Source organism: Nocardia sp. X0981, from assembly GCF_977089955.1.
Window position 1 is genome coordinate 4,929,458 of sequence record NZ_OZ372435.1, and the last position, 114,551, is coordinate 5,044,008.

At 67.6% G+C, this 114,551-nt stretch carries 103 protein-coding genes and 3 pseudogenes (1 of these 106 cut by a window edge); 46 read left to right on the forward strand and 60 right to left on the reverse strand.

Annotated features, from left to right (window positions below):
• Window positions 1-116 precede the first annotated feature (116 nt).
• Entirely contained in the window at window positions 117-1,031 is a 915-nt protein-coding gene (locus ACYR7D_RS21595) for an alpha/beta hydrolase (RefSeq protein ID WP_459550238.1), read from the reverse strand.
• Window positions 1,032-1,376: 345 nt separating this feature from the next.
• Between ACYR7D_RS21595 and gndA the strand changes: the two genes are divergently transcribed.
• Both gndA and ACYR7D_RS21605 read left to right on the forward strand, forming a co-directional pair.
• Entirely contained in the window at window positions 1,377-2,822 is a 1,446-nt protein-coding gene (gene gndA / locus ACYR7D_RS21600) for an NADP-dependent phosphogluconate dehydrogenase (protein WP_459546349.1), read from the forward strand.
• Between the two features lie 82 nt (window positions 2,823-2,904).
• Entirely contained in the window at window positions 2,905-4,650 is a 1,746-nt protein-coding gene (locus tag ACYR7D_RS21605) for an N-acyl-D-amino-acid deacylase family protein (protein WP_459546350.1), read from the forward strand.
• Between the two features lie 13 nt (window positions 4,651-4,663).
• Here ACYR7D_RS21605 and ACYR7D_RS21610 read toward each other — a convergent pair whose 3' ends face one another.
• Both ACYR7D_RS21610 and ACYR7D_RS21615 read right to left on the reverse strand, forming a co-directional pair.
• The gene (locus ACYR7D_RS21610) at window positions 4,664-5,617 is read right to left on the reverse strand and encodes an oxygenase MpaB family protein (protein WP_459546351.1); all 954 of its coding nucleotides are present in this window, start codon (window positions 5,615-5,617) and stop codon (window positions 4,664-4,666) included.
• Window positions 5,618-6,138: 521 nt separating this feature from the next.
• On the reverse strand, window positions 6,139-7,092 hold the full coding sequence (locus ACYR7D_RS21615; protein ID WP_459546352.1) for an oxygenase MpaB family protein: 954 nt from the start codon (window positions 7,090-7,092) through the stop codon (window positions 6,139-6,141).
• A 133-nt stretch (window positions 7,093-7,225) separates the two neighbouring features.
• Between ACYR7D_RS21615 and ACYR7D_RS21620 the strand changes: the two genes are divergently transcribed.
• A complete protein-coding gene (locus ACYR7D_RS21620) occupies window positions 7,226-7,849 on the forward strand; it encodes a TetR/AcrR family transcriptional regulator (protein ID WP_459546353.1) in 624 nt (207 codons plus the stop codon).
• Window positions 7,850-7,867: 18 nt separating this feature from the next.
• Here ACYR7D_RS21620 and ACYR7D_RS21625 read toward each other — a convergent pair whose 3' ends face one another.
• The 6 genes from ACYR7D_RS21625 to ACYR7D_RS21650 form a co-directional block, all read right to left on the reverse strand.
• Window positions 7,868-8,851: an oxygenase MpaB family protein gene (locus ACYR7D_RS21625; protein WP_459546354.1), complete on the reverse strand. Its 984-nt coding sequence runs from the start codon at window positions 8,849-8,851 to the stop codon at window positions 7,868-7,870.
• Between the two features lie 477 nt (window positions 8,852-9,328).
• The gene (locus ACYR7D_RS21630; RefSeq protein WP_459546355.1) at window positions 9,329-11,518 is read right to left on the reverse strand and encodes a molybdopterin-dependent oxidoreductase; all 2,190 of its coding nucleotides are present in this window, start codon (window positions 11,516-11,518) and stop codon (window positions 9,329-9,331) included.
• Window positions 11,519-11,620: 102 nt separating this feature from the next.
• Complete coding sequence (locus ACYR7D_RS21635) at window positions 11,621-12,673, reverse strand: Gfo/Idh/MocA family oxidoreductase (RefSeq protein ID WP_459546356.1); 1,053 nt, start codon at window positions 12,671-12,673, stop codon at window positions 11,621-11,623.
• A 28-nt stretch (window positions 12,674-12,701) separates the two neighbouring features.
• Window positions 12,702-13,115 carry a secondary thiamine-phosphate synthase enzyme YjbQ gene (locus tag ACYR7D_RS21640; protein WP_459546357.1) on the reverse strand — a complete coding sequence of 138 codons (414 nt, stop codon included), beginning with the start codon at window positions 13,113-13,115 and terminating at the stop codon, window positions 12,702-12,704.
• A gap of 83 nt (window positions 13,116-13,198) precedes the next feature.
• Window positions 13,199-13,990 (reverse strand): Sir2 family NAD-dependent protein deacetylase, encoded by a 792-nt coding sequence (locus ACYR7D_RS21645; protein WP_459550239.1) that lies wholly within the window; start codon window positions 13,988-13,990, stop codon window positions 13,199-13,201.
• 196 nt (window positions 13,991-14,186) lie between these two features.
• Window positions 14,187-14,417: a hypothetical protein gene (locus ACYR7D_RS21650; protein WP_459546358.1), complete on the reverse strand. Its 231-nt coding sequence runs from the start codon at window positions 14,415-14,417 to the stop codon at window positions 14,187-14,189.
• Window positions 14,418-14,824: 407 nt separating this feature from the next.
• Here ACYR7D_RS21650 and ACYR7D_RS21655 point away from each other — a divergent pair, with 407 nt between their 5' ends.
• The 3 genes from ACYR7D_RS21655 (at window position 14,825) to ACYR7D_RS21665 (ending at window position 17,710) form a co-directional block, all read left to right on the forward strand.
• Window positions 14,825-15,595 carry an MHYT domain-containing protein gene (locus ACYR7D_RS21655; protein WP_459546359.1) on the forward strand — a complete coding sequence of 257 codons (771 nt, stop codon included), beginning with the start codon at window positions 14,825-14,827 and terminating at the stop codon, window positions 15,593-15,595.
• Between the two features lie 106 nt (window positions 15,596-15,701).
• A complete protein-coding gene (locus ACYR7D_RS21660) occupies window positions 15,702-16,760 on the forward strand; it encodes a nucleoside hydrolase (RefSeq protein ID WP_459550240.1) in 1,059 nt (352 codons plus the stop codon).
• A 128-nt stretch (window positions 16,761-16,888) separates the two neighbouring features.
• Entirely contained in the window at window positions 16,889-17,710 is an 822-nt protein-coding gene (locus ACYR7D_RS21665) for an amidohydrolase family protein (protein ID WP_459550241.1), read from the forward strand.
• A gap of 55 nt (window positions 17,711-17,765) precedes the next feature.
• On the opposite strand, the gene meaB is transcribed toward ACYR7D_RS21665, so the two are convergent.
• The 3 genes from meaB to ACYR7D_RS21680 are packed head-to-tail and all read right to left on the reverse strand — an operon-like array spanning window position 17,766 to window position 22,914.
• Entirely contained in the window at window positions 17,766-18,758 is a 993-nt protein-coding gene (gene meaB / locus ACYR7D_RS21670) for a methylmalonyl Co-A mutase-associated GTPase MeaB (protein WP_459546360.1), read from the reverse strand.
• 8 nt (window positions 18,759-18,766) lie between these two features.
• Window positions 18,767-21,040 carry a methylmalonyl-CoA mutase gene (gene scpA, locus ACYR7D_RS21675; RefSeq protein WP_459546361.1) on the reverse strand — a complete coding sequence of 758 codons (2,274 nt, stop codon included), beginning with the start codon at window positions 21,038-21,040 and terminating at the stop codon, window positions 18,767-18,769.
• A complete protein-coding gene (locus ACYR7D_RS21680) occupies window positions 21,040-22,914 on the reverse strand; it encodes a methylmalonyl-CoA mutase family protein (RefSeq protein ID WP_459546362.1) in 1,875 nt (624 codons plus the stop codon). The genes scpA and ACYR7D_RS21680 overlap by 1 nt, the downstream gene beginning before the upstream one ends.
• A 359-nt stretch (window positions 22,915-23,273) precedes the next feature.
• Here ACYR7D_RS21680 and ACYR7D_RS21685 point away from each other — a divergent pair, with 359 nt between their 5' ends.
• Window positions 23,274-23,918, forward strand: a complete 645-nt coding sequence (locus ACYR7D_RS21685) for a TVP38/TMEM64 family protein (RefSeq protein ID WP_459550242.1) — start codon at window positions 23,274-23,276, stop codon at window positions 23,916-23,918.
• A 106-nt stretch (window positions 23,919-24,024) separates the two neighbouring features.
• Here the strand turns inward: ACYR7D_RS21685 and ACYR7D_RS21690 are convergent, their stop codons facing one another.
• The 5 genes from ACYR7D_RS21690 to ACYR7D_RS21710 form a co-directional block, all read right to left on the reverse strand.
• Window positions 24,025-25,692: a tetratricopeptide repeat protein gene (locus tag ACYR7D_RS21690; protein ID WP_459546363.1), complete on the reverse strand. Its 1,668-nt coding sequence runs from the start codon at window positions 25,690-25,692 to the stop codon at window positions 24,025-24,027.
• Between the two features lie 10 nt (window positions 25,693-25,702).
• On the reverse strand, window positions 25,703-27,508 hold the full coding sequence (locus tag ACYR7D_RS21695) for an ABC transporter permease family protein (protein ID WP_459546364.1): 1,806 nt from the start codon (window positions 27,506-27,508) through the stop codon (window positions 25,703-25,705).
• Window positions 27,505-28,788: an ABC transporter substrate-binding protein gene (locus ACYR7D_RS21700; protein ID WP_459546365.1), complete on the reverse strand. Its 1,284-nt coding sequence runs from the start codon at window positions 28,786-28,788 to the stop codon at window positions 27,505-27,507. Before ACYR7D_RS21700 ends, ACYR7D_RS21695 begins: the two co-directional genes overlap by 4 nt.
• A 122-nt stretch (window positions 28,789-28,910) precedes the next feature.
• Window positions 28,911-30,146, reverse strand: coding sequence for an SPFH domain-containing protein (locus ACYR7D_RS21705; protein WP_459546366.1), 1,236 nt, complete (start codon window positions 30,144-30,146; stop codon window positions 28,911-28,913).
• The gene (locus ACYR7D_RS21710) at window positions 30,146-30,577 is read right to left on the reverse strand and encodes an NfeD family protein (RefSeq protein ID WP_459546367.1); all 432 of its coding nucleotides are present in this window, start codon (window positions 30,575-30,577) and stop codon (window positions 30,146-30,148) included. Before ACYR7D_RS21710 ends, ACYR7D_RS21705 begins: the two co-directional genes overlap by 1 nt.
• Window positions 30,578-30,677: 100 nt before the next feature.
• Between ACYR7D_RS21710 and ACYR7D_RS21715 the strand changes: the two genes are divergently transcribed.
• Together ACYR7D_RS21715 and ACYR7D_RS21720 are read left to right on the forward strand one after the other, a co-directional pair.
• The gene (locus ACYR7D_RS21715) at window positions 30,678-31,505 is read left to right on the forward strand and encodes a DUF3097 domain-containing protein (RefSeq protein ID WP_459546368.1); all 828 of its coding nucleotides are present in this window, start codon (window positions 30,678-30,680) and stop codon (window positions 31,503-31,505) included.
• A 64-nt stretch (window positions 31,506-31,569) separates the two neighbouring features.
• A complete protein-coding gene (locus tag ACYR7D_RS21720; RefSeq protein ID WP_459546369.1) occupies window positions 31,570-32,385 on the forward strand; it encodes a hypothetical protein in 816 nt (271 codons plus the stop codon).
• Window positions 32,386-32,417: 32 nt separating this feature from the next.
• Here ACYR7D_RS21720 and ACYR7D_RS21725 read toward each other — a convergent pair whose 3' ends face one another.
• The 9 genes from ACYR7D_RS21725 to ACYR7D_RS21765 form a co-directional block, all read right to left on the reverse strand.
• On the reverse strand, window positions 32,418-33,449 hold the full coding sequence (locus ACYR7D_RS21725; RefSeq protein ID WP_459546370.1) for an IS630 family transposase: 1,032 nt from the start codon (window positions 33,447-33,449) through the stop codon (window positions 32,418-32,420).
• A 147-nt stretch (window positions 33,450-33,596) separates the two neighbouring features.
• Window positions 33,597-34,655, reverse strand: a complete 1,059-nt coding sequence (locus ACYR7D_RS21730; RefSeq protein ID WP_459546371.1) for a ferrochelatase — start codon at window positions 34,653-34,655, stop codon at window positions 33,597-33,599.
• A 24-nt stretch (window positions 34,656-34,679) separates the two neighbouring features.
• Window positions 34,680-35,513 (reverse strand): NADH-dependent enoyl-ACP reductase InhA, encoded by an 834-nt coding sequence (inhA, locus tag ACYR7D_RS21735; protein WP_459546372.1) that lies wholly within the window; start codon window positions 35,511-35,513, stop codon window positions 34,680-34,682.
• Between the two features lie 85 nt (window positions 35,514-35,598).
• Complete coding sequence (gene fabG1 / locus ACYR7D_RS21740; RefSeq protein WP_459546373.1) at window positions 35,599-36,315, reverse strand: 3-oxoacyl-ACP reductase FabG1; 717 nt, start codon at window positions 36,313-36,315, stop codon at window positions 35,599-35,601.
• A 142-nt stretch (window positions 36,316-36,457) separates the two neighbouring features.
• Window positions 36,458-36,697: a hypothetical protein gene (locus ACYR7D_RS21745; RefSeq protein WP_459546374.1), complete on the reverse strand. Its 240-nt coding sequence runs from the start codon at window positions 36,695-36,697 to the stop codon at window positions 36,458-36,460.
• A 173-nt stretch (window positions 36,698-36,870) separates the two neighbouring features.
• Window positions 36,871-37,872: a VWA domain-containing protein gene (locus ACYR7D_RS21750; RefSeq protein ID WP_459546375.1), complete on the reverse strand. Its 1,002-nt coding sequence runs from the start codon at window positions 37,870-37,872 to the stop codon at window positions 36,871-36,873.
• Entirely contained in the window at window positions 37,869-38,855 is a 987-nt protein-coding gene (locus tag ACYR7D_RS21755; RefSeq protein WP_459546376.1) for a DUF58 domain-containing protein, read from the reverse strand. Before ACYR7D_RS21755 ends, ACYR7D_RS21750 begins: the two co-directional genes overlap by 4 nt.
• On the reverse strand, window positions 38,852-40,009 hold the full coding sequence (locus tag ACYR7D_RS21760) for an AAA family ATPase (RefSeq protein WP_459546377.1): 1,158 nt from the start codon (window positions 40,007-40,009) through the stop codon (window positions 38,852-38,854). Before ACYR7D_RS21760 ends, ACYR7D_RS21755 begins: the two co-directional genes overlap by 4 nt.
• A gap of 275 nt (window positions 40,010-40,284) precedes the next feature.
• Window positions 40,285-40,860, reverse strand: coding sequence for an Rv1476 family membrane protein (locus ACYR7D_RS21765; RefSeq protein WP_459546378.1), 576 nt, complete (start codon window positions 40,858-40,860; stop codon window positions 40,285-40,287).
• 340 nt (window positions 40,861-41,200) lie between these two features.
• Here ACYR7D_RS21765 and ACYR7D_RS21770 point away from each other — a divergent pair, with 340 nt between their 5' ends.
• The 5 genes from ACYR7D_RS21770 to ACYR7D_RS21790 all read left to right on the forward strand — a co-directional run bounded on the left by ACYR7D_RS21770 (window position 41,201) and on the right by ACYR7D_RS21790 (window position 46,935).
• On the forward strand, window positions 41,201-44,008 hold the full coding sequence (locus ACYR7D_RS21770) for an aconitate hydratase (RefSeq protein ID WP_459546379.1): 2,808 nt from the start codon (window positions 41,201-41,203) through the stop codon (window positions 44,006-44,008).
• 258 nt (window positions 44,009-44,266) lie between these two features.
• Complete coding sequence (locus ACYR7D_RS21775; RefSeq protein ID WP_459546380.1) at window positions 44,267-44,833, forward strand: TetR/AcrR family transcriptional regulator; 567 nt, start codon at window positions 44,267-44,269, stop codon at window positions 44,831-44,833.
• 58 nt (window positions 44,834-44,891) lie between these two features.
• Window positions 44,892-45,308 (forward strand): acyl-CoA thioesterase, encoded by a 417-nt coding sequence (locus tag ACYR7D_RS21780; protein WP_459546381.1) that lies wholly within the window; start codon window positions 44,892-44,894, stop codon window positions 45,306-45,308.
• A 209-nt stretch (window positions 45,309-45,517) separates the two neighbouring features.
• A complete protein-coding gene (locus ACYR7D_RS21785; protein ID WP_459546382.1) occupies window positions 45,518-45,964 on the forward strand; it encodes a hypothetical protein in 447 nt (148 codons plus the stop codon).
• A complete protein-coding gene (locus ACYR7D_RS21790; protein ID WP_459546383.1) occupies window positions 45,961-46,935 on the forward strand; it encodes a hypothetical protein in 975 nt (324 codons plus the stop codon). The genes ACYR7D_RS21785 and ACYR7D_RS21790 overlap by 4 nt, the downstream gene beginning before the upstream one ends.
• Window positions 46,936-47,017: 82 nt before the next feature.
• Here the strand turns inward: ACYR7D_RS21790 and ACYR7D_RS21795 are convergent, their stop codons facing one another.
• Together ACYR7D_RS21795 and ACYR7D_RS21800 are read right to left on the reverse strand one after the other, a co-directional pair.
• Window positions 47,018-47,251: a helix-turn-helix domain-containing protein gene (locus ACYR7D_RS21795; protein ID WP_459546384.1), complete on the reverse strand. Its 234-nt coding sequence runs from the start codon at window positions 47,249-47,251 to the stop codon at window positions 47,018-47,020.
• Between the two features lie 82 nt (window positions 47,252-47,333).
• Window positions 47,334-48,965: an ABC-F family ATP-binding cassette domain-containing protein gene (locus ACYR7D_RS21800; RefSeq protein ID WP_459546385.1), complete on the reverse strand. Its 1,632-nt coding sequence runs from the start codon at window positions 48,963-48,965 to the stop codon at window positions 47,334-47,336.
• 184 nt (window positions 48,966-49,149) lie between these two features.
• Between ACYR7D_RS21800 and ACYR7D_RS21805 the strand changes: the two genes are divergently transcribed.
• Window positions 49,150-49,914, forward strand: a complete 765-nt coding sequence (locus ACYR7D_RS21805; RefSeq protein ID WP_459546386.1) for an SDR family oxidoreductase — start codon at window positions 49,150-49,152, stop codon at window positions 49,912-49,914.
• Between the two features lie 78 nt (window positions 49,915-49,992).
• Here the strand turns inward: ACYR7D_RS21805 and ACYR7D_RS21810 are convergent, their stop codons facing one another.
• Together ACYR7D_RS21810 and ACYR7D_RS21815 are read right to left on the reverse strand one after the other, a co-directional pair.
• The gene (locus ACYR7D_RS21810) at window positions 49,993-50,439 is read right to left on the reverse strand and encodes a PaaI family thioesterase (protein WP_459546387.1); all 447 of its coding nucleotides are present in this window, start codon (window positions 50,437-50,439) and stop codon (window positions 49,993-49,995) included.
• A 182-nt stretch (window positions 50,440-50,621) separates the two neighbouring features.
• Window positions 50,622-51,329 (reverse strand): hypothetical protein, encoded by a 708-nt coding sequence (locus ACYR7D_RS21815; RefSeq protein WP_459546388.1) that lies wholly within the window; start codon window positions 51,327-51,329, stop codon window positions 50,622-50,624.
• Window positions 51,330-51,482: 153 nt separating this feature from the next.
• On the opposite strand from ACYR7D_RS21815, the pseudogene ACYR7D_RS21820 reads away from it, so the two are divergent.
• The 10 genes and pseudogenes from ACYR7D_RS21820 (at window position 51,483) to ACYR7D_RS21865 (ending at window position 62,343) form a co-directional block, all read left to right on the forward strand.
• Window positions 51,483-52,480: pseudogene (locus tag ACYR7D_RS21820) on the forward strand (FecCD family ABC transporter permease).
• Window positions 52,477-53,565: a FecCD family ABC transporter permease gene (locus ACYR7D_RS21825; RefSeq protein WP_459546389.1), complete on the forward strand. Its 1,089-nt coding sequence runs from the start codon at window positions 52,477-52,479 to the stop codon at window positions 53,563-53,565. The pseudogene ACYR7D_RS21820 and the gene ACYR7D_RS21825 overlap by 4 nt, the downstream one beginning before the upstream one ends.
• A complete protein-coding gene (locus ACYR7D_RS21830) occupies window positions 53,562-54,485 on the forward strand; it encodes an ABC transporter ATP-binding protein (protein ID WP_459546390.1) in 924 nt (307 codons plus the stop codon). The genes ACYR7D_RS21825 and ACYR7D_RS21830 overlap by 4 nt, the downstream gene beginning before the upstream one ends.
• A 36-nt stretch (window positions 54,486-54,521) precedes the next feature.
• Entirely contained in the window at window positions 54,522-54,911 is a 390-nt protein-coding gene (locus ACYR7D_RS21835) for a BlaI/MecI/CopY family transcriptional regulator (protein WP_459546391.1), read from the forward strand.
• A gap of 38 nt (window positions 54,912-54,949) precedes the next feature.
• Entirely contained in the window at window positions 54,950-55,888 is a 939-nt protein-coding gene (locus ACYR7D_RS21840) for a M56 family metallopeptidase (protein ID WP_459546392.1), read from the forward strand.
• A gap of 43 nt (window positions 55,889-55,931) precedes the next feature.
• Window positions 55,932-57,224 carry a DEAD/DEAH box helicase gene (locus ACYR7D_RS21845; protein ID WP_459546393.1) on the forward strand — a complete coding sequence of 431 codons (1,293 nt, stop codon included), beginning with the start codon at window positions 55,932-55,934 and terminating at the stop codon, window positions 57,222-57,224.
• Window positions 57,225-57,282: 58 nt separating this feature from the next.
• A complete protein-coding gene (locus ACYR7D_RS21850; RefSeq protein WP_459546394.1) occupies window positions 57,283-58,719 on the forward strand; it encodes a GuaB1 family IMP dehydrogenase-related protein in 1,437 nt (478 codons plus the stop codon).
• Window positions 58,720-58,998: 279 nt separating this feature from the next.
• Window positions 58,999-60,396, forward strand: a complete 1,398-nt coding sequence (locus ACYR7D_RS21855; RefSeq protein WP_459546395.1) for a hemolysin family protein — start codon at window positions 58,999-59,001, stop codon at window positions 60,394-60,396.
• Entirely contained in the window at window positions 60,389-61,453 is a 1,065-nt protein-coding gene (locus ACYR7D_RS21860; RefSeq protein ID WP_459546396.1) for a hemolysin family protein, read from the forward strand. The genes ACYR7D_RS21855 and ACYR7D_RS21860 overlap by 8 nt, the downstream gene beginning before the upstream one ends.
• Window positions 61,450-62,343, forward strand: a complete 894-nt coding sequence (locus ACYR7D_RS21865; RefSeq protein WP_459546397.1) for a 3-methyladenine DNA glycosylase — start codon at window positions 61,450-61,452, stop codon at window positions 62,341-62,343. Before ACYR7D_RS21860 ends, ACYR7D_RS21865 begins: the two co-directional genes overlap by 4 nt.
• Before the next feature lie 463 nt (window positions 62,344-62,806).
• Here the strand turns inward: ACYR7D_RS21865 and ACYR7D_RS21870 are convergent, their stop codons facing one another.
• From ACYR7D_RS21870 to ACYR7D_RS21885, 4 genes are all read right to left on the reverse strand, one after another.
• On the reverse strand, window positions 62,807-63,640 hold the full coding sequence (locus tag ACYR7D_RS21870) for an MHYT domain-containing protein (protein ID WP_459546398.1): 834 nt from the start codon (window positions 63,638-63,640) through the stop codon (window positions 62,807-62,809).
• Window positions 63,641-63,792: 152 nt separating this feature from the next.
• Entirely contained in the window at window positions 63,793-65,487 is a 1,695-nt protein-coding gene (locus tag ACYR7D_RS21875) for a hydrogenase maturation protein (protein WP_459546399.1), read from the reverse strand.
• Window positions 65,488-65,603: 116 nt separating this feature from the next.
• Window positions 65,604-66,362, reverse strand: coding sequence for an NAD(P)H-dependent oxidoreductase (locus ACYR7D_RS21880; RefSeq protein ID WP_459546400.1), 759 nt, complete (start codon window positions 66,360-66,362; stop codon window positions 65,604-65,606).
• 223 nt (window positions 66,363-66,585) lie between these two features.
• Window positions 66,586-67,071, reverse strand: coding sequence for a MaoC family dehydratase (locus ACYR7D_RS21885; protein ID WP_459550243.1), 486 nt, complete (start codon window positions 67,069-67,071; stop codon window positions 66,586-66,588).
• Window positions 67,072-67,428: 357 nt separating this feature from the next.
• Here ACYR7D_RS21885 and ACYR7D_RS21890 point away from each other — a divergent pair, with 357 nt between their 5' ends.
• From ACYR7D_RS21890 to ACYR7D_RS21900, 3 genes are all read left to right on the forward strand, one after another.
• Window positions 67,429-67,773 carry a hypothetical protein gene (locus ACYR7D_RS21890; RefSeq protein ID WP_459546401.1) on the forward strand — a complete coding sequence of 115 codons (345 nt, stop codon included), beginning with the start codon at window positions 67,429-67,431 and terminating at the stop codon, window positions 67,771-67,773.
• Window positions 67,774-67,845: 72 nt separating this feature from the next.
• Window positions 67,846-67,995, forward strand: coding sequence for a hypothetical protein (locus ACYR7D_RS21895; RefSeq protein ID WP_459546402.1), 150 nt, complete (start codon window positions 67,846-67,848; stop codon window positions 67,993-67,995).
• A 721-nt stretch (window positions 67,996-68,716) separates the two neighbouring features.
• Complete coding sequence (locus ACYR7D_RS21900) at window positions 68,717-70,189, forward strand: MFS transporter (RefSeq protein WP_459546403.1); 1,473 nt, start codon at window positions 68,717-68,719, stop codon at window positions 70,187-70,189.
• Here the strand turns inward: ACYR7D_RS21900 and ACYR7D_RS21905 are convergent.
• Window positions 70,167-70,943: a hypothetical protein gene (locus ACYR7D_RS21905; RefSeq protein ID WP_459546404.1), complete on the reverse strand. Its 777-nt coding sequence runs from the start codon at window positions 70,941-70,943 to the stop codon at window positions 70,167-70,169. The genes ACYR7D_RS21900 and ACYR7D_RS21905 overlap by 23 nt on opposite strands.
• 422 nt (window positions 70,944-71,365) lie before the next feature.
• On the opposite strand from ACYR7D_RS21905, the gene ACYR7D_RS21910 reads away from it, so the two are divergent.
• On the forward strand, window positions 71,366-72,898 hold the full coding sequence (locus tag ACYR7D_RS21910; protein ID WP_459546405.1) for an ABC transporter substrate-binding protein: 1,533 nt from the start codon (window positions 71,366-71,368) through the stop codon (window positions 72,896-72,898).
• Between the two features lie 55 nt (window positions 72,899-72,953).
• On the forward strand, window positions 72,954-73,871 hold the full coding sequence (locus ACYR7D_RS21915; protein WP_459546406.1) for an ABC transporter permease: 918 nt from the start codon (window positions 72,954-72,956) through the stop codon (window positions 73,869-73,871).
• Window positions 73,872-73,947: 76 nt separating this feature from the next.
• On the opposite strand, the gene ACYR7D_RS21920 is transcribed toward ACYR7D_RS21915, so the two are convergent.
• The 5 genes from ACYR7D_RS21920 to hsaA all read right to left on the reverse strand — a co-directional run bounded on the left by ACYR7D_RS21920 (window position 73,948) and on the right by hsaA (window position 78,100).
• Window positions 73,948-74,277, reverse strand: coding sequence for a hypothetical protein (locus tag ACYR7D_RS21920; protein WP_459546407.1), 330 nt, complete (start codon window positions 74,275-74,277; stop codon window positions 73,948-73,950).
• A 271-nt stretch (window positions 74,278-74,548) separates the two neighbouring features.
• Window positions 74,549-75,406, reverse strand: coding sequence for an IclR family transcriptional regulator (locus tag ACYR7D_RS21925; protein ID WP_459546408.1), 858 nt, complete (start codon window positions 75,404-75,406; stop codon window positions 74,549-74,551).
• A gap of 121 nt (window positions 75,407-75,527) precedes the next feature.
• Window positions 75,528-76,274 carry an SDR family NAD(P)-dependent oxidoreductase gene (locus ACYR7D_RS21930; protein WP_459546409.1) on the reverse strand — a complete coding sequence of 249 codons (747 nt, stop codon included), beginning with the start codon at window positions 76,272-76,274 and terminating at the stop codon, window positions 75,528-75,530.
• A 177-nt stretch (window positions 76,275-76,451) separates the two neighbouring features.
• On the reverse strand, window positions 76,452-76,931 hold the full coding sequence (locus ACYR7D_RS21935; RefSeq protein WP_459546410.1) for a VOC family protein: 480 nt from the start codon (window positions 76,929-76,931) through the stop codon (window positions 76,452-76,454).
• Window positions 76,932-76,933: 2 nt separating this feature from the next.
• Window positions 76,934-78,100 (reverse strand): 3-hydroxy-9,10-secoandrosta-1,3,5(10)-triene-9,17-dione monooxygenase oxygenase subunit, encoded by a 1,167-nt coding sequence (gene hsaA / locus ACYR7D_RS21940; protein ID WP_459546411.1) that lies wholly within the window; start codon window positions 78,098-78,100, stop codon window positions 76,934-76,936.
• A gap of 274 nt (window positions 78,101-78,374) precedes the next feature.
• On the opposite strand from hsaA, the gene ACYR7D_RS21945 reads away from it, so the two are divergent.
• The 5 genes from ACYR7D_RS21945 (at window position 78,375) to ACYR7D_RS21965 (ending at window position 84,401) form a co-directional block, all read left to right on the forward strand.
• Entirely contained in the window at window positions 78,375-79,694 is a 1,320-nt protein-coding gene (locus ACYR7D_RS21945; protein ID WP_459546412.1) for an MFS transporter, read from the forward strand.
• 403 nt (window positions 79,695-80,097) lie between these two features.
• Window positions 80,098-80,820, forward strand: coding sequence for an SDR family NAD(P)-dependent oxidoreductase (locus tag ACYR7D_RS21950; protein WP_459546413.1), 723 nt, complete (start codon window positions 80,098-80,100; stop codon window positions 80,818-80,820).
• A complete protein-coding gene (locus tag ACYR7D_RS21955; RefSeq protein ID WP_459546414.1) occupies window positions 80,817-81,710 on the forward strand; it encodes an aldo/keto reductase in 894 nt (297 codons plus the stop codon). The genes ACYR7D_RS21950 and ACYR7D_RS21955 overlap by 4 nt, the downstream gene beginning before the upstream one ends.
• A 91-nt stretch (window positions 81,711-81,801) precedes the next feature.
• Window positions 81,802-83,097 carry an LLM class flavin-dependent oxidoreductase gene (locus ACYR7D_RS21960; protein ID WP_459546415.1) on the forward strand — a complete coding sequence of 432 codons (1,296 nt, stop codon included), beginning with the start codon at window positions 81,802-81,804 and terminating at the stop codon, window positions 83,095-83,097.
• An 80-nt stretch (window positions 83,098-83,177) separates the two neighbouring features.
• A complete protein-coding gene (locus ACYR7D_RS21965) occupies window positions 83,178-84,401 on the forward strand; it encodes a DegT/DnrJ/EryC1/StrS family aminotransferase (protein ID WP_459546416.1) in 1,224 nt (407 codons plus the stop codon).
• 100 nt (window positions 84,402-84,501) lie between these two features.
• Here ACYR7D_RS21965 and ACYR7D_RS21970 read toward each other — a convergent pair whose 3' ends face one another.
• Both ACYR7D_RS21970 and ACYR7D_RS21975 read right to left on the reverse strand, forming a co-directional pair.
• Window positions 84,502-85,071: a flavin reductase family protein gene (locus tag ACYR7D_RS21970; RefSeq protein ID WP_459550244.1), complete on the reverse strand. Its 570-nt coding sequence runs from the start codon at window positions 85,069-85,071 to the stop codon at window positions 84,502-84,504.
• Window positions 85,060-86,607: pseudogene (locus ACYR7D_RS21975) on the reverse strand (FAD-binding protein); the annotation flags it as partial. The gene ACYR7D_RS21970 and the pseudogene ACYR7D_RS21975, both read right to left, overlap by 12 nt.
• A gap of 295 nt (window positions 86,608-86,902) precedes the next feature.
• Here ACYR7D_RS21975 and ACYR7D_RS21980 point away from each other — a divergent pair.
• Complete coding sequence (locus ACYR7D_RS21980; RefSeq protein ID WP_459546417.1) at window positions 86,903-88,051, forward strand: Rieske 2Fe-2S domain-containing protein; 1,149 nt, start codon at window positions 86,903-86,905, stop codon at window positions 88,049-88,051.
• The gene (locus ACYR7D_RS21985; protein ID WP_459546418.1) at window positions 88,048-88,317 is read left to right on the forward strand and encodes a ferredoxin; all 270 of its coding nucleotides are present in this window, start codon (window positions 88,048-88,050) and stop codon (window positions 88,315-88,317) included. Before ACYR7D_RS21980 ends, ACYR7D_RS21985 begins: the two co-directional genes overlap by 4 nt.
• 70 nt (window positions 88,318-88,387) lie before the next feature.
• Here ACYR7D_RS21985 and ACYR7D_RS21990 read toward each other — a convergent pair whose 3' ends face one another.
• The gene (locus tag ACYR7D_RS21990) at window positions 88,388-88,891 is read right to left on the reverse strand and encodes a thioesterase family protein (RefSeq protein ID WP_459546419.1); all 504 of its coding nucleotides are present in this window, start codon (window positions 88,889-88,891) and stop codon (window positions 88,388-88,390) included.
• A 197-nt stretch (window positions 88,892-89,088) separates the two neighbouring features.
• Between ACYR7D_RS21990 and ACYR7D_RS21995 the strand changes: the two genes are divergently transcribed.
• Entirely contained in the window at window positions 89,089-89,889 is an 801-nt protein-coding gene (locus ACYR7D_RS21995; RefSeq protein WP_459546420.1) for an SDR family NAD(P)-dependent oxidoreductase, read from the forward strand.
• A 78-nt stretch (window positions 89,890-89,967) separates the two neighbouring features.
• On the opposite strand, the gene ACYR7D_RS22000 is transcribed toward ACYR7D_RS21995, so the two are convergent.
• A complete protein-coding gene (locus tag ACYR7D_RS22000; protein WP_459546421.1) occupies window positions 89,968-91,680 on the reverse strand; it encodes a 3-ketosteroid-delta-1-dehydrogenase in 1,713 nt (570 codons plus the stop codon).
• Window positions 91,681-91,903: 223 nt separating this feature from the next.
• On the opposite strand from ACYR7D_RS22000, the gene ACYR7D_RS22005 reads away from it, so the two are divergent.
• Window positions 91,904-92,683: an IclR family transcriptional regulator gene (locus ACYR7D_RS22005; protein WP_459546422.1), complete on the forward strand. Its 780-nt coding sequence runs from the start codon at window positions 91,904-91,906 to the stop codon at window positions 92,681-92,683.
• 15 nt (window positions 92,684-92,698) lie between these two features.
• Here the strand turns inward: ACYR7D_RS22005 and ACYR7D_RS22010 are convergent, their stop codons facing one another.
• Window positions 92,699-93,367: a PadR family transcriptional regulator gene (locus tag ACYR7D_RS22010; protein ID WP_459546423.1), complete on the reverse strand. Its 669-nt coding sequence runs from the start codon at window positions 93,365-93,367 to the stop codon at window positions 92,699-92,701.
• Between the two features lie 93 nt (window positions 93,368-93,460).
• Between ACYR7D_RS22010 and ACYR7D_RS22015 the strand changes: the two genes are divergently transcribed.
• A complete protein-coding gene (locus ACYR7D_RS22015) occupies window positions 93,461-93,808 on the forward strand; it encodes a hypothetical protein (RefSeq protein WP_459546424.1) in 348 nt (115 codons plus the stop codon).
• On the forward strand, window positions 93,801-94,520 hold the full coding sequence (locus tag ACYR7D_RS22020) for a Dabb family protein (protein WP_459546425.1): 720 nt from the start codon (window positions 93,801-93,803) through the stop codon (window positions 94,518-94,520). The genes ACYR7D_RS22015 and ACYR7D_RS22020 overlap by 8 nt, the downstream gene beginning before the upstream one ends.
• On the opposite strand, the gene ACYR7D_RS22025 is transcribed toward ACYR7D_RS22020, so the two are convergent.
• From ACYR7D_RS22025 to ACYR7D_RS22075, 11 genes are all read right to left on the reverse strand, one after another.
• Entirely contained in the window at window positions 94,500-95,366 is an 867-nt protein-coding gene (locus ACYR7D_RS22025; RefSeq protein ID WP_459546426.1) for an alpha/beta fold hydrolase, read from the reverse strand. The genes ACYR7D_RS22020 and ACYR7D_RS22025 overlap by 21 nt on opposite strands.
• A 152-nt stretch (window positions 95,367-95,518) precedes the next feature.
• Window positions 95,519-95,779, reverse strand: a complete 261-nt coding sequence (locus tag ACYR7D_RS22030; protein ID WP_459546427.1) for a hypothetical protein — start codon at window positions 95,777-95,779, stop codon at window positions 95,519-95,521.
• A 126-nt stretch (window positions 95,780-95,905) separates the two neighbouring features.
• Window positions 95,906-97,879, reverse strand: a complete 1,974-nt coding sequence (locus ACYR7D_RS22035; RefSeq protein ID WP_459546428.1) for a flavin-containing monooxygenase — start codon at window positions 97,877-97,879, stop codon at window positions 95,906-95,908.
• Window positions 97,876-98,760, reverse strand: coding sequence for an SDR family NAD(P)-dependent oxidoreductase (locus tag ACYR7D_RS22040; protein WP_459546429.1), 885 nt, complete (start codon window positions 98,758-98,760; stop codon window positions 97,876-97,878). Before ACYR7D_RS22040 ends, ACYR7D_RS22035 begins: the two co-directional genes overlap by 4 nt.
• Window positions 98,760-99,650, reverse strand: coding sequence for an SDR family NAD(P)-dependent oxidoreductase (locus ACYR7D_RS22045; protein ID WP_459546430.1), 891 nt, complete (start codon window positions 99,648-99,650; stop codon window positions 98,760-98,762). Before ACYR7D_RS22045 ends, ACYR7D_RS22040 begins: the two co-directional genes overlap by 1 nt.
• 58 nt (window positions 99,651-99,708) lie before the next feature.
• Window positions 99,709-100,689: an alpha/beta hydrolase gene (locus tag ACYR7D_RS22050; protein ID WP_459550245.1), complete on the reverse strand. Its 981-nt coding sequence runs from the start codon at window positions 100,687-100,689 to the stop codon at window positions 99,709-99,711.
• Window positions 100,690-100,758: 69 nt separating this feature from the next.
• Window positions 100,759-102,378 (reverse strand): flavin-containing monooxygenase, encoded by a 1,620-nt coding sequence (locus tag ACYR7D_RS22055; RefSeq protein ID WP_459546431.1) that lies wholly within the window; start codon window positions 102,376-102,378, stop codon window positions 100,759-100,761.
• Between the two features lie 408 nt (window positions 102,379-102,786).
• Entirely contained in the window at window positions 102,787-103,734 is a 948-nt protein-coding gene (locus tag ACYR7D_RS22060) for a VOC family protein (RefSeq protein ID WP_459546432.1), read from the reverse strand.
• A gap of 25 nt (window positions 103,735-103,759) precedes the next feature.
• Window positions 103,760-104,944, reverse strand: coding sequence for an acyl-CoA dehydrogenase family protein (locus tag ACYR7D_RS22065; RefSeq protein WP_459546433.1), 1,185 nt, complete (start codon window positions 104,942-104,944; stop codon window positions 103,760-103,762).
• Between the two features lie 41 nt (window positions 104,945-104,985).
• Window positions 104,986-106,170, reverse strand: a complete 1,185-nt coding sequence (locus ACYR7D_RS22070; RefSeq protein ID WP_459546434.1) for a Rieske 2Fe-2S domain-containing protein — start codon at window positions 106,168-106,170, stop codon at window positions 104,986-104,988.
• Window positions 106,171-106,377: 207 nt separating this feature from the next.
• Window positions 106,378-107,466, reverse strand: a complete 1,089-nt coding sequence (locus ACYR7D_RS22075; protein ID WP_459546435.1) for a 2Fe-2S iron-sulfur cluster-binding protein — start codon at window positions 107,464-107,466, stop codon at window positions 106,378-106,380.
• 242 nt (window positions 107,467-107,708) lie between these two features.
• On the opposite strand from ACYR7D_RS22075, the gene ACYR7D_RS22080 reads away from it, so the two are divergent.
• A complete protein-coding gene (locus tag ACYR7D_RS22080) occupies window positions 107,709-108,509 on the forward strand; it encodes an IclR family transcriptional regulator (RefSeq protein ID WP_459546436.1) in 801 nt (266 codons plus the stop codon).
• A gap of 74 nt (window positions 108,510-108,583) precedes the next feature.
• Here ACYR7D_RS22080 and ACYR7D_RS22085 read toward each other — a convergent pair whose 3' ends face one another.
• From ACYR7D_RS22085 to ACYR7D_RS22095, 3 genes are all read right to left on the reverse strand, one after another.
• Window positions 108,584-110,149, reverse strand: coding sequence for an FAD-dependent oxidoreductase (locus tag ACYR7D_RS22085; protein ID WP_459546437.1), 1,566 nt, complete (start codon window positions 110,147-110,149; stop codon window positions 108,584-108,586).
• A gap of 92 nt (window positions 110,150-110,241) precedes the next feature.
• Window positions 110,242-110,652, reverse strand: a complete 411-nt coding sequence (locus ACYR7D_RS22090; protein WP_459546438.1) for a VOC family protein — start codon at window positions 110,650-110,652, stop codon at window positions 110,242-110,244.
• Window positions 110,649-110,996: an SDR family oxidoreductase gene (locus tag ACYR7D_RS22095; protein ID WP_459546439.1), complete on the reverse strand. Its 348-nt coding sequence runs from the start codon at window positions 110,994-110,996 to the stop codon at window positions 110,649-110,651. The genes ACYR7D_RS22090 and ACYR7D_RS22095 overlap by 4 nt, the downstream gene beginning before the upstream one ends.
• Window positions 110,997-111,129: 133 nt before the next feature.
• On the opposite strand from ACYR7D_RS22095, the gene ACYR7D_RS22100 reads away from it, so the two are divergent.
• Together ACYR7D_RS22100 and ACYR7D_RS22105 are read left to right on the forward strand one after the other, a co-directional pair.
• Window positions 111,130-111,930, forward strand: coding sequence for an enoyl-CoA hydratase/isomerase family protein (locus tag ACYR7D_RS22100; protein ID WP_459546440.1), 801 nt, complete (start codon window positions 111,130-111,132; stop codon window positions 111,928-111,930).
• Complete coding sequence (locus tag ACYR7D_RS22105) at window positions 111,927-113,087, forward strand: acyl-CoA dehydrogenase family protein (RefSeq protein WP_459546441.1); 1,161 nt, start codon at window positions 111,927-111,929, stop codon at window positions 113,085-113,087. The genes ACYR7D_RS22100 and ACYR7D_RS22105 overlap by 4 nt, the downstream gene beginning before the upstream one ends.
• Here ACYR7D_RS22105 and ACYR7D_RS22110 read toward each other — a convergent pair.
• Entirely contained in the window at window positions 113,084-114,118 is a 1,035-nt protein-coding gene (locus tag ACYR7D_RS22110; protein WP_459546442.1) for an RNA-guided endonuclease InsQ/TnpB family protein, read from the reverse strand. The two genes, ACYR7D_RS22105 and ACYR7D_RS22110, sit on opposite strands and share 4 nt — an antisense overlap.
• A gap of 20 nt (window positions 114,119-114,138) precedes the next feature.
• Here ACYR7D_RS22110 and tnpA point away from each other — a divergent pair.
• Window positions 114,139-114,477, forward strand: a pseudogene (gene tnpA, locus ACYR7D_RS22115) (IS200/IS605 family transposase); the annotation flags it as partial.
• A gap of 57 nt (window positions 114,478-114,534) precedes the next feature.
• On the forward strand, window positions 114,535-114,551 hold the beginning of the coding sequence (locus ACYR7D_RS22120; RefSeq protein WP_459546443.1) for an acyl-CoA dehydrogenase family protein. The gene runs 1,093 nt beyond the window's last position; the window shows 17 of its 1,110 coding nt (coding positions 1-17); the start codon lies at window positions 114,535-114,537; its stop codon lies beyond the right edge, outside the window.

The window sequence follows — 114,551 nt, forward strand, 5'->3', positions numbered from 1 at the left end:
CGCCCGCCGTGGACCGCGTTCACCACGCCCGCCGTGGTGACGGTGGTTCGCACCGGGCGCCCACCGATGCGGCCACTCGTTCCCGTGCGGGTGGACCGCGCGGAGGGCCGCCGTGGTCAGGCCCCGATCGCCCGCGCGAGGTGCGGCCAGGAATCGTGCAGGTCGTATTCGAACTGCCCCCAGGTATGCGCACCAGCGGGGCGGTCGATGTGCACGGCACCGATCCCGAGTTGCGTCAGCCGCCCGGCGAAAGCCGAGGTACAGGCGCTGGCGATGGCCTCCACGGGAGGAAAACCCCAGCCGCGGTCGATCGCGCCGGGCATACCCGACGCCGCCGACAGATAGACCGTCTTACCGGCCAGCCGGGGAGCGTGCAGGAACGCGTCGTGTGCCTGCCAGCCCACGGACCCGGGCGGGCCCCACATATTGCCGGGGTTCCCGCCACCGCGCACCACCTGCGCGCTGACCATCGCGATCCCCGCCGCGTCCGCCGACCACGGGCAGCCGCTGTAGGAGGCCACGGCCTGGTAGCGTTCGGGCGCCTGGATGGCGAGGTCCACCGCGGAACCGCCGCTCATGGACACCCCGGCTACCGCGTTGCGGCCGGTGGTGCCGAACCGGGCATCGATCACCGAGGGCAGCTCCCGGGTGAGATAGGTCTGCCAGCGGGCACGGCCCAGCGCCGCGTCGTCGGCGTGCCAATCGGTGTACATGGTGTAGGCGCCGCCCACCGGCATCACCACGTTCACGTTCTTGTCCGCGAAGAACTGCCGGACGTCGGTATCGTCCCACCACGAGATACCGTCGGCCCCGCCACCGATACCGGTGAGCAGGTACACGGTCGGCGCCGGGCCGCCGGCCGCCGGGATCACCCGGTTGGTCACCACCGTGTCCATAGCGGGCGAGAACACATCCAGCTGGATCGCCCGCCCACCGAGTGGCCTCTCCGCGTCCACGCGCGGGCCCGGCGCGGCAGTCGCCGCGGGGGCGGCGAGAAGGGACACCGCGGCGACGATCGCCGCACTCATCATCGCGAGCACACTTGTATACCGCACATACCTCCTGTACCCATTCCTGCGGAAGTATCCCCTTTGCCAGTGATACCGTTCGAGTCATTTCCGTTGCGCGAGAACGGTCCTCGTCCATAACAAGATCATCACGGAATGTGCGCGGAGGCGTGTCCGGACCGCCACCCACGGTTCCGTCCGTATCCGATCGGGCCGCTACATCGTTATCGGCGGGTCTGCGCGAACGCACCGGAGGCCACCCGGTAGAAAGAGCAGAGGTGGCCATCGCTTCCCGGCCGGTCGTCCCGACCGGGACTCGGTACCCGAGCCGCCGATACTGTTGACATTGTCGAACGAAAGAGCTGGTTCATGGCGTCCTCCTCAGCGCGTGCACAGATCGGGGTCACCGGCCTGGCGGTGATGGGTAGCAATATCGCCCGCAACTTCGCCAGGCACGGCTACACCGTGGCCCTGCACAACCGCAGCGTCGCCAAAACCGATGCGCTGCTCGCCGCGCACGGCGACGACGGTGATTTCATCCGCACCGAAACGATCGCGGAGTTCGTCGCGGTACTGGAGAAGCCCCGCCGGGTGCTCATCATGGTCAAAGCCGGCGAGCCCACCGACGCGGTGATCGAAGAGCTGGCCGATGCCATGGAACCGGGCGATATCATCATCGACGGCGGCAACGCCCTCTACACCGACACCATCCGCCGCGAAGCGGCGCTACGTGCCCGCGGCCTGAACTTCGTCGGAGCCGGAATCTCCGGGGGCGAGGAAGGCGCGCTCAACGGCCCCTCCATCATGCCCGGTGGTCCCGCCGAGTCCTACGAATCGCTCGGGCCGCTGCTGGAGTCCATCGCCGCGCAGGTGGACGGTACCCCGTGCTGCACCCATATCGGCCCGGACGGGTCCGGGCATTTCGTCAAGATGGTGCACAACGGTATCGAATACGCCGATATGCAGTTGATCGGTGAGGCCTACCACCTCTTCCGGGCGGCGCTGGATCTGGATCCGAAGCAGATCGCCGATATCTTCACCCAGTGGAACTCCGGTGATCTGGAAAGTTATCTCGTGGAGATCACCGCCGAGGTACTGAACCAGGTGGACGCCAAGACCGGGAAGCCGCTGGTCGATGTGATCGTCGATGCCGCCGAACAGAAGGGCACCGGCCGCTGGACGGTGAAATCGGCGCTGGACCTGGGTATTCCGGTGACCGGTATCGCCGAGGCGGTGTTCGCCCGTGCTCTGTCGGGTTCCCGGGGGCAGCGGGCTGCCGCTACGGGGCTCGCCTCCGGTGAGCTGGCCGCCAAGCCCACCGATATCGCCGGGTTCACCGAGGATATCCGCCAGGCCCTCTACGCATCCAAAGTGGTCGCCTATGCCCAGGGCTTCGATCAGATCGCCGCGGGCAGCGCCGAATACGGCTGGGACCTCACCCCGGGTGATCTGGCCACCATCTGGCGCGGCGGCTGCATCATCCGCGCCCGCTTCCTGAACCGGATCAAAGAGGCCTACGAAACCGATCCGGCGCTGCCGAGCCTGATCCTGGCACCCTACTTCCGCGAGGCGATCGAAACCGCGATCGACAGCTGGCGGCGGGTAGTGGCCACCGCGACACTGCTGGGTATCCCGGTACCCGCCTTCGCCTCTTCGCTCTCCTACTACGACGCGCTGCGTGCGGACCGTCTCCCGGCGGCCCTCACCCAGGCCCAGCGCGATTTCTTCGGCGCGCACACCTACGAGCGGGTGGATGCCGAGGGGAAGTACCACACCCTGTGGAGCGAGGACAGGTCCGAGGTCCGGGCGGATTGACCGTGTCGCGCCGGGCGGGCTCCGCCCGGCGCGATCCGCCGCCCCTCTTGACTCTGGGCATGCGACCAGTTGCAATGGGGCTGTGAGCTACGACACGATCATCAAAGGCGGCCGCTGGTTCGACGGAACCGGCGCCGCCTCGGCGGTTCGCCATCTCGGGTTACGCGGCGACCGGGTCGTGACCGTCTCCGCGACCCCCCTCGACGAAACCGGCTGCCCCGATGTGGTGGACGCCCGGGGTCAATGGGTGTTACCGGGGATGATCGATATCCACACCCACTACGACATCGAGGTGCTGAAGACCCCGTCGCTGTCCGAATCGGTCCGGCACGGGATCACCACGGTGCTGCTCGGCTCGTGTTCGCTGTCCACCGTGCATATCGACCCCACGGGGGCGGGCGATATCTTCGGGCGCGTCGAAGCCATCCCGCGCCGTCACGTCATCGAGACCCTCGAGGAGATCAAGAGCTGGAACTCGGCGAGCGAGTACGTCACCGCGCTCGAACAACTCCCGCTGGGGCCCAATATCGCGGCGATGCTGGGTCATTCCGATATCCGGACCGCGCATCTGGGCCTGGACCGGGCAACCCGCAAAGAGGTGCGGCCCACCCGGGCGGAACTGGCGGCCATGGAGGCCGATCTCCATGAGGCACTCGACGCCGGATTCGTCGGAATGTCGGCCCAGCAGCTGCTGTTCGACAAGGTCGACGGGCAGACCTGCCGCTCCCGCACCCTGCCCTCGACCTACGCCCGGGCCCGGGAACGCCGCCGGCTCAACGCGATCCTGCGCCGCCGCAACCGGATCCTGCAGGGCGGCCCGGATATCACCTCCCCGCGCAGCCTGGGGGCGATGATCTTCAGCAGCCTGGGCATCGTGCGCAAACGACTCAAGACCACCCTGCTGTCCGCCGCCGATATCAAGGCCAACCCGCTCGCGGTCGTGCTGATCGACGTCCTGGCGCGGCTGGTGAACGGTTTGGGCGCGGATTTCCGCTGGCAGCATCTGCCCGTCCCGTTCGAGGTGTACGCCGACGGGATCGACCTGGTGATCTTCGAGGAATTCGGTTCCGGGGCGGCGGCACTACATCTGGCCGATCGGGTGGAACGCGACGCGCTGCTCGCCGACGAGTCCTATCGCCGCCGGTTCCGCAAGGACTACGAGGCCAAATTCGGCCTGCGGGTCTGGCACCGCGACTTCTTCGATGCGGAGATCGTCGATTGCCCGGACGAGGGCGTCATCGGCAAAACCTTCGGCCAGGTAGGCCTCGACCGCGGCGGGGTGCACCCGGTGGATGCATTCTTGGACCTGGTGCTCGAGCACGGGACCAAACTGCGCTGGCGCACCACCATCTCCAATCACCGCCCGGAAATCCTGGATCGTTTCGCCGCGCATCCCGGTATCCAACTCGGGTTCTCCGACGCGGGCGCCCATCTGCGGAACATGGCCTTCTACAACTTCGGGCTGCGGTTCCTGCGCCGGATGTATCGCGCCGAGCAGGCGGGCACACCGGTGATTCCGCTGGAGCACGCGGTGCACCGGCTCACCGGTGAACTCGCCGACTGGTACGACATCGATGCCGGGCATTTGCGTGAGGGTGACCGTGCCGACCTCGTCGTCATCGACCCGGAGGCCCTCGACGATTCGCTGGACGCCTACGCGGAGAGCCCCGTCGCCCAGTACGGCAATCTCTCCCGGATGGTGAACCGCAACGACGCCGCGGTGACCGCCGTCTATATCGGCGGTCGTTACGTTTTCGGCAGTGGAACCGCCGACCCGGTTCTCGGCACCGAGCGAACGGGCCGATTCCTCCGGGCGGGACAGCGCTGACCCGGAGGGCCGGTCAGCGCCTGTCTTCCGGGATCGCGAACGAATCGAGCCCGAAACCACGCAGGGTGTGCACGAGTTCCTCGTACTGTAAACGGTTGTAGGCCAGCGGTTGCAACAACAATCGGTCGGGCAGATGATGCCAGGCCCACCGCAACAAGCGGACATAGACCGCGAATTCCCGATCGTGGCGCGGTTTCCACTCGAAACCGGTCAGCTCCTGCACCGCCGGATGCATCGCCTTGGACGAACACACCTGGATCACATGCCCGACCACCGGGCGCAGCACCAGCCACAACGGGGTCAAGAGCCGGCGGGCCAGCGGCGGCAACCGCAGCGTCGGCAACGGTAGTCGGGTCAGGCCGGCGAACTTCTCCACGAGAAACGGGTTCGCGGCCAGTTCCTCGGTGGCCATGGTGTCGTAGTATTCCCGCGCCTCGGCGAGAGTGACCGGGAACTTCCCGACAGCGCTGGGCAGTTCGAGATCCACGAAAGTCTTGCGTAGTGTCTGATAGGCGGCTTCCTCTTCTTCCGGAAGCAACTCGGTACCGGTGCAATAGGTGAAGGTATTGAGCACCACGAATACCCCACTGAGCGCGACCCATTTCCAGGTATACGGGCTCAGTGCACTGTATTCCACCTCGCCGAATTCCGCCGAGCCGGTACCGCGCACATCACGGTGCCGTAGTTTGAGCCATTCGGATTCGGCCCGGCGGTCATCGGAATCACCCCACAACGCGATCATCGCGGAGGCGCCACCACGGATGGTGCGGTCGGTGAAATTCTCCTCGAACCGGCCGGTCCGGTCCACCGCCGCGGCGACCGGAACCAACGCCACCTCGTCGAAAGCCGTGCCGGCGAAGGCGCCGGCCAAGATACTGCCGGAATGTTTGCGAAATTCCCGCAGCACTTCGGGCCGAATACGAGAGTCGGCGGATTCGGCGGCGCGCGCCGTTGCGTGAGTTGTCATTTCGCTACCTCGTCACTTCGGACAGGAAGAAGAAATGATTTTCAGCGTGATTTTATCACCGCAATTGCCGTGGCACTATACCCGGCTCTGCGCTCTTCGGTCCGTCAGCGCCGGAGGCGGGCCTCACCGAGGCCCGGCAGCGGGCACCCGGCCCTGCCCCGCCCGAGTAGGTGGCCGCACCGCCGCCACCCCGGCCGAACCGCCGGGCACGCTCGCCCGGGCGGTCGATACCCAGGAGAGTCCGCGGCACCGGCGGCGGACAGCCTCGCCGGCACTCAGGATCAGCAAGGCAGCCGACGGGACCGTGGGAATGTTCCCCGCGCGGGTGGGAGGCGTAGTTCCGGCGATGGAGCCCTGGGGTGGTGGCCGAGTTCGATCACCGGGCCCGTGGTGCGGTGCCGTTCCAGGACCGAGGCGACGGTGGCGGGCCGGTGAGCGCGCCCGCCGATCGATAGCTACCGCCGGCTCGGGAAGCCGGAGTACACAGACACAAGGCCGTGCACCTTTTGCCCGTCGCTCGCTCAGCGCCGGTCTTCGGGGACCGCGAACGAGTCGAGCCCGTACCCGCGTAGCGCGTGGACGAGTTTCTCGTACTGGAAACGGTTGTAGGCCAGCGGTTGCAACAACAATCGGTCGGGCAGGTTGTGCCAGGCCCACCGCAGCAAGCGGACATAGACCGCGAATTCCCGATCGTGGCGCGGTTTCCACTCGAAACCGGTCAGCTCCTGCACCGCCGGATGCATAGCCTTGGACGAACACACCTGGATCACATGCCCGGCGACCGGCCGGATCACCAGCCACAGTGGGGTCAGGGCCCGGCGGGCCAGTGGCGGCAGCCCCAAGGTCGGTAAGGGCAGTCGGGTCAGGCCGGCGAACTTCTCCACGAGAAACGGATTCGTGGCCAGTTCCTCGGTGGCCATGGTGTCGTAGTATTCCCGCGCCTCGGCGAGATCGGCCGGGAGTTTGCCGGCCGCGCTGGGTAATTCGAGGTTCGCGAAGGACGCGCGCAACATCTGGTAGGCGGCTTCCTCTTCTTCGGGACGCAGCTCAAGACCTGTGCAATAGGTGAAGGTGTCGAGCACCACGAATATCCCGCTGACCGCGATCCACTTCCAGGTATACGGGCTCAGCGCACTGTATTTCACCTCGCCGAATTCCGCCGAGCCGGTACCGCGCACATCACGGTGCCGCAGTTTGAGCCATTCGGATTCGGCCCGGCGGTCGTCGGAATCACCCCACAACGCGATCATCGCGGAGGCGCCGCTGCGGACGCCGCGATCGGCGAAGTTCTCCTCGAACCGGCCGGTCCGGTCCACCGCCGCGGCGACCGGAACCAACGCCACCTGATCGAAAGCCGCGCCGGCGAAGGCGCCGGCCAAGATACTGCCGGAATGCTTACGGAACTCCCGCAGCGCTTCGGGCCGGATACAGGGGTCGGCGGATTCGGCGTTGCGCACCGTTGCGTTGGTCGCCATCTCGTCACCTCGGACAGAAAGAGGAAATGATAGTTTTCCATTATCATCCTATCACCACAGCGCGTTCGGCACTACAGACGTGCCCGCTCCGAGCCTGCTTCGGCCCCGGCGGCAAGCCGGTAGGCTGGGCCGAATGGAGACGACCGCTGCGCCGTGGAACGAATTGCAGCAGCTCGACGCCAAATCACGGGCGATCGTCGACGCGGCCCGGGAGTGCTTCGCCGCCAATGGCTTCGAGAACACCACCATGGTGCGCATCGCCGAGGTCGCCGGGGTGGGTGTGGCCACGGTATACCGCCGCTTCGGCACCAAATCGGCCATCGTGCGTTACGCGCTGATGGTCGAATCGCAGCGGGTATCGACGATCGTGGCCGACGCCGTGCACCGTTCGGCCGGGCCGGTCGGCGCCCTGGCGGATATGTTCGCCGCGTTCGTCGGTGAGGCCACCGCACCCCGCCTGCTCACCCGCAGCCTGCGGGTCTCGGGGGCGGCGAATCAGCTCACCGATTTCCTCACCGGCGACGAGGCGGTCGCACAGGGACGCGCGCTGGTGGCGCGTTTCCTGTCCTACTGGCAGGAGCGCGGAGAACTCGGCAGCTTCGATCCGGAAGTGGTGGCCGAACTCTTCGTCCGGCTCACCATGTCGTTCATCGCCAACCCGCGCGGCGTACTTCCGCTCGACGATGCCGACGCCGCCCGCGAATTCGCCCGGCGCTACCTCGCGCCGCTGTTGTTCCCGCATCCCGGCGGCGCCTGAGTATTCGGCGCACCGGCACTACCCGGGGATGACGGTGATCGGCGTGCGCGGGGTCTCCTGTCGTGGCCGCACGGTGTACGCGGCCGAGGCGAGTTCCCGCTTCTTCATCTTCTGGATCTGCTGATGGTGTTTGCGGGCGTGATAGGCGATCGGGAAATAGGTGAGCCGGTCCGGAAGCACCCGGTAGGCAAGGCGGATGAGTCCGTACACACGTTCCAGCGTCCGCTGTTCGCCCTCACTCCACGCCACGCCGATCAACTCACGCAACCGGGGGTCGAGCAACCCGACGATGGACAGATAGTTGAACCGGATCAGCGGCCGGGCCAGCCGCCGCGCGATCGGGCCGGCCGGGAAACCCATCTCCCGGAACTGTTCCAGATCCCCGGTGCGCAACTGCCGGTATTGTTCGCGCACGTCGTCGTCCGCGGTCAGGACCTCGGTGATCATATGTTCGTAGTATTCGTCGAATTCGGCGCGGGTGCGGGGATACCCCTTCATCGGCACCTGCAGGATCCGGGCCAGGCGAATATTGTCGCGCAGTAGCTCTTCGAGTTCGTCGTCGGTGAATTCCCGGCCCCTCAGCAGTGGGCCGGCCTTGGCGGTGGTCACGTACGCGGTGGCGATCACCCACTGGTACGCACCGGGATTGAGGGCGCTGATCTGTTTACCTTCGGAGCTCTTCATGGTCAGCGGGGCGTGCAAGGACCGCAACCGGCGCCCGTCCTGAATGGCTTCGAGGCCGCCGTAGGTCCAGCGCAGCACCGAATCGACCGAGCGGACCGCCCGGCCCACCGGATCGGTTCCGGCGATGGAGTACCTGTCGGTGACCTCCCGGATCACCGGATGCAGCCCCTGCATCGCGAAGGCCGCGCCCTCCATCATCAGATACGTCCAGTGCCCCACCATTTCGGCGGTGAGGGAATCCGGGGGGACCAGCTCGAGCGGCTCCTCCCCCTGCGGATGCGTCTCGGTACGAGCCCGGATATCGCGTGCGGTGGTCATATTCTTCTCCTCTGGTGGGTTCGGTGCTGTCACAACGACAAACGCGGGGTCAGCGGGTGGCGCCGGTGCGCCCGGGAGCGCTTTCCGGTCCGGGAGCGCCGCCCACCGAAGCGGACCACCGGCCGAGGGTCCGCGCATTGCGGCCGGATCCGCCCGCCACGGTTCGTCCGGCCGAGGGGACACGAGCCTGGAACATGACGACTCCTAGCGCAGGGAATGCGCACTCCAGCGCGGCAGGCATATCGCGGCAACCGGGATCGGTGATAGCGATTTCTTCATCAGACTATCAATACCTACCGTCGATTCCGAGCCGATCGATTCCGGGCCGCGGCGGAGCAAACTGGTTCTCCACAGCGCATTCGACATTCGGGAAGTGCTATGAGCTCTTGACACAGGGCCGAGCGGCGCGCCCAATGCATCGCAGGCACGACACCGATGCGCTGATACGTAGGTGGCCGACTCGCTATCAGCGCTGGATCACACCGGACTCAATACCACCGGCACACCGTTGAACACGGCATTTCCCGACGGCACATCGAGGACCGAATCATCGGTCAGCGCATTGGCATTGACACCCGCGTGGGCCGCCGCTACCTCCTGCGTACTGCCACCGTGACCCCACCCGTGTGGCAGGCTGACCACGCCGGGCATGATGGTTTCGGTCGGCTCCAGGGGGACGGTGAGCGAGCCCGCCGCGGATTCGACGACCGCATGGTCGCCGAGACCCAGCCGGGCGATATCCACGGGGTGTATCTGCAGCGTACAGCGATTGGTCCCGGTGACCAGCCGCGGCATATTGTGCATCCAGCTGTTGTTGGAGCGCAGATGGCGGCGCCCGATCAACACCAGATCCGGCGTCGCGGCCGATAAACCGGCACGCAGGCGCGGCACATCGGCCAACAGCGTCTCCGGTGCCAGTTCGACCGCGCCGGACGCGGTGCGCAGGACCTCCCGCAATCGCGGGCGCAGCGGGCCCAGATCGATACCGTGCGGATTGTCCAGCAGCGTACGCAGTGTCAACTCCCCGCCGTTCCACGCGCCATAGGGCCCCAGACGCAACATCAGGTCCAGACGCTGTTCGGTGCTCGTCTCGCCCAGCAATTCGAGACGGCGGTCGGCGAGCCCGGCACGGTGCAGCGTATCGCCGATGACGAATTCGTCGAATGCCGTGAGGGGATCGAAATCCGCGGTCGGATTATGGGGCTGTCCGCTCACCGCCGCGCCCAGCCGCACGTACACGGCCGGCTCGGACGGCCGCTGCCCCAGCGGGACCAGCGGTGGTGAATATCGTGCGTAGTTGCGCACCGCGAACTGCAGCAGGGCCACATCGTAGTGCGGGGACTGCACCGGGCGGGGCGGCGGGAGAATCACATCGGCGTGCCGGGTGGTCTCGTTCAGGTAGCGGTCGACGCTCACCATGAACTCCAGCCCGGCGAAGGCATCGTCCAGCCGGGTACCGCTGGGCGCGGACAGTACCGGATTACCCGCGACAGTGATCAGTGCGCGTACCTGCCCCTCGCCCGGGGTGGTGATCTCGTCGGCCAGTGTGGCGACCGGTAGTTCACCCATCACCTCCGGGAGCTCCCGCACCCGGCTACGCCACCGGCCGGGCCGGAACGGTTTCGTGCGCACGATACCGCGCGCGGCGGCGGTGGCGAACATGACGCCGCCGGCCCGGTCGAGGTTGCCGGTGAGCACATTGATCACATCCACCAGCCACTGCGTCAATGTGCCGAATTCCGCCGTACAGGTACCGATCCGGGCGTACACCGCAGCGGTCGGCGCGCCGGCCAGTTCCCGCGCCAGGCGCCGGACGGTTTCCGCGGATACGCCGGTACGGCCGGCCACGCGCTCCGGCGTGAACTCCGCCGCGACGGCCCGCACCTCCGCCAGCCCGCGCACCGCGACGGAGATATCGGTGAGCTCTTCGGCGAAGAGGGTGTGCACGATGGCGAACAGCAGGTAGGCGTCGGTACCCGGCCGTACGAAGAGATGTTCGTCGGCCATATCCGCGGTCCGGGTCCGGCGCGGGTCCACCACGACCAACCGGCCGCCACGCGCCCGCAGGGCCCGCAGGCGGCCGGGGAAATCCGGGGCGGTACAGACCGAACCGTTGGATTCCAGCGGATTGGCACCCAGCATCAGCAGATAGTCGGTGCGGTCCAGATCGGGCACCGGCACCGCCAGCGGGTCACCGAAGAGCAGACCGCAGGCCAGCTGTTTGGGCATCTGGTCCGCGGTGCTGGCGGAGAACAGGTTCTTGGTGCCGAGCGCACGGATCAGCGCCGGAGCGTAGAGCGTACCGGCGATCGTGTGGGCGTTCGGATTGCCCAGATAGAGGGCGACCGCCTGATTGCCGTGCGTAGACCTGATCGCCGGAATACGCGCGGCGATCAGATCGAAGGCCTCGTCCCATCCCGCGGGACGCAGGCGGCCGGTGGCGCGATCGCGGATCATGGGTTCGGTGAGCCGGTCCGGATCGCTGTCGAGCCGGCCGAAGCTGGCGCCCTTCGGGCAGAGGAAACCGGCACTGAACGGATCGTCCGGGTCACCGCGCACGGCGGTGACCCGATCCTCGGCATCCAGGGTCAGCTCCAGACCACAGACCGCCTCGCACAGCGGACAGGTGCGCAGCAGGTTCCGGGATGGGGGCATAGAGGTGGCCATGTCTCCATCATGACGGCGTGTGGTACCGCCCACCCCCGGTTCCACAGGATCCGGCGGGAAACTGCGGCGCCCCGCCCTCAGTCGACTCGCCCGGCCGGCGCTTCAGCAGCGCACCACCGCGCCGGAGGCGGCGGATTCCCGAGCGGCCTCCAGGACCCGCAGGCCCGCGAGAGCGTCGTGCGGGTCGACCGGCACCGGGGCGCCGTCGAGGAGCGCGGCGGCGAGTGCGGTGTAGAAGGCGAGATAGTCGCCGGGCAGAGTCGGCACCGCGGACATCTCCGGTTCGGCACCGAGCACGCCGTACCGGTCGGGTGCCACCGTGCCCCAGGTTTCACCGTCGCCGGGGCGGCGACCCGCGCGCAACGCAGCCTCCTGCGGATCCAGCCCGTACACCTCGTATCCGGCGCGATCCCCGAGCACCCGGAACCGGGGACCGAGGCGCGGTGCCACCGCGCTGGCCCACAGATGGGAGCGGATACCACCGGGATGGGTCGTCGCGAGGAACATATCGTCGGCGGTGCGGACACCGGCACGCCGGACGTCCAGCTCGCAGTAGACGGTTTCCGGGGGGCCGAAGAGTGTGAGCGCCTGATCCACGAGATGGCTGCCCAGATCGTAGAGGATACCGGCGGCATCGGCAGCGGTACCGAGTTCGCGCCAGCTGCTCCCGGGTACGGGCCGCCAGCGCTCGAACCGGGATTCGAAGCGCCGCACCCTTCCCAGCTCGCCCGCCTCGATCAGCTGTCTCACGGTGCGGAAATCACCGTCCCAGCGACGGTTCTGGAACACCGTCAGCAGCCGGCCGCTGTCCTCGGCGAGGCGCACGACCGCCGCACCCTCGGCGGCGGTCACCGCGAACGGTTTGTCCACCACCACCGCGACTCCGGCCGACAGCGCCCGCCGCGCCAACTCGGCGTGGGTCCGGTTCGGTGCGGCGACGACCACCAGGTCGATCCCGGAGAGATCGGCGAACAGACTCTCGGTATCCGGCAATACCCGGGCTTCGGGATGCTCGGTCCGCGCCTGCCGGGCCCGATCCGGGGAACCGGTCACCACGGCAGCCAGCCGTAGCCGGGGTTCGGCGGCGATGAGCGGGGCGTGGAAAACCGCACCGGCCGTCCCGTACCCGATGATCGCGACTCCGAGACTGCTCATGGCGACGGCCTCACCCACCGAGCGGCACTCATCCGGCGGAGGTCAGGAACGACAGCCGCACCTGCCGATCGGGATTGTCGATGTTCACATCCACCAGGGCGATGGACTGCCAGGTCCCCAGGGCGATTTTCCCGCCCACAACGGGAACGCTCGCATACGGCGCGATCAGGGCCGGCAGCACATGGGAACGCCCGTGCCCCCGTGAGCCGTGCGCGTGCCGCCATCGATCGTCGGCCGGCAGCAGATCCCGCAGGGCCGCCAGCAGATCCTCGTCACTGTGGGCACCGAGTTCGAGGATCGCGACCCCGGCGGTGGCGTGCGGGACGAAAATGTGCAGGAGCCCGTCCCCACCGGATTCGTTCACGAAGTCCGCGCATTCGGGTGTGATATCACGAACCACTTCGGTCCGGCCGGTTCGCACGGCAATGACTGCGCTGCGCATATCCGGAGTGTACGCGGCTTCCCGGGCAGCACCGACCAGGCGCCGGAAGGCACACCGGCTCTCGACGGGTCTCCGAGGTCCGGTCACACCCCGGCCGGAGCCACCCCCGCACAGCGTTCGGCGAGACCGGACAGGACCACCGAACAACTCGCGTCCAATTTCCGGGTCGCGATACCGTCACTGCGAGTGGGACCGCGATTGACGATGAGGACGGTACCGCCGTTACGGGCGACCCGGTGTACGAACCGGCGGCCCGACAGCACCGTCAGACTGGATCCCACCACCAGGATCACCTCCGCCGAATCCACCAGCGCGTAGGCGGCGGCGACCCGCTCGGGCGGGACACTCTCCCCGAAATAGACGATATCGGGTTTGAGCATCCCGCCACAGCGGGCGCAGTCCACCATGCGGAAAGTGCTCGTATCCGCCACCACGGCATCCGCGTCGGGGGCCACTTCGAGACCGGTTCCCGACCGCGCCGCGAAACCCGGATTGACATGTTCGAGCCGTTCGGCCAGCGCCATGCGGGACAGCAGCACGTCACAGACGAGGCAGCGCACCTGGGCGTAGCTGCCGTGCAGGTCGATCACCCGGCGGCTACCCGCCTTGGTGTGCAACAGGTCGACATTCTGGGTGATCACCCCGGCGACCAGGCCCCGGCGTTCCAATTCGGCCAGCGCGCGGTGTCCGGCATTCGGCCGGGCCGCGTCCATATGCCGCCAGCCCACATGATTGCGGGCCCAGTAATGCCGGCGGAACACCGGATCGCCGACGAACTGCTGGTAGGTCATCGGATTACGCGGCGGCGAACCGGGACCACGGTAGTCCGGGATCCCGCTGTCGGTGGAGATCCCGGCGCCGGTGAGTACGACCATGCGCCGGCCACCGATCACCTCGACCAGATCGTCGAGCGAGCCGGTGGCGGGCGCCGGGCGGGAGTCTGTCGGCACGGCCGTATCGGGCATACCCCGAGCGTACGTGCCCCGGAGCCCGTAACCCCGGAGCGTGGGTACCCGCCACTGCCTCGTTGGTCCTGTTACCGCCGGGGCGGAACAGGAGACGAGTGTGAGGTCAGGTCCGGACGCCGGCGAGTTTGCCCGCTTCGGCGTCGAGGCCGAGCATCGCCAGCAGATTCCGGCAGTCGGCGGCATCGGTGGCGTGGCCGGCGACGATCCGGGCGGCAACGGCGCTGCGGCGTGCCGCCTCGGCCCGTTCGGCGCTGCGGATCTCGGCGAATTCGACCAGTTCGGCCTCGGAGATATCGTGATCGACGGATGTGGGGTGGCTGGATGTGCCGGGCATGGGTCTCCTTCGAGTTGCTCGAAGCCTACGCCGCGAATCGGGCACGCACAGCGCAACCGCGAACATCGCGCGGCTCGGGCGCCGTTCGGGGCTCCCCTTGACGATCCACCACCTGACCGGGAGGAATCGCACGCCCCGCTGTCACCGAATCATGCATAATGAGCATCGGTCGCGGCGATGCCGATGGATAGCCGGGACCGGCCGCACCTTCCCGATTCCGCAGGCGCACAACGGCGGCGGCTACCCACCGACTCCGGCTGTCACAGGTGCGCTGCCACCGTTTCCACCCTCGCTTGTTTTTTAGGACACATCTCCTCTAAATTCACTTCCTGCAGGTTCACCATTCCGGAATATCAGCGTTCCGCTGTCCGCGGAGTCGCGGTTCCACCCAGCGAGGAGGTCCACCGGTGGAGATCGACCACTTCAGCCACGGCTGGCTCACCCCCGTGGTCGCCTATGTCATGTCGTTCACCGGTTCGTTGCTCGGGCTACGCTGTATGAGTCGTGTGCGCAGCGGCTCGCCGTTCGATGGATGGCTCATCGCCGCCTCGGTCGCCATCGGTGGTACCGGTATCTGGGTCATGCATTTCATCGCCATGCTGGGCTTCCGGATCGAGGGCGCGGCCATCAGATACGACGTGCCCGTCACATTGATCAGCGCGGCCATCGCCATGGTGGTGGTGTGGCTCGGACTGTGTCTGGCCCAGCAGCGGAAACTGGGCAACCGCGGCCTGCTCGTCGGCGGTGTGGTCACCGGCCTCGGGGTGGGCGCCATGCACTACGCCGGAATGTATGCCATGAAAACGGATGCCGAAATCGGCTACGACCCGCCGACCGTCGCGCTGTCCATGGTGATCGCGGTGATCGCCGCCACCGCCGCCCTCTGGTTCACTCTCAATGTCCGCGGCACGCTGTCCACCATCGGCGCCGCACTGGTGATGGGAGTGGCCGTCGCGGGTATGCACTACACCGGCATGTACGCCATGCACGTCGGGGAGCACCAGAGCCATATGCCGCCGTCCGGAGCGGGCGCCGCCCAGCTGCTCACCCCCTTGATCGTCAGCGTCAGCCTGCTGACCGTGGGCATGCTGTTCCACCTCGGACTCACCGAAGTGGGGGGCACGGCCCCCTTGACCCGGCGCCCGGCCAGCGACAACTACTGGCCGACCCGCGAGTAGGAAGCCGGTCTCATCCGGACGCCTACCACCGGGGCACGACGATCGGGCCGGTGGCACATGCCGCGCCGCTCATCCACCTCGATAGGCTCGTGCCGTGCGGCAGCCGATGATCGTGGACGTGGACACCGGAGTGGACGATTCCCTCGCCCTGCTCTACCTGCTCGCCAGTCCGGAGGCGGACATCGCCGGTATCGCCGCCACGGCCGGTAACGTGCCCGCGGCACAGGTCGCGGTCAACAACCTGGCCTGGCTCGAACTGACCGGAGCGCCGGAGATCGAGGTGGCACTCGGCGCGGCGGAGCCGCTGGAGATCCCGTTGCGCACCACCGAGGATACGCACGGCCCCTGCGGAGTGGGCTATGCCGAGCTTCCCACGCCCAGTCGGCGGATCTCCGCGCGCAGCGCGGCCCGGATGTGGGCCGAGCTGGCACGGCAACATCCCGGTGAGCTCATCGGGTTGTGCACCGGGCCGCTCACCAATCTGGCACTGGCACTGCGTGCGGAACCGGAACTCCCCCGGTTGCTGCGCCGGCTGGTGATCATGGGTGGAGCGTTCGCTCACCCGGGTAACACCACCCCCACCACCGAGTGGAACATCCACGTCGATCCCGAGGCCGCCAAAATCGTCTTCGACGCGTTCTCCGCGGCGCCCCCGGACCGGCGACCGGTGGTCTGCGGCCTCGATATCACCGAAACCATCGAAATGCGGCCTGTTCATCTGGCCCGGCTGGCCGAACGAGCCGGGACCGGGCCGATCGAGACGATGTCACCGGCCGATCCGCCCGGCCCCCGCTCCACGGCGGCCAATCCGATCATCCGGCACCTCATCGACGCCGTCCGTTTCTATTTCGATTTCCACCACAGTTACGACCTCGGCTACCTGGCCCATATGCACGACCCGTTCGCGGCGGCCGTGGCGCTGGACCCGGCGCTGGCCCGGACCCGGCCCGCGACGGTGGATGTCGAACTCGTCGGCACCCTCACCCGCGGCGCCACCGTGGCCGACTGGACGGGAATGTGGGGTCGGGAACCCAACGCCGATATCGTCGTGGCCACCGATCCGGCACGGTTCTTCGATCGCATGATCGCCCGAATCGGCGATTTCGCCCGCACCCGGTATCCGGCGCAGGCCGATCCGGCGGCGGTCGTGACCGAAGCGGGGTGAGCGCCGCGGCACCCACCACCCGACCCTTCGAGGAGATAACGCGCGTGACCGACCTGTCCGAGGCGGCCGGGATCCCGGCCGACGCGAGCTATCTGGCGGATCTGCGGCAGCGGCTGGACCTGCCCGGCATGATCGATGTGCACACACATTTCATGCCGCACCGGGTATTACGCAAGGTCTGGGCGTACTTCGATACCGTCGGGCCGCTCACCGGACGTCCGTGGCCGATCACCTACCGCGATACGGAACCGGTGCGGGTGGACACTCTGCGGCGCTTCGGTATTCGCGCGTTCACGGCCCTGGTCTACCCCCACCGCCCGGATATGGCGGCCTGGCTCAACGAGTGGACCGCGAAATTCGCCGCAGACGTACCGGAATGCCTGCATACCGCGACCTTCTACCCCGAGCCGGCCGCCGCCGGGTACGTGACGACCGCCCTCGAACACGGTGCGCGCGTGTTCAAGGCACATATCCAGGTCGGTGCCTACGATCCCCGCGATCCTCTCCTGGACCCGGTCTGGGGCGTACTGACCGACGCGGAGATACCCACCGTGATCCACTGCGGTTCCGGACCGGCGCCGGGTGCGTTCACCGGGCCGGGCCCGATCACCGAGGTACTCCGGCGTTTTCCCCGATTACCGTTGATCGTCGCGCATATGGGTATGCCGGAGTACCGGGAATTCCTCGATCTCGCCGAACGGTACCGGCGGGTCCACCTCGACACCACGATGGCGTTCACCGATTTCGCCGAGGACGATGCCCCGTTCCCCCGTGCCGACCGCGCCCGGCTCACGGATCTGGGCGAACGGATTCTGTTCGGCAGCGATTTCCCCAATATCCCGTACCCGTACCGGCACGCTGTCCACGCGCTGGAGCGGCTCGAGCTCGGCGACGATTGGCTGCGCCGGGTGTGTTACCACAACGCGGCCGCACTGTTCGGCATCGGCTGACGCCTACCGGTGCGGACAGCGGGACCGGCTCGTCCGCACCGGCTCCGGCCGGTATTCAGCTGTCGAAGGCGTCCAGCAGTTTCGCGGCGGCCAGCGCCGCGGTGAGGCTGCCGTCGCGGACCTCGCGTTCGACCTCGCCGCGGATGGCCTTCACCCGGGGATGATCGGCGAGCCGGCGCAACAGTTGATCGTGCACCATCGTCCACGTCCAGTCGACCTGCTGGCGGCGGCGTTTCTCGGCGAACTCACCGGCCTCGGTGAGCACCCGGCGATGTTCCAGCACGGTCTGCCAGAACTTCTCCAGCCCGATCCCCTCCAGACCGCTCATGGTCAGTACCGGGGGACGCCACAGCGCGTCGTGCGGGTGGATCAGCCGGAGCGCACCCGCCAGCTCCCGGGCCGCGGACCTGGCCTCCATCTCGTGCTTACCGTCGGCTTTGTTCACCGCCACCAGATCCGCCAGTTCGAGCACACCCTTTTTGATGCCCTGCAACTGGTCGCCGGTCCGGGCCAGGGTGAGGAAGCAGAACACGTCGACCATACCGGCCACGGTCACTTCGGACTGGCCGACGCCGACGGTCTCCACCAGGATGACGTCGTATCCCGCGGCCTCGAGCAGCACGATGGTCTCCCGGGTCGCCTTGGCCACCCCGCCCAGCGTGCCCGCCGTCGGGGACGGGCGGATGAAGGCGTTCGCCTCCACCGCCAGCCGCGCCATCCGCGTCTTGTCCCCGAGGATCGAACCACCGGTCCGGGTGGACGAGGGGTCCACCGCCAGTACCGCCACCCGGTGTCCCTGTCCGATCAGGTGCATACCGAGCGAATCGATGAAGGTCGATTTCCCCACTCCGGGTACTCCGGTGATCCCGACCCGATTCGACAGGGCGGCACCGTTTTCCGGGGTCAGCCGCAACAGGAGTTGCTGTGCCTGATCGCGATGATCGGACCGAGTCGATTCGACCAGGGTGATGGCCCGCGCCAAGGCGGCCCGCTCGCCGGAGCGGACCGCCCGGGCGAGCGCGTCCACATCGATGACACGCCTGCTCATCCTCGCGCTTACGCCCCGGATCCGGTGTCCGCGGCACCGAGCTCGTGCCCCAGTGCGGCACCGAGCTTGCGCAGCAGGTCGATCGCGGCATCCGCGATCACCGTGCCCGGCGGGAAGATCGCCGCCGCACCCGCCTCGTACAGTTCGGCGAAGTCACCGGGCGGGATGACCCCGCCGACGATGACCATGATGTCGGGCCGGCCGACATCGGCCAGTGCCTGCCGCAGGGCGGGCACCAGCGTGAGGTGACCGGCGGCCAGCGAGGACACCCCGACGACGTGTACGTCGTTGTCCGCCGCCTGCCGCGCCACCTCCTCGGGGGTCTGGAACAGCGGGCCCACATCGACGTCGAACCCCAGATCGGCGAAGGCCGTGGCGATCACCTTCTGTCCGCGGTCGTGGCCGTCCTGGCCCATCTTCGCGACCAGGATGCGCGGGCGCCGGCCTTCGGCCTCGGCGAACTCGTCCACCAGCTCCCCGGCGGTCGTGATGTTGGTGACCTTACCGGCTTCGTCGCGATACACACCGGACAGCGTACGGATCTCCGCCTGATGACGACCGTAGACCTTCTCCAGCGCGTCGGAGATCTCCCCCACGGTGGCTTTGGCGCGGGCGGCATCGATCGCCAGCGCCAGCAGGTTGTTCTCCATACCGCCTTCGGACGAGGCGGCGGCCCGGGTCAATTCGGCCAGCGCGCGGTCCACGGCGTCCTGGTCGCGGTCGGCCCGCAGCCGGCGCAGCTTCTCGAGCTGTTCGGCGCGCACCCGCGAGTTCTCGACCTTGAGCACCTCGACTTCGTGGTCCTCGGCGACCTGGTACTTGTTGACACCGATCACCGGCTGCTGACCGGTATCGATCCGCGCCTGGGTCCGAGCGGCGGCCTCCTCGATACGCAGCTTCGGGATACCCTCGCCGATCGCCTGGGCCATCCCACCGTGCGCCTCCACCTCGGCGATATGCGCGCGAGCGCGTTCGGCGAGCTGGTGGGTGAGCCATTCGACGTAGTAGGAGCCGCCCCACGGGTCGATCGGCCGGGTGGTGTTGGACTCCTGCTGGATGAGCAGCTGGGTGTTGCGGGCGATACGGGCCGAGAAATCCGTGGGCAACGCGAGCGCTTCGTCGAGGGCGTTGGTGTGCAGGGACTGGGTGTGTCCCTGGGTCGCGGCCATGGCCTCGATGCAAGTGCGGGCCACGTTGTTGTAGGCGTCCTGCGCGGTCAGCGACCAGCCCGAAGTCTGCGAATGAGTCCGCAGCGACAGTGATTTCGGGTTCTTGGGATCGAACTTCGCCACCAGTTCGCTCCACAGCAGCCGGCCCGCGCGGAGTTTGGCGACCTCCATGAAGAAGTTCATCCCGATGGCCCAGAAGAACGACAGGCGGGGGGCGAACTTGTCGATCTCCATACCCGCGTCGATCCCGGCACGCAGGTATTCCACGCCGTCGGCGAGGGTGTAGGCGAGCTCGAGATCGGCCGTCGCGCCGGCTTCCTGGATGTGGTAGCCGGAGATGGAGATCGAGTTGAACTTCGGCATCTTCGCGCTGGTGTAGGCGAAGATGTCGGAGATGATCCGCATCGACGGTTTGGGCGGATAGATGTAGGTGTTACGGACCATGAACTCCTTCAGAATATCGTTCTGAATCGTTCCGGCCAGCTGTTCCGGCGCCACTCCCTGCTCTTCGGCGGCCACCACGTACAACGCCAGGATCGGCAGCACCGCGCCGTTCATGGTCATCGAGACGCTGACCTGGTCCAGCGGGATCTGATCGAAGAGCTGGCGCATATCCAGGATGGAGTCGATCGCGACCCCGGCCATTCCGACATCGCCCTGGACGCGCGGGTGGTCGGAGTCGTAGCCCCGATGGGTGGCCAGGTCGAACGCCACCGACAGGCCCTTCTGCCCGGCCTGCAGATTGCGGCGGTAGAAGGCGTTGGAATCCGCGGCGGTGGAGAAACCCGCGTACTGGCGGATGGTCCACGGCTGGTTCACATACATCGTCGGGTACGGGCCGCGCACGAACGGCGCGACTCCGGGGACGCTGTCGAGCGGGAATCCGGCCGCGGCGACGGCGTCCCGGTCCGCTTCGGTGAAGACCGGCGGTACGTCGATCCCCTCCGGCGTCGACCACACCAGCTGCTCGGGAGTGTAGTGGTTGGCCGCGGCCGCCTCCCGGACGAAGGCCTCGCGCGCGGCGGCGCCGGCTTCGTCGGGAGTGAAACCCGGTTCGGTGAGCGGGACCTCGGCGAAGTTGCCGACCACCTGCTCGATTCGCTGTGTCGTCATCAGGCTCCCACCTTCTCCAGCAGGGCGGTCAGGGCGGCGATCGCGTCGATCCGGGCCGCCAGGACCCCGTCCGGACGCCGCGCCTCGTCGATACCGGCCAGCACCTTCTCCGGCCCGGCCAGCAGTACGGTCTCCACACCCGCACCGCGCAGTTGCGCCACCGCCTCGGCGGCTTCGGTGCCGTAGCGAGCGTCGGTACCGCACAGCACCGCGATCTTCGCGCCGGATTCCCGCGCCGCCGCGGCGATACCATCACCGGCCAGCGGCCCCGGGTCGATCGATTCGATACCGCCGGAAGCCAGCAGGTTGGCGATGAAGGTGACCCGGACGTTGTGCTCGGCCACGGTACCCAGCGGAACCAGCAACGCCTGCGGCCGGGCACCGTGAGCGGCCAGATGAGCGTCCGACCGATCCCGCAGCGCCTCGAACGCGGCGCCGTAGCGCCGGCCCGGGCCCGCCGCGCGCGCGGCTTCCGACAGTGGGGGCTCGGCGAGGTTCGGGAACTCGTTCACCCCGGTCACCGCGGTACGACGGTGGGCGATATCGGCGGCGCGACGGTCCGCGGTCTCGCCGATCTTCGTGGCCAGCAGCCCGGAATCCAGGGCGGCGCAGTAACCACCGGCGGCCTCGAGCTCCTGCATGAACGCCCATGCGGCCTCGGCGAGGTCGGCGGTGTACCGCTCGACGTACCAGGATCCCGCACCCGGATCGCGGACATGGCCGAGGTGGGACTCCTCGAGCAACAGCAACTGGATATTGCGGGCCATCCGCTCGGAGAACGCCGTCGAGACCTCGAGTTCCCCGGCCGGCAGCGCCGAGTCGAACGGGAGCACGGTGACGGTATCCGCACCGCCCACACCGGCGCCGAAGGCGGCCAGCGTGGTGCGCAGCAGATTCACCCAGGGATCGCGGCGGCTCATCATCGCCGCCGAGGTCACCGCGTGCTGGGGAGCGGCGCCGGCGGCCGGTGCCCCGCAGACGTGCGCGACCCGGGCCCACAGGCGCCGGGCGGCCCGGAATTTGGCGATGGTGGCGAACTGGTCGTCGGTCGCGGCGAACCGGAAATCCAGTTGCCGCAGCGCCGTGGGAACCGGCATCTGCCCGCCCAGCAATCGCAGGTACTCGAGTCCGGCGGCCACGGCGGCGCCCAGCTCTTGGGCGTCGGAGGCACCGGCGTCGTGGAAGACGGTGCCGTCCACGGTGATCGCCCGGACGGTTTCCGGCCGCTGGGCGGCGGCACCGGCCAGGCGCGCGGTCTCGGCGCGGCCGAGATCCTCGGTGCCGGCGAAGGCACTGGTGAGCGGTGCGGCGCCCAGGGAGATCCGGATATCGGCCCGTTCGGGTACCGAATACCGGTCCAGCTCGGCGAAGACGGCGGCGGCCGCGTCGGCGGTCGCCGCCCCGGCACGCAGCGTGAGCGGGGCCAGCTCGAACAGCAGGCCGTTCAGTGCCGTGGCGAGGCCGTCCACCGGTACCCCGTGCGCGCCGACACCCAGTTCGAGAGCCCCGAGGCCGTTCTCCAGCCCGCTCAGGATCTCCTGGTTGGCGGCCGCGGGATCGGTGGCTCCGATCCGGGCGCTCACGTACCACCCGCGGTGGACGTCCCGGGTGGCGTCGGTACCACGGACGAACGGGTAGGCACCGGGCAGCGGCTGCTCGGGCAGTTCGTCGCGCCGGGTGTACAGCGGTGCGATGCTCAGTCCGTCGTAGGTGGACTGAGCCAGGAGCTTTTCGGGTTCCGCACCGAGTTCGGCCGCATCGACCTTGCGGGCCTTGGCCAGCACACCCGCCACACCCTTGCGCCAGGCGGGATATTCGGGCACCGCGGACGAGGACGGATCAGCTCCGGCCGCGGGCTCTGCAGCAATCGGCATACCCTGTTCCCTCTTGTCGTTCCAGTACCAGCGCACCACCTGTGTACGCGGGTACCCTGGCATCCGCCCAGCTCAGCGAATACTTTGGTTAACGGGCATTCAGCCCGCCCCTCCGATGCTAGCGGGACGCCCGTACGGCAGTGATCGTGGCCACCACTACCAACGAGTAACCTGACCGGCCCTCCGGGTGAAGCCCCTGTTCAGGGGGCGAGCCCCGCGCGATCACCACGACACCGGCCGCCCACCCGGAACCGGACGGCCGGACTACCCGGACCGAGTCGCGGCCCACCCCGCGACGACCTGCGATACCGGATCCGGGTGCTGCGGCCGCGAGCCGGTAGCCTCGCCCGGTGCCCCGTATGTTCCGCGACCGGCGGTTGGTTCTCGCGCTGTGCTGCGCCGCCCTGGTGTGCGCGGCCGCACTGCTGACCCCGTTACCGAGTCCCCGGCAGATCCAGGACTGGGCCCGCGACGCGGGACCGTACTTTCCGCTGCTCTTCTTCACCGCGCACACCCTCATCACCATCGCCCCCGTTCCCCGGACGGTGTTCACAGTGGCATCGGGCCTGCTGTTCGGGCCCGTCGTCGGGCTGCTGGTGGCGGTCACCGCCACCGTGACCAGCGCCGCGGCGGCCTTCCTCCTGGTACGGGCCCTGGGCCGCGACCGGGTCGCGGGCTACCTGGACCATCCCACGGTGCGCGGAGTGGACGAACGCCTGCGCCGCCGGGGCTGGCTGGCGGTGGGGGCCCTGCGGCTCATCGCCTTCGCCCCGTTCTCGGTGGTCAACTACTCCTGCGCGCTGTCATCCCTGCGTTTCCGGCCCTACCTGGGGGCGACGGCGCTGGGAATCCTGCCCGGTACCGTGGCGACGGTCGTACTGGCCGATGCGCTCACCGGCGGTACCCATCCGGCCATGGTGGTGGTCTCGATCATCTGCGTCGCCGCGGGCCTGCTCGGGCTGCTCGTCGATCAGCGCTGGAAACCGGCCGCCGAACTCGGCTGACGGGGCGCGGTACAGAACCTCGCGGACCGGACCACGTCGGGGCCGTTACCACTCCGGCCTCGGCCGTGCCGGCGATGCGCCGGCCGGGCGATCGCTCCGGGCTCCCTCACGACGAGCCGTTCTCCGATGTTTCCCGCACCTCGAGCGGTAGGCGATCCATATCGGGCACTTCCGCCACACCGCGAAGGGTCGCGGCCCGATCCAGATAGAAACCGGCACAGGCCGCGTCCGGATAGCGGCGGCGCGCCTCGGCCAGCCAGGCATGCGCATGCCGCAGCACCCCGGAAACGGTGTGCGCGTTCTCCGCACCGAGCACGAGATCCCCGTGTTCGGGCACGATCAACACCGCCGCGCCGAGATGCTGCAGGCAGCGGCCGATGCCGCGATCGTCGGCCAGATCCCCGTAGGTGGTCAGGGCATGCTGCCAGTAGTGCAGGGCGGCGCGCGGTTCACCGCGAGCCCAGCAGACGACTCCGGCCAGCTCGTGCACCCGCGCCCACCCGTCGGAATCATCGGCATCGACCGCTCGGAGCGCGGCCAGCTCGAGCCGATCCTGCGCCGCGTCCAACCGCCCCTGATAGATATGAGCCACCGCGAGATCGGCCAGGATGTGCACCTGGTTCACCGCGTCCTCCCGGGGCAGCCGCCACCAGGCCGCACGCAACCGATCCACCGCCGCCGCCAGCGCTTCCGGCGTCGTCGCGGTACAGAGCAGGCGCCGTCCCGCCTCGTGCTCCGCTCGGGCACCCACCCCGGTCGCCCACCACCAGGGGCGCCACCGGCGCCGCTGTTCGACCGGTTGCAAGCCGGCACGCAGCATGATCGCGCGGTGGGCGCCACCGAGCCGGGTGGCGCCGAGTTCGGCGAGATCCCGGGCGACTTCACGGGTAGCGGCCGTCCCGGCCCGGCAGCAGGCGTACCAGGTGTCGAGCGCATCCCCGAGCCGCACCAGCTGGGCAGCCGTAGCGGGTGGAACAGCTGCGCTGATACCGCTGCGGCAGCAGACCCGCACCAATTGCCGCAGCCCGGGTTCCTCCGCGGTGAACCAGCGCCGGGCGCGAGGACCGAACGGAACGGTCGTGGAAGCGACCGCCCAACTGGTGGCGAGATCGGCCCGGTGGCACAGCAGCGCGAACAAGGCCGCCTGCCAGATCGTCCCGTTGATCACCTCGTTCCGGCCCGGCGACTCCGGAACCCGCGCGAGCCGATAGCGCTGTGGCTCGTAACAGTCCAGGATGCCGTCGGCCACCAACCGGTCCCGCAGGCCGGACGCGGTCCACGGTTCGCCCGCCACGGCGGCACCCACACCGGCCGGTGCCCGCGGCGCCAGCGCCAGCTCCGTCCCCACCGCGGTCGTGATCGCGTACAGCGTGGCGGCGTCGTACTCGGTTACCGGGAGCTCCCGCAGGGCCGCGACCACCGCATCGCCGTCGAGAAGGGGGTCCCGCTCGGGCGCCGGCGGGTCCGGCCGCGCGACAACCGGACCGGTGAGGGGCGGCCCGTCCAGATCGGTGAGCAGACGCCGGCGCCGCACCAGCCTCCTACGATTCCTCCGCTCCGCCAGCAGCCGATAGGCGGTGTACAGCACGGCCAGCACCATGATGAGCACCGCCAGCCAGCGCAGCCCCGAGGCGACCAGCTGCACACCGGCGCTCTCGCCGAAGGAGTTCATCACCAGGCTCCGGCCCAGTTCCAGCAGCAGCGCGGAGGCCAGCACGGACAGACCGCTGAGCACACCGGATACGACCGGGGCGCGCGGCAGTGTTTCTCTCATCGCCGCCCCTTCATCGCAGCACCCCACCGGTCAGGCCGGGGACGATCCAGCGCCGCCAGGTCGCCAGAACGAGCCCCACCGGCAGCAGCGCGGCGATCAGCGCACCGGCCGCCAACTGGGCCGCGTTCTCACCGAACTGTCGTGCCTCTCCCCAGAGCAGCAGCGACCAGGGCGAGGCTCCCGCGCCGCTGATCAGCAGTCCGACGATGAAGTCGTTCCAGACCTGCACGAATTCGAGCACCGCGACCGCGACCAGCGAGGGGCCTCCCGAAGCGAGCAACCGGCGGCTGATGGTGCCCGGAGCCGCCAGCCCGCGCAGCGCGTCGGCGGCCGGACTGCCCGGCGGCGCCACCACCGCACCGCGCAGGATCAGTACCGCGATCGGTAACCCGGCGGCCGCGTGAACCAGAACCAGGGGGACTCGGGTGCCGGACAGACCGTGATCGTCGATGAACGTGTCCAACGGCCCCAGATACGCCTGCACGGGTAGTACCGCGAGCACCACCAGAGCGGTGACGAGTCCGCGGACCACCCGGCCCGCGGGCGCCACGGCGAGCCGGTAGGCCAGCGGCGCGGCCGCGGCCACCACGATGATCGTCGTCAGGACCGCCACCCAGAAGGTCGTCTGCACGGAACGCAGCAGCGACCGATCGCGCCAGACATCGGTGAAGGCGTCCACCGACCAGCCGTCGGGACCGCGGAACGCCACGATCACCAGAACGATCAGCGGTATCGCCGCCGCCACCGACACCGTGGCGAGACCCGCGGTCCGCGCATACGCGGCGAGGGTGCCGCCGGGGCGCGCCGGGGCCGGGCGCCGGACCGGGATGGCGGCCGGAACGAAGCCGGGACGCCGGTCGCGTAGATCGGTTTGCAGCGTCCAGGCGACCACCCCCAGCAGTACCGCCAGCGGTACGGCGTAGACGGCGGCCTCGGCGGCGGTAGCCGGATCGGCGGCCAGCCGCCACCAGTACACCGTGGCGCTGTCCACCTGGTACTGAACCGAACCGGGCACCCCGATGAGCACCACGTCGAAGACCCGCGCGGCGGCCACCCCGACCACGAGTCCCGCCACCAGCACCACCGGGCGCTGCAGGGTGAACAACCGCCACAGCAGCGGCGCACCGGGCCGCTCCTGCAGTAGGGTCCAGCGCACCGGATCCTGTTCCAGGACACGGATACCCGCTCGGAAAACACCGATCAGGAAACCGAGCCAGGTCCACAGGAAAGCCGAGCCGAGCATCACCACGAACCAGGCGCGGTAGCCCGGGAAACCGTCGAAACCGACCCGGGCGCCGGTGTATTGGAAGATCAGGCGGAAGGCGACACCGGAGACGAAGGCCGAGATACCGAACGGCACGATCAACGGCAGCCACAGCCAGCGGGTGTTACGACTCCACCAGGCCAGCAGCATGGCCACCACCAGCAACGCGGCCGCGAAGGCCATCCAGTACAGGCTGCGCGCGTACGGTTCGTCCGAGACATGGAGCGCCCCGAGCGCCACCACCGCTACCAGGATCGGCGCCCCCCACCGGGCCCGGTGTGCGCCGCGGCGGGCCGGCCGCAGCGCTACGACGAAGGCCGCTGCCGCCACCGCACAGGACACCAGGACCCACAATTGGGTGCGCACCGCCAGTATCGCGGTCCCGGCGGTGGGCACGAGCAACACACCCAACAGGAGTACGGCGGGCAGGCACGCGATCCAGGTGGTACCGCGCTGGGGTGGGCGGCCGGGCACCAACGGCCCGCGCAGTCGTCCGATGGGCAATTCCAGGCGCAAGCCGTGCGCCTCGAATTCCGGTGGCGCCGATGTCATCTCCACCCCCGTTCGAACCGGCTCAGTGCGGCCACTGCCGAATCGGCCGCGGCCCGGACGGCACTACCGCTGTCTCCGACGGCGATCAGGAATTCGGTGAGCATCCGCCACAATCCGTCCCGGCCGCCGATCGCGCCGATCCGATCGGTCAGGTCGAAATCCGGCCAATCCGGCAATGTCGCGGCGGTGACCGCCGACCAGTTCGAATACCGAGCGCGGGTACGCCGATGCGGTCCGAGGAAGCCGCCCACCCCCTCGATCCACGGGACCGGCGCTTGCGCCTCGGCCAGCGCGGCGACCACCGCATCGGCCCGCGGCCCCGCGACACGGGTCAGCACCATCACATCCCCGCCCACGATGCGTGGACCGTCGCGACCGGGATTCGTCGCGGGGAAGGGAACGACCGCGGCCGCCTCGTCGGGCCGCCCGGCCCGACGCAGCGCGTCCCGCACGATCGGTTCGGCGAAATCCGGGGCGGCCACGGCCAGCGCCCGCCGATACTGGAAAACGTCCCGGACCGAATCGGCGAACTGCCTGGTCAATGCCGTACCCACCCCACCCGGCAGTCCGGCACGCACACCCCATAGCTCGCCGAGCCGGAAGAAGGTCTCGTAGACGGCCGCGACGTCCCAATCCCGCGCACCGATACCCAGGGCACGGTAGACCTCCGGGGATTCGGCCAGCAGCAGGTTCTCGAAGAGATCGGTCAATACCCAGCCGTCGGCGGCGCCGAGCGCCAGCAGACGGCGCGGCCGGCCCGCGAATTCGCGTACTCCGCCGAGCCATTCACCGATCGTCCAGGACGCCGGATCGGTGAGCCGGTATTCGCCGATCGCTTCCCGGTCGTACCAGACCAGCGATTTCCCACTGGCCTTGAACGGCACCCCGTACGGCCGGCCGCGGTGGTGACACAACTGCCACCATTGCTCGGCATATCGTGATCCGCCCTCGTCGGACCACAGTTCCGGCCGCACCTCGCGGATCCGCCCGGATTCGGCGAGATCACGGACCTGCCCGGCCTGCGGGAGCATGACGATATCGGGGGCGGAACGGCCGCGCGCGGTGAGCGCGGTACCGATCTCGTCACCCAGCGGCACCACCTCGACCGGTTCCGGCAGCCGTGCGGCCCCGAGGACCGTGTGGAAAGCCGAGAGTTCCAGACCGCTCCAGGCCACCGCGATGCGTACGACATCGCGGTCACCGAGCAGGACGTCCGGTGAACAGGCGGCCAGCAACGGTACGGCCGCCGCCGTCCGAAGTACCGCACGACGTGTCCTCACGATCCCCCGATGCGCTTGTCCGGCAGAGGGTTCCGATTATGGCTCAGGTAGCCGACACGCGCTGGAGGTTCGGCGAACCGATTCCGACCCGCACCGGATGGGTGCGGGACGGGGACGGCCGGTCACTGCTGATGTGGAGGCCGCACCGGCGGTACGCCCGGCTGCTGCTGCGGCGCCTGGACCGGGAAGGCCTGCGGAGCCTGCTCCGGCAGCGCCGCATGGGGTGGCGCAGCGGCCGGTTTGGTGGTGCCGACCGGGGCCGAGGTGTCCACCGGGGTGCGCGCCACCGACTCCGCCGCCCGCACCGCCCGCTCCACTGCCGGATCCGTACTCGTATCGAACCAATCCGCCACCTCGTCGGAGTCGTCGGCGGGTTTGTCCGGGACGTCTTCGGCCGGCGGCTCGTACCGGAACACCCCGTCCTCGCCCCGGGTGGCGAAATTCTTCGCGAAGCCCTCCAGCGCCTTACCGAAATCGCTGGGGACCAACCACACCTTGTTCGCATCCCCCCGGGCGACCATGGGCAGCGTCTGCATGTACTGGTAAGCGAGCAGCTCCGGAGTGGGTTTACCGGATTTGATCGCGGCGAACACCTTCTCGATGGCCTTGGCCTGGCCCTGCGCCTGCAGATAGGAGGCGGCGCGTTCGCCCTGGGCCCGCAGGATGCGGCTCTGCCGCTCGCCCTCGGCGGACAGGATCGCCGACTGTTTGGCACCCTCGGCGGCCAGGATCTGCGCCTGCTTGGCACCCTCGGCGGTCTTGATCTGCGATTCCCGGGTGCCCTCGGCGGTGAGGATCATGGCGCGCTTCTCCCGGTCCGCCTTCATCTGCTTCTCCATCGACTCCTGAATGGAGGGCGGCGGATCGATGGCCTTCAGCTCGACCCGGGCCACCCGCAGACCCCAGCGTCCGGTGGCCTCGTCGAGTACACCCCGCAGCTGGCTGTTGATCTGGTCCCGGGAGGTCAGCGTCTCCTCCAGGGTCATCCCGCCGACCACATTGCGCAGTGTGGTGACGGTGAGCTGTTCCACGGCGGCGATGTAGTTGGAGATCTCGTAGACCGCCGCCTGCGGCTGCATGACCTGGAAGTACACCACCGAGTCGATCTGCAGGGTCAGATTGTCCTGGGTGATCACCGGTTGCGGTGGAAAGGAGACCACCCGCTCCCGCAGATCGACCTTGGCGCGAATGCGGTCGACGAAAGGGACCAGAAAGGTCAGCTGTCCCGAAACCGTCCGGGAATACCGGCCCAATCGTTCGATCACCGCGGCCTCGGCCTGCGGTACCAACGCGATCGATTTGAACACCACCACCGCCGCCAGCAACACCAGCGCGGCGACGACTATCAATGCAGCCATTACGGCCCTTTCCAGACGACGGCGGTGGCGCCGTCGATCTTCATCACATACACGGTCGCGCCCTCCGGGTACTCCTCGGCCGGATCCAGGGAGCGCGCGGTCCACACCTCACCGCCGAGCTTCACCTGCCCGCCGTGCTCCCCCACCGGTTCGAGGACCAGGGCGGTCTTACCGGTCAGGGCATCCACATTGGTGAGCGTGGGCGGTGGGGTTCCGAAGCGCCGCAACAGGACCGGCCGCACCCCGAGCATCAGCACCACGGCCAGCACGGCGAACACCACCGCGTCGACCACAGGCGAAGTATCGGTGAGGAAGCTCACCCCCGCGGTCAGCAGCGCGGCGGAACCCAGCATCAGCAGCGTGAGCTCACCGACGAACATCTCGGCCGCCGCCAGCAGAATCCCGGCGACCAACCAGACAATAGCGGCCACGAGCCCAGCTTAGTGGGAGGACCGCTTCCACGGGGCCGGACCGGCGACACCCCGGCCGGTCACCCGGTTCCGGAGCGACCGGTGCGCTACGTTCGGCCCGGTGAGCGATCGATACGGCGATATATTCTCCGGCCATCCACATGCCGCCCGGCGAACCGTTGCGCGGGTGGTCGCCGAACCCGATCTGGTGGTCGAGGACGCCGCCAGCGGCTTCTGCGGCGCGGTGGTCGGGTTCGACCGGAGCTATGACGGTGATTTCGTGAAACTGGCCGATGCCCGCGGCACGGTCCGGCTCTTCGCGCTGCGAGAGGCGGCGTTCCTGATCGACGGGGAACCGGTCACGCTGGTCCGGCCCCTACCGTCCGCCCAGGTGACACCGGCCCGCTCGGCCTCCGGTTCCACCCGGGTCGAGGGCCTGCGCGCGAAAGTCGCCGCACCGAGCCGGATCTGGGTCGAGGGCGTACACGACGCCGCACTCGTGGAACGCGTCTGGGGGCACGATCTGCGGGTGGAAGGGGTGGTGGTCGAGCATCTGGAGGGCCTGGACAATCTCGCGGCCCGCCTCGCCGGCTTCGGCCCGGGCCCGGGCAAACGGGTCGGCGTGCTCGTCGACCATCTGGTGACCGGATCGAAGGAGTCGCACCTCACGACCGGCCTCGGCGAGTACGTCCTGGTCACCGGGCATCCGTATGTGGATGTGTGGCAGGCGGTGAAACCGGCGGCGCTGGGGATCCGGGAGTGGCCGGAGGTGCCGCGGGGAGAGGACTGGAAAACCGGGGTGTGCCACCGCCTCGGCTGGGGCACACCCCAGGACGGCTGGCGGCGGGTGTATGCCGCGGTGAACTCGTTCCGGGATCTCGAGGCGCCGTTGCTCGGCGCGGTGGAACGCCTGATCGATTTCGTCACCGACCCGGGGGGACCATTCTAACCTCAGGAAACGGCCTCGGCAGAGGCCGCCCGCCGGGCGCCGGCACCCTTTATGCTCGATGATTATGTGCTCTCCCAGTGCCACCCTCACCCTGTGGGCCGGTTCGTGGCTCGCGGGTCGCAGCGCGCCCGACGACGTTCTCGAGGCCCTGCACGCATGGGCACCCCGGCACACTCTGGCCGCGGGTGATCCGGTCACCGGCGGGCGCACCGATCTGCCGTGGTCCGCGCTGGAGGGCGTCCCCGCAACCGCGGTCATGCCGCTGCTCAAGATGATCCGTCAGGGCCTGATGGAGCCGGGTGCGGAACTGCGCCTGGTACTACCGGTACCCGGGGATCTGCGCGGGCTGCCGGCGGGCACCGCGTTCACCGGTGACGCGGTGGAAGCGGGCGAGGGAATTCTCATCGGCGTCCCGGAAACCGAGGGCACCGGGCTCATCCCCTACCGCACCGACGAGGACACCCTGCAGTGGAGTGTCTACAGCGTGCCGATGCCGCGCGTTCCGGGTTCCGATATGTCGCTGGGAGAAGCGGAGTACGCGATGCGCGAAGCCGTTCGTGATGCCGCCGACGCGCTCATGCGCCTGCACACCACCGGATTGGGCACCGGCGACGCGGATCCGCGCGAACTCATCGAGGCCGAACTCGCCGATTACTCCCGCCACACCTATCCGGACTGCGTGCCGCTGCGCGCCAAACGCATCCTCGACACCGCCGACCACGTACAGGCCATCCTGACGGTCGCGCAGCGCGAGCCGGCCTCCGCGCCTACGTCGGCCACCGCCGCCACGGCGCACGAGTCCCTGCTGCGACCGCTGTGGGACGCCATTCGCGCCGCCCGCCTGGTGGCCGTGCACACCGCGGCGCCGCAGGCGCGCTGAACACCGGGGTCTTTCGCGAAGCTAGTGCCTTGTCAGGCAACGTTGGGTAGGTAATCCGGGCGGCGGATTGGCGAGTTGACTGCGAAGTCTCGTTTGGGTCGGGCGTGTTGGTTGTGCCAGCGGATGTAGGCGCCGATCGCAGCGTCTTGCTCGGTGTGGCTGCGGTGGTCGGTGCCGTTGAGAGCGAAGTACCGCAACGCGGCGAACTCCGATTCGATCCAGTTCAGCCACGACGAATAGGTCGGTAGGAACACCAGCTCCACATTGTTGGCCGCAGCCCAGGCCCTGACCTCGACGCGTTTGTGCGGGGAGAAGTTGTCGACGATGACGTAGAGCTTCTCGCCGGGCCAACGAGCCCGCAGGGTCTTCAAAAACGCCAGGAACTCGATCCATCGTTTCCGGTCCCGGATCCGGTAGTGAATACGGCCGGTGACCAGGTCCAACGCACCGAGTAGGTGCCGCACCCCGTGGTCGCGATGGTAGGTCGCCCGCAACCGTCTGGGTTTGCGGGCCGGGAACCAGCCACGTCCCGGGCGGGGTTGCAGGTTCAACGGACCGAACTCGTCGACACAGACCACTCGCCCATCGGCGGGCGGGTGATCGTAGAGGTCGAGGATGCGGTTCATCTTGGCGGTGAAGTCGGGGTCGGTGCCGCCCTTCCAGGTCTTGGTGGCCTGCCAAGACACCCCCTGGGTCCGCAGGATCGTGCGCAGTGTTTCGCGGCTGATATCAGCGATCTTGCTGGTGGCAAGCATGTCTCGGAGTTTCGACAGGCTCCACGTCGAGAACGGCCGGCCGAGGTCGCGGGGGCAGCACCGGGCGATGCGGGCGATGCGTTCACGCGTCGCCCGATTTACCTTGCTCGGCCTGCCCCCGCTCCATTTTGGGTCCAATGCCTCGAACCCCCGTTCGTTGAAATCGTGGATTACCTGGCGCACATAGGCTTCCGACACCTGCATCAACCGCGCTATCGCCGGCACCGGTTGATGCTGCGCCGAGGCCATCACCACGATCGCGCGGCGAGTCCTGATCGGTTGTCGGCTTGTCTTGGTGATCTTCTGCAATTTGCGTCCCTCTTCCGGGGACACCTCCCGCACGAACACTTCCGGTTTCCGGGCCATCGATGCCACCTCCAACAGCAGCATCACCGACGACAAGCAGCAGCTCAAACCGACACCCGGATTACCAGCGCAACCTATCTGGACGGGGCACTAGCGTCCGGCCGGGCGCCGCACCGGCGCACAGCAGCCAGGAGCGCAGAGTTCACCGTCGGCTGTACACCCGTAGCCGGGCACTTCGCCGAGGCGGCGCGGAGGCAGTTCGCGCAGATGTTCTCCGATCAGTTCCACCACCAGTTCCGCGAATCGGGGATCGGTACCCGGTGTCGCGGCGCGCGCGAAAGCGATATCGAGCTCGGCGGCCTTCTCGGCGGCTTCGTTGTCCAGATCCCAGATCACCTCGAGATGATCGGAGACGAAACCCACCGGGCAGACGATCACCGCATCGAATCCGTTGCCCGGCAACGTTTCCAGATGATCGACGATATCCGGCTCGAGCCAGGGGACCTGCGGAGGCCCGGAACGGGACTGCCAGACCACATCGTAATCGGCGAAACCCGCTGCCGCGGCACACAACCGGGCCGCCTCGGCGACCTGGCGGCTATAGAGCCGCCCCCCGTCGGCCGGGGGGCCCGCCGCGGTATCGGCGGCCACCGGCACCGAATGCGCGGTGAACACCAGCCGAGTGGTTTCCCGGCGTCCGGATGGCAGGGTGGTGGCGGCGGTCCGGATGGCATCGGCGAACGCGGCGACGAGCAGCGGATGGTCGAAGTAGTGGCGTAGCTTCACCAGCTGCGGGGCCCCGTCGCCCACCGCTGCCCGGGCGCGGACGATGTCCTCGTGGTACTGCCGGCAACCGGAGTAACCACCCCAGGCCGAGGTCGGGAAGACCAGTGCCGAGCGCACCCCGTCGGCCGTCATCCGGCCGAGGGTGTCCTCGACCATCGGATGCCAGTTGCGGTTACCGAAGTACACCGGCAGGTCCAACCCGGCGCGGGTCAGTTCCCGCTCCACCGCGGCGATGATGTCGCGGTTGAGGGCATTGATCGGGGACACCCCACCGAAGTGCAGATAATGCTCGGCGACCTCGGCGAGACGTTCCGGGGGGACACCGCGCCCACGGGTCACGTTCTCCAGGAACGGCAGCACGTCCTCGGGCCCCTCGGGGCCGCCGAAGGACAGCAGCAGCAGTGCGTCGGCCGCGCGGGCCACGGTGTCTCCTTCTCGGTCGGTTCGTCAGTCCTGCGGCATGTTCTCGGGGAACCAGGTGTTGTGGCTGGCCCCGCCGTCGACATAGATGATCGAACCGGTGGTCGCGGGCAGCCAGTCCGACAGCAGTGCGACGATCGACCTGCCGACCACTTCGGGCCCTCCGTCCCAGCCGATGGGCGATGCGCCGTCCCAGTAGGTGTCCAGTTGCTTCAGCTGTTTGGCATCGTCGGTGGCGGTACCGGCGATGGCCTTCGCGGCGAGCGTCTTGACCGGTCCGGCGGCGATCAGATTGGACCGGATCTTCTTCGCGTAACCGACCTCACGCGCCACATACCGGTTCACCGATTCCAGCGCGGCCTTGGCCACACCCATCCAGTTGTAGAACGGCATGGCGGTCCGGGGGTCGAAATCCATACCCACGATCGAACCGCGTTCGTTCATCACCGGGAGCACCGCGCGGGCCAGGGCCGCATAGCTCCATGCCGAGATCTCGAAGGCTTTCGCCGCGTCCGCGCTGGGGCCGTCGAGGAACGGCAGGGCATCGGGGCCCATCAGTGTCTTCGGGGCGAACGCGATCGAATGCAGGACCCCGTCGATCCCCTCGGGGGCGAGGCGGCGCAGTTCATCCGGCAGTTTCTTCAGATCCTCGTCGCTGGTGACATCGAGCCCGATGGCCGGCGGCACCTCCTCGGGCAGTCGCTTGGCGATCCGGTCGATCAACCGCAAACGCTCGGTGAGGCCGGTGATGATCACCCGGGCCCCCTCCTTCTGCGCGATCGCCGCCGCGTGGAACGCGATGGAGGCATCGGTGATGATGCCGGTGACGAGGATCGTCTTGCCTTCGAGCAATCCGCCCATGAGTTGTCGGTTCTCCTGAAGATTCGAAGTGTGTGGTGAATGCGGCCCGGTGGCCGGAGCCGCCGATCGATGGCTGGTACGCCGCTCAGTGCCCCATGCCCATACCGCCATCGACCGGGATCACCGCGCCGGAGACGTAGGCCGAGTCGTCCGAGGCGAGGAAGCTGATCACCGCCGCGACGTCCTCGGGCGCACCCAGTCGCTGCAACGGGATGAACTTCTTCGCCATATCCCGCATATCCTCGGGCAGATCCTTGGTCATATCGGTCTCGATGAAACCGGGGGCGACGACATTGGCGGTGATCGAACGCGAGCCGAGCTCCCGGGTGATCGAACGCGCGAGGCCCACGACACCGGCCTTCGAGGCGGCGTAATTGATCTGCCCGGCCTGGCCGGCGAATCCTACGACCGAACCGAGGAAGATCATCCGGCCCCACCGGGCACGCAGCATGGCCCGATTGGCCCGCTTGGCGCACCGGAAAGCGCCGGCCAGATTGGCGTCCACGACCTTGGTGAACTGCTCTTCGCTCATGCGCATCAGCAGGGTGTCATCGGTGATACCCGCATTGGCGACCAGTACTTCCACCGGCCCCTGCTGGGCCTCCACCTCGGCGAACGCCCGATCCACCGATTCACTGTCGGTGACATCGCATTTCACCCCGAGCAGCCCCTCGGGCGCGCCGGAGCCACGATGGGTGACGGCCACCCGGTGGCCGTCGGCGTGCAGACGCTGCGCCACCGCGAGTCCGATCCCGCGATTTCCGCCGGTCACCAGGACCGAGCGTGCTGTGAAGTTCGACATGGGGACAAACCTACCTGGCTACCTCGGCGGGTCTCTCATGGGACGCCCACCGATATTTCCCCGGCGAACTTGTGCACCGCGCACAACCCGGAGACAGAGCTGCGGGCCGGGTGACACCCGGCCCGCAGCTCTGTCTCGACTCCTACACCCGTTTGGTGATGTAGAGGCCCCACATCATGAAACCGCTCTTATCGGCCTTCCCGATCGGAGCGCAATAGGCAGGCTGACCGGAATACTTCGCGTCCAGCGTGTTCTTGCAGTGCACCTCGGCATTCGGCCCCGTGAACGGAAGCAACGCCAAATGATCCTGGGCGGTCGCGGCCCCCGCTCCGCCGAACAGTATTCCGCCGATGACGGCGGCAGTGAGCATCACATGCTTCATGGAATTACCCCTCCCGAATGTCTCGCTCCTCCGACCGAGACATCCCGAGCGTAGGCAACCCCGAATCATCGGGTCAACGGAATTTCGGCGCATACGGCCGTACCGCGGGGCCGGCCACCGCCCGCCGGGATCCGGGCGGATCCCGGCGGGGTCAACGCGTCTCGCGCTACCGGTCAGGGCAATCGCTGACGCAGCGCCAGCGCGACCACCACACCTACGAGGGTGGCGAGCAGACCGAGGATCCACCAGGGACGACTCGCGTCCCCCCTGGTCACCTCGAACCCGATCTGCTCCTCCAGGGTGTCGTAGACACTCGACAGTTCCTGCAGGCTCGATGCCGTATAGAACTCACCACCCGACAGGCTCGCGATCTCCTGCATCGCCTCGTCGTCCACCGGAACAGGCTGCCGGTCGGCGCCGCCTTCTTCCCGGGGGATCTCCACCACACCCCATTCCGTACCGAACGAGATGGTCGTGACCGGTATCTTCTTGGTCTTCGCGAGTCGTGCGGCGACGAACTCGTGGCGGGGGTTGTCGAAGTCCTCGAAATCCGGAACGGTTTGCTTCCCGTCCGACATCAGCACGATCCGCGCGGGCGGCGGCGTTTCGGAGCCGCCGAGCACCGAGGCCAGGGTCTCGACCGACTGCAGAGCGGTGAAAATACCCTCACCGGTAGCGGTTCGCTCGGCGAGCTTGATGTTGTCGATAGCGGCCTTCACCGAGCCCCGGTCGGTGGTCGGCGAGACCAGCACCGAGGCGGTTCCGGCGTAGGTGACCAGCCCCAGGTTGATCCCCGGGGTGAGGCCCTCGGCGAAGTTCTTGGCCGCCTCCTGGGCGACCTGTAGCCGGTTCGGCGATACATCGGTGGCTTCCATGGACAACGAGACGTCCATGACCAGCACCACGGTCGCCCGGTTGCGGGGGACCTTCTTCTCCGCGGTCGGCCCGGCCGCGCCGATCGTCGCGAACACCATCCCGACGAGCACGAGCGCGATCGGTACATGCCGCCAGAAACCGGGCCGGTTGGGAGCCACCTTCTCGAGCAGCTCCATATTGGTGAACCGCATCATATGGCGGTGCCTGCTGCGCTGGACCAGCAGATAGCCGAGGGCCAGTAAGAGGATGACAGCAAGGAATCCGAGCCAGATCGGTGCGGCGAAATTCGAAATACTCACTGGCGTGGCATCCGTGGGGTCGAGGCGCCGAGACTGTGGCGCCGGGTGGAGACGAACCGGACCACATCGGCGATCCAGTCCCGGTCGGTCATGAGGGTCAGCACGGGGGCGCCACAGTTGCGCAGGGTCTGCTCCACCGCGGCCCGGTGCTGTTGCGCGGCGGCGGCGTAGTCGGCGCGTAACCGGGGGGTGACGTCGAACTCCCGGGTGCGCCCGGTTTCCGGATCGTGCAGCACCACGTCACCGATATCGGGTAGCGCGGTATCGCGCGGGTCGAGCACCTCGACGGCCAGCAGATCGTGGCGCGCGGAGATGGCGCGCAGCGACCGCTGCCAGTCGATCTCCCCGAGGAAATCGCTGATGATCACCGCCAGCCCGCGTTTGCGCTGGGGCCGGCGCAACGATTCGATCGCGCCACGCAGATCCCCGCGTACCCCGTCCCGAGGGTGCGGGGTGGTGGCGATACCACGCAGTAGCGACTGCGCGTGCACCCGCCCGCTGCGCGCCGGGATGCGCAGCATCCGCTCTCCGGTGGCCACGACGGCGCCGATCCGGTTACCGCCGCCCATCGTGAGATGGGTGATCGCCGCGGCCGCCGCGACGGCCAGATCGCGTTTCTGGCAGACACCGGTACCGAAGTCCAGACTGGCGGACAGATCCACCACCATCCAGGTCTCCAATTCCCGGTCGGCGATCATCTGCCGAACATGCGGATGAGTGGTGCGGGCGGTCACCGACCAGTCCATCTGCCGCACGTCGTCACCGGGTTGGTACGCGCGCGCCTCCCCGGGCTCGGAACCGGGGCCCGGAATGAGACCGAGGTGGTCACCGTGCAGCACACCGTCGAGGCGGCGGCGCACGGTGAGCTCGAGCGTTTTCAGCGCGGCCGACAGATGCGGATCGGTCAGCTCGCCCGAACGGAACGACGGCGGCGCATGGCCGGGGGCGGCCGGTCGGGCGCGGGAGTCCGTCGGCCGGGTCACTGGGACTGGTTGGTGCCGGCGGTCTGCGGTACCTGGGGCGCCGGAGCCTGCTGCGGTGGCACGGGCGGCCGGTTACCGTTCTCGGCGAGCGGCGGCGCACCGGGAGCCACCGCCTGCGGAGCCACCTGCGGCAGGCCGACGGTCTGCAGGACCCGCTGGATCACGTTCTCGGGGCTGATCTCATCGGCGAGGGCATCGTAGGAGAGCACGAGCCGGTGCCGCAGCACGTCGGGGATCACCTCGATGACATCTTGCGGAACCACATAGTCCCGGCCGCGGATCAGCGCGACGGCACGCGCGGCAGCGATGATGCCCAGGCTCGCGCGGGGAGACGCGCCGTAGGAGATCCAGTTCGCCACATCGTGCATCCCGAACTCGGCCGGCGCGCGGGTCGCGGCGATCACCCGCACCACGTAGTCGACCAGCGCGTGGTGCACGAAGGTGTTCGCGGCCAGCTTCTGCAAGCGCAGCAGTTCCGCGGGCTCCAGGATCTGCCCGGGTTCCGGCGGGGTCACCCCCATGCGGTAGATGATCTCCCGCTCCTCCTCCACGGAGGGGTAGTCGACGACCACCTTGAACAGGAAACGGTCACGCTGCGCCTCCGGCAGCGGGTACACGCCCTCGCTTTCGATGGGGTTCTGTGTGGCCATGACCAGGAACGGGTCCGGCATCGGATAGGTTTTGCCGCCGATCGACACATGCCGTTCGGCCATCACCTCGAGCAGGGCGGACTGCACCTTGGCGGGGGCGCGGTTGATCTCGTCGGCGAGGACGAAGTTCGCCACGACCGGGCCGAGTTCGGTGTCGAACTCCTCCCGGCCCTGCCGGTAGATCCGGGTACCCACGAGGTCGGTGGGGACCAGGTCGGGGGTGAACTGAACCCGGGAGAACGATCCGCCGACCACCTTGGCGAAGGTTTCGACCGCGAGCGTCTTGGCGATACCGGGCACACCTTCGAGGAGCACATGCCCCTTGGCCAGCACCCCCACGAGCAGCCGTTCGACCAGCCGGTCCTGCCCGACGATGACCCGCTTGACCTCGTAGATCGCCTTCTCCAGCGTCTGGACGTCACGCTCGAGGGTGTTCGAAGCAGGCGTCGGCGGTTCTTTCGCCAAATCCGCCTTGCTGACACCGTCCGTCGAAGTCACCAACATCCCCGCTTTCGCCTCGGTCCTGTGCGTGCTGTCACAACTATTCCAAAAGGTGGCCGTATATGCCGTAACCGGCTCCACCATAGGCGCAAAGTCCGTGCGGTCGCATGCTCGCGGAGCGGGCCGGGTAACAACTCGATATCGCGCGCGGGGCCGAGGGCCCGTCTGCGGTCACAGACGGGCTCCTCGGCTCGGGTCGGGCTTCTGCGCCGCTCCGGACTCGCTCGTTCGGCATTCCCACGTCCCACCGGTTCTCCCGGACCCGGTGGGACGGGACGCTATCCGGCCACGCGCTGCTCGTCACGCGAATCACCTTCGCGTAGTTCGTCTCTCGATTCGCGGCGGGACTTCACCCAGCCCAGGCCCGCGATGGCGGCGACGATACCCAGGAGCACCACAATCGTGAAGGTGGTCGGATCGATCGTTCCCTCGTGCTGCACACGTTCGACAAAGGTTCGGGTCTTGACATCGACGGATTCCACCGGGCGCACCGCACGGACATGATCCTCGGCCAGTTCGAGCCGTACCCGGCTGATGCTGTCACTGTAGGTCCCCACCCAGTCGTGACTGAGAACCAGAACCGTACCGTGCTCGGTCTTGGCGACCTCGGTCGCCAGATCGCGGAGATCGGAATCATGGCCGGGATTACCTTCGATCACCACAACGCTCAGGTGCATGCCCTGCTCCCGGGCCGCGCCGACGACTGCGGCCAGGTCGTCCTGGTCCGCCCCCTCGGGGGTGGCCACCCCGTTGTCGGCGAGATCGGCTCGGACCTCCTGCATGGTCTCCGAGTCGAATCCGGCCGGCAGGGTGGTGGCCTTGAGGGAGAAGGCCGAGGTGTGGGTGACGGTCATCTTCCATCCGGTCTGGTCGAGCCGCCTCGGTGGGCGAGCGGCGGGGAGTACGAGAGCGATCGCGTTCTCCGGAAGTACCCGACGGTACGCCCGGCGACCGGACCAGCTCGAGAGCAGATTACGCGAAGCGCGAACGGTGACCGCATCCCCGCCACGCCGGGCGGCGGCGCGCCGCGCGGAAACACCTCCCCACCGCCCCGAAACTTCACAGGACAAGCGTACTGTTAAGGTTGGTAGCGCGGGGAACCGGCGCCAATCCGGGCCGGCACCTCATGCCAGAGACCCATCGCCACCGGCACAGCCCCGCCGGCGGCGCCCACACCCGACAAGTGGAGCTGACGTGACGAAAAGTATCGATACTTTCGGCGCCAAGGGCAACCTCGAGGTCGGAAGCAACTCCTACGAGATCTTCCGGCTCTCGGCCGTACCCGGCACCGAGAAACTCCCGTACGCACTGAAAGTCCTCGCCGAGAACCTGTTGCGCACCGAGGACGGCGCCAATATCACCGCCGACCACATCCGCGCGCTGGCGAACTGGGACCCGAACGCCCAGCCCAGTATCGAGATCCAGTTCACCCCCGCGCGCGTGGTGATGCAGGACTTCACCGGCGTCCCCTGCGTGGTCGACCTCGCCACCATGCGTGAGGCGGTCGCCGCCCTCGGCGGCGACCCGGAGAAGGTCAACCCGCTCTCCCCCGCCGAAATGGTCATCGACCACTCGGTCATCCTCGACGTCTTCGGCCGGGCCGACGCCTTCGAGCGCAATGTCGAACTCGAATACGAGCGCAACGGCGAGCGTTACCAGTTCCTGCGCTGGGGCCAGGGCGCGTTCGACGATTTCAAGGTCGTCCCCCCGGGCACCGGTATCGTGCACCAGGTCAATATCGAATACCTGGCCCGCACCGTGATGGTCCGCAACGGCCAGGCCTACCCGGACACCTGTGTCGGCACCGACTCGCACACCACCATGGTCAACGGCCTCGGCGTGCTGGGCTGGGGTGTCGGCGGTATCGAAGCCGAGGCCGCCATGCTGGGCCAGCCGGTCTCCATGCTGATTCCGCGCGTGGTCGGCTTCAAGCTCACCGGTGAGATCCAGCCCGGCGTCACCGCCACCGACGTGGTGCTCACCGTCACCGATATGCTGCGCAAGCACGGTGTCGTCGGTAAGTTCGTGGAGTTCTACGGCCAGGGCGTCGCGGAGGTTCCGCTGGCCAACCGCGCCACCCTGGGCAATATGAGCCCGGAGTTCGGCTCCACCGCGGCGATCTTCCCGATCGACGCCGAGACCATCAACTACCTGCGCCTGACCGGCCGCAGCGAGGAGCAGCTGGCCCTCGTCGAGGCCTATGCCAAGGAACAGGGCATGTGGCACGACCCGGCCTCGGAACCGGCCTACTCCGAGTACCTGGAGCTCGACCTGAGCACCGTGGTGCCCTCCATCGCCGGCCCGAAGCGCCCGCAGGACCGCATCCTGCTCAGCGAATCGAAGACCGCGTTCCGCAAGGACATCCACAACTACGTGGAGGAGCAGCACCCCGCCCCGCACTCCCAGCTGGACGAGGCGGTCGAGGAAACGTTCCCGGCCTCCGATCCGGCCCCGAACCTCTCCTTCGCCGACGACGGCGCCGTGGACGTCCAGTCCGCGGCGGACAACGCGTACGGCCGGCCCTCCAAGCCGATCCGCGTGGTTTCCGAGGAACGCGGCGAGTTCGTCCTGGACCACGGTGCGGTCGCGGTCGCGGGTATCACCTCCTGCACCAACACCTCGAACCCGTCGGTCATGATCGGCGCGGCGCTGCTGGCGCGTAACGCGGTGGAGAAGGGCCTGTCCAGCAAGCCGTGGGTGAAGACCAATATGGCGCCCGGCTCCCAGGTGGTCACCGACTACTACGAGAAGGCCGGCCTGTGGCCCTACCTGGAGAAGCTCGGCTTCCACCTGGGTGGTTACGGCTGCACCACCTGCATCGGCAACACCGGTCCGCTGCCGGAGGAGGTCTCCAAGGCGGTCAACGACAACGATCTGACCGTCACGGCGGTCCTGTCGGGTAACCGCAACTTCGAGGGCCGCATCTCCCCCGACGTGAAGATGAACTACCTGGCCTCGCCACCGCTGGTCATCGCGTACGCGCTCGCGGGCACCATGGACTTCGATTTCGAGACCGACCCGCTGGGCACCGATCAGCAGGGCAACCCGGTCTTCCTGCGCGATATCTGGCCCTCCGCCCAGGAGATCGACGACACCATCAAGTCGGCGATCAACCAGGAGATGTTCACCAAGTCCTACGCCGACGTCTTCAAGGGCGACGAGCGGTGGCGCAGCCTGCCCACCCCGGAGGGCAACACCTTCGAATGGAGCGAGGATTCCACCTACGTTCGCAAGGCGCCGTACTTCGACGGTATGGGTATGGAGCCGGAGCCGGTCTCCGATATCAAGGGCGCGCGGGTGCTGGCCCTGCTGGGCGATTCGGTGACCACCGACCACATCTCCCCCGCCGGTGCCATCAAACCGGGCACCCCGGCCGCCGATTACCTCGATTCCCACGGGGTCGCGCGCAAGGACTACAACTCCCTGGGTTCGCGGCGCGGTAACCACGAGGTGATGATCCGCGGCACCTTCGCCAACATCCGGCTGCGCAACCAGCTCCTCGACGATGTCTCGGGCGGTTACACCCGTGACTTCACCCAGGAGGGCGGTCCGCAGGCATTCATCTACGATGCCTCGCAGAACTACCAGAAGGCCGGTATTCCGCTGGTGGTGCTGGGCGGTAAGGAGTACGGTTCCGGATCCTCCCGCGACTGGGCGGCCAAGGGCACCCGGCTGCTGGGCGTGAAGGCCGTGATCACCGAATCGTTCGAGCGTATCCACCGCTCGAACCTGATCGGCATGGGCGTGATCCCGCTGCAGTTCCCGGCCGGTGAATCCGCCGCCTCGCTGGGGCTGACGGGCACCGAGGTCTTCGATATCGAAGGTATCGAGGAACTCAACTCCGGCACCACTCCGGAGACCGTCCACGTCACCGCCACCAAGGAGGACGGGGAGAAGATCGAATTCGACGCGGTGGTCCGCATCGATACCCCCGGTGAGGCCGATTACTACCGCAACGGCGGAATCCTGCAGTATGTGCTGCGGAACATGATCCGCGCCTGATCGCTGTGGTGAACCGCGCCGCCTCCGGCGGTGCGGTTCACCACCCTCAGGTCTCGTGCTCGCGCGTTCGGGACCGCGCCTTCGGCGCATGCGTTTCGGGCACGCACACCACGAGACGGGCGCGAACGTCGCTCGTAGGCCTCGCTCCCGACATGGGTGGCGCAGATGCGGGCAGTGGTGTTGTCCGTCCGCTCGTACTGTGAAGACCCCGCGTGGTGAAGGGCCGCGCGGGGTTCGTATATCCGTTGGAGGAGACCGATGCCCAAGGTCAGCGACGATCACCTGGCCGCCCGGCGCACCCAGATACTCGACGGCGCCCGCCGCTGTTTCGCCGAGTTCGGGTACGACGGCGCCACCGTGCGCCGTCTGGAGGAGGCCATCGGCCTGTCCCGCGGCGCGATCTTTCATCATTTCCGCGACAAGGACGCCCTGTTCTTCGCTCTGGCCCAGGACGACGCGGAACGGATGGCCGAGGTAGCGGCGAATCAGGGCATCGTGCAGGTGATGCGGAACATGCTCGCCGACCCGCAGGAGTACAACTGGCTGGGCACCCGGCTCGAGATCGCCCGGCGGCTGCGCACCGATCCGGAATTCCGGGCGGGCTGGACCCAGCGCTCGGCCGAACTGACGGCCGCGACACTGGCCCGGCTCGAACGCCGTAAGGCGGCGGGCGCGCTGCGTGACGACGTACCCACCGATGTCCTGCTCGGCTATCTCGATCTGGTCCTCGACGGCCTCATCGCCCGGATCGCCTCGGGGCACACCAACGAGAACCTCACGGCCGTACTGGATCTCGTAGAGGCCTCGGTGCGCCGTCGCCCCTGAGCGGGCGACCCGGCGGTGGGCGGGAACAAACCGTCGACAGTGGTCCGTTCGACCCGATATGACCTTTTCCGTTCCCATCACCGTGCGTGGATACGAACTCGATGTCCAGGGCCATGTGAACCAGGCCGTCTACCACCAGTACGCCGAACACGCCCGCTGGGAATTCCTGCTGGCCGCCGGCCTGCAGCCGGATAAGCTGCTGGCGGCTCGAGTCGGGCCGGTGGTCCTGGAGAGCACGATCAAGTACCGGCGGGAACTGCGTGGCGGCGACGAGATCCGGGTGACCTGTGCGTTCGTCTGGGGTTCGGGGAAGACCTACCGCATCCAGCAGGAAATGGTCCGCACCGATGGCACGCTCTCGGCCGAGGTCACGGTGACCGGGGGCCTGCTCGATCTGGATGCCCGGCGGTTGCTCGCCGATCCCCGCGGCCGGCTTCGCGCATTGGCGGCGGAACCGGAACTGCTCGGGCTCTGACCACCGCCGGTCGTACTCCGCAAACTTGTTTCCGGTACCGGGACGCCCTTCGAGGCCGGAAATCTTCCACCGCAGGGATTCCTCGGGGAACAAGGCCGGGAAAGACAGTGGGCGAATCCGGTGATATCGGCTTCCGGAGTTCGTATACGGCGTTATGATCCGGACGCGCTCGGATCGTGGCATACCGCCAGCAAGATCGGAGAATCCAGATGACCGATGCCGTGCACCTCCCCGACACACCGGAAACCGATGCGGTGGCCACCCTTACGGGTGTACTGGACGGTGAATCCGACCGTGCCATCCGGGTGCGGGTCGCGGACGGGACATGGACTTTCCGGCGCCGTGATATCCGCGCTCTCAGCGGGCTCGGCGGTGGGGCCGCCACAGCCGGCGAAACGGTTCGGGTGGCGGTTCGGCGGGGCGCGACCGCCGATTTCACCCGCCGGCTACGCATCGATATCGCGGAACGGCCGCTGACGTTGTCGGCACCGCCGTCGGAGACATTCGGCGACGCACAGCTACGCCGGCTCACCGAATCCTGGGTGGCGCGACTGGACCTCGCCGACGCTCCGGATCACCCCGCGACCTTCACCTGCGCCCAGACCAGATCCCCTCGCGGCAGCGACGACAATATGCACGCCGACAGTCTCGATTGAGCAGCCCGGTGGCCGCCCACGGTCCGGGATCGGTCCTCATCGTCGCCGAGAACGACGATCTGCATGCGGCTGCCATGGCGGCAACGCTGCGCGAACAACACGGTGTGGAACCCCTTCGCCTGGATCTGCGCGACTTTCCGCGCGAGCCGGGCAGCTTCCGGCTCGACCGCTCCGGAGTCGACCGGTCGCTGGCCGGGCTGACCGGACTGGACGAGGTGCGGTCGGTGTGGTGGCGGCGACCGCACCCGTGCCGGGTCCCGGCCGGGGTGCGCGCCGACGACGACGCCTACCGGCAGGCCGAATGCGACGGGTTCGTCCAGGGGCTGCTCTGGTCGCTGCCCGCCCGGTGGATCAACGAACCCGGTCACGACCGCATCGCCCACCGTAAGATCCTGCAACTGGATACCGCGCTGCGGGCCGGCTGCGCTGTTCCGGAGACATTGGTCACCAACGATCCGGACGCGGCCCGCGAATTCGCCGAAAGCTGCGGTGGGCCGGTGGTTTACAAACGCACCGGAACCTCGCGCGCCGAATTCTCCGAAACACGGCTTCTCCTGCCCGGCGATCTGGACCGGCTCGCCGGGATCCGCTGGGCGCCGACCACCTTCCAGCGTTATATCGAGCCGGAATGCGATCTGCGCGTGGTGTGGGTGGAGGGGCGCGAGTGGGTGGTGCGGATCGACTCCCGCGCCGGTGCGGGCCGGGTGGATTCCCGGCTGGACACCTCTGTCGCCTTCTCCCCCGCCCGGCTCCCCGCGAGCGTCGGCAAATCGGTGGCGACGCTGATGGGCGCCCTCGGCCTGAGTTTCGGCGTCCTCGATCTGCGGGTCGGCCTCGACGGCGAACACTATTTCCTCGAGATCAACCCGCAGGGGCAGTTCGCCTATCTCGAGATCAAGACCGGGCTGCCGCTCTTCGCCAGCCTGGCCAATCTCCTGGTGCACGCCGACGGTGCCGTTCCCGGATGGTGATCGCTCCGCCGTCCGCACCCGGCACACCGACCCGACGCCGCCGGTCGATGATCCGGCGGCGTGGCCTGCGAATACGGTGCGGTTAGCGGGATTTGCGGCGATTGGCACCGCCGCGACTGCGGAGTTGCACATGCGACTCCGTCAGCACATTGTGGATGAACCCATAGGACCGCCCGGTCGCACGTGCCAGCGACCGGATACTCGCCCCCGCCTCGTATTGCTTCTTCAACTGGGTCTGTAGGCGGTCGCGTGACTTTCCTGTGACGCGGGTGCCCTTACCCAAGGTGCTCTTGCTCTGTACCGGCCTGTCGCTCATGGCTTCCTCCGAGTCGCCGAGCAGCGTTACTCTCAGGCTAAGCATTCGAAGAGCATCCGGCAATGAGTTCCTGTGATGAAACTCACGCGAGCTGAATCAATTCCAGGTACTCCGCCGACCAGTGGTCCTCGGTGCCGTCGGGAAGCAGGATCACCCGCTCCGGGTTCAGCGCCTCGGCGGCACCCGGATCGTGGGTCACCAGGACGACCGCCCCCGCGTAGGTACGCAAGGCGTCGAGGACCTGTTCCCGGGAGACCGGGTCGAGATTGTTGGTCGGCTCGTCCAGCAGGAGGACATTCGCGGCCGAGGAAACCAGCCCCGCCAGCGCGAGGCGGGTCTTCTCCCCACCGGACAGCGTGCCGGCGGGCTGCTCGAGCTGCGGTCCGCTGAACATGAAGGCGCCCAGCAGCCCGCGCAACTCCTGTTCGCCCGCGTCCGGGGCGGCATGCCGGATGTTCTCCCACACCGTGGCGGCATCGTCGAGGGTGTCGTGTTCCTGCGCGAAGTACCCGATCTTGAGCCCGTGACCCGGTATCAGCCCTCCCGCGGTCGGCTCCTCGGCTCCGGCGAGCAGCCGCAGCAGTGTGGTCTTTCCCGCGCCGTTGAGACCCAGCACCACCACCCGGCTCCCCCGGTCGATGGCCAGGTCCACGCCGGTGAAGATCTCCAGCGAGCCGTAGACCTTGGTCAGGTTCTCCGCCATCAGCGGGGTCTTACCGCAGGCCGCCGGTTCGGGGAACTTGATCCGCGCGACCTTGTCGGCCACCCGCACGTCGTCGAGTTCGGCCAGCAGCCGGTCGGCGCGCTTGGCCATGTTCTGCGCCGCAACGGCTTTGGTGGCCTTGGCACCCAGTTTGGCGGCCTGGGCGCGTAGCGCCGAGGCCTTCTTCTCCGCGTTGGCCCGCTCCCGGCGCCGCCGCTGTTCGTCGGTGGCCCGGGCGTCGAGGTATTTGTGCCAACCCATGTTGTAGACGTCGGCCTCGCCACGTACGGCGTCGAGGAACCACACCTTGTTCACCACATCGGCGAGCAGGTCCACATCGTGGCTGATGACGATGAGACCACCGTCGTGGTTCTGCAGGAAACCGCGCAGCCAGGTGATCGAATCGGCGTCGAGGTGGTTGGTGGGCTCGTCCAGCAGCAGGGTGGTGTCGGAGCGGCCACCGCTGCCGTCGGAGGCCGCGAACAAGATGCGGGCCAGTTCGATCCGCCGCCGCTGCCCGCCGGACAGGGTACGCAGCGGCTGGTCCAGTACCCGGTCCGGCAGGCCCAGGCTGTGGCAGATCCGGGCGGCCTCGCTCTCGGCCACGTACCCGCCGAGCGCGGAGAAGCGGTCCTCGAGCCGCCCGTACTTGCGGACCGCGCGTTCCCGTGCGGTGTCGTCGGCCAGTTCGGCCATCAACGCCTGTTGTTTCTCCATATCCCGGATCAACGCGTCCAGCCCGCGGGCCGATAGGACCCGGTCCCGGGCCAGGACGTCCAGATTGCCCTCGCGGGGATCCTGCGGCAGGTAACCGATCTCACTCGACCGCATGATCGTGCCGGCGTACGGCTCCCCCTCACCCGCCAGGATGCGCAGGGTGGTGGTCTTACCGGCGCCGTTGCGCCCGACCAGGCCGATCCGGTCACCGGCCTGCACCCGCAACGCCGGCCCCGGGGCGGACAGCAGGGTACGGACGCCGGCCCGGACCTCGAGGTCGGTCGCGGTGATCACAGATATCTCCTCGGAAAGGGTCGGGAACAGGGAGCCCGGTTCGTCGCGGCGGGTGGTCCGCCCATGATCGGCTGTATCCGGACACGGAACCACCGATTTTACCCGGACCGCCCCGGCGCGGGCTCGCGCGAGGCGGTCCGGCAGGCGCGGACCGTCTCGGGAGTGCACGGTAACGTGCCCCGCTATGAGCACCGATCTGTTGGGTAAGAGCGCGCTGGTCTCCGGGGCCAGCCGGGGTATCGGCTACGCGGTGGCCGCCGAGCTGCTGAGCCGGGGCGCGAACGTGCTGATCACCGCGCGCAAACCCGAACCGCTGGAGGAGGCGGCCACCGCGCTGCGTGAACTCCGGCACCGGGGCGAGGTCATCGCCGTAGCGGGTAATTCGGGTGATCCCGAAGCGCGCGAGTCCGCGGTCCAGCGGGTGATCACCGAATTCGGGTCGCTGGACATCCTGATCAACAACACCGGGATCAACCCGGTGTACGGCTCCCTGATGGAGGCCGATCTGGACGCGGTCCGCAAGATCTTCGACGTCAATGTGGTGGCGGCACTCGGTTACCTCCAGCAGGCGTACAAGGCCTACATGGCCGAGCACGGCGGGGCCGTCGTCAATGTGGCCAGTGTGGCCGGTATCCGCTCCACCGGGGTGATCGCGGCCTATGGGGCCTCCAAGGCCGCCCTGATCCGGCTCACCGATGAACTGGCCTGGCAGCTCGGGCCGAAGATCCGGGTCAACGCGGTCGCGCCCGGGGTGGTGAAGACCAGTTTCGCGGACGCGCTGTACTCCGCGGACGAGGAGGCCGCCGCCCGGGCCTATCCGCTGAAGCGGTTGGGCTCGCCGGAGGATGTGGCCCGGCTGATCGCCTTCCTGGTGTCCGACCAGGCGGCATGGATCACCGGCGAGACGGTTCGTGTCGACGGCGGGCTGCTGTCGACGGGCGGTATCTGAACCGCTACGGGAACAAACGGCGGGTCCGGGACAGCAACTGCCTGTCCCGGACCCGCCGTTTCCATTCGGAGAGGTTGTTCAGGAGCGATGGGGCAGGTTCTGCAGCCGCACCTGGCCGCGCGCGATCAGGCGTGCGTCCGCGTCGGTGATCACCACCTGCCAGAGCTGCTGCAGACCGCCCCGATGGATCGGCGTGGCCGCACCGGTCAACGTGCCTTCGCTGACCGCGCGGAGGAAATCGGTGGAATTGTTCACGCCGACGACCGTGCCGCGCGCCCCGTACCAGACGGCGCCGCCGGTGCTGGCCAGCGTCTCCACGACGGTGCAGAGCACGCCGCCGTTCTGGATTCCCGCCGGCTGGTGGTGCTGCGGGGTGACGGTCCATTCCCCGACGACCCGGTCGGGTCCCAGTTCGGTGATCCGCAGACCGAGCAGACCCGCGAACGTCGCCTTGTTGATCTCGTTCAGATCCTCCACGCTGAGATCGGCCATGGACTGCGGGGGACGCGTGTGCTGTTCGGTCATGGCTCAACGATCGCATGGCGCCCGGAGCCGATACTCACGGACCGGTACCGCGGCGGAAATGAAGCGGCGGATCCCACCCGGAGGTGGAACCCGCCGCGCGTAGGGGATCGGGGGTCACCGCAGCCCTCGGGACACTCGCGCGATCCGTACGCCGGTTCCGAGTATAGGACAGGCTTACCTAACTAGGCAACACGTTGCGCCCGCCGGATCGCCAGACCGCGATCTTCGAGCGCCGTCAGCAACCCGTGACCGCGGCGGGCGCCCGCCACCGGATCCGTGCCGGCCAGATCGGGCACATAAGTGGTGGCGCCGGAAACGGATTCGGCGACCAGCGACCAGAAACGCCGCTGCCCCAGCCCCGCGCACCGGGCCAGCGCACCTTGCACCAGCAGCAGCGACGGTTCGCAGCGGTACGCCAGCCACACCCGCATAGCCCGTTCACACGGCAGTGTCACCACCCCGGGCGAACCCGCCATCGGGTCACCGGCCACCACGCGGATCGTGGTATCGGTCAGACCCGCCCAATCGATGCCGCCGTCGTTGTCGGTATGGATCCACACGTTCTCCAGTCCCGGATCCCAGGCCCGTCCGTCGGCGACCCACAGGGCCGCGACCCGTCCGACCACGGCGTGGATGAGCGCGGTGGCCACCACTTCCGCCGCGGCCGCCGAACTGATCATCTCCGCCGCGTGCCGTCGGTACATGAGGTCGATACGCCCCTCGCGCAACCCGGTGGACAGCGCCCACCACCGCCGCTTGCCCTGATCGGCCATGGCCGCGGCGGCGTAGACGCGGGGATGCTCGGGCTGCAGGGCCCGCAACCGGGAACACGCGGAGCCGAACGGCGCCTCATGAGGACGGGGGATGCGCACAGTGGCCAGTTCGGACATTCGAACCTCCTCGAAATCGGCGTCGCGGCATCGATCTGATCGAAAGATAGGTTAGCCTTACCAGACCTAGCAAGCATTTCTCTCGAACAAGGAAGTAACGGGCCTGTGACGAAACTCGGCCCCCCGCACCGCCGGCGCCTGCTCGGGCTCGGCGTGCTCGCCGCACTGCTGGCGCTCCTGCTCGTCCCCGGCATCGCCGTCGGCAGCCGGACACTGGCCCCCGGTACCGCCCTGGACGCCCTCGGACACGCTCTCTCCTGTCCGGACGGCCCGTTCCGCTGCGCCGCGCTCTCGGCCGAAGAGGAGATCGTGCGCGGACTACGGCTCCCGCGTACGGCCCTGGCCCTGATCACCGGCCTGGCCCTCGGCCTGGCCGGGGCCCTGATCCAGGGCTACACCCGCAATCGGCTCGCCGACGCCGGACTGCTCGGGCTCACCGGAGGGGCGGCGTTCCTGAGTGCACTGGGTATCCATCTCTTCTCCCTCACCGCACCCGGGCAGTACATCTGGTTCGCCTTCGCGGGCACCCTCGTCACCGGTGTGGCGGTCTTCGGCGTTTCCCGCCTCGGGGGCGCCGGTGGCGGCCCGCTCGGGCTCATCCTGGCCGGTGCGGCTGTGACCGCCCTGCTCCAGGCGCTCACCTACGCCATCGTGAACCTCGACCCCTACGCACTGGACACCTACCGCTTCTGGGTCGTCGGGAGGTCGCCGGCCGGGACGCGTCGGTGTTCTGGCAGGTCCTGCCGTTCCTGGCGGCCGGCACCGCCCTGGCGCTGTTCGCCGCCCCCACTCTCGATCTCCTCGCGCTCGGCGACGATATCGCGCGCGGTCTCGGCGTACATATCGGCCGCAGCCGCGCACTCGGGCTTGCGGCGGTGGTGCTGCTCTGCGGTGCCGCCACCGCCGCGGCCGGGCCGATCGCCTTCCTCGGCCTGCTGGCGCCACATCTGGCCCGTATCGCCACCGGCCCCGATCAGCGCTGGCTGCTGCCGTATTCGGCGCTGGTCGGCGCGGCGATACTGCTCCTCACGGATATCGCGGGACGGATTGTGGCCGGCCCCGGGGAACTGCAGGCCGGGGTGATGCTCTCGATCCTGGGCGCACCGTTCTTCGTTCTCCTGGTGCGCCGGGGGAAGGCGGTGGGCGTATGACAGCCGTATCGAAAACCCCCGCCGTGCTGCCGGAAGCGGTACGGCTCGGCCCGGTCTCACTGGTCCGGCGTCCGGCGATGCTGGCTGTTACCGCCCTGCTCGTCCTCGTGCTGTGCGTCATGTTCTGCCTCGATATCGCCACCGGAAGCACCACCGTGCCGCTGAGCCGGGTCGTCGAGGTACTCGGCGGCGGCGGTACCCGCTCCCAGCGGTTCATCGTGCTGGAATCCCGGCTGCCCCGAGCCCTGGCCGGGGTGGTGGTCGGCGCGGCGCTCGGACTCGCCGGCGCCCTCACCCAATCCACCCTGCACAACCGGCTCGCCGCACCCGATGTCCTGGGAATCGGCAGCGGCGCCGCGCTCGGCGCGGTCGCGGTGGCCGGCACCGGGGGCGCGGCGACCGGATTCGCCGCGTCCGTCGGCGCGCCCCTGGCCGCCGTGGCCGGTGGTCTCGGCACCGCCGTGCTCGTCTACGTCCTCGCCTGGGGCCGCGGCCGGGCCGGCGGCCCCGATACCACCGGGATCCGCCTGGTCCTCGTAGGCGTAGGTGTGAACTCCCTGCTGCTGGCGGCGATCAACTGGGCACTCGCCCGCTCCGAAGGCACCGATACCGCACGTGTCCAGCGCTGGCTCAGCGGCTCGCTCGACGAAACCACCTACCCGGTCCTGATCCCCGCGGCCGTCGCGCTGGCTCTCGTAGGGGCCGTCGCCCTGATTTCCGCGCGGACCCTGGGCGCACTTCGCCTCGGCGCCGATACCACCCGCGCCCTCGGCGTACGCCTGCGATCCCAGCAGGTACTGCTCATCGGCGCCGCGGTCGTCGCGGTCTCGGTGGCCACGGCCGCGGTCGGGCCGATCGCCTTCGTCGGGTTGATCGCGCCCCAGGTGGCCCGGTGGGTGCTGCGCGCACCGGGGGAACCACTCATCGGGTCGGCGCTCACCGGTGCCGTCCTGGTACTGGGCGCCGATGTCCTCGCCCGGGTGATACTGCCCGTCGACCTGCCGGTCGGGATCGTCACCGCCGCTCTCGGCGGACCGTTCCTGCTGGTACTGCTCGTATCGATCAACCGGAAGGTAACGCCGTGACCGGACGATCCACGACGCCGGACGCCCGGCGGCTCACCGCGCGGGATCTCACCCTCGGATACGGGAACCGCCCGGTTGTGCGCGAACTGGACCTGGAGATCGAACCGGGTCTGGTCACCACCATCATCGGGCCGAACGGTTGCGGTAAGTCCACCGTACTGCGCGCGCTCGCCCGGCTCCTGCGGCCACGAACCGGCCGGGTCCTGCTGGACGGCAAGGCGATCGCCACGATGAGAACCAAGGAGGTGGCCCGGATCGTCGGTATGCTGCCGCAGACACCGGTGGCTCCGGAGGGACTCACCGTCGGCGATCTGGTGGCCCGCGGCCGGCATCCGCACCAATCGTGGCTACAGCAGTGGTCCGGCGACGACGAGAGCGAGGTCCGGGCCGCCCTCGACCGCACCGGTATCGCCGAGCTGGCCGATCGTCCCCTCGACGAACTGTCCGGTGGCCAGCGGCAACGCGCCTGGATATCCATGGCACTGGCCCAGGGCACCGATATCCTGCTCCTCGACGAACCGACCACCTACCTGGATCTGGCACACGCCCTCGAGGTGCTCGATCTCGTCGATCGGCTGCACGCCGACCTCGGCCGCACCGTGGTCATGGTGCTGCACGATCTGAACCTGGCCATCCGCTACAGCGACCGCCTGGTGGTGCTGCGCGACGGCCGGATCGTCGCCCGGGGCGCGCCCGCCGAGATCGTCTGCCCGGAACTGCTCGACGAAGTCTTCGGCCTGCGGGCCCGGGTACTCACCGATCCGGTCTCGGGCCGGCCGATGATCGTGCCGATCGGTACCCGGCATGTATACGGAACCGCCGGTGGTCCCGGCCCGGCGCCCGCGTCCGATTCCCGCGCGGGTGCCGCACCGGGCGATTGCGGAGTTATGACCGATCCCACAGGTTACGACACCCTGTAGTACGCCAGTGTGTCGTTGAGGTCGTAAAATCGAGAGATGGCTGGACTTGGTGAACTCGAGAAAGCGGTTATGGACCAGTTGTGGTCTGCCGATGAACCACAAACGGTCCGACAGGTGCACGAAGCGCTGTCGGCGCGCCGCGAACTCGCGTACACCACGGTGATGACCGTGCTGCAGCGTCTCGCGAAGAAGAATCTGGTGGTACAGCGGCGCGACGACCGGGCGCACCGGTACGCTCCCGTACACACCCGCGACGAGCTGGTCGCCGGTCTCATGATGGACGCCCTGCAGCAAGCCGACGAGGCCGGCAGCCGAGCCGCGGCGCTGGTGCACTTCGTGGAGCAGGTCGGCAAGGACGAGGCCGCCGCCCTACGGGATGCGCTCGCTAAGCTCGAAGCAACCGAGGACACCGCACCACCACAGTGACCTCGGACCCTGGCCCCACAACGCAGTGAGCAGAGTCGATGAACGCAGCAGCACCGGCATTCGCCGTACTTGCCTTGCTTCTCGCCGGACCCGTCCCGGAGGCGCTCAGCCGGGCGACCTGGACCTACCGGGTTCCCCGCGCCGCCCTCGTGCTCTGGCAGGCCATCGCGTTGGCCGCCGTGCTCAGCGCCTTCAGTTCCGGGCTCGCCATCGCCGCGGAACTCCTGGTGCCCGGACCGGACGGCCGGCCCACCACCAAACCCACCGACGAGATCGATGCGCTGGGTTTGCCGCTGTGGCTGGCCTATGTCTCCGTGTTCATGCTCACCCTGTTGATCGGCGCCCGGCTGATGTACGCCGCCATCCGGGTCGGAATCCACACCCGTCGCCGCCGGGCCCACCACCGCATGCTGGTGGACCTGCTCGACCAGAGCGGCCCGATACGCCGGGCCGCCGATATCCGGGTGCTCTCGTCCGCCGAGCCCATCGCCTACTGCCTGCCCGGCCTCCGGCGCCGGGTGGTGGTGAGCGCGGGAACCCTCGACAACCTGAACGAACAGGAACTGACCGCGATTCTCAGCCATGAGCGGTCCCATCTGCGTGCCCGCCACGATCTGGTGCTGGAGGCGTTCACCGCCGCCCACGAGGCCTTCCCTCGTTTCGTCCGCAGCAAATCGGCACTGGATTCGGTGAAATTGCTCATCGAACTGCTGGCCGACGATTCCGCGGTCAAGGTCACCGGTCCCAAACCCCTGGCGCGCGCGTTGGTCGCCTGCTCGAAATCCAGCGCTCCACAGGGCGCTCTCGCGGTGGGCGGGCCCAGTACGCTGATCCGGATCCAGCGCTTGGCCGGGCCGCTCGGCGATATCCGGATCGCGGGCGCCGCCTATCTCGCTTCGATCGCCATCCTGGTGGTACCCACCTTGGCCGTCGCGATTCCCTGGCTCGTCGAGCTGAGTCGGCTCTTCCGTGCCTGACCCCGTCGCCCCCCGCATCCGGCAGGTACCGGATTCCGCTGCGGTGAGCGCCGGAACCGCCCGGCCCGCGTTCGCCCGGCTGGGGCTGCCCGTGCTCACGGTCCAGGCCCTGCACCGGGAAGGTGTCACCGAACCGCTGCCCATCCAGGAGGCCGCCATCCCCGATGCCGTGGCCGGTCACGACGTGCTCGGCCGCGCACCCACGGGGTCGGGCAAAACCTTCGCCTTCGGTCTGCCCATGTTGGCCCGGCTCGCCGGACGGCCGGCCATACCTCGTGCCCCCCGGGGTCTCGTCCTGGCCCCCACCCGGGAACTGGCGTTGCAGATCGAACGAGCCCTGGAACCCTTCGCCCTGGGGCTGCGTCTGGGCACCGCGGTGGGTGGAATGCCGACCGCCCGGCAGGCCGAACGGCTGCAACGGGGTGTGGACCTGCTGATCGCCACCCCGGGCCGGCTCACCGACCTGGTCGATCAGGGCGCCGCGGTACTCGATTCGGTCGGGATCACGGCGATCGATGAAGCCGACCATATGGCCGACTTCGGGTTCCTGCCGCAGGTCCGCCGGCTACTGGACGCCGTCCCCCGCGACGGCCAGCGGCTGCTGTTCTCCGCGACCCTCGACGACGAATCCGTTCAGGACCTGGTCCGCCGGTACCTGCGCGACCCCGTCACCCACAGTGTGGCGCCCGAACCCGCGGCCGCGGTGGCGCTCCATCACCTGCTCTACGTCGAATCCGCCGACAAACCCGCCGTACTGGCCCGGATCGCCGCCCGCGAAGGCCGCACCCTGTTGTTCGTCCGCACCCAGTACGGCGCCGAGAAGCTCACCCGGCGGCTGCGCGACCAGGGCCTCCCGGTGGCGGCCCTGCACGGCGGCAAGGCGCAGAACCGGCGACTGCGGACCCTCGCGGCGTTCGCGGACGGCGCCATTTCGGCGCTGGTCGCCACCGATGTCGCCGCACGCGGTATCCACGTGGACGCGGTATCGCTGGTCGTGCACGCCGACCCGCCCACCGATCCCAAGGACTATGTCCATCGCGCGGGCCGCACCGCGCGCGCCGGAGCGAGCGGCACGGTGGTCACCGTGGTGACACCCGATCAGCGCGCCGAGGTCCTTGCCCTGACCCGGGCGGCAGGTGTTCAGGTCGAAACGCATACCGTCGGGCCCGAAGACCGGCGACTCCAACGGCTGACGGGCGCCCGCAGACCGCCGGGCGTTCCGGCCGCGGCGCCGGAACCGACCGGCCGCGACCACCGCCCACGGGGAGCCGAGCGCGCGGGACGCACCGCGGCCCGGTCGCCCGCGCGTCGCCCGCACCGCCGCCGGGCGAAATGAGGTCGCGCGTCCCCGCGATGGCCCCCGCCGCCGCCCGCCGCCGATTACCATGGGCGCAGTGCAGTTTCTCCCCGGACACACCCCGCCGTACGACCTGACCTACAACGATGTCTTCCTGGTTCCCAACCGCACGGATATCGCCTCCCGGTTCGACGTCGACCTCACCACCACCGACGGTTCCGGCACCACCATCCCCCTGGTCGTCGCGAATATGACCGCGGTCGCCGGCCGGCGGATGGCCGAAACCGTGGCCCGGCGCGGCGGGATCGTGGTGTTGCCGCAGGATCTGCCCAACAGCGCGGCCGCCGAAACCATCGCTTTCGTCAAGAGCCGCTCGCTCATCGGGGACACCCCGGTCATGCTCACCCGCGAGCATTCGGTATCCGACGCCATGGCGCTGATCCACAAGCGGGCACACGGCGCGGTGGTGGTGGTCGACGACGGCCGGCCGGTCGGTGTGGTCACCGAAGCGGCCTGCGCCGATGTCGACCGGTTCGCCCGGCTGCACGAAGTGGCCACCACGGATTTCGTCACCGTCCCCGCGACCGCGGACGCCGCCCATATCTTCGACCGGCTCGAGGCCGCCCACTCCGACCTGGCCGTTCTCCTGGAACCGGACGGCACCCTCGCCGGAGTACTGACCCGCACCGGCGCGGTCCGCGACGGGATCTACGCCCCCGCTGTGGACACGGCGGGACGGCTACGGATCGCGGCGGCGGTCGGGATCAACGGTGATGTGCCCGCCAAGGCCAAGGCCCTCGTCGACGCCGGCGCCGATCTGCTGGTGGTGGATACCGCCCACGGGCACCAGGTGAAGATGCTGGAAACTCTGCGCGCCATCCGCGACCTGGATCTGGGAGTGCCGCTGGCCGCCGGTAATACGGTGTCGGCGGAGGGTACCCGGGACCTGATCGCCGCGGGCGCCGATATCGTCAAGGTCGGTGTCGGCCCCGGCGCCATGTGCACCACCCGGATGATGACCGGTGTGGGCCGTCCGCAGTTCTCCGCCGTGGCCGAATGCGCTGCCGCGGCCGCGGCGGCCGGCGCCCATGTCTGGGCCGACGGCGGCGTGCGGCACCCCCGCGACGTGGCGCTGGCGCTCGCGGCGGGCGCGTCCAATGTCATGATCGGCTCCTGGTTCGCCGGCACCTACGAATCGCCCGGGGATCTGCGGGTGGATCGGGACGGCAACGCCTACAAGGAGAGCTTCGGGATGGCTTCCAAACGTGCGGTCGCCGCCCGGACGGCGGCCGATCACGGCTACGACCGGGCCCGCAAGGCATTGTTCGAGGAAGGTATCTCGAGTTCCCGGATGCGCCTCGATCCGGAACGGCCCGGGGTCGAGGATCTCATCGATCACATCTGTTCCGGGGTGCGCAGTGCCTGCACCTATGCCGGCGCCCGGACGCTGGCGGAGTTCCACGAACGGGCCGTGGTGGGCGTGCAATCGGCCGCCGGTTTCGCCGAGGGCCGCCCGCTGCCGGGCGGCTGGTGAACCGGACCGCTGCCCGCACACCACATATCGTCCTGCGGTGGCCGCCGACCGGGCCCTGGGTACACCCGCGGGCTCCGGGTACCATGAGACTCGTCGGCGGCCGCCGGCTGTGAAATCGTCAGGACGAAAGGAACCAGTTGTCACCCGCGTCCGAGGGCGCCACTCAGGAGGGCTCATCTATCGAGCCGGGTGACAGACCCGGCGCCCCTCCCTGTTCAGCCCCACCCCCTCACCCGGTTCGTTCCGCATCACCACTGATGCCCGCCGGGAGGTGGTGATATGTCGGTCGTCCTCACCGTCCTCAGCCTCATCGGCTTCGTGGCGCTCACCGCGGGCACCGCGCTGTTCGTGGCGGCGGAGTTCTCGCTCACCGCGCTGGAACGCAGTACCGTCGAGGCGCACGCCCGCAGCGGCGATGTGCGGGCGCGTGCGGTCCGCCAGGCCCACCGCACGCTCTCGTTCCAGCTGTCCGGCGCCCAGCTCGGTATCACCATCACCACGCTGATCACCGGTTATATCGCCGAACCGGTTCTGGCGCGGCTGCTCCGACCGCTGTTCGGCCTGGTCGGTATCCCGGATTCCGCGGCCACGGGTATCGCTCTGGTACTCGCCCTGATCCTGGCGACCTCGCTCTCGATGATCTACGGCGAATTGGTTCCCAAGAACCTCGCCATCGCCACCCCGATGGCGACCGCTCGCGCGACCGCGGGACCCATGGTGGCCTTTTCGGCAGTGTTCAAACCGATGATCCAATTCCTCAACGGCACGGCCAACTGGGCGGTGCGCCGATTCGGAGTGGAACCGGCGGAGGAACTGCGTTCGGCGCGGTCGCCGCAGGAACTCGGATCGCTGGTGCGCACCTCGGCCCAGCACGGCGCCCTCGACCAGCGCACCGCGCAGATCCTGGACCGCTCCCTGCAGTTCGGCGCGCGCAGCGCCGAGGAACTCATGACTCCGCGTGTCAAGATCGAATCCCTGGATCGGACCGACACCATCGGCGATCTCCTGGCCGCGGCCGCGCGCACCGGGTACTCCCGTTTCCCGGTGATCGACGGCGATCTGGACAACACCCTCGGCGTGGTGCACGTCAAACAGGCCTTCACCCACCCCGCGCCCACGCGCGCCGGGGTCGGGCTCGCCCAGATCGCACAGCCCGTGCCGGTCGTACCGGCGAGCCTGGACGGTGACGAGGTGCTCGAACGGGTCCGCGCCGACGGTATGCAGGTCGCGCTGGTCGTGGACGAATACGGCGGTACCGCGGGCCTGGTCACCATGGAGGACATCATCGAGGAGATCCTCGGCGATGTCCGCGACGAGCACGACGAGGAGGAGCGCGACGTCCGCCGGGTCGCCGACGGCTGGGACTGCTCCGGGCTGCTCCGGGTGGACGAGGTGTTCCGCGCCACCGGATACGCCGCTCCCGAGGGCGAATACGAAACCCTGGGCGGTCTGGTCCTGACACGACTCGGGCGGATACCGGTGGCCGGCGATATCGTCGTCCTGCCGCAGCGGCGCGGGCACGATCGGGGCCAGGTGAACGGCCCGGGTGGCTGGCTGGCCCGGGTCGAGCGGATGGACGGCCGCCGGGTGGACCGGATCCGGCTGGTACCGGTCGACGCCGAGACGATCGGGCAGCGGGAACAGCAGCCCGCGGGACGGGAGTACCACCATGGGTGATCTGCTCGCTGTCGCGTTCACCGCGGTGCTGCTGGCCGGTAACGCCTTCTTCGTCGCCGCCGAGTTCGCGCTGATCTCCGCCCGCCGCGACCGGCTCGAGGCCCTGGCCGCGCAAGGAAAACGTAATGCCGACACCGTGATCCGGGCGGGGCAGAATCTGTCGATGATGCTGGCCGCGGCGCAGCTGGGTATCACCATCTGCTCGATCCTGCTCGGCCGGGTCGGTGAACCCGCGGTGGCCCATCTTCTCGAGAAGCCCTTCGAGCTGGCCGGTCTCCCGGATTCGCTCCTGCATCCGGTGTCGTTCGTGCTGGCACTGACCATCGTGGTGATCCTGCACATCCTGCTGGGCGAGATGATCCCGAAGAACATCGCGCTGGCCGGTCCGGAACGCAGCGCCCTGCTGCTGGTACCGCTGCACCTGGCCTGGTTGCGTATCGCCCGTCCCCTGATCGCGGTCTACAACTTCGCCGCCAATCTCACCCTGCGGATGCTGCGTATCGAACCGAAGGACGAACTCGAGGCCACGGTCTCCAGCGACGAACTCGCCGAGATGATCGGGGAATCGCGCTCGGAAGGCCTACTGGACGAGGAGGAGCATCGACGGCTGACCCAGGCGTTGGGTACCGGCGAACGGTTCGTCGCCGAGGTCATGGTCCCGCTGGACCGCACCCGCACGGTGCCGCTGCGGGCGAACGGCACCACCCTCGGGGATATGGAGACCGCGGTCGCGGAAACCGGTTTCTCCCGGTACCCGGTACGTGCCGAGGACGGTTCGCTGGTGGGGTACCTGCATGTCAAGGATGTGCTGGACAAGGTATCCGACGAGACGGCCGGTCCGAACACCGAGATCCCGCGCACGGATATCCGGCCGCTGCCCACCGTACTGCTGGGCACCACCCTCTACGAGGCACTGGCCCGGCTCCGGCGGACCAGCAGCCATCTGGGCCGGGTGGTGGACGCGCGCGGCAATACGGTGGGCATCGTGGCGCTCGAGGATCTGGTCGAGGAATTCGTCGGTACCGTCCGCGACACCACGCACCGGGTGGCCGAATGACCGCGGCCGTCACCGGCCCGGTACTCGCCGAAACCGACTGGCGGCCCCGGGCCGCGGCGCACCGGGATCGCGTCGAGACCTTGATCGGACCGTATCTGCGCCGCCGGGCCGCCGGTGCGAAGCATCCGGTCCTCGACTTCCTGTTCACCTACTACGGGTACAAGCCCGCTCAGCTACGCCGCTGGCACCCGGGGTACGGCATCGCGCTGGCGGGTGCCCGCGAGTACACCGGTCTGCGTGGCTATCACCGGATCGACGGCCCGGACGATTCCGGGCCGGTGGTCACCGCGGATCCGGAATTCCTGCGTACCCGTCTCGACACCGTATCCTTCATCGCCGGGCTGCTGCGGGCCACGGCCGCCCGGCCGGCACACCTGTCCTGCTTCGGTCTGCACGAATGGGCCATGGTTTATCGGACCGGGGAGGTCCGCCACGATTCGGTGCCGCTGCGGCTGGGTGCGGCGCGCACCGACGCCGTACTGGAGTCGATGCCGGTGCGGTGTAGCCATTTCGACGCGTTCCGGTTCTTCACCGCACCCGCGGCCGGCCGCAACGATCGCCGGCTCACCCGCGCGGATCAGGTCGATACCGAACAACCGGGCTGCCTGCACGCGAATATGGATCTCTACAAGTGGGCGTTCAAGCTGACGCCACTGCTGTGTTCGGATCTGCTACTGGACTGTTTCGCGCTGGCCCGGTCCGCGCGGGAACTCGATATGCGTGCCAGCCCCTACGATCTGCGTGATCACGGCTACGAGCCGGTCCGGATCGAAACTCCCGCCGGCCGGGCCGAATATGTTCGCGCGCAAGCCGCGATCGCCGACCGGGCCGCGGTGCTACGGCAACGGCTGCTGCGATCCTGCGAGGACCTGCTGGCCGGGCCCCACTGAGCGCGACCGTTCCACGAAACCGGGTACCACCGGACGACTGGGAAGGACCTGTGCATCACCCGCTCGGACAACGGGTTTCCCGAGTGGGCACAGTGACGAATCGGGGTACGCCGCTCCGGCGGCTCAGCGGTCCACCGTCGGTTCCCAACGGCTTCCGGCCGGCGGCGGACACAGACGAGCCCGGACGCCTCGGGCGTCCGGGCTCGGCCCATCCGGTCGGTTAGCGGCTCACAGCGGCGGGAATCCCGCCGATCCGGTGGCCAGCCAATGCCAGAAATTGCCGATTCGCTGCACGATCAGCACTGCGATATCGAGCACGGTACTACCCATCAGAGCCCACCCTCGTTTCGAATTACACATACGGCGGCCCCGGGCAGGGCGCCGCCGGGCCTACGATAAGGCCCCGCCGGAGGAACGACAACCGGAGGCCGGGCTCCGGTGTTCCCACCGAGTCGTCGAATCGCTAATGCTCCGAGGGCTGCCGGGGCCATTGCCGGCCGCTGAGGACCAGCGTCGCCGGGTCCGTGGTGAGGGTATCGGCCGCGCCCGGCTCGGAGTCGGTGGTCGCGACCGCGGTCCCGCGCACATCCAGTTCGGCCACACCCACCAGGACGACCAGGCCGACGACCACCAGGGCGACGGTGGTCAGCAGCGGGGTGAGCAGTTCCACCGGGGCGGCACCCTCCGGAACCTCGCTGTGCCCGGTGTGCTGGGCGCTCATGGCCGCCATACCGGTGTAGTGCATCCCGCATACCGCGATACCCATGATCGCGGCCGCGCCGATGGTATTGCCCCAGCCCTGGACGTGCAGCGTGAACCAGAGCGCGGCGGTGGCCGCCACCACCGCGATCAGGATGGACAGCAGCACCAGTCCGGTGCCGTATTCCATGGGGACCCCGGTGTTCATCGCGGCCATGCCCAGATAGTGCATGGCCGCCACTCCGAGACCGGTGATGGTGCCGCCCAGCGGAAGCGCGATCGTCTCCCGGTGGCCACGGACCACGACGGCCAATCCGATCAGGACGACGACGACCGCGATCACCGCGCTCAGCACGGTCATCGGCATGTCGTAGCGGATGACCGCGCCGTCGATGGCGAACCCGAGCATCGCGGTGAAGTGCATGACCCAGATTCCCGCGCCACCCAGCGCCACAGCCGCGGCGACGAGCCAGCCGAAGGCGGGTTGCGCGGTGCGGGCACGTAGCGCACACCGCAGGCCGAGCACCGACCCGATGAAGGACATCAAGTAGGCGAGGACAGGCGTCACCCACCCGTTACTGAAGTGCTCGAGCTGCACGTCTTTCTCCGCTTTGGTAGTCGATTTCCGAACCACGGCCGGGTCGACAGTAGTTCGACACACCCACAAGGGGCCTGCGAAGTAAAAATTTCACCTCAGGAGGCCCGGTACTCGCCAGTCGATGTCACAACTGGGCTATGGCAGGGCCCGGATCAGCCCAGCAGGTACGCCGGTGTCGCGGACGGCGCCACGTTGTAGACGAAATCGCGGCGCAATCGGTGGTAGGGCTCCCGGTCGTCGAAGAAGTTCCGGCGCATATGTGCCAGTTCCTCGGCGCGGTAGGCGGCCAAGGGCTTGATCGCCTCGTCCGCCTCACGCCGGCGCTTCTTGTTCGTCAGCCGCGTTTCGAGCTCGGGCGAATCGGCCAGCGCGGCCGCTTCCCGACGCACCCATTCGCGGAACTCACCGGTACCGCCGGGAGCGACCCGGTCCACCAGCCCGATCGCCTCGGCCGAATGGGCGCCCACCGGAAGGGTTTCCCGCATGAGCCGGGCGGCCTCACCCGCACCGACCCGGCGCGGTAGCGAATAGGTCCAGTACTCCGATCCGTACAGGCCCATCAGGCGGTAGTGCGGGTTGAGCACGACCGATTCCCGGCACCACACCTCATCGGCCGCCAGCGCCAGCATGACACCCCCGGCCGCCGCGTTTCCGGTCAGCGCGGAGATCACCAGCCGATCCGTGGTCGTGAGGATCGCCTCGACCAGATCGTTCATCGCGTTGATGTTGTCCCAGGACTCCTGTGCCGGATCGGCAGCCGCCTCGATCACATTGAGATGGATACCGTTGGAGAAGAAGTCACGGGACGGGCCGAGCACCAGCGCCCGGGTGGGGCGCGCACAGGCCTGCTGATACGCCGCCAGCAAACGGCGGCACTGATCGGTGCTCATCGCACCACCCGCGAAGGAGAATTCCAGGTAGCCCACCGACCCGGCCTCGCGGTAACGCAGCTCGGACCAGGTATCGCGGTCCGCCGCCTCCGCCGGGGTGACCAGGTCCTCCGGGAGCCCGGCGGGCAGGTCGGCGCCGAGGGCGTCGACCGCGGGACGTTTGAAGGTGGGCGGTCCGCCGGGCGTCCGCCGCCGCCGCAACTGCGGCAGCCAGACGGCGCCGTCCACGGTGGCCCGGCATATCGCTGCGTCCCGGGTCGCGATCACCTCCCCCGGCGCCCCGCGCAGCCGGTCCTCGTTGTGCCCGCCGTGTACGAAGTACTCCTGCCCGTACAGTTCGTCGAGGACGCCCGGCTGGGAGTCGGCGGCCCGCAGTTTGCGCAATACCTCCGCTGTGCTGTCGGCCGCCCAGTCGATCCGGCGGTACTCCTGGGAATGGTAGGGCCGCAACTGTCCCCGTACATCGGGGCGGCGGTAGTCCAGGGGTTCCGGGACGAAATCACCGGCGGCGAACCGCTCGACCGCCGACAGCACGGCGGTCACCGCGGCGTCGGAGACCTCGTTGCGGTAGAGCTCGCTCTTACCGCAGGCCGCGACCCGGAAGGGCACCGAGGACCAGATCGGCCCGGCATCCATTTCCTCGACGGCCTGCAGAACCGTCACACCCCACTCCCGCTCTCCCGCGCTGATCGCCCAATCCAGTGAGGAGGGCCCACGATCGCCCTTCGGGCCGGGGTGCACGATGAGGACGGTGTGCTCGGTCCAGATATCGGCCGGGATGGCCGTGGTGAGCATCGGTGCCACGATGAGATCGGGGCGGAACCGGGCCACTCCGGCCCGCAGCAGTTCATCGCCGAGCGCCAACTCGACCCCCACCGTGTATCCGCGGTGCCGCAGTTCGGTGTGGACGCGCTGGGTGAGACTGTTGAATGCACTGGCGACCAGCAGGACGCGCAAGATCTTCCTCCATCGGACAGGGACCGATCATTCGGCCCCCGGTACGTGTCGACTCCGGACAACGCTATCCGCCCCGCGTTCCGGACGCAGTCCGAGGGTGGTCCATCACGCCGGGCTCAGGAGGCTGTGTGCAGCCGGAAGCCGCTCGTTCCCGGCTCCTCACGTCCGGGAACGAGCCGCAGACCGCGATCGTAATCACCCCCCGCCTGCCTCCGGTAGCGAATCGGTTCCGTCTGCTCGATTTTCGCCAACCGGTCGCGTAGATCGCCGGCGATGCGAGGGAACCGTTCGTCGTCGACTCCGATCGCACCGTGCACGACGAAAGGCGGCAATACGTCCATGCCGGGGTAGTACAGGATTCCGTGTTGGATGGGAAACAACAGATCGTCCATGGGCCCGTTGATGCCGCGCTCCGAGTACGACGGCTCGCGCCCACCCACGGCGACCACGAGCATGGCCCGCCGGCCCGCCAGTGCACCGTCCCCGTAACGCGGTATCGCCGTTCCCCCCGCTCCGTAGGCGAACCCACAGGTGAAGACGCGGTCCACCCAGCCCTTCAAGATGGCCGGCATGGAGAACCACCAGAGCGGGAAGTGCAGGAGCACGGTATCGGACCACAGCAGTTTCTCCTGCTCGGACCGGATATCCGCGGCGAGCGTCCCGTTTTCGAACGCTTCCCCGGAGGCCAGCATGAAGTTCGTTTCGGCCACCGCCCCGAAATCGGCGGCGTCGGCATGCGCCTTCCAGCCCATGGCGTAGAGGTCGCTCACCCGCACGTCGTGACCCTGCGACCGCAGTTGCTCGACCGCCACGTCTTTCAAAGCGCCGGTGAGCGAATCCGGCTCCGGATGGGCGTACACGATCAAAACCTTCATGCCCGGAGCAACTCGGGCCACGGGCGCGAGAATTCCTGGGGTGGTCTGCCGCGGGGCGCGAGCCCGCCCGGATGACCCCGACACCGGGCCTCGGCCGTGTGGTCCCGGTGGTTCGGGCCGCGGACCACACGACCGCAGGGCCGCTCGGCCTTACGACCCGTTCTTCCCTCGCCGAAGCTGTGAACGAAGAATGGACCGCGGTGTCCACACTCGGCATTCGCTGTCAGACCATCCACCTGTTCAGGGTGTCCACGACACAGGCCGGTTTGGCCGAGCCGTCGATTTCTGCCGTGATTCGAATGGTCGCCTGCACCCCGCCCGGTATATCGTCACAAGCCAGGATTTCGCCATGACCCCGGATACGCGATCCGACCGTGACCGGCGCAGGGAACCGAACTTTGTTTGCCCCGTAGTTCACGCCCATACTGACGTTCTCGACGCGCAACAACTGTGGCAGGAAGAAGTTGCACAGCGACAACGTGAGGTAGCCGTGCGCGATCGTGGTACCGAAGGGCGAGTGCTGCCGCGCCCGCTCCGGATCCACATGGATCCACTGATGATCGCCGGTCACCTCGGCGAAACCATCGATCCGTGATTGATCGATCCGCAACCACTCCGTGGGTCCGAGTTGCACCCCTACCGACGCACGGAGCCCACCGAGCCCATCGACTGTCCACGGCTCGGCAACCGCCGAAGCCGTCCCCGGCATGTCGATACCCGTTTCCGCGGTGCTCATGGAACCTCCCTTCGTCTCGGCTTCCTTGGTGACACGGTCGCTTCGCTCCGGCTTCCACACCTGCAAGGCAGCACGACGGGCGCGCATCCGCATCGCCTCCGATCCTTCCGCCGATTCCAGGTCGGCGACTGCACATTCCCGTTCGATGGACCACTCCCCCGGGAGTACGCCACACCTTGCGACCCCACGCTCTTCGTCGACGGGGCAGTTCCACTGAGTGGGCGGCCTGGTTGCATTTTCAGCGCGATCGATGGATCTCGGTAAACGGGCGGTCGCCGCCGGGTGCTGCACCCCGTGCCGGATCATGCCCGAGGCGCAGCGGCGCAACCGATGTCGAGAACTCGGCGTTCAGGCAGGATCGGAACCCGGTTCGTCCTGTCGACTCGCTGGGTTGCGGCCGGCCATTCACAAGGTGGCCAGGCCGCCCTCGCCCCCGATGCTCTCGCGCTGCGGCCACCACCGCTCCCGGCTCTCACCGGCTGGACTCCGAACCTGGTCTACATATTGGCGGCACTGCGCGGCGGACTCGATCCCGATCGGTTGGTGGGAACCGTATTTCCCGGTGTCGAATCCCCCGCGGTGACCGGGCGGGTCATCGCCGCGCTCGCCGGCGACCCGGCAGTGCTGGCGCGCACCGGACATACGTACTGGGGATCGGAGCTCGCGGGCGAGTAGGGCATCACCGATACCGACGGTTCGGCACCGCCTTCCTATCGCGAATGGCTCGGTGCGCCGTCGGAGTTCCCGGTGGTGGCGCCCACCTACGCGTGCTTCATCGCGGCCGGTGCGGATATCGATTTCGGTCCGCTCGGCCGTTTCGACGCCGACGGGCTGACCCAGGTGTTCCCGGATATCGCCCTGAGCACACACGACGGCAGGCACCGGATCCTCGATTAACCTCGGCTGACCACAGAACCGCCCGGATCGGGTGCTGCGGGAGCGAGCGGAATCGGCCCGACCGCTTCCCCGGCATCCGATCCGCCGACAGCCGCTGCCTCGGCCGCGTCAACTCCCCAGGTACAACCGTTCACAAGGTATCCGCGGCACTCCCGAAGTCGGAGCCGGCGATAACTCGATTGCTCCGCACCACCGCTGCCTCTTCCAATCAGCGATCAGATTGCCCACTGCTGCTGCCGCGATCACGTATTCGAAAGCGCACCCGAACAATCGGATTCGCACGCGCACATCGGCGCTGCTCCCGGGAATCGCCGGGCCGCGGGTATACCGGAGACCCGCGCTGTTCTCTTCGTTGTGCCTGGTCACGACCATCCATCCTGCTGCACTCACCGAATACCCGGGTTGCGCAGCGAATGCGTCTCGAGTTTCCGGTCCGACGCGTCGTCGGGCTCTGCGCAACGCCGACCACGTCGTCGCCGTTGCCCATCCCTTACGCGGACCCTGGCGCAGCTCATAGGCCGACGCGACGACCATGAGCCGGGTCACAAGATGGCACATCTGCGGCGTCGCCCCCGGTTGCTTCCCACTCAGCGGCACAGCGAAAACAGGGCTTCCACTCAGCGGTGGTTGCCCTTGCGGCGCCCGCCACCAGGATCGATTCTGGGACGATGCCACCGACCCGCCGCTTCGACCTCCACCCGCAGCTACCGAGCTCGAGCCGATGGTGAGCATCCGGGACACCGGAATATCGCCCGATCGGCTCTCCGGCCCTACCCGTACCCCCACGACCCGGTCCGGGACCGGGATCGTCGTGGTGCTCGGCGCCTGCGGGTACCTGATGGCGCTCCAGCAGACCATGGTCCTGCCTCTGCTGCCGGCCCTGCCGTCCCTGGTGAACACCTCCGCGAGCAATGCCTCTTGGCTGGTGACCGCCACCCTGGTCACGGGAGCGGTCGTCACACCACTGATCGGCCGGCTCGCCGATATGTTCGGCAAGAAGCTGCTGATCGTCCTGACGCTGTTGCTCGTGGTGTCCGCATCGGTGCTCGGTGCGCTCAGTGACGCGCTGCTCCCCCTGGTGCTCGCCCGGGCCGCCCAAGGATGTGGCTTGGCACTGATTCCCGTCGCGATGGCCACCATGCGCGATGTGCTGCCGCCGCACCGGGTCCCCGGCGGGGTATCCACCATGAGCGCATCGATGGCCATCGGCGCCGCCGCGGGCCTGCCGCTGTCCGGCCTGATCGTCACATTCCTGGATTGGCACTGGATCTTCTGGGCGGTGGCCTCGGCCGGGTCGGTGCTGACGATCATCGTCGTAAAGGTTGTTCCCCCGTCCCCGCCGCGCGCACGGGAAAAGTTCGACCTGCCCGGCGCCGTCGTGCTGGCCGGCGCGCTCACCACGCTGCTGCTGCCACTGTCCAAGGGCGGGCAGTGGGGCTGGACCAGTCGCGAGACGTTGATTCTCGCCGGAACGAGCGTGCTTCTCTTCGCGGCATGGATACCCCTGCAGCTCCGCTCCGACGCCCCGCTGGTGAACCTGCGAGTGGCAGCGCGGCCACCCCTGTTACTGGTGAACCTGTGCGCGCTGCTCATCGGCTTCGCACTGTTCAGCAATATCCTGATCACCACACAGCTGTTGCAACTGCCGGCGGCGACAGGGTTCGGCGCGGGACTGAGCGTGCTGGAGGCCGGATTCTGGCTCATGCCCATCGCGCTCGTCGGCATAGCCACGGCGCCGGTCGCCGCGCGCGCCATCGCACGTTTCGGCCCGCAACCGGTACTTCTGGTCGCGGCGATCGAACTGTCGGCCGCGTTCGCGCTCCGCGTCCCCTTCAGCCGGGAACCGTGGCAGATGCTGGCGGGAGCCGTTGTCGTCGGCATCGGCCTGTCCCTGACGATCGCCGCCGTACCCACTGCCATCATGACAATGGTCCCGGTGACTCGATCGGCTTCGGCCACCAGTATCAGCGCACTGCTCCAGTCGGTGGGCACCTCGACTGCCAGCGCGACCATGGCCGCGGCCGCGGGTACCTGGCCCGTCGCTGTCGGCTCCCAGCACTATCCCGGGGCGACGGCTTTCACCACGATGTTCGTGATAGCGGCCGCTACCACCGCGGCCGCCGCCGGACTCGCCGGCCTGCTCATCGCCGGCCGGCGGTCCGGGCGCGGGGTCACCAATCCTGCCAGGGAATGATCGTCCGCAGCGGGCCGTCGAACAGTGTCTCCCCCACCGCCGGCCGTGGCGAGCCGGTATCGGCGAGCTTGTGTTCCGATGCCGCCACCGAACGAGTCACCTCGGCCGGGTCGGCGTCGAGGTACAGCATCCGGATACGGACCGAGCCCGGCGCGTATTCGCGATTCCCGGCGCCGAGCGGCAGGGTGGGGTGTTTCTGTAGCGAATGCAGCGAGAAGGTCCACGCACCCGCCACTCCGGGACAGTCGAGCAGCGCGGGGATACCGACGCGATCGTCCCAGCGGAACTGCTCGTGGACGTCGGCCGCGTGCGGATCCGGGTAATGGGTGACAGTGAGATGCAACCCGCGGTTGGGCCGGAAGGGCAGTGCATCCGCCGACACCCCGATTCGCGGGGCCGCGTACCCCTTGACGGGTGTGAAGAATCCGAGCAGCGGCCGCACGACGCCTGGTAGCTGCGGGCCCCGGCCCCATTGGAACGAGTCTTCGCCCAGTTTGGTCCACGCCGCGACACTCTCCTCGTAGGGTGGGCGGAACCAGTACATCGCCACGTAGTCGATACCGGCGAGATCCTGCGACGAGGACCGGTCCAGCGCGGTGTATTCGGCCGGCCGCGCCCACCGATCACCCCAGGCGACCCCCGGCAGCAGCAGATTCTCCGGACGGTGGTCGAGCTGATGCCATTCGTTGTATTCGCGGTGCACACCGGGGTCGGTGAGATCGATGAAGGAGAAGAACGCGCGTTCCGAGAACATATAGCCTGCCGATCCGATTCGATGAACAGTTTCCGGATGGTTTCCGGCGGCCCGCGCCGGCGGTATCACTTCACCGGCCGCCGACCGTACAGACGGCACACCATCGGGCGATACCTCACCGCGGTCGATCATGGCGTGTGCGAGGGTGGTGCGTCTGTCCGCCTTTCCACTGAATGGGCAGCGGATATCCCCGGGCCCGGACTTCCTCGTCGCACTGCACCGGCGGCGGCCGATGGCGTAATGCTCTCAGCTCACTTCCTGTGAGCTGAGACGCCGCCACCCTGGCAATCCGTCCCACTCATGCGCCCGGCCGTCCCGCGCGATCCCGAACCACCGCACCCGGCCGGAACGACAGCGCACGATCTGCGGCATCGCCCGCTACACCATGACAAAGGAGTCGGCCCTTGCGAATCCGAGACCGCATGGCTTCTGCACTGGGCGCGGTGGCCGCCGCAACTCTGCTGCTCACCTCGTGCGCCGGGGTGGCCCCCGTGGAACGCGAACCGGCCGGAGAACCGCGTCGCGGGGGGACGGTGACGCTGGCGTGGAATACCGAAGCGCAGTCGGTGGATCCGGTGACCTGCGCGATCGGTATCGGCGTAGGCCCCTGCCAGGCGATCTACGGCGCACTGCTCTACTACGACGCCGCGACGCGGCAGATCGTTCCCGGCATGGCGGAATCGTTCACCAGCAAAGACGGCAAGGCGTGGACGCTGAAGCTGCGTGCGGGTGTGACGTTCACCGACGGCACGCCGTTCGACGCCGCTGCCGTGGCCTTCAATTGGCAGCGCGCGCTGGACCCGAGCCGGCTCTCCCCGAGCAGGGCCGCGGCGCGGATGATCAGCTGGCAGGTTGTCGACACGACAACGTTGCGGGTGACTTCTCCCGCGGTGAACTACCAGCTCCCCTACCAGCTCACCGAGCCCCTGGCATTCATCGGTTCGCCCACGGCCATTCAGCGCAAAGGCGCGGACTTCGCCACGTCGCCGGTCGGCGCCGGCCCCTTCGTCTTCCGTTCTTGGGCGCGCGGCACCGAAATGGTCCTCGAGCGTAACCCCGGCTACTGGGACAGCCCCCGCCCCTATATCGACAGGTTCGTGTACAAGACGATCCCGGCCGACGACCAGCGCTACAACGCATCACAGGCCGGCGAGGTCGATGTGATGGTGGTGGTCAGCGATAGATATGCCGGCCGTGCCCGTGCCGCCGGCCTGGAGGTCGTCCAATACGCACAGCTCGGCGGGAACGGAGTGCGGTTGAACAGTAGGGGCGCTCTCGCCGATCCCGATTTGCGCACCGCGATCGCAAAACTGATCGACAACGAACAGATACGTGCGGCCGCCGTTCCCGGCGAACAGGGTGCCGAATACTTCGTCGCCGAGGGCCGGCCGCTGTTCGACGAGGCCGCGAAATGGCCCGAAAAGGATATCGCCGGCGCACAGCGACTCATCGACGGCTTCCGTGCCCGGCATGGTGGAGGGAAGGCGGTCCTCTCCTATGTCACCACCGCCGGAAGTCCGGTACTCACCCGCGTCGCCGAAGTTCTCCAGGCTCAACTCCAGCAGGCGGACGGACCCGAGCTCGAGATCAAGGCACTCGACGGCGCCGGATTCGCCGGCGCACTGGTTTCCGGAAAGTACGACCTGATCCTCAACGCGCTCGGTGGCGCGCACCCCGAGAATCTGTACCGGGTGTTCCACACAAAGGGTTCCGGCAACACGGCCCACTATTCGAACCCGATCGTGGACCGGGCACTGGAACAGGCCCAGTCCGCCAGCGATCCGGCGGTGGCCGACGAGGCCTACAAGACGGCGATCCGGGAGCTGGTGGCCACCACTGCCTACCGGTATTGGCGGCCGGCCGTGACGAGTCTGATCCTCCGCGCGGACGTCTACGGAGTCGAACCGACCTATCAGTACTGGATGCGCCCCGAACTGGCGTGGATACAGGAATGAGGGACAACATGACAACCTGTGCCCGCGGCGCCCGGCAGTCTCGGTGGGCGGACCGTTGACCGGACGTGTGCTCGCCGTGTACCTCGCGAAACTGGCCGCCGTGCTGCTTCTGGTCAGTATTTCGACATTCTTGCTGCTGGAGATGACCCCGGGAGATCCGCTGGCCACCTTGTTGCCCGAGGGCGCCACTCCGGAGATGCGTGCGGCGGCCGCCGAACGCTTCGGTCTCGACGGACCCTTGCCGGAGCGGTATGTCGAGTGGCTGGGGTCCGCGTTACAAGGCGACCTCGGCCGCTCGATGCAATCGCAGCTGCCGGTCACCGTGGAACTCGCCGGTCTGTCGATACTCGTGGCGCTGCTCGTTGCCGTCCCCGTCGGCGTCTGGGCGGGGTACCGGCCGGGCGGGATCGCGGATCGGGTCACGACCTTCCTGTGCTCGGTGACCCTCTCGATTCCCAGCTTCCTGCTCGGCGTGCTGCTCGTCTTCGTGTTCGCCGTGACCCTGCAGGCACTCCCGGTACTGGTCTGGACACCGCTGTCCGAGGGCCTCGGCCGGCATCTGAGCGGTCTGATATTGCCGGTCGCGACGCTGGCCGCCATCGAAGCTGTCGCCTTCATCCGCCTGCTGCGCAACGATATGGTCGCCACGCTGCAGCAGGACTTCGTCCTGTCGGCGCGGGCCCGCGGTATCCCCACCGCCCGGATCCTGTTCGTCCACGCGTTGCGCCCGTCGGCCTTTTCGCTGCTGACCGTGCTCGGTGTCTCGATGGGCCGCTTGATCGGTGGCACGGTGATCGTCGAATCCCTGTTCGCGCTCCCGGGTCTGGGGTCGCTGGTCCTCACCGCGATCAATTCCCGGGACTATCTGCTGGTCCAGGGCATCGTTCTGGTGGTCGCCGTGGGCTATGTCCTGATCAACGCGCTGGTCGACCTGGCATACCCCGTGCTCGACCCGAGAGTGAGAACGTCATGAGTACCACCACCGAGAAGGCGGTCGTTTCCGGCAGTACCACACCGGGCCGGCCGGCCACGGGAGTGCCGCCCGCTCGTCACAAGCGGCGGCGCGGATTCGGTGCCCTGGCCGGTGCGTCCTGGCTCGCCGCGATCACGCTGGCGGCTGTCGCGGCGCCGGTGCTCCCGCTGCCGGATCCGGCGAAGATCACCGACCAGTACTCGATACCTCCGTTCCGGCAGGCCGCCCACATATTGGGGACCGATCCGCTCGGGCGGGATCTGCTGAGCCGGGTGGTCCACGGCGCCCAGATCTCGCTTTCCGTGGCAATCGGCGCGACACTGCTGGCGCTGACCGTGGGAACCGTACTCGGTGTGACCGCCGGTTTCTTCCGCCGCAGCGTCGACATCACGTTCGATATCGGCACCAATACCATCCTCGCGTTTCCGCCACTGATCCTGCTCATCGCCTTGGTCGCGGTGCTGGAACCCAGCATCGGAACACTGGTGATCGGTCTCGCGCTGGTCGGTATGCCGACATTCGTTCGTCGAGCCTGGGCCGGTTGTCGTATGCGCTACCTGGTAGGTGATCAGAAGTACTACGCGCCCCGGCCGGCGGGTCGTTGCCCGCGAATATTCCACTACGCGAACCGATACTTACACAATCAGTACAGCCGAAGGATCACGCCGCTCCGCGGATCAGCCGACGAGAGGTGCGATATCCGGGGACCATGCCGTCCCGGCGGGCCGCGGTGTCCGCGTGAAGGATGCGACCGTCCGGCCCTCGGTGGGGCGGACGCGCAGCGGTGGCATTCCGGAGGCATTGCGCCACACCACCCCCGCGGCGCGCCGCACATCGGAGATCACCGTCTCGATCCGGACAGATTTGGTCGGGCCACACAGAGACAGAGCGAAGTACCCGCCCTCGCCGGTGGCGATCGGCGCCGCCACCACTGTCACGCCCAGTGCGCACCCTTGCGCGTCTACCGCCACTCCGCCACGATCCCGCGTTCGGTTCAGGTCGCGGTCGAGCTGGACGGGCGAACACACGGTGTAGCAGGTGGGAGCCGTACCGAAGTCGATACCCGGCCATTCGTCCTCGGGGACAGCGGCCAGCAGCGCCCGCCCCGCAGCGGTGCGGGCGGCGGGTTGCCGCGCCCCCACACCCCATTCGCCGGCGTCGCCCGGCCACACACCGACACGGTCGAGGTGAAGAATCTCCGCGCCGGTCAGCATGCTCAGATGAGCGGTGAGGCCGGTCCGGCGATGCAGTTCGGTCATCACCGGTAACGCCGCACGGTGCACACTGCGCTGTCGCGTGAACTGTGTACCCAGCTCGAACATGCGGTGCCCCAGCGCGTATTTGAACTCGTTGCGCTCCACCCAGCCGAGCTCGACGAGGCGTTGCAGGATGCGATGTGCCGAGGACCTCGGCAGGCCCGAACAGCGCGCGACCTCCGCCAAGGTCAAGGGCCGCTGCCCGACGAAGGTTTCCAGTATCGACGCCACTCGGTCGATCATCGCCGTGGGGGTTTCGCCGATTCGCGCCGTTGCCATGCACACCTCCAGCCGACTGGGTCAGCTTCTGTCTATCTGTCAGATCATGACAGGTGTGATTGTAACCACAGGATCACGCAGCTGTAAAGCAGCTCACAGCCGCAGCGGAGACATAACCGAACTACGCGGTCTGCCCACCGTCGATCACGAAGTCCTGTCCCGTGCAGTAACCGCTGGCATCGCCGGCCAGGTAGGCAACCAGCGCGGAGACTTCCTCGGGACGCCCCACCCGGGCGATCGGCAACCGCTCCACTGCGCCCCGGCCCCTGCGGGTCTCCTCCGACACCATGGCCGTGTCGATCGCACCGGGACAGATGGTGTTCACCCGAATCCCGCGGCTGCCCAGCTCTTTCGCCACCGACCGCGTCACGCCCCGCAATCCCCATTTCGCCGCGGCATAGGCCGGCGCGTCCCCGTAGCCGGTCAGCGCCGCCGTGGAAGCAATGTTGATGATCGAACCACCGGCCCCCATCGCGGGTAGCACGGCCTGCATACCCAGGACCGAACCGATCAGGTCGACATCCAGGACGAATCGCAGGTCGGCCTCCGACAGTTCCGCGAGCGGCGCCTTACGCAGCACGCCGGCATTGTTCACCAGCACATCGACCCGCCCGAACCGGTTCACCGCCGCGTCCACGGCCGCACGCCATGCCCCGGCGTCCCGGACATCCAACTCGACCGATAACCGGGGCCCGGTCAGGTCTGCCGCGGTCCGCGCGAGCGCCGCCGTATCGAGGTCGGCGAGCACCACCGCCGCACCGAGCGCCGACAACTGCCGTGCATGCGCGGCGCCTTGACCGTGTGCCGCCCCGGTCACGAGTACAACCTTCGTACTGAGATCGAGCAGATCTCCTCCGACTTCCCGCATGCGGTAATTCCTTCCGTTCGAGCCGACACCGTGAGTGTGGAACGGGGAACGCCCTTCCTTCACCCAGGTTTTCCGGTCAGCGGAAATAGCTGCCTCACCGACCCTCCCGATCTGCCGCAGTCAGAAGGGCTCGCCGTTTTCGCGACGAAACGGCGAGCCCTTCTGACTTTCGGTGCGCTATTCGGCGCGGTGCCGACCGCCCGACTCCGCAAACGCCCGCCGAGCGGCGAGACGGTCCGCGGTCGCCCGGTCCAGCAGTTCGATCACCTGGCCGAGCGGATCCCGGTGGTAGACAGCGCTTCCAGGGGATACCCCGTCGTGTCCACCGGACATCCACAGCGGGGCACCGCGCGCGGCCAGGTCCGCCGACGCGGCGACCAGATCGTCGACCACGAAACCCAGATGGTGGATACCGGGCCGCGGCCGCCAAACCGGTGAATCCGGCACCGTGCGAATCAGTTCGACGAACGGGGGCCCCGCGGACAGGCCCATGCGCTGCACCGGGTCGTACCGGACCCCGTCGATCAGGCAGGGGTAGTGGCCCTCCACGAAGAGTTCGACGTCCGCTCCGTAGAGTTTGCGCAGCGCCGCGGCCGATTCCTCGAGGTCGTCGACCACGATCCCGACGTGATGGAGTTGGGCGAGGTCGTAGCCCATGATCAGTACATTCCCTCGTCGATCGGCACGCCGAACTCCCCGCGCCCGTACATTGCCAGCGCGCGCTCGACATCGTTGATCACGTGCACGCTTCCGGCGTGTGCGTCCCGCCAGTGCCGTTCGATCGGGTTGTCCCGCTCGAGCGAATGCCCGCCCGAGTTCTCGAACAGCATCTCGATCGCGTGCAACGAGCGTTCGGTACCCAATACCTGGTCACGCCGGGCGCGTAACCGCACCCGTTCGGGGATCTCCTCGCCGGCTTCGACATAGCGGGTCTGCTCGGCGAGGTTGTGGTCCAGCATGAGCGCGGCGGCTTCGATCTCACCGGCGGCCCGGGCGACCCGGACATGCGCGAACGGATCCCCGGACACTTTCTGCCCACCGTAGGAGAGTCGTACTCGTTCCTTCATCCGCTCGACGTGGGCGGTATAAGCGCCTTCGGCACAACCGATGATGGCATTGGTGATCGCGTAGGAGAACACCATTCCGAACGGCAACTTGTACAACGGGGCGGTATTGACCTGCTGACCCGGACCTCGCAGTTCGTTCTGCTCGAGCGAGCTGTAGGCGCGATGCTCGGGCACGAACGCATCCTGGATGACGATATCGTTGCTTCCGGTGCCGGAGAGGCCGACCACATTCCAGACGTCCTCGACCGCATAGTCGCCGCGCGGTACGAGTGCGGTGAGGTACTCCGGCGGCGCGCCGTTCTTACCCGGACACAGCGTGCCGAGCAGTACCCACTGGCAGTGGTCGCTACCGCTGGAGAAACTCCACCGGCCGGTCAGCCGATAGCCGCCCTCGACTTCGGTCAGCGTGCCGGTCGGGGCATAGGAAGACGACACCAGCGCATCCGGCGTTTCCTTCCACACATCGTCCTGGGCCGCTTCGTCGAACAACGAGATCTGCCAGGGATGGACCCCGACGACAGAGGCCACCCAGCCGGTGGACGGGCAGGCCGCGGCCACCTCGCGCACCACCGCGTACAGGTCCGCCGGATTGCTTTCGTACCCGCCGTACCGTTTGGGTTGCAGCAGTGTGAAAACACCGGCGTCCTGTAGTTCGCGAATGGTCTCGGCGGGTACCCGCCGCTGCCGGTCGGCTTCGGCGGCACGCTCCCGGATCGCCGGCAGCAGCGGCCGGACCCGATCGAGTATCTCGTTGCTCATGAGTCTGTTCTTCCTGATCCGCTTGGCAATGATGTGGGCGTACAGCCTCGGCTCCGCCCGGTCACCTGGTATACGCGCCCCACGCTGTGCCGAAGCACGATAAGCCCGGTCACGCCGGACGGCGGGCGAGTATCTCAACCACCGGAACGTTGCAGGGAATGCGCTCTCACCTGTCTCGGCCGAATGCGAATTCCACTGACCAGGAAAGAACGCAGACGTCTCTGATTTCGCCGTTCAGGATGAGGCCCTGATCACTTCCGAGGAAGGACCCTCCATGAGTTCGGCACCCGGTCCGGAATCCGTTTCCACCGACCCCACGCAGCTGCGCAGGGTCGCGGCTTCCAGCCTGCTCGGCACCGCTATCGAGTACTACGATTTCCTGCTCTACAGCACGATGACCGCACTGGTGTTCAACAAAGTGTTCTTCCCGGACTCGAACCCGGCGCTGGGTACGATCGCCGCCTTCGGCACACTGGCCGCCGGCTATGTCGCCCGGCCGATCGGTGGCATCGTGTTCGGGCATTTCGGCGACCGTATCGGTCGTAAGAAGATGCTCGTACTGACCATGGCGATGATGGGTGTCGCGAGCTTCCTCATCGGTGTTCTACCCACCTACCAGGCTGTCGGCATCATCGCACCCCTGCTGCTGGTGTTACTGCGCGTCGTCCAGGGCATTGCGATCGGCGGCGAATGGGGCGGGGCCACCCTGATGGTTACCGAGCACGCCGAACCGTCCAGGCGTGGCTTCTGGAACGGCGTCATGCAGATGGGCTCGCCGATCGGCTCGTTGCTCTCCAGCGCGGTCGTGGCCGTGGTGGCCATGCTTCCCGAGCAAGACCTGCTGTCGTGGGGCTGGCGAATCCCGTTCCTGGCCAGCATCGTTTTGCTGGCGGCGGGCCTGTACACGCGGATCGGTGTCACCGAGAGCCCGGTATTCCGTGCAGCCGAGGACACTGACGCGAAGCCACAGATCCCGTTGCTATCGGTCCTGCGCCGGCCGGGTAACCTGCTGCTGGCCTGCGGCGTCGGTATCGGCCCCTTCGCGCTCACCGCACTGATCAGTACGTACATGATCAGCTACGCCACCTCGACCGGCTACGAACGGTCCAGTGCTGTCACCGGTCTCCTGTTCACCGCGAGCACCGCGCTCATCGCCATTCCGCTGTTCTCCGCCCTGTCCGATCGTGTCGGGCGGCGGCCGGTGGTGCTGACGGGAGCGGTCGCCATCGTGGTATTGGCCTGGCCGATGTACGCGCTCGTCGATACCGGTTCGGTGCCACTGCTGATCCTGGCCATGGTGCTGGGCCAGGTGGTCCAATCCGCGATGTTCGCCCCGCTCGGCGCGCTGTTGTCGGAGATGTTCGGTACGTCGGTGCGCTACACCGGCGCCTCCATGGGCTACCAGCTGGCAGCATTGATCGGTGGTGGTTTCACGCCGCTCCTCGCGAGCGCGCTGCTGGCCGGTGGTCCGACCAGCGTCCCGCTGATCATCCTCGCGATGTGCTGCGGACTGGTCACGATCGTCTCCATCTACCGCCTCGAGGAGACCAGCGGTCAGGATCTCCGCGACACGATCGCCGTACCCGCACGGTAAGCCGGAACAGGCAACCACCCGACCGGCCGCCACGGCTCCCTGTATCCACATGACAGGCGCCGCGGCGGCCGATCCCGGTTTTTCGGATTTCCACTGCTGCTGCGCCCACGCTGAAAGTCGCGTTCCCGATCCGGGATCGGACGATATCGGCGTTCCGCCTTGTGGACACTTCGCTTGCCGAGCTTCTCGACCGGCAATACGTTCGATCCGTCCAGCGACCGCCGAAGGGGCCGCCCGGTACCGGGTTCCCGCCGGTGCCCTGAAAGCCGGTTCACCAACGCGAAACGCAACTGTTGCCGCAGACGAGTCCGAGCCCCGGATCGGCACCCAAGCGCGGCGAATGTTTTTTCGTGATATCCGAAAACCCTGCGCTGAAACGCTTTTAACCTCGAGGAGAGTCATTGTGGTCGCACACCATGCCGTCGTCACCGGCGGGGCCAGCGGAATAGGTGCCGCAGTCGTAGAACGATTCCTCGAACGAAATCTGAAGGTCAGCGTTTTCGACCTCGGCGCGCCCACACGATCTCGCGAGGGCGTGGACTACTACCAGGTGGACGTGACGGATCGCAGCGTGGTGGAGTCGGCACTCGCGCAGGCCTCCGCCGGATCACCGGCTCCCGATGTACTGGTGACCAGTCACGGTATTCGTGGGGCTTTCGTCCCGGCCCTGGAACTCGACCCCGACCGAATCCGGCGCCTCTTCGACGTCCACGTCCTCGGGACGTTTCTCGTCGCTTCCGCTTTCGCGCGGCCACTGCTCGCGGATGGCAAGAATGGATCGGTCGTCACGATCTCGTCGACCACCGCGTACGGCGGCTGGCATCGGCAGGCCGATTACGGCACCGCCAAAGCCGCGGTGCGCCAGCTCACCGCCAACCTCGCCGTGGAATGGGCGCCACTGATCCGCGTGACCAGCGTCGCGCCCGGCCATACGCGAACCCCGATGGTGCAGGACCTGATCGACAACGGCTACGACATCTCCGCCACGGAAGCCCGGACACCGCTGGGCCGCCTGTGCTCTCCGGATGAAATGGCTCGATCGATCGAACATCTCGCCCTCGATGCCACCTTCGTGACCGGCGTCTGTCTCCCGGTCGACGGTGGCTGGACGACGGTCGGCAAATGAGCGCGACTTCGTTGCCACACCGGAAACTCGGCGACCTCACGGTCCCGGCCATCGGTTTCGGTGCCATGACGATCACCCAGGTGGCCGGCTACGATATCGACCGCGGTCGGCGCACTGTCCACGCCGCCCTCGACGCCGGCATACGACTGTTCGACACCGCGGACGTCTACGGACCGGCCGGGAGCGGGGATGGCGTCAACGAACTGGCACTCATGGACGCGCTGCGTTCCTGGCCCGGTGCCACCGACGACATCATCGTGGCCACGAAGGGCGGCCATCTCCGTTTCCCCGAGACCGATACGTGGTGGACGAACGGCAGCTACGAACATCTGCGCCGCGCCTGCACGGCGTCGATCCGGCGACTCGGACTCGAGCCGATACCGCTGTACCACCACCATCGGCCCGACCCCCAGCTGCCCTACGAGCAGTCCCTGTCCGCTCTCCGGGCACTGCACGACGAAGGCCTCATCGCCCGGGTCGGGATCTCCAACGTCGATGTCGAACGGATCGATATGGCCAGATCCATCCTGGGCGATGCGCTCGTGTCGGTGCAGAACGAATACTCACCGGCTGTGCGGACGGCCGAGAAGGAGATCCGCGCATGCGAGAAGCATGGACTCACGTTCCTGTCGTGGGGACCGTTCGGCGGTATGCGGCAGGCCGAGAACCTCGGCGCCGGCGGGTCGCCCTTCGCCGACGTCGCCCGCGCGCGCGGTGTGAGTATCCACCAGGTCGCGCTGGCCTGGCAGCTGCATCGGTCACCGGCCGTCATCCCGATCCCCGGTGCCTCACGTCCCGAATCGGTCCTGGATTCCGTTGCCGCAGCATCGCTGATGCTGACGGCCGAGGAACTGGCCCTGCTCGACGCACCGGAAGAACCCGGCTCCTGACCGGGCTCCGGCTGTCGAACCGATTTCGCGAGCCCACACGAGCACCGGAACCTCACCGGCAGCCCGCAATCGCAGAAAGGAGACCGATCCCATGAGCAGACTTATGCACCTGGCGGTATTCGCACAGGGAGTCGGCGTCGGCCAATCGGTCTGGCGGTCGCCCCGCACCGCCCCGGAACGCATGCACTCGTTCGACCACTGGGCACATCTCGCCCGGGCCGCCGAACGCGGCTGCTTCGACGCGTTCTTCATCGCGGACGCACTGAATCTGTCGACCGCGATCGAAACCGACGCCACCGATCGTCCCGATCCGCTACCGATCCTCTCCGCGCTGTCGGTGGTCACCGACCGCATCGGGTTGATCGGCACCAGTTCGACCACCTACAACGATCCGTTCACGGTCGCGCGGCAGTTCGCCACCCTGGATCACCTCAGCAACGGCCGGGCCGGCTGGAATGTGGTGACCACCGCGATCCCGGCCGCCGCCGAGAACTATGGCTCGGCCGGGCTGCCCGACCACGCGGACCGCTATGCGCGCGGTGAAGAATTCGTCGACGTGGTCCGGGCGCTCTGGGAGGGCTGGGATCCGGATGCCATCGTCGCCGACCGGGAAGCGGGTATCTGGGCCGACCGGGCGAAACTGCACCGTATCGACTATCACGGGCAGTTCTTCGATGTCGCGGGACCGCTCACCATCCCCCGTTCTCCGCAGGGCCTGATCCCGCTTGCGCAGGCCGGCTCGTCGCCGACCGGGATGCAACTCGGTGCCCGCGTGGCGGATCTGGTGTTCGCGACACAGCATTCGATCGAGTCCTCGCTCGAATTCGCCGAGGGTATGCGCAGTCTGGCCGAAGCAGCGGGCCGGGATCGTTCGGCGGTCAAGGTGCTGCCGGGCGTTACCCCGATCATCGGCCGTACCGACGAACAAGCCCGCGAGCTGGCGATCGAATTGGGGTCGTTGATCAGCGAACAGACCACCCTGAAATTCCTGAACCAGACCTTCGGCGGGATCGATCTGTCCCAGTTCGACCTCGACGAGCCCTTCCCGGATTTGCGGGATTCGTTGCCCCGCAATGCCAGTGTGGGCAGACCTACCCTACTCACCGAAGTCGCCCTGCGGGAGAAGCTGACCGTGCGCCGGCTCGCACAGCGGGTGGGGCTCAGTATCGGTCACCGTACGCTCGTCGGTTCGCCCGATACGGTCGCCGACGACCTGCAGCGGTGGTTCGCCGCCGGGGCCGCCGACGGATTCATCGTGCTTCCCGCCGACCTGCCGCTCGGGCTCGACGAGTTCGTGGACGAAGTCGTGCCCCGGCTGCAGGACCGCGGTCTGCTGCGAAAGAGGTACCGGGGTGACACCTTGCGTGATCATCTCGCAGACGAATGACGCACTCACCAGTGCACATCACCACGAACGCCATACCAGGCGACGTTTCCATTTCCGATTTCACTACGAGGAGATCTATCGTGACCAGGGTCATCTACGCACGCAGCGTCCACGACGAGGCCGAGATCAATGCCTGCCTGGAGGTATTGCGGGGCGGGCCGTACGCACTGAAGATCGGCAAGAATGTCGCCGAGATGGAAGCCCGGGTCGCCGACCTCTACGGCAAGAAGCTCGGACTGATGTGCAACTCCGGTTCTTCGGCGCTCTACCTCGCGCTCGAACTACTCGACCTGCCGAAAGGCTCGGAGGTCATCACCTCACCGCTGACCTTCTCCACCGACGTCTCCCCCATCGTCCGCGGCGGCTGGATCCCCGTATTCGTCGACGTCGAACCCGATACCTACAACGCCGATCCCGCGGCCATCGAGGCGCTGGTCACCGATAGGACCAAGGCGATCCTGCTGCCGAACCTGGCCGGAAACGCACCCGACTGGGACGCCATCCGCGATATCGCCGACCGCCACGGCCTGAAGGTCATCGAAGACTCCTGCGATTGCATCGGCACCACCCTGCGCGGCACCAAAACCGGCAGCCGTTCCGATATCACTGTCACCAGTTTCGCGATGTCACACATCATCACCTGCGCGGGCAACGGCGGCATGGTCTGTGTCGACGACGAGCAGCTCCGCGACAAGGGCCTCATGCTGCGCCGCTGGGGCCGGCGCTCCGAACCCCACCTCTTCGGGTCGCAGGCCGCCCGCACCGGCCGGGTCTTCCGCGAGGATCTCGACGGCGTCGCCTACGACAACGACTTCATCTTCGATGTCCTGCCCTGGAACTTCGAGCCGTCGGAGCTCGGTGCCGCCTTCGGCCTGGTCCAGCTGTCCAAGCTCGACAAGAACTATCAGCGCCGCGCGGAAATCTTCGACGCGTTCAACGGCGCCTTCGGCGCCTACCCGTCGCTGTTCCGGCTGCCCCGGCAGAACCCCGAATTCCACACCGCCTGGCTGTGCTACCCGGTCACCATCCGTGAAGACGCCGGATTCGCCCGGGCCGACCTGCAGGACCACCTGGAGGCCGCGGGGATCGATACCCGCACTGTGTGGAGCGGCAACGTCACCCGGCATCCGATGATGCGCGGGGTCGAATACCGGGTGCCCGAGGGCGGCCTGCCCAACGCCGACGAGGTGTTCGAACGGGGCATGTCGCTGGGTATGAGCCACGGCATGACCGCCGAAGAACTCGATCACGTGGTGGCCCGGGTTCACGAATTCGCTCGCCGTTACGCACCCGCCACCGATTGAATCCATCGTCCCGATGAAGGGTTTGCCGCTGCCGGTATCCGCGCCGGCAGCGGCAAACCCTTCTGGGTGAAATGTGGTTACGGGCTCGCCACCGAGCCGGTCAGCCCCAGCGCCAGGTATCCGCGCCGTACGCCCCGGCGGCCACCGGTTCCGATGCCAGTTCCCGGAACGACGACCGATAGAACAGCAGCGGGGCGGCTTCCCGAATCGGCCCGACGGCGGTGACCCGCGCGATCACGATCGTGTGGTCCCCACCGGGCAGCTCCTCCTCGAGGGTGCATTCCAGCGAGACCAGCGATCCTGCCAGGGCGGGGGCACCGTTACCGCCCGGCGCCCACTCCACACCGGCGAACTTGTCGGTGCCGCTGCGGGCGAAGGCACGGCAGACCTCGTCCTGGTCGGCGGCGAGGATATTCACACAGAATCGGCCGGCCGCCCGGATCCGGGGCCACGAGGTCGAGGTCACCGCCGGACAGAAACTCACGTACGGCGGCTCCAGCGACAGCGACGAGAACGACTGGCAGCTGAACCCGACCGGACCCTCCTCACCGATCGCCGTCACGATGGTGACCCCGGAACAGAACCGGCTCAGCGCCGATTTGAACTCGCCGGGTGTGGGTTCGGACCGTGGGGTAGCGGGTATCCCCGGCAGCCCGGTCGCGGCCGCCATATCCAATGCGGCGAGATGGGCGAACACCATCGAGGCACCGATCGGGTTACCCCCACCCGGGTAGGCGGTGCCACTCACCGCCGCCATCGAGTTCCCCGCGGCGTACAGACCGGGGATGACCGCACCGGTGGAGTCCAGTACGCGGGCTGCGGTATCGGTCCGCAGGCCGCCCTTGGTACCGAGGTCCGACAGGCCGAACGCCGCGGCACAGTAGGGGCCGCCGTCGATCCGCACCAGCGGGTTCGGGCAGCCCGGTACCGACCGGTCGTAGGGTTCGCCGCCGCGGTCGAAATCCGGATCCGTTCCCGCGTCCACCGCGGCATTGAAACGCCGCACGGTCTCGGTCAGCGCCTGCGCCGGTACCCCGATGAGCTCGGCCAGTTCCGCGAGAGTATCGGCGCGATGCCACAGCCCGGCCGCACGGTATGCCTCGTGATCATCCAGCGGGATTCCGGCGAACAGGACCGGCGGCGCGAGATCCGGGGTGCCGCTGTAGATCATCCAGTAGGGCAATTCGATCCGGCCCGAATCCATAGCGGCGAGCACGTCCCGGCCGACGCGGTCGTAGGGTGCGGATTCGTTGGTGAAGCGGCGGCCTTCACTGTCGACGAGAATGCCGCCGGTGAACCACATCGAGAAGGTCGAGCTACCGTCGGGATGGGTCAGGCCCGGAGCCCACCATGCCTCGTTCATCAGATCCACGTCGGCCCCCACACCCATCGCCGCTTCGATCGCCGCGCCGGTATTACCCGACGGCGACATCGAATCGCGGGCGAAGTTCGGGACCCCGAAGGTGGTGCGCATCCGGTTGTTCCGCTCGAACCCGCCCGCCGCGACCAGCACTCCACGAGTGGCCCGGATTCGCCGCAGCCCCTGGGGCGTCGATACCGACGCCCCCACCACCCGGCCGTCCAGCCGGATCAGCTCCCGGCATGCCGTGCGTCGTTTCAACTCCACGGTCGGCAGCGCCCGCAATGCCAGTAGCAGTCGGCCGATCAGGGCACGGCCGCCTTCCAGCTGATCGGGTACCGGCGCCGACCGGCGATCGGTGGCCAACGGTGCCCGTACCTCGGCCGCCAGCTCCCCCAGCGCGTCCGCGTGCAGCGGGACCGGAATGATGTGGCGACCCGTCGACCGCGCATGCGGTGCTTTGCCGAAGTAATCGGGCCAGGGCAGCACTTGGAACCGCAGCGCCGGATCCTGCTCGAGGTACTCCACGAGTGGTGCGCCACCGGTCACGAAAGCCCGCTGGAGTTCGGCCGGCGTCCGGTCGCCCACCACGGCCCGGAAGTACTCCAGCGCATTCTCGGCCGTATCGTCGTCGCCCGCGCGCCGCAGCACCGGGTTGCCCGGAAACCACATCCCGCCGCCGGAATACGCCGTGGTGCCACCGAACCGGTCGGTGGCCTCGGCGACGATCACCTGCAATCCCTCACGCCCGGCGGTGTAGGCGCCGGTCAGCCCGCCACCGCCCGAACCGAGCACCAGCACCTCGCATCGTTCGTCCCATTCGACCGCTGAATCCACCCAGCTCATGGGGTTACCCTTTCTCACCACAACCGATGAGCCCCGGTCGCCGCTCGGGTGGCGGCCCGCACGGCGGTGATCGGTGCATTGCTCATTTCCGGACCCGACGATGGTGGCAGCAATACGGACCCACGGTAGGCCACCATTCCGTTCACCGAGATACCTACGCGAAACGAGGTGTCCGGTCAGTGAAATGTGACCCCGTTCACCGCCTCGGCGGTTGATACAACCGAGGAGTAGTGGAAGCCGCCGTTTCACCGGTGCCTCAGCCCGCTTCCACACCATTGCTCGAGGAGAGTCCGCTATGACAACGACGCAACCGGATCAGGACGTCCGGCAGATCGAAGCCGGAGCCGTGCCCACGCGGTTCGCCCGCGGCTGGCACTGTCTGGGTCTGCTTCGTGACTTCCCCGCCGGAAAACCGCACACCATACAGGCCTTCGGGACCAAGCTCGTGATCTTCCGCGGCACCGACGGCACCCTCAACGTTCTGGACGCGTACTGCCGGCATATGGGCGGTGATCTCAGCCAGGGCGAGGTCAAGGGCAACGAGATCGCGTGCCCGTTCCATGATTGGCGCTGGGGCGGGGACGGTCGCTGTAAGCAGATTCCCTATGCCCGCCGTGTCCCGCCGCTGGCGCGTACCCGGGCGTGGACCACGCTCGAACAGGACGGCATGCTGTTCGTCTGGAACGACCCAGAGGGCAAACCACCGACCGAGGACGTCGCCATTCCGCGCATCGAGGGCGCGGGCAGCGACGGGTGGACCGACTGGCACTGGTACACCACGGTGGTGAACACGAACTGCCGCGAGATCATCGACAATGTCGTCGATATGGCCCATTTCTTCTATATCCATGGGTCGCTGCCGACGTATTTCAAGAACGTTTTCGAGGGTCCGATCGCCACGCAGTACTTCAAGAGCGGTTCGCGGGCGGACTTCCCGGCGCCCGAGGGACAGCCGAAAATGCTAGGCACCTCGTCGGTGGCCTCCTACTACGGCCCCTCGTTCATGATCGACGATCTCACCTACCACTACGAGCAGGGCGACCAGCGGACCGTACTGCTCAACTGCCACTACCCGATCGACTCCGAATCGTTCGTGCTGCAGTACGGCATCATCGTCGAGAAATCCGCGGGCCTGCCCGACGAGGAGGCGATGCGCGCCGCCGTCGCACTCGGCGACTGGGTGAAGATCGGCTTCGAGCAAGATGTCGAGATCTGGAAGAACAAGGCGCGTATCGACAACCCGCTGCTGTGCGAGGAAGACGGCCCTGTGTATCAGCTTCGGCGCTGGTACGAACAGTTCTACGTCGATGTCGCCGATATCCGGCCCGAAATGGTGGATCGTTTCGAGTTCGAACTCGATACCACCCGCCCGCTGGAGGCATGGAATCGGGAGATCGAGGAGAATCTCGCGCGGCAGGCCGATGCGACGGGTTCGGCGACATGACCGCCGCCCGTACCGACAATCGCCTGCTCGATACCCCCATGCAGCCACTGCGCTGCCGGGCGTGCGCCGCCGAGCTGCTGGTTCGTAAGAGCAGCTGGCACCAGACCAGCGTGCAGTGGAACGCCGAGGCGTTGGCGACCTGCCGGGAACTGGGCGCGGCGCCGATGCCGGGGCCGTCCCTGGCGGGGTGCTCACAGTTGCAGGAGACGATCCGGGATGCCGCCACCTCCGGCAAGCTGCCGGTCGTGGAGCACACCCCGGCCTGACCACATCGTCGGGCACGCCGGCCGCCGGCGTGCCCGGCGCGTGTCCCCCGGCCCGCGGCTTCCGCCGGTCTCAGCGTCGGATGCGCAGCGAACCGCAGACCGGCGCCGGCCAGGTCAGCGCATTACCGGCCGCGATCTTGCGATCGAGCGCCGCCGCAAGATCATCCGGTACCGGGCTCGCGCGCCGCTCTTCCAGATCGACGTGCACCAGCATGATCTCGAGCGTATTGGACAACACGTCACGTTCGTCGTCCACCAGGAACGTCATCAGATGCATCGCTTTATCACTGCGGTCCAGAACCCTCACGTGCACGGTGAACGGATCGCCCGCACGTAGTTCGCTGTAGTAGACGAGATGATGTTCGGCGGTGAACACGCCCAGCCGGCGCTCTCCCCGGTAGCTCTCGTCCACTCCCAGCTCACGCATCAGCACGTCCGCGGCCTGTGAGCTGAGATCCAGGTAGTGCAGCACGTTCATATGGCCGTTGTCGTCGATCTGGCGCGCGGTCACCGCCGCGGAGAGCGCGGCCGGGATCTCACGGATCTGCTCGGCTGTCGGAACAACATGTCTCATGCTCCGATCCTCCGATACGCCCGATCTTTCCGCTCCCGAGTGTCCGCTCATCGAAACACTCCGCGGGTCCGGCTGCCGGGCCGTCAGCGCCCACTGAGCGGAAGCATCTCGCCGGAGGCCGGCCAAGCTGTGCCAGTCTCGGCAGTCCGGGCGGCACCGCCAGTGAATTCCGCCCCTGAGCACAGGAGCAAACCGATATGGGCGTTCTCCAGCGGTATAGCGGCCGCCGGGTACTGATCACCGGGGGCGGGTCGGGTATCGGCCAGGCCAGCGTATTGCGAATCCTGGAAGAAGGCGGGCAGGTGGTCGCCGCGGATATCAGCGAGGCCGGATTGGCAGATACCACCGACAAGGCGAACTCCACCGCGCTGAGCACCCTGACCATGGATATCGCCGACGAGGAGTCGGTGCGGGCGGGTGTCGCCGAAGCCGTCCAGCGGCTCGGCGGGTTGGACACCCTCGTCAACGCGGCCGGTGTGTTGCGCTCGGCCCATTTCGAGCAGACCACGCTTGCCGATTTCGAACAGGTACTGCGCATCAACCTCGTCGGCACCTTCCTGGTAACCCGGGAGTCGATCGCCGCGTTGCGCGACGGCGTGGGACCGGCGGTGGTGAACTTCAGTTCGACCTCGGCCGCCTTCGCCCATCCCTATATGTCCGCCTACGCCGCGTCCAAGGGCGGTATCCAGGCGATGACCCACGCCCTGGCCCTGGAGTTCAGCAAACAGGGGATCCGGTTCAACTCCGTGCAGCCCGGGTCCATCTCCTCCGGGATGACCGATGGCACCGGCGAAGCCAAACAGAGCATCGGCCCCGGACTGCCCGCGGACGTGGACTTCGGGATGTTCGCCAAGGCTTCCCCCGCGCTCCCGCTCGACGGCGGAGCCATCTTCGCCGGTCCCGATGCCGTGGCCGCAGTGGTAGCCATGCTCGGTTCACCGGACGCCTACTTCGTCACCGGGACAGAGGTCCGGGTCGACGGCGGCTCGCATATGTGACGCGCTGACCCCTGCACTGTTCGCGAGTGGGCCGGAGCAGCACGCCTCCGGCTCACTTCGCTGTCCTGCAACGGCCGGCTACTCGCCGGATGTAGGCGTTCCGGCTTCCGCAGCAGAACTTGCCGCGGCATGCCGAGCGGCGATGTAGCCGTAGACCAGGCCTTGCCCGATGGTGGCGCCGGCGCCGGGATAGGACGCGCCGAAGGCGTTGCCCGCCGTGTTGCCGATGGCGTACAGACCCTCGATGAGGCTTCCGTCCTCCCGGAGCACCCGGGCGTGCTCGTCGGCGACGACACCACCGCAGGTCCCGAGGTCGCTGAGGACCATCTTCACCGCGTAGTACGGTGCCTTGCGCAGGGCGGACAGGTTCGGGTTCGGGCGCACCGTGGGATCACCGTAGTAACGGTCGTAAGCACTGGCGCCACGCTGGAAGTCGGGATCGGACCCGGTCTCGGAACAGTCGTTGAACCGAGTGAATGTCGCGGTGAACGTATCGACCGGCACACCGATGGCCTGCGCGAGGGCGGCCGGGTCCTCGGCACGGTGGGCGATGCCCGCGTCGAACCAGGTCTTCGGGATCGGCTGCCGCGGGAAGATACCGCCGGCCATGATATAGCTGTTGCGGTAGCGCTGGTCGAAGACCAGCCACATCTCGGTAACCGGGTTCCCGGACCGTTCGCGGGCCAGGACAAGCTGTCCGAAGGTCATGTAGTCGGTGGCTTCGTTGATGAACCGCCGGCCGGACTGATCCACGATGAACGAACCCGGCAGGGAGCGTTCCGCGAGCATCACGGCCGGCGCCCCACCGGGCAGCGGTGCGAATGCGGGGAACCACCAGGCCTGATCCATGGAGACGGTACCGGCGCCGAGTTCCTGCGCCGCGTCGATGGCGTCGCCGGTATTGCCTTCGGAGCCGAGGCTCGCGTGCGGGATGAGCGCCGGGGACTGGTACTTGTGCCGGGCGTCGATATCGTGGTCGAAACCGCCTGCCGCCAGCACGACACCACGGCGGGCCCGCACCGTGACCTCACGTGCGCCCTGTCGTAGCACAGCACCCGAGACCCGGCACCCGTCGTGTACCAGCCGCACCAGGCTCGTCTCGGTCCATACCGGCACCCCCGCGCGCAGGACACCTGCGAACAGGCCCGCCGCCAGCGCCTGCCCGCCGGCCAGGTATTCCCGTCCGATGAGCATGCCACCGATACCGACCGCGGCCCGGCGCAGAATGCGTGGCAGGGCCTTCAGCGGTTTGCGCGCCACGAGGTTCATCCACTTGTAGTCCGCGCCCGTCACGGGCATCGGCACCGGCGCCTCCATCACGCCCGGCCGCAGCCGCGGGCGCTGATCACCGAGTACCGAGGCGTTGAACGGACGGCATTCGCAGGTGCGGCCAACGGCGCGGCCACCGGGTTTTTCGGGGTGGTAATCGGAATAGCCTTCGGCCCAGAAGAACCGCATCGGCGTGGTCCGCTCCAGCATCGCCACCGTGTCGGCGCCGTGATCGAGGAAGGCGGTGCCGCGTTCGGCAGGGGCCGATTCTCCGACAACAGCGCGTAGGTAGGTTCCGGCTTCCGCCACGCCCTGTTCGTGCGGCTCCGGAAGGATCGAACTTCCCGGAATCCAGAAGGCACCGCCCGACCGCGCGGTCGACCCGCCGACATACGCCGTCTTCTCGGCGATCACCACCGACAATCCCAGTTCGTGCGCGGCGAGCGCGGCCGACATACCGGTGCCCGAACCGATGACGAGAAGGTCGACGATCGTGTCGTGGGCAGGTACTAGCGGGGGCATTTTCTTCACCATCTGGTCCGGGCTCCACATTCCGATCGGGACGACAAGTGCAGGTAAACGTAAGCCGCCCGAACCGGTGCCTCGGCCGGATTTTCCATTGAGCGGGAAGCTCGCCCGACCTCGCATCTTCGTGAGCTGCTTCACATACCGCCGGGTCTATGGCACTATTTCTAATAGAAATAGCCATGTCAGGGCGATGGCGCAGGTAGGCAAGGGAGCCAGCATGACAATCACTACCCAGGAGATGCACACCGGTACGGCCGCGACCCCCAGCGCCATCCTCGACCGCATCTCGCTCGTTCTGGACGCCTTCAACGGTCGAGAGAGCCTCGGATTGTCCGAGATCGTCCTCCGCACCGGCCTGCCCCGGTCCTCCGCCCACCGAATGCTGGACCGACTCGTCCAGTTGCGCTGGTTGCGCCGCGAAGGCCGCAGCTACAGTCTCGGTATCCGGCTGGTCGAACTCGGCTCACTCGCCGTGCACCAAGACCGAATCCACGCCGCGTCCGCCGAACACCTCCACCACCTCTACCGAGCCACCGGCATGGTTGTGCACCTCGCCGTCCTCGACGGCAACGACGTCGTGTATCTCGACAAGCTCGGGGGCCGGCTCGCCGCGCATGTGCCGACGCGGGTGGGTGGCCGGCTGCCCGCCGCGCGCACAGCGCTCGGCAAGGCGCTACTGGCCTCCAACGGCGGCAGCGGCCCGGAGCATGCACGCATCCGCGAGCTCGGCTACGCCACCGATCGCACCGACGCCCTACACGGCTTCGGGTGTATCGCCGCGCCGATCGGCCCGATCGGCGAAGCGACGACCGCGGTGTCGATCTGCGGGCCGTTGACGAAGCTGACCTTCGACAGCCGAATGACCAGCCCCGTCCAACTCGCCGCCAACGCAATCTGGCGCAGCGTCTCCGCCGGGGTACGCGTCACTCCGACGCTTCAGCGCCGCAACATATTGCGGGCGCTACCCACCGCGCCGAGCGTCCTCGCCGAGGGGTGAACCGCCGCATGGTTGTCACGAGTCGTGGGAAGAACCCTCGCCGACCGTGCGCCATCTACCCGGCTGCCGCGGCACCGGCATATCGTTGTCGTCGCGCACCGCCGATTCGCGATACCGGGCGGCCACATCATCGATCTCGGCCAGCAGCTGCTCGGCCAGTTGTATTTCTGCCGCGAAGTACCGTTGCGACCAGCGCAGGCTCATCTGGGTGAAGGCCCAGCCGGGTTCCGGTTCGGAGTGGTCGGCGTGCACCTGCGCCTGCTGGGCCCGGTCTCGCAGGTTCTCGATATGCCTGCGCACGATCGTCTTCAACTGATCGGGGTCGTGCAGATGACCCATCCAGAGCCGAAGCATCACACCGTGTTTGAGCACCGGCATATCGACCTCGGCATCACGCGACCAGTTCCGCAACGCGCGCAGGCCGAGATCGGTGATCCCATAGAGTCGCCGGCCGCGCACCCCCTCATCGGCGACCACATGGGACTGCACCAACTCGAGTTCCTCGAGCTTTTCCAGCGCGCCGTAGACCTGACTCACCGACGGGCTCCAATAGAAGAACCCGATACTCCAATCCGCCCATTTCTTCAGATCGTTGCCGGTCAGCTCCTCACCGAAGGACAACATGCCCAGGACGGCCCAACTGGTCGCGGGCAGGGTGGGGTAGGAATCAGGGTCGGCGGCCATGATCGTGCAGCCTACAAGGCATCCCACGGTCAGAACTCCCGGCCACCGGGAGACACCGGCACCGGCCCAGACGGTAGCGCTTAGGTTCGGAACATGGACGACCGCACCATCTTCATCATCGATCGGATCGTGCTCACGCCCGGTAGCGCACGCGCCTTCATCGACGCCTATCTCAGCGGCTATGTACCGCGGGCACGCGAACGGGGGCTGACGCTCGATCGGATTCTGGTGAGCCCGCCGGCCTGGATCGACGGTGAGCAGAACACCGTCACCGCCACCTGGACAGTCCCGGGTCCGAGAGCCTGGTGGGCGGCGGCGGTCGATGCCCGCCACGACCCCGAACCGGCCCGGTGGTGGGAATCGATGGCGCCGATGATCGTCGAACGAACCCGGTCGATGGCGAGCCGCGCCGAGGATGTGGAAGGACTGTGCGATGTATAAGGTGACGTGTCTGCTACACCTCGCGGATCCCGCCGACACCATGACCACGGAGATGACCGTCAAACGCATCATCGCGGCCGCGGAAGGCGCGGGGGCGCAGCGACCGTTGGTCGCCCGGACGCTGCCGGGAGTGCGCAATGGCGGCGATCTTCTCGCGCATTTCCGGTTCGCCTCGAAATCCGAGTGGCTGCCGGTTCGCGAGGCGGTCCACGAAACCATGACATGCCCGGCCATCGACCATGTCGACTCCGCCGAGTATTCCGGTGGCCATGCCGGCGACGGCCGCACCGGCCGCCGCAGCGACGCGAGCCCGTCGACGGTCTACCGCACCCTGCTTCTGCGCGTGGACGACGCTGCCACACCGGCGGAAATCGCGCGGTTCGAACGCGCGACCCTGCAGATGCCGCGACACATACCGGCCATCCAGGCGTGGCAACTCAGCCGCGTCGAGCGAGCTACGGGCACCTCCCAGTGGACGCATGTCTGGGAGCAGGAATTCGCCGATGTCGACGGCTTGCTCGGCCCCTATATGAACCATCCCGTGCACTGGGCTCTGGTGGACCAGTGGTTCGATCCCGAGAACCCCGATCAAATCGTCAAAGACCGTATCTGCCACAGTTTCTGCGCGATCCCGGAGCCGGTGATAGAACCGGCTCCGGAATCCGCGTCGTCAGCGCAGCGCGATCCCGAGTCAGCGGCGGAGGAAGGCTAGGACGGTAGCCTCCCAGGCTTCCTTCTGCTCGATCATCACCCAGTGGCCGCAGTGGGGGAAGATGTGCACCTCACCGTTGCGGAGGGTGCGCATCGGGAGCAGCGCCATATCGACCGGGCTGACCCGATCGTCACGTCCCCAGGTGACGAGTGTGGGTACCGCGAGCCCGCCCAGTTTGGCCCAGTTCGGAGTGGTGTCCACACTGCGGGCGGCCGCGGCCATCCGCGCCAGCGCCGCACTGCTGTACATACGGCGCGAGTTCTCCAGCGTCGCCGGGTCGGTAGCCTGCTGCCAGCGTTCCTCGATCAGTTGCTCGGTCACCAGGGACTGGTCGAACACCATCGAGCGCAGCCACGCCACCAACGCTTCACGGGTGGGGTTGTCGACGAACTCGCTGAGCCGGATGATCCCCTCGCCCGGCTGCGGGCTGAACACCGGTGTACCGATACCACCGATCGTGACCAGCCGCTCGACCCGGTCGGGTGATGTGAGCGCGAAATCGGTGGCCACGAAACCACCCATCGAGTTGCCGATGATGCGGACCCGGTCGAGCCCGAGCCCGTCGAGGAATGCGGTGACCGCCTGCTGGGCGGACACCATCGGGTGCACCGCACCGAAATCGTCACTGACACCGAATCCGGGCAGTTCCAGTACCAGGGTCCGGTAGTGCTCGGCGAAGGTGGGGAAGTTGCCGCCGAAGTTCCGCCATCCGGTGACGCCGGGACCGGATCCGTGCAGCAGAAGCAGGGGCGGGCCGTCGCCGGCCTCGCGGTAACGCAGGACGCCGCGCTCGGTGGTCAGTTCACGCAATTCGGGAACAGTTCGGGTATCGACTGGGGTACTCATGGCTACCGAGCCTGCCACCGGCGTGGGGCTGTATCGGCGCATGCTCCCGGTGAGCGGCACAGCGAGTCGCGGCCGGCCACGACGTTCCCAGCACTACCGCCGCGACGGAGCGCAGGGCCACAGAATTTCACGACGGTGCAGGTCAGGACAGGTCAGTGCAGTCTGGGAATTGCTTCGCCGTGTGGCAGCTCGATCCGCGATTCGGGCAGTACACGCTCACGCACCGCGCGATCGATACTGCGATGCAGTACCTCGCATTCGCGTTCCCGGTCACCGATACCCAGGCTGCGGGCCGCGATCACCGGGCATTCCTGGGGATCGGAGGTCCATTGCACCGCGGTGTGGACGGGGCTGAACTTTTCCACCAGCACTCGGTTGCCACATCTCTCGCAGGCGAGCGGTCGCATGGTCATCGCTTCCACCCCTTTTCACTGGGTTCACCTGTCATAAGACCACTCCTCCTGCTCGGTATGCTCTCGGTGCGACCGTATCGGCTCCCCCCGGCAGGACCTGCGCCTCCCGATGACCGGAACAGCCGGTCATTCTCCAGCACTACCTTTCGAGATGAATATCAGGTCCTCCGGCTGCGGTTCCCGCATCATGGTCCAGTAGTCGACCAGGCGCCACGGACAGGGCACGACGGCCCGGCCGGAGCTGTTGCGGTAGTACCCGTTGGTCTCCGCGCCGGGATGTACCCATACGGTCTCGTCGAGTGCTTCGTCGACTCGCCGGTTGTACTCGTCCTGCGCCGACTGGGTTACGTCCATGGCGGCGTGTTCGTTCTCGAGCAGGTACTGCAGGCATTCGATGACGTAGTGGACCTGCTCCTCGCCGGTGATGTTGTGGCCGGCGCCGTGGTTCGGAGCCGAGTTGGGTCCGGCGGTGATGAACAGGTTCGGGAAACCCGATACCTGCACGCCCCGATAGGCCCGCGGGTCCTCGCCGCCCTTCCAGAGCTCGGCCAGGGTACGGCCGTCCCGGCCGGTGATCTCGATCGCGGTGGTGAACTGGAGCCGGAATCCGGTGGCGAGCACGATCACGTCCGCGGGGATGAACGTTCCTTCTGTCGTGACGACACCGTCCGGGGTGATCTCCCGGAAGGCGGCCCGGTGCAGATTCACATGTTCCCGGTTCAGCGCCGCGAAGAATCCGGGGTCCTTCACGATCCGCTTCGAATACGGCCGGAAGTCGGGGGTGAGTTTCTCGATCAGATCGGGGCGGTCCGGGAAGCTCTTCTGCAGATACTCCAGCGCCGTGTTCAGCACCATATCGTTGGCCGGCGAGGCCGATCGATGGGTAGCCGCCCACTCTTTGTCGATACGAGGCAGTACGTAGAGGTTGTCCGAGGCAAACCAGTACGTCCGCAGCCGGAACCAGCGGTCGTAGAACGGCAGGTTGGCCATCGCCCACTTCTCGCCGCCGGGCACCTCCCCGCCCACGGTTTTCTCCGGGACGAGCCAGTGCGGGCTGCGGACCACCACGTCCAGCGATTCGACCTCGTCCACGATATCGGCCACCACCTGCACCGCGGTGCAGCCGGTTCCCAGGACGACCACACGCTTGCCGCGCAGGTCGAGATCGGTATCCCATTCGGCAGTGTGGGTGATCGTGCCGGCGAACGTGTCCATACCCGGTACGTCGGGGATATTCGGGGCGTTGAGCATGCCGAGTGCGGTGACGACCGCACGTGCCCGATGGTGGCGCACAGCGCCGGTACGGTCCTCGGTCACCACCTCCCACCGGTTCTCCTCGTTCGACCAGGTGGCCGACCGCACGCGCGTGCCGAACCGGATATTCTCGCGCAACCGGTACTTCTCGACCACGGCGAGCAGATAGTTCTGGTATTCGACGCCGGTCGGGTAGTACTTCGACCAGTGCGGATTCAGTTCGAACGAGTACGAGTAGTAGTGGCTGGGTGTATCGACAGCCGCACCGGGATAGGTATTGCGATGCCAGGTCCCGCCGATATCGTCGCGTTCCTCGAAAATGGTGAACGGGAATCCGGCTTCGCCCAGTTTGATTCCGGCGTTGATTCCGACCATTCCGGCACCGATCACGATGACCTCGAAATCGGCGGGCGGCGCGGTGGTCACCGGCACATGGCGCCGGTCCTTCGCGAAGCCCGCCTGTTCCAGCAGCAGCGGAAGGAACTCGGTGTCCACTCGTTCCGAGGTGCACACGGTGGCCATCCGGCCGAACAGTTCCTCGTCGGGCACACCCAGCTTCGGTTCGAGCCCGGGAGTGAGGAGTTCGTGGGCGCGGGCACGGATATCGGCCACCACGTCTTCGGGATAGGTCCCGGGCGGAGTGGTCGGGCGGGTACCGGTGCGGTAATGGTTGCCGGGTTCGGTGATCGTCAACCGCGCACCGAATTCCTCGAGCAGACCGATATCACCGGTCGCGTGCACCATCGACATCAGCAACGGCGCCGGGTCGGCTATCGCTATTGCGTTGTGCAGCAGAGTTTCCGGATCCGTGGTGGCGTCGATACCGGCGTCGATGATGTCTGTCATGAGCTGCCTTCCGGAAACGGCACGCCCATCCGGGCGAGCATATCGCGTGGGTTCGAGGGCGGGTTCTGATCGATGAGCTGCCGGCCGCGCCGGGTCGCCGCCGCGGTGCACATCTCGTCGTCGGAGAAGACCCAGAAATCGCCGCGGGCGATCTGTTCGAGCATATGGGCGGCCGCGTCGAGCGGATCGAGCCCTTTCTCGACGTTGTCGCGTTGCATGGCCGCGAAAACGGCGTTCGCGGTCGGGTTGTCCGTGGGGGCCTCGCGCTGCGCGGCGAGGAATATCTCGCTGCGGATGGAATGCGGGACGACCGCGCTGACCTGGATCGGCGCGCCCACGATGGATAGATCCTGGTGCAGGCATTCGGTCATCGCCTGTACCGCGAATTTGCTGACGATATAGGGCGATTGCACCGCGACGGTATTGAGGCCACCGACCGAGGACAGGTTGGCGATACAGGCCGGTGTACCGGCGTCGATCATCCGCGGCACGAACGATTTCAGGCAGTAGAAAACGCCGTCCACATTGATCTGCATCACCCGTTGCCATCGCTGCGGATCGATATCCCACAGCAGGCCGGACGATTCGACACCGGCATTGTTGACCAAGAGCTCCACGCTGCCGTAGCGCTCGAAGACCGTCGCCGCCAGCGCCTCGACTTGCGCGAGGTCCGCGACATCGACGCCGAAACCTTCCGCGCGGCCGCCACTTTCGGCGATCTGCGCCGCGACCTCCGCAGCGCGTCCGGTATCGATATCGGCGACGACGACGAACATTCCGTACTCGCCGAGCCGCTGCGCCAGCCCCTTTCCGATCCCCGCCGCGGCACCGGTGACCACGGCGGTCCCCTGCCCGAACCGTTCCTTCGCGGTGGTGGCCATCAGATGCCCTCCGGCCTGATGTTCGGGTTCGCCCACGCCGGCGGCTCACGCCGCGGCAATTCGGTGCCTCCGTCGAGCGACATGACGGGAGTGTTCGTCGCATACGGATAGTGCAGACTGAAGGCAACCAGCCCGGTGCGCTCGGCCGCCGGCATCGTGCACATCTCCAGCACCGTCTGCACGAGGTATTCGACCGGTTCGGTGTCGTAGCCGGCCGGCAGTAGCGCCGCCGCGCCCGGTGTCATGATGGCCGTCGACGGACCGACCGCGTTGACCGCGATACCGTCGTCGAGGACTTCCGCGGCCAGCCCCTGGGTCAGCCGGTGCAGACCGGCTTTCGCGGAAGCGTAGACGACATCGCCGGAGGTCTTGTTGTACTCGCGGAACGGCCGGATGGGGTCGAGCCCGGTCGAGGACCCGATATTGACGATCCAGCCCGCACCACGCCGGCGCATATGCGGGATCGCGGCACGGCTGAGCACGAACGGGACTTTCAGATAGTGCTCGATCGTGCGATCGAAGGTCTCATCGCTCATCTCGGCGATCGAGCTGTAGTCGGCGAATCCCGCGTTGTTGACGAGAATGTCGATACCGCCGGCCGCCTCGACGACCTTGTCGATCAACCCGGCACGCTGCTCGGCGTTCTCGAGGTCGGCAGGGATCGCGATCGCCTTACCGCCGGCGCTTTCGATCGCCTGAACGGTCTCGTTGAGCGAACCGGACAGCAGATGGGTCTCGCCGTCCCGGACCGACGGTGTCGGTGCCGCGGCCGACCGGGCGGTGGCCACGACGGTCGCGCCTTCCGCCGCCAGCCGCTGCGCGATCGCGCGGCCTATTCCACGGCTGCTGCCGGTCACCAGGGCTGTCCGGCCCGCCAATCGCTGCGTCATGGTCCTCTCCGTACTCATCGGTTTCGCATCCGGTTCGGTAGCCGCCGTCCGGTGGCCGTCATCCGGCCACTCCGCTCGTATCGGTGGCCGGCGAGTTCTCGGACGCCACGAGGACATCCCGCATCAGTTGCCAGAGTTTCTCGCGGGCCGGGCCGGTGAGCGAGAGCGACGGGAAGGTCAGGAAACCGTGGAACAGACCGTCGAACCGGTGCGCGGTGACCGGAACCCCGGCCTCGGCGAGCCGCCGGGCGTAGTCGTCACCCGCCGAGCACGGCGGGTCGAGTTCGGCCGTCGCGACGATCGCCCGGGGCAATCCGGCCAGTGATTCGGCGCGGGTCGGGACGAGATACGGGCTGTCGGTTCCGTGCGGGGCGTACTGCTGCCAGTACCAGCGCATGGCCTTGGTGGTGTTGTAGTAGTTCTCGCCGTAGAGCCGGTAGGACTCGGTGGTGAAATCGTCGTCGATCACGGGGTAGAGCAGGACCTGCGCGGCGATCGCCGGGCCGCCGCGGTCGCGGGCGGCCAGGCTCACCGTCGCCGCCAGATTGCCGCCGGCGCTGTCCCCGGCCACCACCAGCCGGGCCGCGTCGCCGCCGAACTCCGCGGCGTGTTCGGCCGTCCAGCGCACCGCGGCGTACATATCCTCCAGTGCCGCCGGCCCGGGATGCTCGGGCGCCCGCCGGTAATCGACCGAGACGACCACGACATCGACCGCCGCCGCCATCGACCGGCAGAATTCGTCGTGACTGTCGAGATCGCAGAAGACGAAGCCACCGCCGTGGGCGAAGACCACCACCGGCCGCGGCTCGGTGCCGCCGTGCGGTACGTAGACGCGAACGGCCAGGTCACCGCCCGGTCCGCCGATCGTCCGGTCCTGCGCGATTCGCATCTGCGGCTCGCGGGTCAACGGTGCGCGACGCGCGGCGATGATCTCGCGTAGCTCCGCCGCCGTGTGCTGGGTGACATCCGGAAACGATTCCAGTGCCGAGAGCATCGCCTCGACATCCGGATGCAGGTCGGACCTTCGTTGTCCGCCCATCTCGACCACGTCCTCACATTTCGTCGTACGGGAAAGGCACCCTCGTGCCGCGGTATTCGATGCGGAAGCTCAGTTGCCGACGGTCCGGCCGTCGAGCGCGAAACCCTTGTATCCGGCTTCCGCCACCTCGGCGCAGAGGGCGTTGTAGTTTCCGAAGCCCCCGATATAGGGCATGAATACGCGTGGTTTACCGGGAATATTCGCGCCCATGTACCAGGAATTCGCGGACGGGAACAGGGTGCCCGCGGCTTTGGCGTTGCATTCGGCCACCCACTCGTCGGCCGCTTCCCGGGTCGCTTCGATCGTGGCGATCCCGTGCGCGTCCAGATGGTCCATACAGTCCGCAATCCAGTCGACGTGCTGCTCGGCCATCAGGACCATATTCGCGAGCACACTGGGGCTGCCGGGGCCGGAGAGGATGAACATATTCGGGAAACCGTCGACAGCCAGCCCGAGATAGGTCCGGGGTCCCGCCGACCATTCGGCCCGCAGTTCGCGGCCTCCCCGGCCGCGGATATCGATCCGTGCCAGCGAACCGGTCATCGCGTCGAAACCGGTCGCGAAGATCAGAATATCCAGCTCATAAGAGGCCGCGTCGGTGCGCACACCGGATTCGGTGATCTCGGTGATCGGGGTGCGCCGCAAGTTCACCAGCGTTACGTTGTCGCGGTTATAGGTCTGGAAATATCCGGTATCGGTGACAATGCGCTTGGTACCGATGGGATGGTCGGTAGGGATCAATTGATCGGCCGTCTCCGGATCCTCGACCATCTCCCGGATCTTGGCTTCGACGTATTCGCGCGCGGTGTCGTTGGCTGCCTTGCTGACCATCTGATCGGGGAAGGCCTTGGTGAACAGATAGCCGCCGCGCTGCCACCATTCGTCGTACACCCGGAGGCGCTCGGCCTCGTCGACCTCCAACGCGCCCTTGGGATGCGGGCTGTTCGGGGTACCGCCACCGCTGATCCGGGACAACCGGCGCCGCTCGGCATAATTGGCCTTCACCTCGGCCAGGAATTCGTCGGACAGCCGCCGGTTACCCGCGGGGATCGAGTAATTGGGGCTGCGCTGGAATACGACCACCTGATCGGCCTCTTCGGCGATGATCGGAATGGCCTGGATCCCGGAGGATCCGGTGCCGATGACGCCTACTCGCTTACCGGCGAATTCCACCGGCTCGTGCGGCCATTCACCGGTGTGGTAGGTCTCGCCGGCGAAGGTGTCGCGGCCGGGGATATCCGGTTTGTTGGTGGCCGACAGGACACCGGTCGCCATAATGCAGTAGCGGGCCGTCACGGTTTTCCCGGTATCGGTCGTAATGGTCCACCGGCCGGCCGGCTCGTCGTAGACAGCCGAGGTAACCCGGGTCAGGAAATCGTAGGCCGACCGCAGATCATGGCGAGCCGCCACGTGCTCGAGGTAGCGCAGGATCTCCTCCTGGGTGGCGAACCGTTCGGTCCAGGTCCATTCCTGCTGCAACTCTTCGTCGAACGAGTAAGAGTAGTCGATACTCTCGACATCGCACCGCGCCCCCGGATACCGATTGTGATACCAGGTGCCACCCACTCCCTCGGCGGATTCGAAGCCGTGCACGCGCATCCCGCGCTTGCGGAACTTGTACACCGCGTACAGGCCGGAGATCCCGGCACCCACAACGACGGCATCGAAATCGCTGTCCTGGGTTGTCACAACATTCACTTCCCTCGCTGAGGTACCTGTGTTCGAAGTCAAATTAAGGGCCCTGCGGCACGAGTCGAGCGCTCGTTCCCACCCAGCGGTCCACCAATTCGAGTCCTGCCGTTGCCGGGGCTAGAACCCGCCGGTCGCATTCCCCGCCTCGCCCCCAGGGCTGTGATGGCCGTGCAGCCACGTGCCGGGATTCGACGGCCGCAGCCTGGCGGCCCGCTGGTCGAATCCGTTCGGCTCGACAGTCGGGTACCGGGCACTGCGGCACTGCTTCCGTCTGCCACACTTTCGGGCCGGCTCGCCGAGACCCGGCAACCGGCTGTTTCCGGCGTGCACAACCGCACCTGTGGTGCGGCTGTGCACTGCTGCGACCACCACCGACTCCTGCGGCCGATGTGTCACCGCTGAACTTCAGGCTCGCGCCGGTTCCCCGTTGCCGGCTTCCGCGGCGCGCTGTGCTTCCTTCATCTCCCGGGCCCACATCCATTCGTGGCCCCAGTAGCTATCGGCGGTGATCTCCTCGGCCGTGTAATAGGTTTCGTCGACGGGCCGGCCCCCGGTGCCGTATTCGATATCCCAGCCGCCGGGCACCCGCACATAGAACGAGATCATCTTGTCGTTCGTATGCCGGCCGAGTGTCGAGGACACGGGGAAGTCGCGGGCCATCACCTGGTCGTAGGCGCGGCCCACCGCGTCGAGTTCGTCCACTTCCACCATCACGTGGATCAGCCCCGGATCGCGACCCTCCATGCTCGGCATGATCGCCAGGCTGTGATGACGCTGGTTCACACCCATGAACCGGATCCGCAGCGGGCCCGCTTCCGGCGGTGCCGGCATCCGGAAAGCGCCCCGCGACAGGAAGCCCAGCGTCTCGGTGTAGAAGGCGAACGATTCGTCGAAGTTGGTCGTCGGCATCACCACATGCCCCAGGCCCTGTTCGCCGGTGATGAACTTCTGGCCGTACTTGGTGATCACCGGGCTGTGCTCGAGCACCGGCCCGTAGAAGAACTCCAAGGGTGTCCCGCCTGGATCCTTCATGCAGATACCGGCCTCCACCTTGCGCCGGTCGGCCAGTTCCTGCGACATGGGCGTGTACGCGAACCCGGCCTCGTCCAAGATCGCGGTCAGCCGGCGCAGCGCGGGCGCGTCGCGGACCTCCCAGCCGACCGCGGTCACCCGGTCGACATCCCCTCGTTCGACGGTGATGCGCGAGGGTCGCTCGTCCATCCGGAAGTGCAGGGCGTCGGTTTCGTCGCCGAATCCAGGCGCGAAACCCAGCACCTCGAAACCGAGTTCGCGCCAGCGGTCCATATCCGTAGCCTGCACTCGTACATAGCCGAGTGCTTTGATTTCCGTCATCGTTGTCGGTCTTCCTTCCGGGCTGTCAGATCATCACGCGCAGCGGCCCCTGCGGGACCTCTACACCGAGCGAAGCCATGGCGGCCGCGTGATAGGTGGTGCTGGTGACGTGGATGGCGTGGTGTAGACCGGCGTGCGCGTCACGCCAGAACCGCTGCAACGGGTTGTCCATCCGCAGCGCGTTGCCACCGGCGCGGTCGAAGATCTCGTCGGCCGCACGGACCGCCCGCCAGGCGGCACGGGCCTGATCCCGGCGCACCGCGGCACGCATTTCGAAGTCGATCTCCTCGCCCCGGTCGACCAGATCGAAGATACGGTCGACATTGGCCAGCAACTGCTGGCGCGCGGCGTCGATCTCCGACGCCGCCTCCCCGAGTGCGTGCAGCACGTACGGATCGTCCTTGACGAGAGTTCCCGTCGCGCCCACCCGGTTGCGCTGATAATCGACACCCGCCGCGAGAACGCCTTCACAGATACCGATGGTCGCTGAGGTGATACCCAGCGGGAACATGGTGGACCAGGGCATTTTGTACAGGGTTTCGGTGACGCCGTATTCCTTGGCGGCCGTCCCGTCCATCACCTTCGCCGAATCCATCACCCGGTACTCGGGAATGAAGGCATCCTTGACGATGATGTCCTTGCTACCGGTTCCGCGCAGACCGACGACGTCCCAGGAATCCGCCACGATCTCGTAATCGGAGCGGGGCAGGATCACGTGCAGACCCTGCGGCGGCATCAGTGGTTTGCCGGCCGCGCCGCCCACCATCGCGCCCAGGAAGATCCAGTCGCAGTGGTCGGTGCCCGACGAGAACTGCCAGCGGCCGTTCATCACGTAGCCGCCGTCGGCCGGCACCGCGACCCCGCCGGGCATGTACGGTGAGGCCTGCCAGGTATCGCTGTCTTCCCCGAGAATCTCCTCCTGCACCTCGGGGTCGGCGAAGGCGAGCTGCCACGGATGCACCCCCACGATGCCACCGACCCAGCCGGCGGAACCGTAGATACTCGCGGTCTTCATGACGGTTTCGGCGAATTCGCGCGGATGCGCTTCGTAGCCGTTGTACTTCTTGCGCTGCAACAGCCGGATGATCCCGGCATCCTCGAGGCCTTTGGCCATATCGTCGGGCAGGCGGCCGAGGGTTTCCCCCTCCTCGGCGCCGGCCCGGATCTCGTCGGCGAGGGCGACGATCTTGTCGAGTACTTCGTAGGACATCGGGACTCCTGGTCCTGGTTACCGAAGGGGTTGAGGGGTGGTCAGGAGGTCGCGGACGCGGCCTGACGGTGCGCCGGAATAGCGCTGCGTCCGGCTGCCAGGTTCGCGTCGACCTCGGCCTGCCAGTTCTGCAGGGCTCGTTCGGTATCGATTTCGAACTCGAACCGGTTGACCATCTCCGGCTTGATGTCCTCGACATCGACGTAGAACTGTTCGTACCAGCGGCGCAGCTGGTACACCGGGCCGTCTTCCTCGCACAGCAGTGGGTTGTCGATCCGTGATTTGTTCTTCCAGATCTCGACGTCTTGTTCGAAGCCGATCGCGACGCCCTTCGCCACGGCGACGGCGACCTGCTCGGCCGCGGCATCGTCCATTCCGGTCGGCTTCTCCACCATTACGCCGTACTGCAGCCGGAACGAGGTCGGGGTGATCGGGTAATGGCAGTTGATCAGGTAGATATTCGGCTCACCGACACCGGCCCGGCCGCCGCTCCAGAGCTTGTCCACCATGTACGAAGGACCGAAATACGTAGCGTCCGACTGGCTTTCGGTGCTGTAGTTCGTACTGGTACTGACTCCGACCGCATCGGCACGCGGGCGGGACCGCATGATCTGGGTCGCGGTATGCCCCTCGAAGACGTTCCGGAAATAGGTCGGCATGCCGTAGTGGACGTAGAAGAAATGCGCCATATCGACGACGTTGTCCACGATCTCGCGGCAGTGCGAACCCTCGACGTCGATCGAATTCCACACCCAGTCCGTCCACCCGGGATCGCCGTAGGTGGGGATCGCCGGGATCGCCAGCTCGGCGGGCGGCTTACTCCCCTGTGGATCGTTCCAGACGAACAACTGCCCGCTGACCTCCATGGTCGGCCATGCCTTGGTGCGGGCAAGCGGGGGAACCCGTCGGGCATACGGGATGGCGGCGCATTTGCCGTCCCCGCGCCACCGCCAGTCGTGGAAGGGGCAGGCGATATCGTTGCCCTTCACGGTGCCGTGGGCGAGATTGCCACCCATATGCGGACAGAACGCGTTGAGAACATTGATTTTCCCGTCCTCGCCACGGAAGACGACGAGTTCGGTGCCGAACGCGGCGATCTGGTGGGGCCGGCCATCTGCGAAATCACGGGTCAGACCCAGGCAGTGCCAGCCCCGCGCGTAACGCGCGGGCGGCGCGCCGGTGTCGATGACACGGACCTCTTTGCCGGTGTCGGTCGTGGGACTCACGATACCTCCTGGTCAAATGATTGCGACCGCGGAACTCGTCGCAATGTGTCCACCTTCGCAGCCGAAAACCCGGTGTGACGCGGATCTCCTGCTGAGTGGGATCGTTTTCCGGCCAGGCCGGACACGCACGGCAGCGCGGACAAACCGCGCACAAAAAGAGGGGCTTTCCGGCAGTATTTCCGTGCTCACGCCAACGTGTGCCCGAACTCAGTACTCGATCGTGATCTCGTCGCTCACCGGCTCGGCCTGACAGGCCAGGATGTAGCCCTCGGCGAGATCGTCCGCGGTGAGGATCTCGTTGTGCGCCAGGTTCACCCGGCCTGCCTTCAGCGAGCAGACGCAGGCACTACAGGCGCCTTCCCGGCACGAATAAGGAGCTTCGAGACCGGCGTCGAGAAGCGCGTCGAGAAGTTTGCGGCCGGCTGTCCACGGCACCCGATGGTCGGCGCCGTAGAGGCAGACCTGCACCCGGCAGACGACCTCCCCGGCGTCCGCCGGATCAACACCCGCCGGGTCCGGCTCGTCGGCGAACGGGTCCCTGCGTAGTGAGAGAAAGCGCTCCGAATGGACACGAGCCGCCGGAAACCCCACCTCCGAACACACCTGGGCGGCGAGATCCATCAGGGGGCCCGGGCCGCAGAGGTACACAGCTCGCTCCGTGTGCGGCGCGAGGAGCGTGGACAACAGCCGACGGCTGGGGTAGCCCTGCACCGACTCGAGCACGTGCACGACGTGGAACCGGTCACCGAATCGCGATTCCAGCGTCCGCAACTCCTCGGCGAAGATCACCGCCGCCTCGTCCCGATTCGCGTAGACGAGCACGACATCGCCGGTGCCGCCGAACAGGATGGACTTCGCGATGGCGATCACCGGAGTGATCCCACTGCCACCCGCGATCAGCACCACCGGGTCGTCGAGCGAACCCGGCGTGAACGTACCCGCAGGCGGTAACACCTCGAGCTCGTCGCCCGCCGATACCGAATCGCAGAGCCAATTGGAGCCGTGCCCACCCGCGACCCGTTTGACCGTGAATTTCAGCGGGATATCGGTATGCGGCGAACTCGACAGTGAATAGCAGCGGCCGGATCCACTGCCGATATCCGGCACGCGGACGGTCAGGAACTGGCCGGGCCGGTAGTCGAAGGACCCCGCATCCCCGAGACCGGGCTCGACAACAAACGACCTGGCGTCCGCGGTCTCCTCGATCACCTCGACCACTCGGACGCGGCGTGCACGCGACTCCGTCGCGGCGGCACCGGTCTGCACCGTCGGGTCGGCACCGGTCTTCGTGGGCATCCGCTCTCCTGATCACTCGCATCCCGCCCGCGGCGTCATGGGCGGTTCGGGTCTCCGGCAGGCTACGGTCCGGATCCCGGTAGTTCGGGCCGACGTCTCGCTGATCGGGAGACTCGCTCGGCAGCGCGGGGTGTTGGATGCCATCGTCGGTGGCGACGCCGGACACGGTCCTTTGAGCTGCACCCACACGCGGTAGTACCGTGATTCCTGTCACAGAGTTGTGATGCGCGCTGGGAGGCCGAATGAGAACATCAAGACCTGCCGGGGTGCCGGTATCGGTGGTCGAGCGGATATCCCTCGTTCTGGAGACTTTCAACGGGTCCGGGCCCCTCACCCTCGCTCAGGTCACCGCGCGCACCGGCCTGCCCCGCTCGTCGGTCCATCGACTGCTGGAGCAGCTCACGAACACGGGCTGGCTCGCACGGTCCCCCGAGCAGACCTACGAACTGGGCGTCAAGGCCTACGAGATGGGCCAGGCCGCGCTGAACCAGAACCGCCTGTTGCACGGCGCGCGGCCGATCATGCAGACGTTCGCGCATCGCACCGGATTCACCATTCAGCTCGCCGTCCTCAGCCGCGGCGATACCGTCTACCTGGCCAAGGTCAACGGACGCTCCTCCGGCCCCACCCCGACCGCTGTCGGGCAGCGGGTACCCGGGCACCTCACCGCCGTGGGTAAGGCACAGCTGGCGTTCGCCGATCAGTCGGGCCGGCGACCGGTCTTCGATGAACTCCGACGGACCGCCGACGGCGCGCTGGTACGGCAGACTCCGCAGAGCGTGACAAGCGAAGCCCAGCTCGCCGACGATCTGGCGGCAGTCCGCGACCGGGGCGCGGCGTTCGATCGTGGCGAGGCGTTCGCCGGCCTCGGTTGCGTGGGTGTCTCCCTGGGGCCGCCCGATCACATCTACGGAAACCTGGCCGGGATCTCCGTGTGCGCGCCGGTCACCTCGCTCGACTACCGCACGCTGGTAGGTCAGGTGCGCGTGGCGGCCCGGGAGATCTGGGATCGGTGCGTGGCGGCGGACCTCGCGTCCCATTAGCCGCGACGGCACCCGCTGCCGCGCCGGGACTCGGCACCGAATCGGTGCCGCGGCCCACAGTCGGATTCTCCGGATCAGGAGGTTGCCACGACCTTCGTCTCATCGAGACGCGCTGCCATATCGGCCACCGCTCGGTAGGCCATCACCATCCCGGAACCCAGCGGTACGCCGGGGCCGGGGTAGGCCTCACCGGAGATCGAGGCAGCGGAGTTGCCGGCCGCGTACAGACCGGTAATCGCCGAACCGTCCGGCCGCTGCACCGCACCGTCACGATCGATCACCGCGCCGCCTTTCGTGCCGAGATCGCCGAGAACCAGCCGCACTGCGTGCAGCCGAGCACCGCCGAGCGGCCGCAGGCACTGCGCCGGTTCGCTCGCACCGACAAAGAATCGGCCGAACGGATCCTCACCACGGTGGAAATCCTCGTCCGCACCACGCTCGGCCAGTTCGTTGAATCGGCCGACCGTCGCCGCCAATGCGGCCGGATCGATATCCAACGACCGGGCGAGGTCCGCGACGGTCTCGGCGGTATGCCACAGGCCGGCTGCCGTCATCTCGGCGCGGTCGGGTTCGGGGACGCAGATGGCCGGGAGCCGGTCACCGGAACTGTCGTCGAAGACGAACCAGAATTCCTCGCTGCCGGCCGCCATCTGCGCGCGCATCGCGCGCCCCATCTGATCGTAGGGCAGCATCTCGTTGGCGAACCGACGGCCGTTCCCGTCGACGATGATCCCGGAACGCATGCCGAGGGTGAAGGCGGCGTGCCCGTTGGGAAACAGAGTCGCGGGGCACCACCACGACTGATCCAGCAGATCGAGCGCGGCACCGGCGGTTTCCAGCATCGCGACCGCGTCCCCGGACCCGGTGCCGGGATGCGACGACGACCAGTCGGCGGTCGGCATGTTCTGCCAGCGTTTGCGCAACTGTGCCGAACGCTCGAATCCGCCCGCGGCGAGCAGGACCCCCGCGCGCGCCCGGATCCGCGTCTCCGTGCCGTCGGGCCCGGTGGCCACGACGCCCGTCACCGCACCGGATTCGTCCTGCGCCAGGCTGTCGACACCGGTCGACAACAGCAGATCGGCGCGGCCGGTCGCGTCCAGCGCGAGCACCATCCGGGCGATCCAGGCTTGACCGCCGTCCAGCGTGGACCGGTCGACGGTGGCGCCGAACTGGTCGGCGGCCACCATCGGCCGCACATCGGACAACCGGTCGCCGACCTCGTCGGCAGCGATGGGCCCGGCGAAAATACTGCGGCCGTTATCGCTGCGCCCCGGTGCGTCGAAGTAGTCCGGGAACGGCCGGTGGTCCAGCGGGATACCCACGGTGTTCTCGAGGAAGTCGGCGACCACCGGACCGGTTTCCAGGTATGCCTGCTGCACTTCCGGCCGCGTCCGGTCGCCGACCACGGCACGGAAGTAGGTCAACCCCTTCTCGACGGAGTCGTCCACGCCCTGCCGGGCCAGTACGTGGTTGCCCGGCAGCCATACGCTGCCGCCCGAATAGGCCGAGGTCCCGCCGAAGCGGTCCGTTTTCTCGAGCACGCAGGTCGACAGACCGCGGTGAGCCGCGGCCAGCGCTCCGGCGAGCGCGGCGCCGCCGGAGCCCACCACTACTACGTCATAGGTTTTGTCCCAGGTCATCGTCGACTGCACTCCCTGTATCCGTTCCGGGTGAGACGCCGCGACGTTAAGGGAGTGGTGCGGCGGCGAGCGGGGCGGCTCCCGCTCAGTGGTCACACCGATTCGACCGGCCGCCCGACCAATTCGATACGGTAACCGTCGGGGTCGCGGAGTATCGCGATGGTGATCCCACCGAATTCCGAGAGTACGGTCGCGGGGGTCTCCTCGGTACCGCCGTACCGGCAGGCGCGGGCCAGGAGCCCGGGAACGTCCACGGTGTTGAGGACGAGCTTGGCGAACATGTTGCCGAGTTGCGGGGGTTGCGGGTCATCGCGCGGTGCGATGAGCTCGATACCGGCCGGACCGGCGCGCAGAATCACCGCGTCGAAGCGAGCCGTGGCGAACTCGCGCTCCACCTCGAATCCACATCCCGCCGTGTAGAACTCCGTCGATTTCGCGAGGTCGGTGACCCGGAGGGCGCTGAGTGACAGGGTTGTTGCAGCGGGTGCCGGTTCGCCGCTCATCGGGTCTGCGACCCGCCGTTGAAGTCCAGGGTCCGACCGGTCATCCCGCCGGATTCGTCGGAGGCCGGATACGCACAGAAAGCGCCGACCTCGATCGGATCGCCGAGCCGGCCGATCGGGATGGTCGAGATGATCTGGTCGATCATCTCCGGGGGCATCTTGTCCGCCAGGTTGGCCTGGTGTCCGAGTGCGACGATTTTCGCGGCCACCCGATCGGCCCGCTCGGCGAACAGATCGTTCACGATCACCGCGGCGCCCTGGCGCGCGAGCACGGTCGCAATCCCCTCTCCCACACTCTGACCAGCCCCGGATACCAGGGCTGTCCGCCCGTTCAACTCGAACACGAGTACTCCTCTCCACCCGCCACCCGGAGAGCCCGGGGACGCTCTTCGCTGCTGCCACTCTCCGGGCGAGCCCCCTAGATTGTCAATCAATATTGGATCTTATTTTGGATCCAATCTGCTACGGTCATGCTTCATGACGCCAGACGATTCGGTCGGCGCTCTGCCGGAGGCCTCGGTTCTGACCGAGTTCGCCGGTGGTGTTGCGCAGCTGACCCTCGACAACCCCCGCCGCAAGAACGCGATCACGCTGGAGATGGCCGCGCTCATCGGGGAATTCTGCGATCGGGTGGAGAACGACCCCGGTATCGGCGCTGTCGTCGTGCGCTCCGCCGGCACGTACTTCTGCAGCGGTGCGGATACCCGGGACCTCGCGACTTCCTCCGCCGATCCGGCCTCGCCCGAGGCAGTCCGGCGGACCTCGGCGGTCTACGGCGCCTTCGTGCGCATCGGATCCCTACCGGTTCCCACCATCGCCAGGGTCGTCGGCGGCGCCGTCGGCGCCGGAATGAACCTGGCGCTGGCCGCCGACATCATGGTGGTGACCCCGGAGTCGGTACTCGACAGCGGATTCCTCGCCCGCAACATTCATCCGGGCGGCGGCCACCTGTCGCTGCTCGGTCGCGCGGTCGGCTGGTCGCGCACAGTGGCGCTTGCCGCCTGCGGGCGCCCCATGACCGGCGCCGAGGCCGTCGACTGCGGCCTCGCCTACGCCGCCGCCCCCGAAGCAGAACTCGATTCGCTCATCACCGAACTGACCACGACTCCTGCCGCCGATCCCGAACTCAGCCGGCGGATCATGACCAGCGCTCGCCTGGAACTCGGGCCACCGGCGGTGAGCTGGTCGTCGGCGCTCGAAATCGAGCGTGGTGTGCAGATGTGGTCGATGTCGCGTAAGGGCCAGGCGTCCTGGTCCTCGCGGGGCCCGGGCCGATGACCGCCGTCGAAGCCGGTACGCCGGTGGCCGAGAGCGCGGACCTGCACACCTTGCGGGCCGAGGTCCGTACGTTTCTGACCGAACAGCTCGAGGCAGGTACTTTCGTTCCGGCCGTGGACAATTGGATGAGCGGATTCGATCCCGAATTCAGTGCCCGGCTCGGACAGCGGGGCTGGCTCGGGATGACGCTACCGACGGCATACGGTGGCCACGGCCGGTCCCCGGTCGAACGTTTCGTGGTCACCGAAGAACTGCTCGCGCACGGTGCACCCGTTGCCGCGCACTGGATCTCGGACCGGCAGATGGCTCCGGGCATCCTCGCCAACGGGACCGAGGAACAGAAGCAGCGTTATCTTCCCGGAATAGCCGCCGGGACGCTGTTCTTCGCGATCGGAATGAGTGAACCCGACGCCGGCTCGGATCTCGCCGCCGTCCGTACCCGGGCCCTGGCCCACGACGACGGCTCCTGGACCATCAGCGGCACCAAGGTGTGGACCACGGGCGCACATATGGCGCATGCCATGGTGCTGCTCGCCCGCAGCGACGGCGAACCCGGCGACCGGCAGGCCGGACTCTCCCAGTTCCTGGTGGATCTGTCCCACCCCGATATCGAGGTGCGGCCACTGCGCAGTATCGACGGCGAGGCGCATTTCAACGAGGTGATCTTCCACGACGCGCATGTCGGGCCGGAGGCCCTGCTGGGCCGGCGCGGTGCGGGCTGGGCACAGGTGATGAGCGAACTCGCGTACGAACGCTCGGGCCCCGAACGCTATCTGTCCACGATGCCCCTGCTACGCGCGTGGGCCGACGAACTGCGCCGTTCGGGTGCGACCGAGGAACAGCGGGTGACCCTCGGTGCGCTCACGGCACGGGCCTGGGCGTTGCGCCGGATGTCGCTGTCGGTGGCCGCGGAACTGGCCGCGGGCCGCCGGCCCGATGTGCGGGCGGCGATGGTGAAAGACCTCGGCTCGGCATTCGAAGGCGATCTCGTGGAGGCGGTGCGGGCGGCCTGCGATACCGATCCCCGGCGCACCGGCGGCGATCCGTTCGCCCGCCTGCTGGCAGGCAGCATGCTGCATATTCCGGCATTCACACTACGGGGCGGGACGAACGAGATCCTTCGCGGAATCGTCGCTCGCGGAATGGGATTGCGTTAACCCTTCCCCACGGCTGAAGCCGGGGGATTTCCAACTCGGACAGCACCATTCACACCCTCGGAAGGAGGTGAACAGTGTCTGACATCGTCAGCATTGGCACGGTCGAGCTCTACCGTGGCCAGAATCGTTCTGGCGGCGTTCCGGTCACGGTCTGCGGTGTATCCGCAATGTCCGCACCGGAAGATACGTTCGGCCAGCCGCAGGCGTTCCTTGGTTCTCGTACTGCACTGCGAGCAGGTCATGGTGGTGTAGGCGGGCGGCACCAACACCACCTTCCGGCCCGCCCGCGTGCCACATGCGATCAGTTCTCGTTTCGCTGCCCCGATCGCTGCATCCGCAGACTTGCGGGCCATGGTCGAGCGGGACAAGAATACCGGTTTGAAGTCCTCCACGGCGATCACAGCGTGATCGGCGACGACGCGACGCGCCCACACGCGAGCGTCGTGCACGTTCTGCCGGGCCGCTTTCTTGTACAGCCGTGCGGCCTGGAGTTTCGCCCGCTGGTAGCCCTTGGACGGGGCGTGCCCGCGTGGGCGGCGACGCCGGGACATAGCGCGCTGTGCTTTCGCCAGTTCGGCGGCGCAGCGCCTCCGGTGCCCGAGGTAAGGCAGATCGTAGGCGGGATCGGTAGCCGTCGAGGTCGTGCTCACACCCCAGTCGATCCCGATCTCCCCGACCGCATCCGGGAACGGTTCGGTCTCACGCCGCACCACGAACGAGGCGTACCAGTGCCCGAGACTGTCCCGATAGATCCGAACCGAGGTCGGTGCGGACGGCAGTTCACGAGACCACACGACAGGAACGGACACCTTGCCCGGCAACCGAAGGCGTCGATCCTTGATCGAGAACCCACGGGTCGTGTATTCCAGCGACGGCAACGCCTTCTTCCGGGATTTGACCGCCGGTTTGCCGCGCGCCTTCACCTTGAACGAGCAGACGAGCGCTTGGGAGTAGGTGCGCAGCATCTGCTGTTGCGCCACTTGGGAACCCGCACGCAACCAGGAGTTACGGCTGCGCGCGTCGGTGAGCATCTTCGAGAGCCGTACGAACGTGGTGCCCGAATACCGGCGGGCCCGTCATCGGGGGACGCATGGATGAACACCTCGAACACATCATCGCAGAGGTCTGCACCGAACGACGGGCGCACATCATCGAACTCGACACGATGCCCGACCACATACACCTGCTCGTCTCCGTCGACCCACCGTACGGAATCTATCGGCTCGTCAAACAGATCAAAGGTCGGTTGTCCCGACTGCTGCGCCAAGAGTTCCCGGGGCTCAAATCGAAACATCCCACATTGTGGACGAACAGCTATTTCGTCGCCACGCTCGGCGGCGCAACCTTGGAGGTCGTCAAGAAATATGTCAAAAAACAGCGCAACCTGTGAAAGGCACTCCGATTCCTCCCCACGGCTGAAGGCGGGGGTTTCCTCGGAGCTTTCTCAATGACCGACCCGAATTC

What these genes read in the sequence shown, in the direction of transcription:
- ACYR7D_RS21595 (WP_459550238.1), bottom strand. Translation starts at nt 1,031, where the DNA reads ATGATGAGTGCGGCGATCGTCGCCGCGGTGTCCCTTCTCGCCGCCCCC.
- gndA (WP_459546349.1), top strand. Translation starts at nt 1,377, where the DNA reads ATGGCGTCCTCCTCAGCGCGTGCACAGATCGGGGTCACCGGCCTGGCG.
- ACYR7D_RS21610 (WP_459546351.1), bottom strand. Translation starts at nt 5,617, where the DNA reads ATGACAACTCACGCAACGGCGCGCGCCGCCGAATCCGCCGACTCTCGT.
- ACYR7D_RS21615 (WP_459546352.1), bottom strand. Translation starts at nt 7,092, where the DNA reads ATGGCGACCAACGCAACGGTGCGCAACGCCGAATCCGCCGACCCCTGT.
- ACYR7D_RS21620 (WP_459546353.1), top strand. Translation starts at nt 7,226, where the DNA reads ATGGAGACGACCGCTGCGCCGTGGAACGAATTGCAGCAGCTCGACGCC.
- ACYR7D_RS21625 (WP_459546354.1), bottom strand. Translation starts at nt 8,851, where the DNA reads ATGACCACCGCACGCGATATCCGGGCTCGTACCGAGACGCATCCGCAG.
- ACYR7D_RS21630 (WP_459546355.1), bottom strand. Translation starts at nt 11,518, where the DNA reads ATGGCCACCTCTATGCCCCCATCCCGGAACCTGCTGCGCACCTGTCCG.
- ACYR7D_RS21635 (WP_459546356.1), bottom strand. Translation starts at nt 12,673, where the DNA reads ATGAGCAGTCTCGGAGTCGCGATCATCGGGTACGGGACGGCCGGTGCG.
- ACYR7D_RS21640 (WP_459546357.1), bottom strand. Translation starts at nt 13,115, where the DNA reads ATGCGCAGCGCAGTCATTGCCGTGCGAACCGGCCGGACCGAAGTGGTT.
- ACYR7D_RS21645 (WP_459550239.1), bottom strand. Translation starts at nt 13,990, where the DNA reads ATGGTCGTACTCACCGGCGCCGGGATCTCCACCGACAGCGGGATCCCG.
- ACYR7D_RS21650 (WP_459546358.1), bottom strand. Translation starts at nt 14,417, where the DNA reads ATGCCCGGCACATCCAGCCACCCCACATCCGTCGATCACGATATCTCC.
- ACYR7D_RS21660 (WP_459550240.1), top strand. Translation starts at nt 15,702, where the DNA reads ATGATCGTGGACGTGGACACCGGAGTGGACGATTCCCTCGCCCTGCTC.
- ACYR7D_RS21665 (WP_459550241.1), top strand. Translation starts at nt 16,889, where the DNA reads ATGATCGATGTGCACACACATTTCATGCCGCACCGGGTATTACGCAAG.
- meaB (WP_459546360.1), bottom strand. Translation starts at nt 18,758, where the DNA reads ATGAGCAGGCGTGTCATCGATGTGGACGCGCTCGCCCGGGCGGTCCGC.
- scpA (WP_459546361.1), bottom strand. Translation starts at nt 21,040, where the DNA reads ATGACGACACAGCGAATCGAGCAGGTGGTCGGCAACTTCGCCGAGGTC.
- ACYR7D_RS21680 (WP_459546362.1), bottom strand. Translation starts at nt 22,914, where the DNA reads ATGCCGATTGCTGCAGAGCCCGCGGCCGGAGCTGATCCGTCCTCGTCC.
- ACYR7D_RS21685 (WP_459550242.1), top strand. Translation starts at nt 23,274, where the DNA reads ATGTTCCGCGACCGGCGGTTGGTTCTCGCGCTGTGCTGCGCCGCCCTG.
- ACYR7D_RS21690 (WP_459546363.1), bottom strand. Translation starts at nt 25,692, where the DNA reads ATGAGAGAAACACTGCCGCGCGCCCCGGTCGTATCCGGTGTGCTCAGC.
- ACYR7D_RS21695 (WP_459546364.1), bottom strand. Translation starts at nt 27,508, where the DNA reads ATGACATCGGCGCCACCGGAATTCGAGGCGCACGGCTTGCGCCTGGAA.
- ACYR7D_RS21705 (WP_459546366.1), bottom strand. Translation starts at nt 30,146, where the DNA reads ATGGCTGCATTGATAGTCGTCGCCGCGCTGGTGTTGCTGGCGGCGGTG.
- ACYR7D_RS21720 (WP_459546369.1), top strand. Translation starts at nt 31,570, where the DNA reads ATGTGCTCTCCCAGTGCCACCCTCACCCTGTGGGCCGGTTCGTGGCTC.
- inhA (WP_459546372.1), bottom strand. Translation starts at nt 35,513, where the DNA reads ATGGGCGGATTGCTCGAAGGCAAGACGATCCTCGTCACCGGCATCATC.
- fabG1 (WP_459546373.1), bottom strand. Translation starts at nt 36,315, where the DNA reads ATGTCGAACTTCACAGCACGCTCGGTCCTGGTGACCGGCGGAAATCGC.
- ACYR7D_RS21745 (WP_459546374.1), bottom strand. Translation starts at nt 36,697, where the DNA reads ATGAAGCATGTGATGCTCACTGCCGCCGTCATCGGCGGAATACTGTTC.
- ACYR7D_RS21760 (WP_459546377.1), bottom strand. Translation starts at nt 40,009, where the DNA reads ATGTTGGTGACTTCGACGGACGGTGTCAGCAAGGCGGATTTGGCGAAA.
- ACYR7D_RS21765 (WP_459546378.1), bottom strand. Translation starts at nt 40,860, where the DNA reads ATGACCGTCACCCACACCTCGGCCTTCTCCCTCAAGGCCACCACCCTG.
- ACYR7D_RS21775 (WP_459546380.1), top strand. Translation starts at nt 44,267, where the DNA reads ATGCCCAAGGTCAGCGACGATCACCTGGCCGCCCGGCGCACCCAGATA.
- ACYR7D_RS21780 (WP_459546381.1), top strand. Translation starts at nt 44,892, where the DNA reads ATGACCTTTTCCGTTCCCATCACCGTGCGTGGATACGAACTCGATGTC.
- ACYR7D_RS21785 (WP_459546382.1), top strand. Translation starts at nt 45,518, where the DNA reads ATGACCGATGCCGTGCACCTCCCCGACACACCGGAAACCGATGCGGTG.
- ACYR7D_RS21795 (WP_459546384.1), bottom strand. Translation starts at nt 47,251, where the DNA reads ATGAGCGACAGGCCGGTACAGAGCAAGAGCACCTTGGGTAAGGGCACC.
- ACYR7D_RS21805 (WP_459546386.1), top strand. Translation starts at nt 49,150, where the DNA reads ATGAGCACCGATCTGTTGGGTAAGAGCGCGCTGGTCTCCGGGGCCAGC.
- ACYR7D_RS21810 (WP_459546387.1), bottom strand. Translation starts at nt 50,439, where the DNA reads ATGACCGAACAGCACACGCGTCCCCCGCAGTCCATGGCCGATCTCAGC.
- ACYR7D_RS21815 (WP_459546388.1), bottom strand. Translation starts at nt 51,329, where the DNA reads ATGTCCGAACTGGCCACTGTGCGCATCCCCCGTCCTCATGAGGCGCCG.
- ACYR7D_RS21825 (WP_459546389.1), top strand. Translation starts at nt 52,477, where the DNA reads ATGACAGCCGTATCGAAAACCCCCGCCGTGCTGCCGGAAGCGGTACGG.
- ACYR7D_RS21835 (WP_459546391.1), top strand. Translation starts at nt 54,522, where the DNA reads ATGGCTGGACTTGGTGAACTCGAGAAAGCGGTTATGGACCAGTTGTGG.
- ACYR7D_RS21840 (WP_459546392.1), top strand. Translation starts at nt 54,950, where the DNA reads ATGAACGCAGCAGCACCGGCATTCGCCGTACTTGCCTTGCTTCTCGCC.
- ACYR7D_RS21855 (WP_459546395.1), top strand. Translation starts at nt 58,999, where the DNA reads ATGTCGGTCGTCCTCACCGTCCTCAGCCTCATCGGCTTCGTGGCGCTC.
- ACYR7D_RS21860 (WP_459546396.1), top strand. Translation starts at nt 60,389, where the DNA reads ATGGGTGATCTGCTCGCTGTCGCGTTCACCGCGGTGCTGCTGGCCGGT.
- ACYR7D_RS21865 (WP_459546397.1), top strand. Translation starts at nt 61,450, where the DNA reads ATGACCGCGGCCGTCACCGGCCCGGTACTCGCCGAAACCGACTGGCGG.
- ACYR7D_RS21880 (WP_459546400.1), bottom strand. Translation starts at nt 66,362, where the DNA reads ATGAAGGTTTTGATCGTGTACGCCCATCCGGAGCCGGATTCGCTCACC.
- ACYR7D_RS21885 (WP_459550243.1), bottom strand. Translation starts at nt 67,071, where the DNA reads ATGCCGGGGACGGCTTCGGCGGTTGCCGAGCCGTGGACAGTCGATGGG.
- ACYR7D_RS21890 (WP_459546401.1), top strand. Translation starts at nt 67,429, where the DNA reads ATGTCGAGAACTCGGCGTTCAGGCAGGATCGGAACCCGGTTCGTCCTG.
- ACYR7D_RS21900 (WP_459546403.1), top strand. Translation starts at nt 68,717, where the DNA reads ATGGTGAGCATCCGGGACACCGGAATATCGCCCGATCGGCTCTCCGGC.
- ACYR7D_RS21905 (WP_459546404.1), bottom strand. Translation starts at nt 70,943, where the DNA reads ATGTTCTCGGAACGCGCGTTCTTCTCCTTCATCGATCTCACCGACCCC.
- ACYR7D_RS21910 (WP_459546405.1), top strand. Translation starts at nt 71,366, where the DNA reads ATGGCTTCTGCACTGGGCGCGGTGGCCGCCGCAACTCTGCTGCTCACC.
- ACYR7D_RS21925 (WP_459546408.1), bottom strand. Translation starts at nt 75,406, where the DNA reads ATGGCAACGGCGCGAATCGGCGAAACCCCCACGGCGATGATCGACCGA.
- ACYR7D_RS21930 (WP_459546409.1), bottom strand. Translation starts at nt 76,274, where the DNA reads ATGCGGGAAGTCGGAGGAGATCTGCTCGATCTCAGTACGAAGGTTGTA.
- ACYR7D_RS21935 (WP_459546410.1), bottom strand. Translation starts at nt 76,931, where the DNA reads ATGGGCTACGACCTCGCCCAACTCCATCACGTCGGGATCGTGGTCGAC.
- hsaA (WP_459546411.1), bottom strand. Translation starts at nt 78,100, where the DNA reads ATGAGCAACGAGATACTCGATCGGGTCCGGCCGCTGCTGCCGGCGATC.
- ACYR7D_RS21945 (WP_459546412.1), top strand. Translation starts at nt 78,375, where the DNA reads ATGAGTTCGGCACCCGGTCCGGAATCCGTTTCCACCGACCCCACGCAG.
- ACYR7D_RS21955 (WP_459546414.1), top strand. Translation starts at nt 80,817, where the DNA reads ATGAGCGCGACTTCGTTGCCACACCGGAAACTCGGCGACCTCACGGTC.
- ACYR7D_RS21960 (WP_459546415.1), top strand. Translation starts at nt 81,802, where the DNA reads ATGAGCAGACTTATGCACCTGGCGGTATTCGCACAGGGAGTCGGCGTC.
- ACYR7D_RS21970 (WP_459550244.1), bottom strand. Translation starts at nt 85,071, where the DNA reads ATGGCGGCCGCGACCGGGCTGCCGGGGATACCCGCTACCCCACGGTCC.
- ACYR7D_RS21980 (WP_459546417.1), top strand. Translation starts at nt 86,903, where the DNA reads ATGACAACGACGCAACCGGATCAGGACGTCCGGCAGATCGAAGCCGGA.
- ACYR7D_RS21985 (WP_459546418.1), top strand. Translation starts at nt 88,048, where the DNA reads ATGACCGCCGCCCGTACCGACAATCGCCTGCTCGATACCCCCATGCAG.
- ACYR7D_RS21990 (WP_459546419.1), bottom strand. Translation starts at nt 88,891, where the DNA reads ATGAGACATGTTGTTCCGACAGCCGAGCAGATCCGTGAGATCCCGGCC.
- ACYR7D_RS21995 (WP_459546420.1), top strand. Translation starts at nt 89,089, where the DNA reads ATGGGCGTTCTCCAGCGGTATAGCGGCCGCCGGGTACTGATCACCGGG.
- ACYR7D_RS22000 (WP_459546421.1), bottom strand. Translation starts at nt 91,680, where the DNA reads ATGCCCCCGCTAGTACCTGCCCACGACACGATCGTCGACCTTCTCGTC.
- ACYR7D_RS22005 (WP_459546422.1), top strand. Translation starts at nt 91,904, where the DNA reads ATGACAATCACTACCCAGGAGATGCACACCGGTACGGCCGCGACCCCC.
- ACYR7D_RS22010 (WP_459546423.1), bottom strand. Translation starts at nt 93,367, where the DNA reads ATGGCCGCCGACCCTGATTCCTACCCCACCCTGCCCGCGACCAGTTGG.
- ACYR7D_RS22015 (WP_459546424.1), top strand. Translation starts at nt 93,461, where the DNA reads ATGGACGACCGCACCATCTTCATCATCGATCGGATCGTGCTCACGCCC.
- ACYR7D_RS22020 (WP_459546425.1), top strand. Translation starts at nt 93,801, where the DNA reads ATGTATAAGGTGACGTGTCTGCTACACCTCGCGGATCCCGCCGACACC.
- ACYR7D_RS22025 (WP_459546426.1), bottom strand. Translation starts at nt 95,366, where the DNA reads ATGAGTACCCCAGTCGATACCCGAACTGTTCCCGAATTGCGTGAACTG.
- ACYR7D_RS22030 (WP_459546427.1), bottom strand. Translation starts at nt 95,779, where the DNA reads ATGACCATGCGACCGCTCGCCTGCGAGAGATGTGGCAACCGAGTGCTG.
- ACYR7D_RS22035 (WP_459546428.1), bottom strand. Translation starts at nt 97,879, where the DNA reads ATGACAGACATCATCGACGCCGGTATCGACGCCACCACGGATCCGGAA.
- ACYR7D_RS22040 (WP_459546429.1), bottom strand. Translation starts at nt 98,760, where the DNA reads ATGGCCACCACCGCGAAGGAACGGTTCGGGCAGGGGACCGCCGTGGTC.
- ACYR7D_RS22045 (WP_459546430.1), bottom strand. Translation starts at nt 99,650, where the DNA reads ATGACGCAGCGATTGGCGGGCCGGACAGCCCTGGTGACCGGCAGCAGC.
- ACYR7D_RS22050 (WP_459550245.1), bottom strand. Translation starts at nt 100,689, where the DNA reads ATGGGCGGACAACGAAGGTCCGACCTGCATCCGGATGTCGAGGCGATG.
- ACYR7D_RS22060 (WP_459546432.1), bottom strand. Translation starts at nt 103,734, where the DNA reads ATGACGGAAATCAAAGCACTCGGCTATGTACGAGTGCAGGCTACGGAT.
- ACYR7D_RS22065 (WP_459546433.1), bottom strand. Translation starts at nt 104,944, where the DNA reads ATGTCCTACGAAGTACTCGACAAGATCGTCGCCCTCGCCGACGAGATC.
- ACYR7D_RS22075 (WP_459546435.1), bottom strand. Translation starts at nt 107,466, where the DNA reads ATGCCCACGAAGACCGGTGCCGACCCGACGGTGCAGACCGGTGCCGCC.
- ACYR7D_RS22080 (WP_459546436.1), top strand. Translation starts at nt 107,709, where the DNA reads ATGAGAACATCAAGACCTGCCGGGGTGCCGGTATCGGTGGTCGAGCGG.
- ACYR7D_RS22085 (WP_459546437.1), bottom strand. Translation starts at nt 110,149, where the DNA reads ATGACCTGGGACAAAACCTATGACGTAGTAGTGGTGGGCTCCGGCGGC.
- ACYR7D_RS22090 (WP_459546438.1), bottom strand. Translation starts at nt 110,652, where the DNA reads ATGAGCGGCGAACCGGCACCCGCTGCAACAACCCTGTCACTCAGCGCC.
- ACYR7D_RS22100 (WP_459546440.1), top strand. Translation starts at nt 111,130, where the DNA reads ATGACGCCAGACGATTCGGTCGGCGCTCTGCCGGAGGCCTCGGTTCTG.
- ACYR7D_RS22105 (WP_459546441.1), top strand. Translation starts at nt 111,927, where the DNA reads ATGACCGCCGTCGAAGCCGGTACGCCGGTGGCCGAGAGCGCGGACCTG.
- ACYR7D_RS22110 (WP_459546442.1), bottom strand. Translation starts at nt 114,118, where the DNA reads ATGCTCACCGACGCGCGCAGCCGTAACTCCTGGTTGCGTGCGGGTTCC.